This is a genomic window from Pedobacter sp. MC2016-14 (assembly GCF_020991475.1).
In the GTDB taxonomy this organism is placed as follows: domain Bacteria; phylum Bacteroidota; class Bacteroidia; order Sphingobacteriales; family Sphingobacteriaceae; genus Pedobacter.
In genome coordinates, this window is record NZ_JAJMPA010000002.1 from 115,344 (window position 1) to 230,686 (window position 115,343).

The window sequence follows — 115,343 nt, forward strand, 5'->3', positions numbered from 1 at the left end:
CGTAAAATTGAAGAATGCAGGCTTTTTATTATGGGTGCTGGTCCTGGAGATCCGGAATTGATCACTATGAAGGCTTATAATCTGTTAAAAAGGGCGGAAGTTATCCTCTATGACAATTTAAGCAATGAGGAATTGTTAAATCTGGCTCCAAAAACATGCAAAAAGATCTATGTTGGTAAAAAACCATATGGCTGTTGTACCCCTCAGGACAAAATAAACGAACTCATCGTCGAATATGCCAGTCGGTATAATACTGTAGTGCGTTTAAAAGGCGGAGATCCTTTTATTTTCGGACGGGGTTTTGAAGAGTTGTTGTTTGCAGAAGCGCATGGGATCAACGCGCAATATATTCCTGGAATCAGCAGTATGCAAGGGGCGGGAATGGTAGATATTCCGTTAACGCATCGTGGTATCAGTGAAAGTTTATGGATCATTACAGGCACCAAAAGAGATGGAAGCCTTTCAAAAGACCTAAAATTTGCGATGAAAAGTTCTGCAACCGTGGTGATTTATATGGGCATGCGAAAAATGGCTGAAATCTCAGGCGTATATATAGCTGAAGGTTTGGGTTCAATACCTGCTGCCATCATTCAACATGTTTCATTGCCGCATCAAAAGCAAGTAGTTTGTGAAGTTGGAGATTTGCAGAAAGCAGCTTTAAGAGCAGGTTTGAGTAATCCTGCGGTGATTGTAATCGGGGATGTGGTGCGTGCCAGGGAAATCTGTTCGCAATACAATAATAAGCAGCTTGCGGGATAAGCTGATCAGAAAGTTATAAACAAAAAAAAAGCATTCCCCGGTTTATCCGAAGAATGCTTTTCTTTTTTGTTTTAGAGCTAACTATCCTTTAGTAAGGATGTCTAATAAAGCATTGTTTTTAGCCAATTGATCTTTAGTAGATTGTCTTGAGCGACTTCCAAGTTCAATGTTAGTTGCCAATTTCAAGTTTTTAACATCCAATTTTGCGAATGTTTTATTCCTTCTGTCTTTTCTTTTTAGTCTTGTAACTGCCATGTCAATGTTTTTTTATTTATTAAAAAATCTGGAGGTCGAGAGCGGATTCGAACCGCTGTACGAGGTTTTGCAGACCTCTGCCTAGCCACTCGGCCACTCGACCCTGTTTAAATTCAGGCTGCAAAAATAGCAATAAAATGTTATGATGCAATTTATTTCTGTAAATTTCTGCTGATATCAGCACATAGTATTGCAGCGGAGATGGCAACATTCAGAGATTCAGCTGTTCCAACTCTTGGAATGGTAACGGGTAGCGTAATTTTTTTGATCACCTCTTCGGTTACGCCTTGTCCTTCGTTCCCTAAAACGATCAGCCCCTCTTTTCCCCAATTTACCTCATACAAACTTGTCCCGTTAAGCATCGCTCCAAAAACGGGTAAATTTACCTGCTCAAAAAAATCAGGCAACTCCTGATAAAAAACATTTACCCGGCTTAGCGAACCCATTGTAGCTTGTACCGTTTTTGGATTATAAACTTCTACTGTACTCAAAGAGCAAATGATGTTTTCAAAGCCAAACCAGTCTGCCGTCCTGATAATGGTTCCCAGGTTTCCCGGATCTTGTACACCATCCAGTACAATAGAAAATTTGTTTCGCAAAACTGCGGGCTCTATTTTTCTCGCTTCAGGTGTATTTACCAGCGCAAGTACGCCCTGTGGAGCCTGTTGGGTACTAATCTTCTCCAATTCAGCGTTGTTTACTTCAAATAACTTTATATTTGCAGGCATTTGAGGCAATAAGGGCTCAAATTGGGCAAGGTAATAAATGCTATGTACCTGGTAATTGGAGGAAATAAATTCCAGTATTGATTTTATTCCTTCAATGATAAAGATCTTATGCTCTTTACGGTACTTTTTTTGATGTAATGATTTTATAAACCCTATCTGTGATTTTGAAAGCATATCTTATTAACAAAAAGAAATTCCAGTTTCCTGCAATATTACTATTTATTATTCTTTTTGTTACGGCCTGCTCATCCACAAAATATATACAGGATTACCAGTCCATTGTTAAAACGGTTGATATAGATAGTGTTCCGGATAAATTTAGTGAAGAAGCTTACAACTACGTGCAAAAAGATATACGCCCTGCGCCAAAGCTGAGCATTAATGTGGGCTTGTACAATATTTTCTACGGCCTTTTTAAAACTAAATCTGTTGGTAACCCTGCGCCGATTCTGGACAGTACACTGGTAGAAATTTCCAGAAGCCAGGTAGAAAAGTTCCTGGTGAGTAAAGGCTACTTTAAAGCCAAAGTAAAATCAGACATTACAGTTGAGCATCAAAAAGCTAAAGTATATTTTAAAGCCAACCCGGGACCGGCATTTTTTGTAAATAAACTGAACTTTGATATTGAAGATCCTGCAGTTAAATCTATTTATATGGATAGGAAAACGCAGTTCTCTCATCTAAAAGAGGGCATGCAATATGACGATGATTCATTGGCATATGAGCGGGACCAGGTGTATGAATTGCTCAAGGAAAATGGCTATTATGATTTCTCTAGGCCCTATGTTAAATATACGGTAGACAGTAACTTAAATAATAGTAAGGTTAATTTGACCTTGATTGTAGACAATCCTGAGGGTAAAGCCAATCATGATCAGTATAAAATCGGAGAAACAAACATTATCATTGCACCAACGACAGATGGCTTTCCAGATTCACTGAAACTGAATCCAAGGATTGGGCGCAATGGGGTAAGGTATACAGATTTGTCGGGCCGGTTTAGGAGAAATCCAATTGTGCGGTACGATTTCATCAAGCGTGGGGAGCTTTACAGCCTTGAAAATGAAAACTTAACCTACGACAGGATGTATGAGCTGAATGTTTTTAAAAATGTTAAGATCGACTACATCAAGCCCAAAGACACTGCTAACCAGGTAAATCCTGTAATCAGGCTCACTCCGCAAAAAAGAATGAGTAACAGGATAGAGGGGGAAGTACCTTTTAATGCGGGTACTGTGGGTTTTACGCTCAGTAATACCTATACCAATAACAATATTTTCAGGGGTGCAGAGCGTTTTGAATTCCAGGTAAAGGGAGGTCTGCAATCCAGGACAGGGCAGGGACAATCCTTATTTAATGATATTTACCAGCGTGATTTCTCTGTGAGTGCCAATCTCGCTGTTCCCCGGTTAATGGTTCCTTTTGATATCCCTATGATGGGAAAAAATGGAATGCCAACCACCACTTTTTCCACCAGTTATATCTATTCCCTGCAAAAAGATTTCTTTGACCGCAGGGTTTACCTAACCTCTATCACCTACCAATGGGTAGAAACAAAATCTAAGCTACATTCCTTAACGCCCCTCAATTTTGAGTATAGGTTTGGAGGTTTGCTCATTGATACCACTACAGCAGATGGCAAAGCCTTAATTGCTGCAAATTCTTATAACATTAAATTGCTGGACAGAAGGGACATTACCCTTGGTGTTAAATATACTTACTCTTTAAACGCCAATAAACTGTTGCTTCCCAACAAAAGCTTTATTTACTTTAGGGGAAATATTGATATGGCTGGAAACCTGTTGCAGGGCATTACCAGTATAACCGGTAAAAATGAAGGAGATGATGGTAGTGCTACCTTGCTTGGCCTGCCTTTTAACCAATATGTTAGGCCAGAGGTTGATGTGAGGTGGTACAAAAGCTTAGGTGGCGTTAAGCAGTTTGTGGCAAGGTTAAATGTGGGGGTAGGCTATGCATATGGAAATTCTAATGCCATTCCTTTCGAGAAATTGTTTTTTGCAGGTGGATCAAACGGTGTGCGAGCCTGGCAGGCCAGGACTTTAGGACCAGGAAATTATAACCGTGGAAACCGGATTACTTCGGAGGATTTGAGGCGCACCTTATACGGAATTGATCAATTGGGGCAAATGCATATAGAGGCCAACCTGGAATACAGGTATAAGCTGCTGGATAAATTCTTTGGCGCACAGTTAAAGGGCGCATTCTTTTTAGATGCCGGGAATGTTTGGAACATTGCGGCGGGCAACCCACAACCAGAAACTTATTTTAAACTCAAAAACCTTGGCAACCAGCTAGGAATTGGCACAGGAGTAGGGTTGCGTTATGATGTAGATTACTTTGTATTCAGATTTGACGTGGGTTTAAAACTTAAAGATCCGCAATTTACAGGTTCAGACCAATGGGTGATTGGTAAGTACCTAAGTGGTGCCAAAGATTTTAAAGCCCAGTATGTGAATACCCATAGTCCGGATAGTTACCGTTTTGTACAGTACAACTTTGGGATCGGCATGCCGTTTTAAAAAGCTCTTTTCAGCGTATCGAATATCGTTTCAAAAAATGTACCTACGCCCAAACCATTGCTATGGTTGAAGTAAAAGAAAACCAGTAATACAATGATCGCAATGATGATTAATCTTTTAAAAGCCAGGGCAATAAATATCACAGCTAATGGAAATAAAATGAGCCACATGCTGTTAATTTGATAAGGGCTTAAATTTCCTTCCTTTTTATACACATATACCAATTTGCTGTGGGTTCCGGCATCATTGAGGTGTTTTAGGTAAACAAAGGCCGAGCGTTCCAGTTGTAATGGTAAAATAGCCACCCCGCCATGGAAATTTAACGTTTGTGTAAAACCGCTTACACTAAAGGTGTATACGCCGTTTATTTGCTCCAAAGGCTTATCAAGTGAATCTGTAGCAATAATGGCCAGTTTGCTGTTTTTGAGCAGACTTTCTTTTACAATAAAGTTGTTGATGTCTGACTTTTGAGCAAAACCCCTAAAGGCAGCGGTCAGCAACAATATAACTACGAGTACTTTTCTTCTCATTCTATTGATCTTTTATTGTAAATCAGGTAGCCCAAATGTAGTAAAATGCCGTTTCTTTTTACCTTATCATCATACAAATTATAACTTAAGCTTACAGGGCCAATTGGGCTATGGTAAACCAAGCCTGCCGTGCCCGCATAATGAAGTTTGCTAAAGGAACGGTCATTGGCTATTTCCTGAAAACCAGCTTGTTCAAATTCTTTGTAAGGCAAAAATACAAAACCCTCTATGCGGGCTTCCATATTTCTCTTTAACTTGTATACGTTTTTCAATCCGCCGGCCAGATAAGTAGTTGCCCTAAACTTTTCCAAAAACAGCGAACGGCTGTCTTGCAGGGGGTAAAATGCAGGTGCCACAAGTAGGGTAGAGTAGTAATTGGAAAATAGGGGTTGGTTGGATACCACAGCTTCGGCCAGGTAGCCTACGCTATATTTCTTTTTGTGCAAAAAGTAGTTTTCGTCGCTTACTTTAAGGTTAAACCATTCCCTGAAAGGCCTGTTTACCCCAACCACATTGTATAAGTTAGTGGTTCGGAAAATGTTACCCGGAGTATAGTTCTCCTTGCCTGTAAAGTAATTAAGGTTAAACAGAAAATTACGTCCCCTGCTGGCGTATTGTTTGCGGTTTAAGGTATTTTGCTCAAAGGCAAGACTTACCCTAAAACCGTTAAAAATAGTTTGGTCAAGAATGTCGCCTACGTTAAAGCTATTGGTAGGGCTATAGTTGTCGTTGTTATTGATAAAGGCCGTCCCCAAAGATACCCTGGTGTTTCTGTTTAAAGGAAAACCAGCTTTAAACTCTATTTTCCTGTCGCCTTGCTCAATATAGGTAGGATGCGGATTTTCTATAAAGATTTGACTGGTGTTATAATAATTTAAGTGGTTATACGTCAGTTCTGCAGAAATAAAAAGTGGTAATCGTGAAGGGTAGTCTATACGACCGTTTATTTGTACAGATTCATAAAACCGCCCCGAATAAAAATTAGTACCAAAAGTATATGCCTTTCGGTTCAGGTAGTTGTACTGCAAACCTAAATAGAAGTTGCTGATTGGCCTGGAAGAAATGTTTCCGCCTAGATCAAGTTTAATGCTTTTACGCGGTTGTGCCACAATCTCAAAATTGTAACTGTCAGAAGCCTGGTTGTAGGAGATTTTGGGATATATGGCCTCAAAAGTTTCGTCCGCTACCAGTTTATAATAAGCTTGTTTGATGTCGTAAAGGTTAAAAGTAGTTTGGTCTCTTTTAAAGAGCCGTTCTATGTAGCGCTTTTGCTGATTGTTTACTCCAGAAACCGTAATGGTGCTGAAAATCATTTCAGGCTTTTTGCCGTTAAAAAGTTCTCTTTTTTGAGCCAGTTCAGTTGGTGATACCCTGCGTGTAATGTCCTTCTCAATTTTAGGCATGTCAGCCATAGCCGCATCGTAACCCTGTTTAATCAATTCGGCCACCGGGTTAAAATTTGTAGTGCTGAATTCGCTTAGCTCAGGCTGAATGTAGACACCCTTTTCACCAATCATAGTACTGTCTGACTTAGATAAAAACATGTAGATCATGAGCCTGCGCATCAGGCGGTCATCGCCGTTTTTAGGATACTCATTAAATGTTTTGGAAGAAACATTTGCCCCTATAATGTAATCAGGATGAAATTCTTTTTTGAGCACGTCTACAGGGAAGTTATTATACAAGCCACCGTCAAATACATATTTTCCCTCCAGTTTAATAGGCCTATATACCAATGGTACGGTCATGGTTGCCCTCACCGCCTCTGCCAGGCTTCCATTTTTAACGGTGATGCTATTTTGTGACAGCACATCAGAAACCATACAGCGGTAGGGCACAAAAAGATGGTCAAAATTGTCCTTAGAAGTGGCGGATGCCTGCGAGAAAAGTTCCAGTAAGGCAAAGTTTAAAGGGATATCATTGACCAGGGTTTGTCTAAAATTAAACCTTAAACTGGTGTCAACAATCATTTTTGCCGTAACCGCCGAGGCATTGACATTGCTTTTCTGAAAGAAGAAACTGTAATCGCTGCTATAGCGGCCAGCCACCCAGTCCTGAAAATCACTGGTCAGCGCAATTTTTTCAATTTGCGCAGGTGTATAACCGGCGGCATACATTGCACCAACAATACCTCCCATAGAGGTTCCCGTAATGTAATCTATCGGAATGTTATGCTCTTCCAGCGCTTTTAAGGTTCCAATATGTGCAAGCCCTTTGGCCCCGCCACCACTCAACACCAAACCTACCTTTTGCGCACGTACTGTAGACGCGCAAAAAAACAAGATACAAAGTATGGTGTATTGTAATGCTTTCACTCCCTAAATTTAGGGTTTTTAGCTTTTAATCGGATGATTTAATTTTACTAATGAACATGACATGTCTTTCTTTCCAAATCAAATACGATAGAAAGATTAAAAACGGTGTTTGGACATATGCTGCCCAATGCTCAGATCGGAAATGTCCCAATGCACCGCATCCAGCTTTTCGTGTGAATTTCGACGCCCTATGGGCAAACATTGTCCTATTTATTGGGTTTAAATAATAGCCAACAATTAAAATAGACAAGATGAATAGCGGCAAAAAATAAGATTAGTTATCTAAAAATATATAAAAATATGAACAAGAAAATTGGAATAATTGCAGGGAGCCTTCGCAAGGAATCGTTCTCTAAAAAAATAGCAGCAGAGGTGGTAAATATGGCACCTGCTGGGTTCGACTTCGAAATTATCTCCATCGCCGACCTTCCGCTGTACAACCAGGATTTTGATGATGAGGGAAATGTGCCTCAAGCCTACACTGTCTTTAGGGATAAAATGGCCACCATTGAGGGTGTAATCTTCATTACACCAGAATACAATAGATCCGTTCCTGGAGTTTTGAAAAATGCAATCGACGTAGGTTCGCGTCCTTACGGAAAAAGCATTTGGAGCCGCAAACCAGCGGCAATTTTTAGTAATTCCCCAAGTAATCTTTCTGCTTTTGGCGCCAATCACCACTTGAGACAAAGCCTTGTGTTTTTGGATATGCCAATTATGCAACAGCCTGAGGTTTATATTGCTAAGGTAAGTGACTGCTTTGATGAGAATGGTAACCTATCAGAAAGTAAAACAAGAGATTTTCTTCAGGTTGCGGTAATTGCTTACCTCGAATTATTCACAAAGGTAATCGGCAAATAAAAAAGACGGCAACATTTACCATCAGTTCAATTGTCATCTCAAACCGCAAGGAGAGATCTATCTTTTATGAGATAATAGATCTCTCCCTGCTTTTACATTTTCCACTTTGTGAACTTTAGCGTACTGCTATTGTGATAATCAATCCAGAAAGCAAAAAGTTCATTGCCCTGAATTAATAGCTTTTGATAGGCTCCTAAATATTCCGTAAAGGTGGCTAGTGGGGTAGGGGAAGTTAGATTTTCCTCTTGCAATACCTTAAATTTACTATCAAGTAGTTTATAACCAACAAAGAATTTTTGATTACTGAAGTCAGAATACATACAATGGATGTTGCCTTTTTCGTCGAAGGCTGCTGAGGTTAGATTTCCAAATGAGGTTACCATAAATGGTTTAGCCCAGCTGTTGCCCTCATCCTTACTGTAAGATAAATACGTTTCGTTTCGCTGATGCGGGTTTTGCCAGGTTATAATCATTCCTTTTTTATAGGTTGATAGTTCAGTCATTGCAGCCCCTTGTTGGACAGAGACCTGACTTACAACAATGGGCTTTTCAAACGCGATGTTATCAGATTTGGCCTTTCTGGCAACCATTATGTTCTTATTTCCATAGGCTCCTATAGAAACGATAACCTGCTTATCTTTCGATATCGCGATTGATGGCCCTAAGAAGCCCCCACCATTCTCAGAAAATACATCTATAGGCTCTGTCCAGGTTTTTCCTTTGTCTTTAGACATCTGGTACTTTACAGCATTCTTCGCCCTTTTTGGGTATGCAACGTATACCAAATGAATTTCGTCTTCGTAGCTTACAAAAGAAGGCTTATCTAAAAGCTGATCATCGCTTTTAATGGGAACCGATTTTAAGTAGAACTGCTTTTTAGCGAAATCAAATTCATATAAGGAAATATTGCCAGAATAAAAATCTTTGCCAATGTGCATGCAAACCAGATAAGTATTCCCTTTTTCATTGTTTGCAACAAAAGGATTGCCTGTACCAAAAGTGTTTGGCAAATCAACAAGGCCTTTTTCTGTCCATTTTTCTCCATTGTTTGCAGAATATTTGTAGCCCACCTGCATGTCTGCAGCGTTTTCGTTATTGTCTTTTCGTCCGGTTCTTTTTTCCATCCAAACAGTTACAATCTCGTTTTTAGAAGGTTTGCAGGCACTCACTTCAAATGATCGGGTATCACCTAATATTTGAGCCAAATTATGCTGGGCCATAAGGGGCAAAGCAGCATGTGGCAATAAGAAAATTGTAAAAGCTAATTTTTTGAATATTTGAAAAGATTGTTTCATCATCTGTGTTGTATTGCGAAAGGATATTAAGAATGGCCAGCTTTGGGGCCGGCCATCTTGCGGTTTAATTATGAGTTGTGTAATAATCATTTCGAAGCAGCAGGCTGAAGTTTGCTCATTTCAACCATAGTTGAGATCTCCGGGATTGCTTCATCTACACCAATATATCCGGTATTCCTAAACCTGATCATACCATTTTTGTCAATAACCACCTTGGTAGGCAGACCTCTAACCTGGAAGGCAGATGACATTGGATTTCTGTGTGTTTGTTCATCTCTAAGATCCATATATACATCGAAGGTATAGCGCTTGTTATCAATGATCTTCATCGCATCCTGGGTTGCTGTTGGTACTTTTTCAGAAGTATGAACAAACATGAAAACTACAGAAGAGTCTCCTTTATAATAGTCAACGGCCTTTTGCATACCAGGAAAAGAGCCTACACAGGGAATACACCAGGTGGCCCAAAAATCAATAATTATAGTTTTACCTTTCAGACTTTTCAATGATACCAGTTTTCCGTTTACATCCTTGATTTCGAAGTCTGGTGCTTGTTCATTTACTTTCATTTTTTCTACAGCAACCCGCATTTGTTGGGCTTGCGCAGCATCTATAGAATCCATCACAGTCTTAAAGCGTTGATTACTTCCGTACTTTTTTGCAAAAAGTGTTTTTACGCCTTCTTTAAACTCTGCTCCAAAATATCCAGGCCTGGTCAATAATTTATTGATCTCTGTGAGCGCCAGGTCAGTATTACCGGAGCGCATCAAGGCGAGTACATACAATTCTGAATTTTTGGTACGTTGCTTTCCACCAACAGGGGCAAGATAAGGTAAAGCCTCTTTATACTTCCCCTGTCTAAAGCGTATGGTACCACGTTGAAAACGAAGCTGCTGTTTTTCTTGTTCAGAAAAGGAGGTATCAGCAATACCATTTGGCGATGCATCAACAATTGCTGTAATCATGCGTTCGGCATCATCCAGTTTTCCCGCTTCAATCAGTTTCTGTACAACTGCCAAAATCGTCCCGTTTTTCCAGTTCGTTTCTTTAATCTGGCTGATCAACAAATTGGCTTTTGCTGCATTTCCAGCTTCTGCGTAGGCTATAGCAGTATATTCACAACCAGCATCAATTAAGGTTTGGTTGTTTCCTACGTCAATTTTTGTACGCATCATTTTGAGCATCAGTTCCATTCTTTCAGGATCAACATCGGACTTGATTGCATTAAAAAGGCCAGAAAGTGTAGTGTCTGATGGCAGGGATTGAGCAATGGCATTTGTTGTAAACGTAAGCAGGTATACAAAACCTGCTATTAAGGAGTTTAAAATAATTCTTTTCATCTATGTACTTTTTAACGATTGACTACTTAAAGCTTTTTTATGTCTCATCCGATTACTAAATGGCCATACGTGACAATTCGATCATGGTGGACAGCTCGTTTACCGCTGCTTCATTTGTGCCTCCGAATCCACTCATTTTGAAGCGGATGTTGCCGTTTCCGTCAATCACAAACTTCGCTGGTATTCCGTCAACATCAAAAGAGGATACCGCAGGATTTTTGTTGGAAGCAGGATTTTTTACGTCCATGTATAGTGGTAACCTAAAGCCATTGTCTGCGAAGTATTTAGTTGCTTCTTCTTTAGGATTACTTACACTTTCCCAGGTGTGGATGAATAGGAATTTTACGTCTGGATCATTCTTGTATTTGTCAACGGTCATCTGCATGGATGGCAATGCACGTTTACATGGTCCACACCAGGTAGCCCAAAAATCAAGTACTACTGTTTTGCCCTTAAAATCAGACAGTGAAACGAGTTTATCATTTATATCTGTTACGCTGAAATTGGGTGCTGGTTCTTTTATCATTTTGGTTACCAATTCTGCTTTGTGCTTTTCTTCAAATTGCTTAACTAATCCAGCCAAATAAGCTTTCGGGTCTTTACCCGGGTTTAATTTAGTATACGCTGATTTTAATTCTACTTTCAAGTCGTCGGTGGCTACGCCTGTCAATACTGATTTTTCCAGTTCTGGCAGAGCTTCCTTCTGGCTGCCAGACTTGCTCATTAAGTAGTAGTAATTTGCAGTCAATCCCGGGCTTTTTCGCTGCACCTGATCATAATATTCCTTAAAAGCGGTAAATGCGTTTGCGTAATCACCCTTTTTTACCAGAATTTGGCTCCTTACGTTTAGCAAAGTCTGACGATCCTGTGCAGAATTTTCAACTTTATTAAGTTGTTCGTTAACTAAAGTTTCAGCGGCCTTTACATCATAAGTAAGAATTGCAGTTGGCACTATTCCCAGATACATTGTTCGCGGTCTTCCTTCAAGCTGGTTAAAATAAGTTAACGCTTTACTCGTATTTTTTGCTGCTGCAAAATTTCCAGCCAGCATCGCCTTATACTGTTCAAAATTATCATCCGGATTCGCTTTAACCAATCGTTTAATGATAACTTCTTGTTTTAGTGGGTCTATGATAGTCTTTAAGGAATCAAGACTGGCTTTATATGCAGGTGTAGGTTGTTGACTGTAAGCCGCGAAACCAACGAACAAGCTTGTGGCAACCATGTTAAACTTTTTTATCATTATCGTAGATTATTTAATGAGAGCCAATGTTTCATCACTAGCTCTTTATAAGTGTTTTTTAACATATTTACCTTTCAGCGATTTTAACAATTTCTCCAAATCCTTCATACTTCTTTACGTAAGTGTTACCTGTAAATTCTCCCGTAGCAGCAAGATCAAAATAATATACCACACCAGCCGTCCCTGAATTTGTTGCTACAGCAATCCGGGTGTTACCTGATTTTTTCATATCCTTAACTACATTCCCAATTGGGAAAGAATAAAGTAATACTGATGTATTTGTTAATATATTGTACAAGTAAATTTTATTATTTGCGGAATAATACATCTGCTTTTGAACCGAAGAGGTAACAAAATTTGTTGCAATATTAATATCTGTTCCATCTATCCTTTGGTTTATACCTGGAACAGTTCCGCTGCCGCTCGCAATAGCGGACATCAAATAGCGGGTATTGGTTGCATCAGCCATGATAAAATAATACTCTCTTGAAGATGTATTACCTGTATCAAAACCCAGCATTGTTCTGTTAACATTAGCGAAATTAAATGCCGCCGTAGGAGTGGCTGGAGCCACGCTCAAAATGCTTGATTGTTGAGGAAGAATCATGAACCGCTTATACTTATTGTCGTAGTAATAGGCTGGAGAATTGGAGGCCAAGAAAAATCCACCAGGATACATTTCATAGTCTCCAGCTGACAGTTCTTCAAAGGACCCTAACTCATAATCAGGAAAAGCTGGTCCAGGCCCTGCATAAACTCCGCCATTTAAAATCAACACTTGGTCTATGTAAAAAGATGGAACATTTGCTTGAAATGGTTTTGAGGTAATTGGAAAGTTGTTAAAAGAGGGAATGATCTCCGAAATATCCTGGATCTCTTTTAAATTATCCCTGTCAAATCTCCAAACACCCTGACTGGTAAAAGCAAATAAATATCCCGAATAGGTACTGCCACCATATTCATAAGCTAATGCATGATAAGCTCCAACTGCATTTCCTGCATAAGTTTTATTATTCACCTCTTCCAGGGGATTCATTAAGATTACATCGTCTTCTCGTATAAATGAAAAACGGGCTTTGCCTTCTTTATTGTGCGCCACATACCAGCCAGCATAATATGTGCCCCTTACGTCCAACGTATACTGGTACATGGCCTGAATTCCCGTTTTCTTACTGGTAGCTTTAAACCACACTCTGTAGCCAGTTTTAATCGGCAGATCAACTTTAACTCTTAAATCTTTTTTCAGGGAAACTAAAGAGTCATTAATGGTCCATGAATAGCTGTATTCCTCACCTTCAGGCATTGATTCTTTTAACACAGGAGCAATGATCAGCGAATCGTAAAGCGACAGCGTCATGCTACTCAATGCCGGTGTCTCAATGGTTAAATTGTTAATTGATTTGTAGGTCTCTTTTCCCTCTTCCTTTGTACAAGCCAAGACCAACATGATAATCAACATCAAGGTGCTTTGCAGTATATATTTTATCTTATTCATAACTTGTAAATTAAATGTGATCAAAAGGTAACCCTAATATTGCTTTCGTCTATCAAAGGCCCATTAGTAGACTCGTATGTAGTTAAAGCAGCCCTTAAAACCGGTAATCTGGTCGCACTAGAGGTTGAAAAACTGTTGGCAGTTGCAGTTGGATATTGCTTCATCATAAAACGTAATTTTACTGAACTGAAAATGCCGTAAGCTGTCTCATTCCAACTGGTTGGTTTGGTTAGCATATCATTTATATAAAGTTTTAACTGCTTGAAGAGTTGCTCGTCGGCAGCTGAGGAAGTTTTTCTGGGTATCGTTCCTGCAGCACCTACTTTAAAATCCGTGGTTGCCACTGGTTCAACAACCAGTATCATAGTATCTAACATCATTTGAGGTGTTTTGTATACCACGATGGGATACCTGGTTTTAAAGGCCCCTGCAGGAAGTGTTATCTCTTCCGGAAAATCATAATCTATTCCTGCCTTTGCCGTAGTGCCTGCCATAGCTTTGATTTTTATTTTGCGGGGATAATCAGCTAGCAAACCTGAAACCTGCATTTCAACAAAAACAGAATCTTTCACTTTTGCAACATTGGCAGCAGCAGAAAATGAGTAGGTACGCGGATTGGTGATTTGGTAATACTCATAAAAAGCTACTCCATTCTCACCTTCATAAGTCATCACTTCTTCTTTTTTACAAGAAAAAAAGCAGGTTATGACTAAAAAGAACAGTAAATATTTCATAATAAATAATTTAATGGATTAGTAGTTTGGATTAAATTGAAGTTCGGTATCAGGTATCGGCAGTATGTATTTGGCAGGCACAATCGCAGTAGGGGTACCAGTGTAAAATTGCATGCTTGTCGCATTAATGCGCTTATAATAAAAGAACAATTGACCTTCGGCATAAAATTCCTTTTGATATTCTTTTAATAGTTCTGCGTTTAAAAATGTCTGATTACCCGTTGTGGCAAGTAGTGCCAGGGATCGGTTTTGACGCACTGTATTTAAATAAGCAATACCTTCTGCGGGAGTAGCTGCAGCTTCTGCCAAAATATAGTACATTTCAGACAGACGGACAACCGGTACATACTGATCTAACCTCGCTGTCGAAATTGTTGTACTTGAAGATTGCCAGAATTTGGATGGGAATTTAAGGCCACCGTCTGTCTCTATCCAGTTTTTATATCTTATATCGGTATTAACACCATTTGATGGAGTCTCGTATAACGTGTTAAAGTTGTTTTCGGTCTGTGTCAATTTAGTGTTTAGGAGTGTTCCCGCTCTAAAATACGTATCTGTATGTGCTTGTAAGTTCCTCGATCTAAGCATAAAGATCTGTTCTGTGAGGTATAGACGATCTCTATTGGTGGTGCTTTCCGCAGCGGCTACAGTTACAAACGGATATTTTCCGGAATTTACCACAAGTAGTGCCGCACTCTTCGCACCTTCTTTATCACCTATATAAATACGAACCCTTGCTTCTAAGGCCTTTACCCCATAATAATTTAAATGTTCACGTCTGGTTCTTTCATCATTTAAAACAATTGGATCGTTTTGAATCAATAAGTTTTCGGCCTCCTTTAGGTCTGCCAAAACCAGACTTACTACTTCCTGTGTAGTAGATGGCACTTGCGCATTTTCACTGATGTCTTTTTTATAAGGAATAGCTTTAGCATTAAGATTTGCCTTGTATTCCTTTCCAAACAAGCGCAGGAGGTCGAAATGAAGCAATGCTCTTAAAGCCAATGACTCACCACGAACAATGGTGTAAGTACTTTCGGTCAAAACAGACCTATTAATTGTTGTATTCTCCAGAATTTTGTTTAGCCCGGCAATTGCATTATAACTTGTAGACCATATTGTTGAAACATGAGTCTGCACCTCAGCAGTCGTATAATTAAGCTTTGTGGTTTCCACAAGAGGAATAGTGCTTTGCACACTTGTGATAGCGTAATTTTGTGCCAGCGCAGAAACAAATCCCATTGTTAGCTTATCTCCATACAGATCACGGGAAGCAAGCTGAGAATAAACACCATTTAAAGCTTGCTGAAAGCCAGCTTCTGAAGTGAAAAACTCTTTTTCAGATAAACTATCCTTTGGCTCTACATCAAGGAATTTTTTGCAAGCGGTCAGGGAGCTAATAATAACCATGCATCCTATTAATATTATATTGTTTTTCATCGAATCAAATTTAAAATCTTGTACTTAGACTAAGTGTGTAGCTCCTGGCAAATGGATTGTCGGTACCTCGCTCTACTTCTATTGAGCTAATTGTAAAAGCATTATCCGTATTAGCCGTTATCCTTAGGTTTTTCAAGCCCAGCCCCTGCACAAATGAATTTTGAAAAGTGTATCCCAGGTTAAATCCCTGTAGGGTAACTGTATTATTCTTTTGCACAAAACGTGATGTGCTTCTTACTATACTGCTTGCAGAAATCCTTTTGAATTTACTAACATCTCCTACACTTACCCAACCTAAATCAAATGCTCTGCGGTCAACATTACCTAATGGGTTGGCACCTTCTACTCTGGTAGCCAGGGTAGAATTGTACATGCTTCCGCCAAAATCATAACGCACATTAAATCCAAAACTCAGTCCTTTATATTGGAAATTCGAGTTTAAGGCTCCTGTGATTTTAGCTCTTGAATCTCCCGCATACACTTTGTCATTTGTGTCCCAGTTGTATGTAGGAGTGCCGTCAAGCTTAACATAAATTTCCTGACCAGTAATCGGATCAATACCTAATGAGCGCACCGTGTAGATCGCAGTCATGGACTGCCCCTCAATAAATTGAGGATTTGGCGTATATTGAGTCGTATTTGCAGCATTCAGCAGATCATTAAAGGCTTTCATCTTATCAGAAAGTTTCTTTAAAATGTTTTTGTTCAAGGCCCCATTAACACTTACTGTCCATCTTAACGCTCTCGCTGGATTATTTATAACTTGATACGCAACATCGAAATTTATACCCGAATTCTCTATTTTACCCAAATTCTCAATATAACTGCTAAATCCTGTAGAAGGCGCTAATGAAACTGATGTCAGAGAGTTCTGTGTTGTTTCTCTATATACATCAAAAACAATGCTTAAACGATTTTGAAACAAACTGGCGTCGAACCCTATATTGGCTTTCAATCTATTTTGTGGACCTAAATCTAAGTTTCCAAATCCAGCCAGTGTGGCACCTAAATCGGCGTAGTAACTTGTTGACGTGCTGAAATTATACCTAAACTGTGAAGCATATGGCAGGGTTGCACTTGACCCCGTTGATCCATAGCTTCCGCGCAGCCTTAGTGAGCTGATTTGTGAAATTGATTTAAGAAACTGCTCGTTATGAAGGTTCCATCCCAAACCAGCCGACCAGAACGAAGCAAATCTATTGTTTTCCCCATAGGCAGATGATCCCTCTCTTGTATAAGAAAAATCAGTAAAATAGCGATTGTCATAGGTGTAATTAAATACACCACCATAAGAAAGTTCGTTTACAGTGCTTTGTAGCCCACTAGGTTTACCATTTGCTTGATATTGTGTAGCAAATAATAAGTTGTCCAACCTGTCGAAAGGGAAACCTTCTGTAATAAGCGTATAATTGTCAGCGTTTGAAGTGCGGATATCAAATGTACCGCCAGCAGTGAAAATATGACGGCCAAAACTGTTATTGTAATTAATCCTCCCTTGTCCATCCAAACCAAGAGAATTGTTCGTAACAATTGAATACGTACCCTTTCTTGAAACATCTACAGTATTGGCAAATCGACTGTCAAAGGCCGAATAAAAATTATCAACCGTTCCGGTTTCCTTTGTAATTCCCAAATTTCCCGCTAACCTTAGATGATCTGTTATGAAATATTCTAGACTGGTTTGATTACGGATATTTAAAGTTTTATTCCTATCATTTATTGAATTGTAGGTGACATCTGCCAGGGGATTTAAAACTGCCGAATGATCACTCTGGTTTAGGGTATTTGGTACGGTTATTTGCTCAATATATCTTCCAGGATTCCCGTTTTCATCATATGGGCGGGTGTAAGGATTATAAGCCAAATAATCACTAAATGAGCCATATGGTGATGCATTGGAAACCGTTTGGGTTAAAGTAATATCATTTCTAAACTTTATTTTTTTAACACTGTAACTGAAGTTGAAATTTCCAGAATAGTTCTTTCTATCTTGTTCCTTCATTACCCCTTGAAGAAGTTGTCCATTAAAAGTTAATCCGTAGCGTATGGTTTGATCGCCACCCGACAAGGTTAAAGAACTGCGGTTACTGTATCCTGTTTGTACAGGAATTCGGGTCCAATCGGTATTTACGCCCCTAAGCATTTCTTTATACCGCTCTGCATATTTGTACTGTTGGGCAAAGGTGGTAACCAGACCTGCACGGGTTTCGAATTCCAGCTTTTCCTGGCTATTCAACATATGGTATACCGATAAATCCGGACTGGAAAATGTAAAGTTGTTTGTCAATGAAACCTCCAACGTACCAGGAGCGGGTGTTGTTGTGGTAATAACCATTACGCCATTTGCCCCCCTTGCGCCATATATAGAAGTAGCAGAGGCGTCTTTTAGCAACGTGATCGAAGCTATGCGGTTCATATCTAAATCAGATACTTGTTGCAGGCTTACCTCAAAATTATCAAGTACAAATAGTGGTAAATTAGGATTGCCAGCTAGTTGATCTCCCAAAGTTGGAAATGAGCCTTGGCCACGAACAGTAATATCGGGAAGTGCATTAATGTCACCTCCAACCGCATTATTTGTTATAATCCTAAAAGAAGGATCAAGGGATTGGATGGCAGTAAAGAGGTTTGTGGGATTGGCCTGTAAAAGCTCTGCTCCAGTAATTGTTTTTGCTGCACCTGTAAAAGTTGAGGCTTTACGCTCAACCATCCCCCTAATCACTGTTTCATTTAGTGACTGTAGGTCCTCCTGCATATAAATCGTATAATCCGAATTCGGAGAAATAGCCATATTAATGGTCTTATAACCGATAAATCTGAATTCCAATGAAGTTGCACCACTTGGTACACTTATTGTGAATTTTCCATTTCTATCCGTTTGAATCATAGACTTCGTCCCTTTGATACTCACGGTTACTCCGGGGATGGGTTTGCGGTCTTTTCTGTCACCTACAGATCCAGAGATGAGTTCTTGCTTCACCAACTTATTGTCGGTGATCACAATAGTTTTGTTGCGGATGGTGTAGCTGATTTGCTGACCAGCAAAAGCTTGATCGAGTATATCCTTTAAGGATGCATTTGTTGATTTAACAACTACGGTTTTAGCTGTGTTAAATTGTGGCGTAGTAAACACAAAATCAAAGCCGCTTTGCTTTCTTAGCTCAGAAAATAACTCGTTTAAAGTAAACTCATTTTTTGATAGTGATATAGTTTGCGCATGAGTTGGCAACCTCAGGAAAAGGAGGCTTGCCGTAAAGACCATGCACAGCAGCATCTTTTTGACAGATATATTCATTAAAGTTTCGGTTTTAAGGCGTGTTTCTTAATAAACACAATGGTTTTTTGTTGATGAATGGTTCTGGTTTGGAAGTAGCCTTCCTGATAAATTTGGGTAGATTTTATTGCATAACCGTTACCCTCCTTCCTTCAATTTTAAAGTGTACCCCTTTTGTTGCTTCAAGATCATCCAGAACTTCGGCAAGCGTTTTGTTTCTGGAAATCTGTCCCCAGAAACCAATTTTAGTAATGGGTTCTTTGTATACAACAGTAATATCATACCATCTCGAAAGTCTACGCATTACGTCTTGAATAGGCTCGTCGGCAAAGTAAAAGATGTCATTTTTCCAGGCAATAGCGGCTTCAAGATCCGCTTTTGCAATTAAGATCTGACGTGTCAATGTAGCCTGTTCCCCGGGTACTATGATCTTTCCGTTCTCAAGGCCAGCTGCCCAAACCTTTACACTACCTTCCAATAGTGTGGTTACATAAGCTTGCTCGTCAGCATAGGCGTTTATGTTAAAATGTGTACCCAATACTTCTATTTCCTGAGCCAAAATATTGCCCGCAGCAGGACTGCTAACCAAAAAAGGTCGGTGTTTGTCTTTAGATACCTCAAAGTATGCTTCTCCGCGCAAAGTAATTTTTCTTTTGTCCTTGCTAAAGGATAAGGGATAGGTAATAGAAGATCCGGCATTCAGGGTAACCCGCGTTCCGTCTTGTAAAACCACTTCATATTTGCCACCCAAAGGTGTGGAAATGGTATTGAATCCTTCGTTGCTTCCTGTAGATTGTTGAGCAAGTTCGTATAACAACTGGCCATCTGCTTTTTTAGTAATTACAAGTCCGGCCTGGCTGGCAATTGTTCCCTTTTCAGCATCGTTTAATGAAATCACAGAACCGTCTGCCAGTGTTAAGGTGGCGCGGTTACCTCCTGGTAATACATCGTTTAAATGTTTAGCAACCGGATTTAAAGCTGTATTGTCTTTATTCTTATAAAAGTAAAGGCCGGCAAATAATATGGCAAAAATAACAGCAGCAGCCGCAACCCATTTTAAAGGGTTAAATTTCATGATGTGCTGCTCATCCTTACTACGGTCTGATTGGAATACCGCCTCAAGAATTTGTTCGCTTTTGTCTTCAGCTATGTTCAGTAAAGATTTTGGACTTTGGTAAATGTCAAACAGCAGTTCTTTAACCCCAGCCTCATTTTCTGGGTCCTTTATCAATTCCAGCATTTCCAAGCGCTCCTGAGCGGTAATTTCTTCTGAAATTGATTTATGTAATAACTGGGCTAACCGGTCCTGCTTCATTTTGTTATTTTGTTAAGATCAAGGGATAAAATCTACCGCTTTCTCATTTTTTTACTGTCTGTTTTATATATAGACAAAACGATGGCGATTTTGGGGGGTAAGAATTTAGAAATACTTCGAAAAAAAGTGTAAAAGATAAATTAGCGGCAAATCTTTGGCGTGTGCAACACAATAAGCACGGATACTTCTCATGGCCTGGTCAAGGTTCCACTTAATTGTCTCCGGCGAAACATTCAACTGCTCTGCCGCCTGCGCTCTTTTTAGGTGCTGTTGTTTAATTAATTTGTAAGTGGCCTGCTGTTTAGGTGGCAACCTTTCAATGGCTTTATCCAAGATTTCCTGAAAGCCTTTCTCCCGGTTTTGATATTCATCCTCAGGATAAAATAATTCAATCGAATCCTTAGTCAGGCTAAGGAGATTTTGTTTTTCCTTTTCTGTCCGTTTTAGGGCATTAAAGGTGAGGTTGCGAGCTATGGTAAACAGCCAGCCGTCAAAACTTTCTATTGCGGGCAATTCGGTCCGGTTAATCCATACCTTCACAAAGGTGTCCTGAAGAATCTCTTCCGCAACCCATTCGTCATCTGTAAGGCGTAAAGCAGTGGTGTAAATGTTGGCTTTGTAGTCTTCAAATACTTTGGTAAAAGCATACTCGTTGCCGTTCGCAATTTCTTGCAACAGTTCCGGGCTTGCTTTTTTTTGCTTTGATGACATGTGGCTTTTTTTGTAAAGATATAAATTAAACCCTTACACGATAATGGTTGTTTGTTCCCTTTTGGATTACCGATTGGCTATAAGCTAGGCAAACTGAGGAATGTTAGCTATTTGAATTTATTCTTAATAAACATATCTTTGTGGCTGATCAAAGGTTAAGTGAATACTCAGGGGCAAATAACGGATGGTAAAACAGGACTTCAAATAGACGCTATGTCATTTGAGGAATTGTACCATTTGTATTCAAAAAAAATATACCGCCTCTGCCTGCGGGACCTCGGATCTGATCATGATGCTGCCAATCTGGTACACAACGTTTTTCTGAGTCTTTGGGAAAACCGTTCCACCTTAGTTCTTGAAAAGCCTGAACATTATCTGGTCCGTGCCGCAAAAATGCAGGTGCTTAAACATTTCAGGGACAGTAGTAGCCACAGGATACAATTGAACCAGGCACTTGTTGCCTATAATGAGATAGATCAAAGTACAGAACAATCACTGGATTTTAAGGAACTTAAAAATCGGGTAACAGGGTTGGTTAGCCAGCTGCCCCCGCAATGTGCAAAAGTTTATAGGATGCGGGATGAGCAAGGGAAAAAAAACCAGGAAATTGCCGCTGAGCTTCAAATCTCTGTTAGTGCAGTGAAACAGCATCTTGGAAAGGCGATCTTCTTTCTTCGTGCGCATCTTCAAAAATAAATCAAAAAATATTTTTTTTGCAGCTGTACCTTTTTCTTCGCTATGGTACTTATTCATAAATACCAGTTGCAATCCACATGAATATTTCCCCAGAAGAATTTGAGCGGTACGCTCAGGGCCGCTCTTCAGCAGATGAAAAAGCTAAAATAGAGCAATGGCTAAACAGTCCCGAGCAGGAAGAGCTCAGCGAAAGTGGCAATGAACAGGAACGGTTGCAGGAGGTTTGGGAAGCACTGGCTCCTGTAACACAAATGGAAGCGCCACAAAACTTCAAATTTGGATTTCAGTTCATCTTAAAAATTGCCGCCTGCCTGTTCATAGGTGTTGCAGCAACTACTTGGTTGTGGACCAGCCGTCAACATATAAATGACACCACATTTGAAACAGCGCAATTTCAAACCATCCGCACAGCTAAAGGAGAAAACCTTAAAATTACGCTGTCAGATGGCTCGGTTGTGATACTCAACGCTATGAGTTCTTTAAGCTATCCTAAGCGTTTCGCAGGCAGCCAAAGACTGGTACAATTTAAAGGAGAGGCCTTTTTCTCCATTGCCAGAAACGAAGCCATGCCTTTCATCGTTCAAACAGATTCTTCCTTTACAAGGGTTCTCGGCACCCGCTTCAATTTAAAAGCCTATAGCAATGAAAGTGTAGCCCTAACCGTAGCCCATGGTAAAGTTCAATTTGGCAGACCCAATTCTTCAGACCAGGTTGTACTGACGGTGGGCATGCAGGGAAAAATAGAAAAATACAAACCTGTATTTAGCCAACTGGTAAATCCAGAACGTTATACTGCCTGGACTACGCGAACCTTTACAATGGATAACGAGCGCCTTGATGCCGTGGCTATACGTCTTGAACGCTGGTTTGGTGTAAAAGTAAATGTCAGCTCAGCTCAGCTAAAAGCCCTTACTGTAACCGGAGATTTTAAAAATCCTTCCCTGCAAAAAATCCTGAGCAGTCTTTCCTTTAGCACAGGGTTCCAATACCAGATCACAGAACAAACCGTAAACATATACTAAAGGATGAAATCATATTTACTGCTTTTCTTGTTTGCTGCTCCACTTTTTATAAAAGCACAATCCAATAATCCATTAGAAAAGAAAATCACCATTACTTTCAATAATACGCCGGTTTCAATTGCTTTAAAACAAATTGGAGCGCAAGCCAATTGCTCTTTTGTTTATGCCAATCAATTGCTCAACACCAACCGCAATGTAAGCCGAAGTTATAAGGCTGAAATCTTATCCAACCTATTGTTAAACCTTTTTGACGGCCAGGTCCAACTGCGGGCAGATGGAAATCAGGTCTATATTAAAGCCCTGCCCAGTGGAATTCAAACCTTATCCGGACAAATCTTTTTCGAAGGCAGAGGCATTCCTGGGGCCTCCATCCGGATTGATGCGAACCATCATGCTGTTTCAGATCAAAATGGCAAATATCTTATTAAAGGATTGGCTGCTGCAAACTACAGCGTTGAAGTTAGCAGCATAGGGTTTAAAACACTGCGCAAGACCATTCAATTGACAGCAGGCACTAACAAATTACTTGATTTTTCCCTGGATGCTGATGCACAACAGTTACAACAAGTTCAGGTAACTGGTAAAAACGACAGCCAGAAAAAGAAGGAAAGCGGTTTTAATGTCAACGTTTTGGATGTAAACCAGTTCAATAACTCAAACCGCGATCTCAACCAATTGTTAAATGCCACGGCAGGGGTACGGATCCGGGAACAAGGAGGACTCGGTTCTAATTTCAATTTCTCCATCAATGGGCTTTCGGGTAAAGCGGTGCGTTTTTTTATAGATGGCATCCCAATGGAAAATTACGGCGTAGGTATGACGCTAAATAATATACCAGTAAACCTGGCCGAGCGTATCGAAGTATTTAAAGGCGTTGTCCCTGTAGAATTGGGCGCAGATGCAATGGGCGGCGCGGTAAACGTTATCACCAATAAAGGAACCAGAAACTATATGGATGCATCCCTGAGCTATGGTTCGTTTAACACCCAGCGTGCCTCTTTAAATAGCCAATATGTAAACGTGGCAACCGGCTTGGTTTTCAAACTTACAGGTTTTTACAACTATTCTGATAACAACTACCTCATGCGCAGCAATCCAAAATACGATGCACCCATACGAATCCCAGATGGCACCGGCCAATTTAAAGAGGTTAACCTTAAACGTTTTCATGACGATTACAGGTCCGGTATGATCCAGGGCGAGGTAGGCATAGTGAATAAAAAATGGGCAGATGTGTTTATGGTGAGCATGTTGTACAATAAACATTATAAAGAATTTCAAACCGGGGCTACGCAAAATACTGTTTATGGTAAAATAGATCGCAGAGGAGATTTGCTTATGCCTTCGGTAAGGTATAAAAAGGACGACCTTTTTGTAAAAGGTCTTACAGCAACGGCTTTTTTAAGTTACGGCCGTGAAAAATATGCAGTTGCGGACACCTCTCTATATGGATTTTGGTGGGACGGCTCTCATACAAACCCGGATCCCAGTCCATATGGCGAGTTTGGGGGAGGGATCAGCAGATCTCTTTTCCACTACCAAAACGAGTTTTTACTGGGCAGAATTAACCTGGATTACAGACTCAACGATCAGCACTCCATCACCTTCAACTACAATTACAACCGCGTAAAGCGGGAGTCGTATGATGAATTGAGCACCAGGCAGGAAAACCCAGCAGCGGTTTCCAGAGAAGTGCTCGGCCTGGCCTGGAAAAACCAGTTTCTGGAAGGTAGGATGAAAAACACCGTTTTCGGGAAGGCCTTCAGGTTTAAAACCAATGTAGATCAAATCATATTACCTGGCAATGTAAATGCAACTCAACCAGATAATTCTGCCCGGTATAATAATTACGGCGGAGGCCTTGCCAGTCGTTATGCGCTAAACAGCCACATCGGATTACGCTTATCCTACGAGCATACTTATCGCTTGCCAGAGCAAGTGGAGCTATTGGGTGATGGGCTAAATGTTGTGGCCAATCCAGACATTAAGCCAGAAAGCAGCCACAACATCAATGTGGGTGGAGATTATAGTGTCAAAATTGAGAACCACCAATACGCTTTCGATGTTTCTGGGTTTATACGGGACGCCTCCAATTTTATTTATTCCACTCCATGGGGCAACAACCAGTCGAAGTATCTCAACGAACGTAAAATTATCATCAAAGGCGTAGAAGCAGAAGCACAATATAAATATGCCGACTTATTCAACATTACCCTTAACGCCACTTATCAAAGAACAAAACAAAACCAGAGATATGTTATTGGCACTCAAAATGCAAATGTTACTTTCGGGAACGCCGTCCCAAACCAACCTTATCTATTTGGCAATGCATTTATAGCTGTCGGAAAAAACAATTTAACAGGTAAAGGCCAGCGCCTCCAATTTGATTGGTCCAGTCAGTATATCCATTGGTTTTTCCTGAACTGGGAAGGTTATGGTAGCTCCCAGTCCCAAAATAAAATCCCAACCCAATTTGTGCACAATGCGGGCATTACCTACTCCGTAAAAGAAGGGAAGTATAATATTGGCCTGGAATCCAGAAACGTATTCAACCAACTGGCCTATGATAATTTCAGGTTACAGAAACCCGGTCGTTCTTTCAACATCAAACTGCGCTACTTCATTCAATAACAAATCATATAAGTTTTAAATCATATCACACATTACAATGAAAACAAATACCAGGAAATTTATGATGACCGTGCTTGTTGCGGCAACCTTCAGCATCTTTTTACAAGCTTGTAAAAAAAGCGAAACAGAAACACCAGAAGAACAAACAGAGTCAACATTTGCAGTCGGTGGACAGTTAAATAGCCCTATGGGGCTTTACCTTAACCAAACGGGATCTTTAACCAGCGGTGAGGTCACCTTTGCAAACAGTGGCGCTAATGTAACCACCAAAGCACCAGGTTTCCTGGCCTTGATCTGTAAAGATGGATTTTATTACTCTTTTCTAAACAATTCCAGCACCCTCACCAAATACTCCTACAGCAATCAAAATTTAAATCAGGTAACTGCAATACCGTTTGTGCTTACAGATGGGTTTCGTTATGGGCATACCTGGGTAGACGACAAAAACCTTATGATTTTCGGTAATACCGGTGCTTACAAGGTAGTCAACGTAGAAAGCATGAGCATTGTCAAGGAAGGTAATTTTGGTTTACCTGTAAAAGCTGGTTTAACAGGTCCAAGAATTGGTTTTGCTGTGGTAAAAGACAGCAAGCTATATGTAGGGTATTCATATTCAAATGAATCTTATCCAGCATCTGTAACTAAACCTAACCTTACCAACTACGCAACTGGTACAGCGTACTTCGCATCCTTTGATTACCCTGCTATGACTAATGTAGTGTACAGCGAAGATAATCGGTCTACAAGCCCTGGAAATGACCGTAATGGGGTATTAAAAACCTTTGTGTACAATGATGACTTATATATCACCACCTCACCATTGCCATTGGTAGGCCAAAACTACGATAGGCCAACAGGCTTGTTCCGTATCAAAAAAGGAGCAATAACCGTAGATCCAACTTATTTCTTTGACCTCTCTGCAAAATTAAATGGCGATCCTACCTTGGGTGGCGCTTATGCTGGTAACGGAAAATTAGTTGTTCGCAGAATTCGTATGGACCTTTATACGGACTGGAGTTCATTTAGTGGTTCAAACATTCAGGATTATCATGTGGTAGACCTTGCAACAAATACAGTTACCAGTTTAAACGTACCTCTTTCGAAAAGCTTAAGTACAGCACCAAATATTATGGCAGATAACGGTAAAGTTTATTTCCCGGTAAACACTAAAGATGTAGACAATAACTTTAACATTTATAATTATGATAGCGCTACCGGAGCGGTTAGCAAAGGTGTTAAAATTAGCAGCATCGATCAAATCAACGCTTTATTCAGGGTAAAGTAATTCACTAAAAACATTACAAGAGGGGGCAACAAGGCCTCCTCTTATTTTTACCATGGCAAAAGCTAAAAAATCTACCTTCAGGCGTATCAGTAACTGGCTGCATTTATGGCTGGGGCTATTTTCAGGCATCGTGGTATTTGTGGTATGCTTAACTGCCGCCGTATGGACATTTGGAGATGACTATGAATACTGGTTTATGCCCGGTCAGCGTATTGCGCAAAACGACGGAAAAATACTCCCGCCTTCACTACTGATCAAAAAATGCAGATTGGCTATCAATGCTACTGAAAGTGACAGCTTAGCCATTTTATACAGCTTAGAATACCGGGGGCCAAAACAAAGTTGCATCTTAAGCTATACAGACCGCCCCAGGGGCGATTTTAAAAGAGCCTACGTAGATCCATACTCCGGAAAAATCCTTTACTATTTTACTAAGGAAGATGCTGTTTTCAAATTTAACCAGTTTCTGCGTTCAGGTCATCGCTTTTTCTGGTTGCCTAGACCCTTCGGTAGTTATTTTGTAGGCACTTGCTGCTTACTGTTTTTAGTCACCCTTATTACAGGCTTCATTTGGTGGTACCCTACAAAGTGGAACAAATCAACCCGCAATAAAAGTTTTAAAATCAAATGGGGCGCAAAGTGGAAAAGGGTAAATATAGATCTTCATAACGTTTTGGGATTTTATACTTTAATTTTTACCATTATCCTTACTGTAACAGGTGTAGCTTTTACCTTTAGTTGGTTTAGTGATGGCTACCATTGGTTACTTACCGGAGGAGCGGCGAAAGCAACGCATGCGTCCAAAGGTGTATCAAATACCAACATCGTTATTAGCAAGTACCAACAACCAGATGATCAAATCTGGCGGCGCTTCAAGCACGAAGAAGAATTCAGCATCAAATACCCTCAAGATCCAAAAGATGTGTATGTAGTTTACCTGCATCCAAGTGGGCATAATGAACTTACAACCTGGCACAGCTATGACCAAAATACACTTAACCTGGTTGGCGGTAGCAGTAAACAAAAACCACTGTCTATTGGCGACAAAATCCATGGTGCTAACTATGAGATCCATACTGGTGCTATAGGAGGACTAATTACTAAAATTATCGCTGCCCTGGCTTCTTTAGTTGGCGCATCTTTACCGGTAACCGGATTTATTATCTGGATTAACCGAAAGTTTTAGGTCTTTTTTGCTCTCCAACCAAAGTAAATCAATTTGAATCACTGTTACTTGTGATTTCAAATGCAACAATGTTGAAATAAATTTTAAACAACCAGGAATTTGTTGCAATTTTGTTGCAGATGAAAAGAAAAAACCACAGCCACTTCATACCCAAGCTCATTTCGGGCTGGCTGGTACTTTTCCTGATTTTCATCAATTTGCTACAGGCCTTTCACCAGCATCATGAAACTACTGTTTCTGTTGATAAAACAGCACAGGGAGAGGAAGTATTAACTGATAATGAGCAATGCGCTATTTGTGACTTCGCTGCCCATCAGCGTCACGAGGTATTTTACATCAGTAGTCAAGTTGATTTGCCTGTTCCCCTTCCTGCTGTTATAACCTTAAATGGTTCGCTGCAGCAAAGGATCTATAAGTTTACACTTCAGGGTTTTTCTAATAAAGGTCCCCCCATTCAGCTCTAAGGGATGCTCCCTCCCTAATCCCAACCCTCCAACCTCTGGTTAAATTTCCTTTTTTACTTACCATTCCTTTAAATATAGGGTAGGTGTAGGCCTGCGCCTGATTTTTTAGGCTTCTTTTAATTCATGAAAAGAGTTATTTTTTTCTTAGCTGCGGTATTGGTGTGCAGCTCTGCTTCTGCACAACTGTTTGTTTTATCGGGCAAGGTCATTAATATACGAGGGCAAGCTGTTAAAGGCGCCAGGGTTATTCTTGAGCATACTGGGTATAAAACCTTTACGGACTCACTGGGCAATTTTGCATTCACTGGCCTGCCTGCTGCAACTTATCAGTTAAACGTCCAAAAAGACGACTTTCAGTCGTATAACCGTGCATTATTGATCGGTGGTAAAAACCTCGTTGTTAACCTCATATTGCATTCCAAAAGCCATCAATTGCGGGAGCTTATTGTAAATGACAACCATATTCAGCATAGAAGAAATGAAGAATCGCTTAACATTGAGGTCGTAAACAGCCGGTTTATCCAACGCAACCTGGGCGGAAGCCTGATGAAAACGCTGGAACGCCTTCCCGGAGTAAAAACAATAGGAATTGGCTCCGGGCAATCTAAGCCATTAATCCGTGGTTTAGGCTTTAACCGTGTGGTTGTGGTGGAAAAAGGGGTAAAACATGAAGGGCAGCAATGGGGAGCAGACCACGGTCTGGAAATTGACCAGTTTGCAACCGGAGAGGTGGAAATTTTAAAAGGCGCGGCATCTTTCATGTATGGTGCAGATGCAATTGGAGGGGTTATAGATATAAAGCCTGCAGCCCTTCCTCAAATCAATACATTAGGGGGATCTGTAGACCTCATCGGTAAAACCAACAATAACCTTTATGGCAGTTCTGTTAACCTCTATGGTAGAAAAAAACATTTGTTTTTCGATAGCAGGATAACCTATCAGCACTATGCTGATTACAAAGTGCCTGCAGACACAGTTTATGTATATGACTTTGCCGTTCCGCTTTTTGAAAACCAGTTGCGTAATACTGCCGGAAGGGAAACGGGGTTGCATTTAAATACTGGATATGTAAACGATCATTTCAAGTCGGTCTTTTACTTTAGTAACATCAATAACAGCAGTGGTTTTTTTGCCAATGCCCATGGCTTAGAGCCGCGGCAGGTAAATACCGGGCAGCACGATGCCTCTGCCCGTGATGTCTTGATGCCCAGACAGCAGGTAAATCACTTTAAACTGATCAACAGAAGCACGTACCAAACCGGAAAACAACATTTTGAGCTGGAACTTGGCTATCAGCACAATTTTAGGCAGGAGTTTAGTCAGTACGTTAATCATGGCTATATGCCAGCCGTTTACCCCGATACCATGCAGCTGCCGGCTGATTTGGAAAGGGCGTATGACAAACATGTTTATTCGTTTAATTTTCGCAATGAGATAAGCATGGGGAGGCACAAACTCATGCTGGGTTTAAACGCAGAGCATCAGGATAATGCCATTTCTGGTTGGACCTTTTTGGTACCGGCATTTAAACAAACTACTGCGGGGATATTTGCTTACGACAAGTACAAAGTAAACGATCAGGTGCTGCTACATGGGGCAATTCGCTACGATTATGGCCATGTCAGGACGTTTAAATATGCAGATTGGTTTCCATCGCAAGTAACGGAGGCCGGAAATACATATTCAAGATACCTGTTGCGCGCTGAAAATCTGGTCCGTAATTACAACAGCTTTGTGTGGTCTTTAGGCCTTAACTATAACCCTGACAGGTTCTTTTTCAAAGCCAATTTTGGTAAAAGCTTTAGGATGCCCATAGTTAAAGAGGCCGGAGCAAACGGCGTAAACTATCATTACTTTAGCTATGAGCTGGGCGACCCATCGCTTTCTCCGGAACAATCTTACCAGGCAGACCTCAGTTTGGGCTGGAACGAGGATGGTTGGTCTGTGCAGTTTAGCCCTTTCTATAACTATTTTCCAAATTACATTTACCTCAACCCAACTTCCGCACACAGTCCGGGTCCAGGTGGAGGCAACCAGATCTTTCAATATGCTCAAAGCAGGGTAGTACGATACGGCGCTGAGTTGCAGCTAAAATATAAATTTCTGCGCGAATGGACGGCGGAGTTCCTGGGCGAATACTTGCAGGCTGAACAGCGCTCCGGAGCAAAAAAAGGCTTTACACTTCCGTTTTCGCCTCCCGCATCTGCTTTGTTAAACTTCTGCTGGTCTCCTGAGCTAAATAAATTTTTTACCGGCACATACTTTTCTCTCGATTACCGGCTTACGGCAGCACAAAATAACATCGTACCACCAGAAAGGAAAACTCCAGGTTACAGGATAGTTAACATACAGGCTGGTATTACAATTAGCGTAAAAAGGAGACAGGTTTTAATCAGTTTACAAGCGCAAAACCTATTCAATACAAGATATTTAAACCACACCAGTTTTTACAGGCTTATTGAGTTGCCGGAGGCAGGCAGAAATATTGTCCTGTCGGTAAAACTTCCATTTCAAATCAAAACAATTTAATAAACAATTACATATAAACAATAATTTTATGAAAACAACAAATGTTATGGTAGCAGTGTTGCTACTTGCTGCCAGCTTCACTGCGTGTAAAAAGGATCAACCAGAAATGGCAAAGCCTACAATTGATGGGCTGGAAATAGGGATCGGCAATAACAAGCTGGCGCACCCTGGCAACGACCTGCACATTGAAGCTATGATTACTGCTGCGGGCAACATTAAGGATGTGGTATTAGAAATCCATCCCGAAAGCGGTACTGGATGGGAAGTTAACAACACCTATACAGAAGGTTTTGCTGGATTGAAAAATGCGGAATTTCACAAGCATATAGACGTACCAACCGATGCCCCTGTAGGCGATTACCATGGACATTTGAAGGTTACAGATGAAAGCGGGCAAATTACAGAAACTGAATTTGAACTAAAGGTGGTTGCTGACCCAACACTGCCTAAGGCTTCAAATTTCGAAATCGGGTTAAACGCAGCGGGCAATGATTTGCATGTAGAGGCTACAATTGATGCTCCAAATAAAATAGCCGAAGTGGTATTGGAAGTGCACGGTACCAGCTGGGAACAGGAAGTGAGCTATAAGGATGTGGCTATGGTTGGCCAAATTACTTATAACCTGCATAAACATGTAAATGTTGCTGCGGCGCCTAAAGGCCATTATCACCTGCATTTAAAGATCATTGACCAAAGTGGCAAAGAAAACGAATTTGAAGAACACTTTGATAAGCTTTAATCCGGTCGAGGTATGAAATCAAATTATCCTATGAAAATGATGACGATCAGAAAAACAGGCTTTTTTATGGCCTTACTGCTGCTGGCTGTTACGTTTAATGCCTGTAAAAAAGATAAACAGGAAGAAATTGATACCGCATATCCCGTAATGGATGTTAGTTCTGGGAATGCTTTTCCAAAGCAATGTAGTACGGTAAAACGTGGTGAAAAATTTACCTTTCGTGCTGGCTTTAGTGACAATGTACAGTTGGGTTCCGTAAGTGTAGATATTCATCACAATTTTGATCAGCATAGCCATAGTACTGAAGTATCCAGCTGCAGTCTTGATGCAGTTAAAACCCCGGTAAAACCCTTTCTGTTGATTAAAAGTTATGCAGTGCCGCAAAATTTAAAAACCTATCAGTTAGAACAGGAAATCACCGTGCCAGCAGATGTTGACCCGGGAGATTATCATTTCTTAATCCGGGTCACAGATGCGGTGGGTTGGCAAACCATCAAAGGTTTGAGTATAAAAATCAATTAATTTTTAAACCAATTTATAGGGCTGCCTGCGGGCGGCTCTATAAATAATTGATTGTTAAATTCCTATAAGTGAGTAAGGGAATCAGAGCGCTCAATACTCATAATGTGCACTGAACATGTCCCAGCCACATCCATATCTGTTGCGGTTGTGTGGGAGGCTAGGAATATATGTCTCTAAACGGTGGGATCTCTGGGTAAGCGCAATCAGAGACTAAATAGGGGTGCTTAAGGCTTAGGAAGTATACACAAATTGAATAATTTTATTTCAAGATCGATGGGAACTTCAGGAAAAGCTTGAGAAATAATCCAGTCAACAAAGCGCAACAGTCAGATAGTCTGCTAAATTCATAAAATAGAACATTTGTAGGCTTTATTTAAACAAATGTTCTACCGTTCAAAAGGTGCCGGTAATATCTTTGATGAACCAAATACCGATTACAAAATCAATAAACCAAATGAACAATATGAAAATTTTAGTGGCAAGTTGCATGATTGCAGCATCTGCTTTATCTCTAAAAGCGCAAGAGAAATCAATAATCGTTGAAGCGGAATCCGGGAAAGCTGGAAGCCAGTGGGAAACAAAATCTGAGCTGGGAATGGACTTTATTACCGTAAAGTCTGATGGGCTAAGTCCCGATCATCCCGACAATGAAGATCGGGTAGTGACGTACAAGGTTACGTTTCCAAAGCCGGGAATTTACAATCTCTATGCAAGAATTAGGGTGGGGGCTAGTGGGCCAAAGGACGATAGTTTTTATACATCAGAGAGTTTTGGTGAGATCAGCTACGAGAACCAATCTTCATGGACTACTTTTAACGGACTCTTTAATAAAGGCTATAAAAGTTCTGATGCTGCCGCTGTAGTGGATGAAGCTGGAGCTGCAGGGACTAAAGAATGGAAATGGATTAAACTAACCGGCTTTAGCAGTATGGAAAAGGGACTCCCTTATAAAGTAAAGGAGAATGCCCTAACACAAATTTTTAAACTTGGTGCCAGAGAGGATGGGATAGATATTGATAAGTTTGTTTTTAGCCCGTCCAAACAGGATATGACCGTTCAAGCCCTTAACGCTGCTGAATAAGAAAACGCTACTACTAAAATAATGTGCTCGGTTCATGGCAAGGTTTCCTTTGTCATGAATTAAATGATCAAGAGCTCAAAACGAGGTGTTAAGGATGAAAATTCTTAATGTCAAATAAGTAAATAACCAAATATGAAAAACCTAAAACGATTGTTGATACTGGTAGGTATCCTTTTTCTTCAGGCTATTCCAACCTTAGTAGCGGCTCAAACTGTTATTAATGGAGTTGTACTGGACGAGACGGGAAAGCCTTTGCCAAGCGCGGTGATTAAACTAAAAGGCGGCAATAAAAGTAGTGTGACCAATGAAAACGGTGAATTCCGAATCCCTGTACCTCAGAACATTAAAACGATTACAGTAACTTTCCTGGGCTATCACGATCAGGACGTGTCTGTAAATGGCACTAAAAATCTTACTGTAAAAATGCTGCCTAATCTTCGCAAGCTAGATGAGGTAGTAGTGATCGGCTATGGAACCCAAAAAAAATCTGATGTTACCGGCGCTATTGGCTCTGTTGATCAGGAAACCATTGCTAAATCCGGGGTTACCTCTATAGAGCAGGTTTTGCAGGGACGCATTGCCGGCGTTCAAATGACAACCAATTCGGGGATGCCTGGCGGTGGAACTTCTATTCAAATCAGGGGATTAAATTCTATCAATTCAACCAATGAACCTATTTATGTAATTGACGGCGTAATTATCGCCTCCGGAACAGGACAATACACCACTAACGCATTTGCCTTTATTAATCCTGCAGATATCGAATCCATTGAAGTACTTAAAGATGCTTCAGCAACAGCTATTTACGGATCTCAAGGTGCCAATGGAGTTATCTTAATCACAACTAAAAAAGGTAATTCAGGTATGCCAAGAATTACGATAGATGCTAAATATGGCGTTCAAAGTCTTCAGAAATATTTGGATATGACTAATTTGAGGGAATACGCTCAGCATGCCAATGACCGTGCAATTTTCTTAGGCCAGGCAATCAACCCTAATTTTTCAAACCCTTCTTTACTTGGGACCGGAACGGATTGGCAGAGGGAGATTTTTCGCCCGGCCGCGATGAGTAATTTTAATTTCTCTGCCTCAGGCGGAACAGATGTTACAACCTATGTCATTTCGGGAAGTTACCTAAACCAGGAGGGCGCCTCGGCTGGTTCGGGATTTAACCGTTTCACTTTTTCCACAGGTATAGATTCCAAAATAAAGCCCTGGGCAAAGTTGGCTGGAAAGCTAACACTAAGCCGTACCGATCAATTGGCCTCTATTGCAGAATGGAATATTATCAATAGTGCGGTTAGGCAATCGCCATCTGTGCCCGTCAGAAATCTCGACGGAACTTATGGAGGACCTGAGGACTTAAATGATCAACTTTCAAATCCATTGGCCATTGCGGAACTTTTGGACCGCGGCAATAAGAAGCTGAATGTATTGGGCAATGTGTCTTTAGATGTTACTCCTTATAAATGGCTCTCTCTCAAAACTGAATTTGCAACCAATCTGGACAATGATCAGGGCAGGCGATTCATTCCAACTTATACATTGGGTGCCAGGGTAAATTCGCTCATAGAAAATCAGCAAACCCAACGGTATTCCAGCAACTGGAGTTGGAGAAATCTGGCTACATTCAAATATACCTTCAATAAAAAACACAACATTAATGCAGTTTTGGGACATGAAATGACAGAAAGGTATTCAAATTCCTTATCTGGATTGCGTTATGGAGGAAGCAACGACTTACGCGACCTTGATGCAGGAGATATCATCAATTCTCTTCCTACTGGTAGTACCAATTATACAAAGTTCAACTCCGTTTTCGGGCGTTTAAATTATACCTTGAATAACCGATACATCTTAACCAGTACCCTGCGGTATGATGGCTCATCTAATTTTGCAGAGGGCAAGCGATGGGGCCTTTTTCCTTCTGCAGCATTTGCATGGCGAGTTTCGCAAGAGTCATTTATGAAAAACATAACTGAAATTAGCAATTTGAAGCTCCGGTTTGGTTATGGAAAGGTTGGGAATTCAAACATCAGGCAATTTGCTTATGCGGCTATGCTTGCAAATGTACCAACTATATGGGGCACAGGCCAGGTTGTGGCTAATGTTCCCAATGCCGATGTTACCTGGGAAAGTACCTCATCCTTCAATTTGGGTTTAGACCTGGGTTTGTTTAAGAATAAAATAGACCTGGTTGTTGATTTGTATACAAAACGTACGGATGATTTGCTCCTTTCTTTAAACCTACCCGCAATTACTGGTACAGCCGGTGTTGGAAGTGCAAGTTCTCCCTGGGGAAATGTAGGCTCTATGGAAAACAGGGGTGTTGAAGTTGCACTCAAAACGCAGAACCTGACCAGGAAAAACTTTAGCTGGAGTTCCAATATCGTGTTCACGGCCAACCGCAACCGGGTCCTTCAATTGAATGCCGAATCCGCCATTATCAATAAGACTTATCAGCTAAGCGGAAGTGACATCATTGTAACCCGCACGCAACCAGGACGGTCAATAGGTGAGTTTTATGCTTATAAAACAATTGGCAGGATTAATTCTGCGGCAGATATTTACGACGCTGATGGTAAAGTGAAAATTGCAATTCCAGAGGGACAAATTATTGACCAGACCAATGGTATCGGTGTTGGCGACCTAATTTGGGATGATTTTAACCAGGACGGCGTAATCAATGAAAAGGACAGGCAATTTGTAGGTTCACCACTTCCAAAATTCACATTAGGACTGGGAAATAATTTTACCTATAAAAACTTCGATTTTAGTATTTTCTTCCAGGGATCGTACGGAAATAAGGTGATGAATTTTTTAAACCTTAATATTGACGACCCGAACTTAAATTTTGGTAACCTAACCAGAAGAGCAGGGGTTGATTATGCGAGGGTAAGTTTGATAAATCCTTCAGGCTCGGCCACTGACATCAATAATTTGATTGTTACCGGCGGAGACGATTCGATGCCGAGACTGTCAAGAAATAACATCAATTCAAATAACCGATTGTCTTCCAGATTTGTTGAAGATGGTTCTTACATACGTCTTCAAACTTTAAATCTTGGTTATACACTTCCAGCTAAGTATTCGTCTAAAATTGGCCTGAGTAGTGTAAGAGTAAACGTGAATGTTCAAAATTTATTCACAATTACCGGATACAGTGGATATGATCCGGAAATCGGTATGGTACGCGACCAGTATTCTAATTCAGGTCAAAATGCTTTATTAAACGGTATTGATGTAGGTAGATATCCCTCTCCGAGGAATGTGATTTTTGGGCTTACTGTTGGATTATAATAAATAAAAGATGAAAAATATATTAAGGTTTATCTTAGGTGCCTCATTGCTGACTGTACTTTTCGGTTCATGCAAACAGGACTTTTTGGATGTAAAATCCAATAATCAGTTTACATTAGCTACCTATTACACTTCCTATGATCAGTGTAGAAGGGCTACGGCGCCTCTATATAACATTGTTTGGTATGAGTTTAGTAGCCAATTTTATTTCTTGGTTGGCGATGGCCGGGGAAATAATTTATTTACCCCTTATACCAGTGGAGAATCGTATATCAGACTTACAGAAACGGGGGAAACCCCCACATTAATTGGTGCTTTTCAATCGCTGTATGTGGTCATCACCCAAGCAGATTATGTAATCAACAACATAGACAGGGCACTGGAATACAAAGTAACCCAGGGCCAGGTTAATGCCTGTAAAGCAGAAGCTCGTTTTATGCGTGGACTTGCCTATTGGTATATGGGTTCTGTATGGGGGAATGTCCCTATCGTAGAAGATCCAGAAGCGATAGCCAAAAATTTTAAAGTTAGGGCCAATAACTTTGAAGACGTATTGCAATACTCCATTCGTGATTTGGAATATGCCGCACAATGGCTACCCGATACAGACGTTCCTGGTCGATTAACAAAAGCGAGCGCCAATGCTGCTTTAGCAAGACTTTATATTACTGCTGCCTGTTATGCAAGAGGAGGTAAATTTAGCAGCCGCTGGACAATAACTGCAGCCAGCTATTATACAATGGCGCGAGACGCTGCCAAAAAAGTTATAGAAAACACCAAATACAAATTGATGGATGATTATGAGCAGTTATTTCGTGTACAAAGTAACAACAATACAGAATCTCTCTTCTCTTTACAGTTTGTTCCCGGTTCTTCCGTTTATGGCACAGGAAACAGGACACAAGACTGGCTTGCCCACAGCACGCTGGTTACGGGTGGCCTAACAGCCTATGGTGGATCTGTCTTTGCATCTGGAGAATTGATCAAACTGATGCAGGACAGGGTAGAGTTAAAGCGTAGAAAAGCCATCGTGTTTTTACCCGGTGCTATCTATGATTATCTTGGCAAAGACTCACCTGAAGGAAGGTATGTTGCGTATACCAAGGCAGGTAATGGGTATAGTTACCCCAACATCAAAAAGCATGTTGTAGGTGGATCAAAAGATACGGATGGTGCTGCAATCAATGGCAATTCTGGACTGGCAATGCCGATGATCAGACTTGCCGAAGTTTACCTGCTCTATGCAGAAGCGATCCTGGGTTTAAATTCATCTACAACAGATTCAGAGGCATTGAAGTATGTTAACCTGGTAAGGGAAAGAGCAATATTAGATCCGGTGCAGGAAGTTACTTTGGCAAACCTTTGGGACGAGCGGAGGGTTGAGCTTGCTATGGAGGGCCAGTTTTGGTATGATATGGTTCGCAGGGCCTATTGGGATGAAGCCTGGGTATTAAACTACATGAAAAACCAAAACCGGTCACGTTATTATAACTATTTAAACTCAAGCTCTCCAAATACCTTTACCTGGAGAACGGATACGGATGGCAAACAAAGCAATGAGCCTACAAAAGAACGGTTACTTTTACCATACCCAGCTACTGAACTCGTAATGAATCCCTTACTTCGGGAGCCTTCGGTACCATTTGATTTTGGACAATAGCCCTTGATAAATAAATGAAATTATGAAAAAGTTACAGCATACAGGAGCAGGATTTTTAGTGCTCGCAGCCATATTCAGCACATTCTTTCTACTTTCCTGCAGGAAAGAAAAATCTGGTGGGGCAAAAGCAATCACCGTAAACAGGGTATCGCTTCACAATCCAACCACCACAGACTCTACAATTACAAAGGTTAGGGTTGGCGCAAACATCAGGTTAGATGGTAGTGGGTTTACATCGCTTCAACAGATCTATATCAATGGAATTAAAGTAGGAGTAAGCCCTACCTATGTTACAGAGACCAATGTGATCTTAACGGTGCCTTCGGATCTGCCTTTTGGAAATGATATTTCTGATGTCAATCTGCGAAATACCATTCGCCTGGTTTCCAGAACTGATGACATCACCATACCTTTTATCGTTCAGGGCGCTGTGCCAGTGATCTCTGCCGTATCACACTCCCTGCCTAAAGAAGGAGATGTCATCCAGATTTTTGGAACCGGTTTCAGGGAGATTACAAAATTGACATTTCCAGGTAACATTCAGGTGAGTCCAGACTTATTTCAAATTAACACTGAACGTACCGCAATCACGGTAACTGTACCTGCCGGCGCAACTACAACGGTGGGGGCGATAAGAATTGATGGGGATAATGGTTCTGCAAATTCACCTGGATATATGAACTTTGCAGACGGTGTATTTGTTAAACTTTTTAGTAATGACCCTAATGTTGCCGGAGGTGTAGCAGAATGCAACCAAAGAACTTACAATTTTGGTAGTACCAATCTTATATCGGGGAACCAGACTACATTGCTACCCAGCACAGGTGCAGGGCCTAAAAATCCACAGACTTACAGACAGGTGCCTATAACAAAAACAACTGTAGCGGTGGATTTCTCGGCCGGTTTTGATTTTCGTACCTGTGCGGCAATTACTGCTGTTCTGGGCTCAACAAATGGGGTAGTTAAAGAAAGTACTGCCATTGCAAATTTGGCCATACAGTTTGATTATTACATACCAGTAACCTGGTCTTCAGGATTAATTAGGCTAGAATTGATTAGTGGCAACACACAATGGCGTTATAATTATGCCCCATGGGCAGCCGCTGGAGGTACAAGAACGCCTATTGACATGAATGGCTGGCAAACGGTTACAGTTCCGTTGAGTGCTTTTTCAGGGATAAATGCAGGAAGTAAATCAATAGGAACACTAAAGGAATTATTGGATGTTATGGTTGGAAAAGGAGGAGTGTTCAGGTTCATAAACGGAACCTTTACAAGCTCAGGTGGTGTAGCTTATCCTGCCAATCCCATTGCAAATTTCCAAATTTCTTTCGGTAATTTCAGAATGGTGCCTTACGGTAAGCCATCTTTAAATTAGAAATAATACAATGGTTAGTTTAGCTGAGGGAGCGGAGTAATCCGCTTTCTCTAAATAAAATTGATATGACAGCAAAAATACATTACGCAATTTTCTTCTGCATTTTCTTTGCATTAGTTTACGGTTGCAAGGCACAAAGTACCTCTATACAAGATGGTAAAAAAGGCCTTAAAGATTATTACAGGAAGTACTTCCCTATTGGTGTTGCTGTAAATCCACAGACCTTAAGTGATCCGGATGAAAGGGCTTTGATTTTTAAAGAGTTTAATAGTATAACTCCAGAAAATGCAATGAAAATGGGGCCTATACATCCCAAGGAGCAAACCTACAATTGGCGTGATGCAGATTCAATCGTAAATTTTGCTGTCCGCAATAAATTAAGGGTAAGAGGCCATACACTACTTTGGCATGAGCAAACTCCGGATTGGATTTTTAAAGATAAGGAGGGCAGGGAAGTAAGCAGAGAAGTTTTACTCCAGCGTTTAAAAGAGCATATTTATACAGTTGTAGGTCGGTATAAAGGAAAAATATATGCATGGGATGTAGTCAATGAAGTTATTGATGATAACCCAAACAACTTTCTTAGAAAATCAAAGTGGTTAGACATCATAGGAGAAGATTTTATTGCAAAAGCATTTCAATATGCGCATGAGGCTGATCCTAATGCATTGCTTTTTTACAACGATTACAATACGGAAAGGCCTTCAAAAAGAGATAAAATTTTTAAGCTGTTGAAACAACTTTTAGAAGCCAAGGTACCGATTAACGGGATAGGGCTACAGTCGCACTGGTCTATCTTTGAGCCTAGTGAAAAAGATTTGAGGGCATCTATAGAGGCGTATGCCTCATTGGGCTTGCAGTTGCATTTTACTGAGGTGGACATGTCTGTATATCCCTGGGAAAAAGATAAGCGAAAAAAACGCGATGGGGAAACGGACGCCCTGAGTGCGGAGCAGGAAAGTAAGCAAGCCATGCAGTATGCAATGGCATTCAGACTATTTAGGGAGTACCGTAAAAGCATTACAAGTGTAACCTTTTGGAATGTTTCTGATAGGTATACCTGGCTTGATCTCTATCCCGTAGAAGGGCGAAAAAACTATCCATTGCTCTTTGATAAAGATTTAAAAAGAAAAAAAGTGTATAACGAAGTCGTAAATTTTTAGAAGTAATTATGCTGCGGATATTTTTTAGAGGGCTTGCCGTTTCTATTTTCACCCTATCGTTAACACTTGGCGTAGCTTATGCTGGTGAAGATGAGGTGTATGTTTCCAATAAAAGGACAAATAATAGTTTTTGTTTAACTTCCACTGGTAAAGTGGCCGATATTGTATTTAATGCTAAAGACGACATAGGAGTGATACGGGCGATAAGGAACCTTCAGTCAGATTTAGAAATGGTAAGTGGCCTGAAGCCTAAGACTTTTGAAAGTGGCGTTATGCCGCAAGTTAAGGAAATCCTGCTGGTTGGAACTGTGGGGAGAAATGTATTGATAGATAAACTAATTGCTGAGCATAAGCTTGATGTCTCTGCTGTAAAGGATAAATGGGAGGCCTCTATAACGCAGGTTGTGCTGAACCCTATGCCTGGCGTAGATAAAGCATTGGTCATAGCCGGCAGCGATAAAAGGGGTACCATTTTTGGTATCTATGATTTATCTGAGCAAATAGGGGTAAGTCCATGGTATTGGTGGGCAGATGTTGCCGTAAAACCCCAATCCGAACTTTACGTACGTCTGGGATCATTTAAAAGGTTACCCGGCGTAAAATACAGGGGCATATTTATCAATGACGAGGCACCCGCGCTATCAAGGTGGTCAAAAAAGACGTTTGGAGGCTTTAATGCGAAGTTTTATGAGAAAGTGTTTGAATTGATCCTTCGCTTAAAGGGAAATTATTTCTGGCCGGCGATGTGGGGAAGTGCGTTTTATGTGGATGACCCTAAAAATCCGGAACTCGCCAATGAGATGGGTGTAATTATAGGAACTTCCCATCATGAACCCCTAAGCAGGGCTCAAGCGGAATGGAAGAAATACGGCGGTGGGGCATGGGATTACAGCACCAATAAGAATCAACTTTACAATTTTTGGTCTGAAGCAATAGAAAAGAATAGTAAATATGAAAATATCTTAACCATTGGCATGCGCGGTGATGGAGATGAACCAATGAGTGAAAGCAGCAATGTTGCACTATTGGAGCAAATTGTTAAAGACCAGCGTAAAATTATTCAGGATAAAACTGGAAAACCAGCGGAAAAAACACCTCAGGTTTGGGCATTATATAAGGAGGTGCAAGATTACTACGACAAGGGGATGCGGGTTCCAGACGATGTGACTTTACTTTTGTGCGATGATAATTGGGGTAATATACGACGCTTACCGGCTTTAAATGAAAAGAAAAGGGCAGGTGGTTATGGAATTTATTATCATTTCGATTATGTTGGCGGGCCCCGGAATTACAAATGGCTAAATACAAATCCAATTACTAAAGTTTGGGAACAAATGAACCTGGCTAAGGAATATGGTGCAGATCGTTTATGGATCGTAAACGTAGGTGACATTAAGCCTATGGAGTTTCCAACTCAGTTTTTCCTGGACATGGCCTGGAATCCGGGGAGATTTAATGCTTCCAACCTTCAACAATATACAATAGATTGGGCAAAAAAACAGTTCGGAGCTCAACATGCTGAAGTAATTGCCGATATCATTACGAAGTATACCAAATACAATGGAAGGGTAAAACCAGAATTGTTAGATGAATTTACTTATAATATAGCCAGTTATAATGAATTTGAAACAGTAGTAAAGGATTACAAAATACTTTCAGAACAAGCCCGAAAAGTACAGGAGGAATTACCTTTAGCGGACCGAAATGCATTTTTTCAGCTGGTTATGCATCCTGTAGAAGCCTGTGCTAATTTATATGATTTGTATTACTGTGTAGCGAGGAATAAGTTGTATGCATCTCAAGGAAGAGCAGCTGCAAACGATATGGCGCAAAGGGCAGAGGAACTTTTTGCCAAAGACCAGCAAATAAGTGATTTTTATAATTATAAAGTTTCTGAGGGTAAGTGGCAGCATATGATGGATCAGGTTCACATAGGATATACTGGATGGCAGGAGCCGAAAACCAACAAATTACCACTGCTGGAAAGAATTACTGTTCCAGAAGAAGGTAACCTTGGGGTTGCAATAGAAGGCTCGCAACGTTGGTGGCCCAACTCAAAACTGGAGGCTAAACTTCCTCAGTTTACACCGGTTTATAAAGCGCAACACTTTATTGAGCTCTTCAACAAAGGCATAAAGCCCCTGTATTATAAAATCAGTGCTGCAGAAAGTTTTGTTGTTTTAAGCTCAAACGACGGTCAACTGCTCAATCAGGAACGGATCCAGGTTGGCATTGATTGGGAAAAGGCCCCAAAAGGAACAATGAAAATTCCCATAACGATAGCTGCTGCTGGAAAGCAAGTAGTAGTTTATGCAGAGGTTTTCAATCCTTCTGTGCAAAATAGCAATGAAATGCAGGGTTTATTTGTGGAGCAAAATGGTTATATCTCTTTAGATCCTTCAAAATATAGCCGTTCAATTCCTAAAAATGGCGACGAATGGAAAGTGTTGCCTAACCATGGCAAAACCAACTCCGCAATTTCAGTTATACCGGTTACAGCTAAGCGCAAGGACCCTCAGTCATCTACTTCAGTGGAGTATGATTTGTATTTATTTAAGGCCGGTGTTCACAAAATTAGCACTTATGTATCGCCTACACTTGATTTTAAGGGTGGTGCAGAATTAAAATTCGCCATTTCTATAGATAATGAGATGCCAAAAACAATCAGTCTGCACAATAACTTAGGAGGGTCATGGGAAGATAATGTGGCCAAAAATATAAAAGTGCTGAGCACATCGGTGTCAATTTCTAAGCCTGGCAAGCATGTTTTAAAAATTTGGATGGTAGATCCAGCAGTTGTGATTCAAAAAATTGTTCTGGATACAGGTGGTATGCAAGCCTCTTACCTTGGCCCACCAGAGCGTCCGGCGGTTAAATAGACAATGAATTTGCTTTAGGGGATTCATAATGTAGTAATACAATGATTATATTAGTAGGTGTTTATGTTTTCTTTAGTTAAATGGGTTTAAAAAAAACTGTGTTTAAGTGTGTGATCTTATGGCTTGGCTTCGTTGCGCAAACACAGTTTACCTATGCACAAAAGAATGTCAATTTTACCTGGTTACAAACCAAGGATGGCTTATCTTCTAACAATGTAAACGCAATACTAAAGGATAAGAGCGGACTCATGTGGTTCGCTACACAGGATGGCCTAAATAAATATGACGGCAGGACATTTAAAGTTTACCGTCATCGTGCAAATGATTCTACAAGTTTGTATGCTAATGATATTACCGCGCTTCATGAAGATAAATCAGGCAATTTATGGATTGGCACCAATGGCGGTTACCTCAGTCTTTATGACAGAAATAAAGATGCATTCATTAGCCTTGTTCTTGTCAATAGAAATAGTTCGGTAAGTTCGTTGTGTAGCGACTACCACGGAAAGGTGTGGGTAGCTACTTTTGGTGGACTTTATCTTGTAGATCCAGGAACACGCAAAGTTACCACACCTAAATTTCTTGAGCAGCAGAACTCTTTATTGTCCAATAAAACAGTGATCAGGGTTTTTGAAGACAGTCAAAAGCGCATGTGGTTGGGTACAAAGGATGGATTGTTTGTATTGGATCAAAAAAAAGGGGCATTAACAAAGTTTTCCCATGCCGAAAACGATCCTCAAAGTTTAATCGGTAATGAAATAAAATCAATTGCCGAAGACGGAGCCCGTATGATATGGGTAGGGACATCTCGTGGCTTGAGCCGGTTAAATGCCGACAATGAAACATTTAAAAATTATTTCCACGCTTCCGATGAACATTCGATAACGAGCAATATCATTTATTCAATTGCGCCTGTAGGCAAAGCCGAATTGTGGCTTGGAACGGAAGAGGGATTAAACGTATTTAATATCCAAACGGGAAAATCAAGGCATTTTATCCCAGATCTTCGAAATTCACATAGTTTATCAAATAAATCGGTAAGGGCAATTACGGTAGACCGTCAGGGGATCTACTGGCTTGGACTGTATCAGGGTGGAATAAATAAATACGATAGTAACTTAAGTCTTTTTAATGTTAAGCAACCGCTTCCTTTTGACAATTATGGACTTAGAGGTTCTGTTGTGACTTCTTTTGCTGAAGATGGCAAGGGCGATGTTTATGTAGGAACGGATGGCGGCGGTTTAAATAGGTACAAGCCTAAAGAGGATCTTTTCCATCATTTTGACCTGAAATCTCCAGAACAGAGTGGGAATAAAAAATTATCTGTTTTAAGTTTAGAAATGGATCATAACCAGCAGTTGTGGATTGGTTGTTTTGGGGAGGGCCTTTTTAAATTTCAGCCCTCTAACAACACCTATAGCGTTTTTACAAAAGCCAATACCCGGGGAGGTTTATTGAGCAATGAAATTTTTTGCCTGCATGAAGATAGAAAAGGAAACCTCTGGATCGGTACAAATGGCGAAGGGGTAAATATTTACCAGCCAGAGATCAACAAATTTAGTGAATTGTCAAAGAATGCTAAAGATTCAACCTTTCCCCGGCTGCCGCTAAATGGGTACATCAGGGCTATAGAAGAAGACAAACAGGGCAATTTATGGATTGGGTCGCACGGAACTGGTATTGCCATTTATAACCCTCAACTACATTCTGTTAAGGTCCTGAACAAAAATAACAGCAAGTTGAGCAGTAACGTGATTTTATCATTGTATTGCGACAGCCAGGGTAACATCTGGGTAGGAACTTTGGGTGCCGGGTTAAATAAAATTGAGGGCGGAACGGGTCGAATTCTAGCTTTTTCTGAAAATAATGGCCTTGCAAATTCAACAGTTCATGCCATTCTGGAAGATGCAAATGGCTTGATATGGATCAGTACCAATGCCGGTTTAAGCAGTTTAAATGTGCAGACAAAAAAGTTTAAAAATTACGGAACTTATAACGGTTTAGTTAACAGTACATTTACTATGGGAGCGGCCTTAAAGACCGCGGTTGGAACTATGTATTTTGGCAGTTTGGAAGGGTTTAATTTTTTCAATAAGGAAGACATTAAAACAAATAAAAACATTCCACCGGTCATATTTACTGATTTAAAAGTGTCAAACAAATCCATCCTGCCCGAGATTGGAGGGATTATAGAGAAACACATCTCAGTTGCAGAGCAAGTTAACCTGGATTACAAGCAGAATTTCTCGGTCAGTTATATCGCGATGAACTATACCGTTTCACAGCAAAATCAATATGCCTATCTGCTGGAAGGCTTTGAAAAAGACTGGAATTTTGTTGGCACAGGGAAAACGGCTGCATATACAAATTTAAGTCCGGGGGAGTATGTTCTCAGGGTGAAGGCTAGTAATAACGATGGCGTATGGAACCAGAAAGGGACTGAGGTGAAAATTATAGTGCATCCTCCTTTTTGGATGACGATTTATGCGTATGTATTTTATGCCGCTACAGCGATTGGTTTTTTACTATACCTTAGACATCGAGGGGTAACAAAACTTAAGAATGACTTTCTGCGGGAAAAGGAAAGTATGGAGGCCAAACAATTAGTCTTAGCGGAGCGTAAAGAGGCGGAGAAAAACAGGGAACTTGATCAGTTAAAGATTAAGTTTCTTACCAACCTAAGCCACGAATTTAGAACACCCATATCTCTGGTTCTTGCCCCCATAGAGGACTTGTTAAAAAAGGAGCTCAGCCATGAAGCTTTGGGAAAACTAACCATGGTGAAGAGAAATGCCCGAAGGTTATTGAATCTGGTAAACCAGTTGCTGGATTTCAGGAAAATGGAAGAGCACGAGCTGCAGCTGTGTCCCGAAGATGGTGACCTGATTCTTTTCCTGAGAGAGATCACTGAATCATTTAATGATTTGGCCGCTAGAAAAAACATCAGGTTGTTTTTTAAAACAGATGTTAAGGTCTTTTACACGCGTTTTGATCACGATAAAATTGAAAGGATATTTTTCAACCTATTATCAAATGCATTTAAATTCACATTAGAAAAGGGTACGGTAAGCCTGGAAGTAGAAATGGGTAAAAGTGACCGGATCGACGCGATAACCTGGCTGGCCATCAATGTAAAGGATAATGGTATTGGTATACCGGAAAATCAGCGTGAAAGGATATTTGACCGTTTTTTTCAGCATGAAACAAATGTTTCCATTTTGAACCAGGGTACTGGGATTGGTTTGTCCATTACCCATGAATTCGTGAAAATGCATGGCGGCAGCATTCAGGTGATTGGCAATGAAAGTGGGGGCAGCACTTTTGCACTCAAATTGCCTTTTGAATCTTTGGAGCCTGTTTATGTAGTTTCCGATATCCGTACACATGAGGCTCCGGATCTTTTAGAGGGTGATACTTTTGAGGAGGAACAATTGACCTCCCCGGACATTGATTTAGGTATGCCAACAGTTTTATTGGTAGAGGATAATGACGATTTTCGTTTGTATTTGAAAGACAATTTGAAGCAGTATTATCAAATTATAGAGGCTGTTGACGGAAAACAGGGCTGGCAGAAAGCCTTGGCGAGTCACCCCCAGCTTATCGTAAGTGACATTAGTATGCCTAATATGGATGGGGTTGAATTGAGTAAAAAAATCAAATTGGACAAGAGAACCAGCCATATCCCCTTGATCCTGCTCACTGCGGCCTCTGGAGATGGAGAGATGCTAAGGGGACTGGATACAGGTGCAAATGATTACCTGACTAAACCCTTCAATTTTGAGATTCTGAACCTGAAAATCAGAAATCTCCTTTTATCAAGTCATAAACTAAAAGAAACGTATTCAAGACAAGTTCAGGTATTATCACCCGAGATGGAGATAGAGTCAGAGAACCAGAAGTTATTAAATAAGGTAGTTCTGTATATAGAAAATAACCTTAATGATTCTAAACTATCTGTTGCAGATTTAAGCGATCATGTTAACATGAGCAGGGGATCTTTGTACAATAAATTGCTGGAAGTTACCGGACAGACGCCTATTGAATACATTAGAAATGTGAAATTGGAAAAAGCTGCTGTACTTTTAGAAAAAGGCGATTATTATGTTGCTCAGGTTGCTTATATGGTGGGCTTTGCCACACCTAATTATTTTGCAAAGTCTTTTAAACACAAATACGGGATGCTACCGTCCGAGTATGTTCATCAAAAACGTCAATCCTCATAACCTGTAAGAGGAACACCTTATCATCAGTTCGTGGCCTTGAAAATCAAGACTGTGCTCCGGATATTCAGGTTTATTTTTTAAGGAGGACATCAGGATGCCGGCAGCATGTGTTCCGATCTGACTGTTTTTGAAACCAATGCTGCTTAATTTGGGTTGGATCATTGATGAAAGTTGATTGTTGCCCAGGCCAACAATTGCAATGTCTAAAGGAACTTTTATGCCATGTTGTATCATTGTACGCATAAAATGTATGGCTGTGATGTCATCAGGAATAAAGATGCCATCAGGAATTTGTGGCTGGGAGAGTAAGTTTTCGGCCAGAATGTGGCCCTCATTTGCACCAAATTTGCTATTCAATATCAGGTTGTGGTTATAAGGAAGATGATGGTATAGAAGGGCATCTTTATAACCCTCTACACAAGCATTAAATACGGCTTTGCTTTTACTTGAAAACGCTGCAGCAATATGAGTAGATCCCTGGTCCGCTAGATGAGCAACAGCATCAAAAGTTGCTTGTTTAAAGTTGATACTCACTGAAGAACATTGGCTTGGGCTTTCCTGTTGGTTGATAAAGACAACAGGTACTTTTCTTTTAATAAACTGGTCCAGATGCAATGATTTTCCAGTATAGCAAGTATCAAGCATAATCAGTCCGGCTACCTTCCTTAACAGGTAGTTGGCATTTTCTATTTCCTTTTTTCGGGAGCCCAGAGATTGTTTTACAAGGAGGGCATATCCATTTTCAGTTGTAATGGTTTCAATAGCTGATAGCACTTCATAATTGTCTTTTTCCATCATGTTCCCAACCAGTATACCTAAGAGATTAATTTTTCCTGTTCTCAAGGTGCTCGCAGAGGAATTGCTCCGGTAGCCCATCTGTTTCGCCGTTTGTGCGATTAACGTTTTAATCGGCACACTGATTTCATAACTGTCCCTCAGCGCCCTGCTAATTGTGGCTGTAGAAATTTTCAGGAATTGGGCAATATCACTTATGGTAACTTCTTTTTCTTCAGGCATCCCCTAATTTAGCATGACGGTTGCTTAGAGAATGGCTTTAATGTTTAATACTATGGCAGTTTTGTACAATGAATGCCCTGATAAATGCGTGGTTAGTAATGATAGGTTGGTAAATGCTAAAGTTATTGGAAAGCTTGTAGCATTGCCCCAAGAAAAGTTTCTGGAGGCTGTGCGCCTGATACGGCCAATTTCTCATTGAAAACAAAAAAAGGCACCCCTTTAATGCCAATATTTTGTGCGGTACGTTCGTCAGTTCGTACTTCAGCCGCAAAATCACTGCCTTTAAGCATGGTTTCTACCGTAAGCTTATCGAGCCCGGCTGATGCACCTATTTTTACAAGCGTTTGGTGGTCGCTAATATTCTCGCCATTTGTGAAATGTGCGATAAAGAGTTGCTCTTCCACTTCATCAGCCAGTCCTTCGCTTTTGGCAAGTTGTATTAAACGATGGGCATCAAATGAGTTAGCTACAATCGACTTACTGAGGTTAAAAGTTAAACCAACTTCTGATGCGGTATGCGTTACATTTTCCTGCATTTCTTCAGCCCATTCTATTGAACGTCCGTATTTATCTGCTAAATGTTGCGCCGGATTTGCATCAGGTAAAGTCTCTGCATTTGGATCAAGCTCAAAACTATGCCACTCTACCTCAACTTGATCCCTATGTTCAAATTGTGCCAGGGCAGCTTCAAATTTCCTTTTGCCGATATAACAAAAAGGGCAACGTACATCAGACCAGATATCAACTTTCATAGCGCAAATATAGTCAGTAATTTTCACTGTAGTAATCCTTGTTGTCGGGCTGCTTCCGGCATGCGTATATACCATCATGCAATCACGTTCGAATCACGTACAGATCAACTTCGGGGTTGAAAGGCATTTAGGTTTCTCAACCCTTAAGCAACCTCGAAGTTGATTCAAGCCAAAGGTTAAGTTGATATATACGCATGCCGGACGCATGTAAGAAACAGCATATTCACCAAATGGGAAGTTGCGAGTACATAGTGATTTTAGGACAGTTATAGGGAGGTGAGCCGTAATAAGTGGGATTAACAAGCAAATAACAGCTGCATAGTAAGCGCATCAACCTCGTTCATTTTACCTGTTCTATACGGGCTCTATCCCTGTTCTATCCGAGTTCTATCCCTGTTTGTTTACAATAGTCTCCCTGGAAACTTAATCTAACTGTGGTGCGGGATGTGGAATTAATAGTATAAAAACCTAACTTTAGCAAATGGAAAACAGAGTTCTAGCGGAGGAGGATGTATTGCTGGCTAATTTAGCAGTTGGTGATGAACGTGCTTTCCGTTTGCTTTTTGACTTCTATAGAAATGTTGTTTATACCTATGCAATGAGGTATTTAAAAGACCGTGAATTGGCGGAAGAAATTGTCCAGGAGGTTTTTTTAAAGATTTGGACAGGGAGGGGAAACTTAAATACGATCGGTAATTTCGGCGCCTATCTTCGGGTCATCACTAGAAACCTAACTCTGGACGTTTTAAAAAAGAAGGCCGCCGAATTTAATAAAACTCAAAAAAGCCAGGTTTCCTGGACAGAAGCTGACGACAGCACAGAGCAATTGATTTTGATGAAGGACTCTTTATCTTACATTGAACAATTTATAGAGAAATTACCCCAGCAGCAGCGACTGGTCTTTAAAATGTGCCATATTGATGGTCTTAAACAAAAAGAAGTAGCCGAGCAATTAGGTATTTCCCCTTTAACAGTTAAAGTTCATTTGCGGGAGGCGGTAAAATCCTTAAAAATGCTTGTAGGAGATAAAAACTCATTAGGTTTGATGGTTTTTGCATTCGTAGGCCTGCTTAAATAGCTTCTTTTTCAATAAAATTCTAAAAAACTTTATTTTTCTTGATTTTCACTACTCCCTTTTCTCTTTAGCTATCGTCAGGTTTAATATAAGGGATGATGTATAGTAACCATCCTGAACAATATGGAGAAAGAAAGATTAGCATACCTGATTACAGCATATTTAGATCATAACATCAAGTCCACAGAAGAGCATGAACTGATGCGTTATATAGGTAATGGTGATTTGCAGGATCTACGAGACCTTATGGATCATTCCTGGGCGACTAAAGAAAATTTATTAATTTTAGATGAGCACAAGGCAAATGAGATTTATGCATCTATCTTGCGCTCGCCTGCGGCGGAGAATCGGGACAGCAAAATAGGAGTGTTTAAATTAAATAGCTGGTGGCGTTCTGTTGCAGCTGTAGTTGCGCTGGTAGCGCTGGGGACAGCCTTATTTGTGTATGAAAACGATCCTAAACAAGACCTTTTAATAGTTGCATCCAAAAATGACATTGCTCCGGGAAAACAAGGTGCTACACTTACCCTGGCAAATGGAAAAAAAATAAATCTTGCTGATGCGGCCAATGGTGAGTTGGTAAATGAAGCAGGCCTGAAAATAAAAAAAGCTAAAGATGGACAGTTGGTTTACGAAGTGAACAGCGCTTTGTCAAATGAAAATGTGGTAAACACTTTATCTACGGCCAACGGTGAAACCTACATCGTTCAGTTGCCAGATGGCTCCAGGGTTTGGTTAAATTCTGCATCCAGTTTAACTTATACTGCTAAGCTTAACCAGGAGGGTAAACGGAAGGTGAAGCTTGATGGGGAGGCGTATTTTGAAATTAATAAAGACAAGTTGCATCCTTTTATCGTAGAAAGCAGGGGACAGCAAATTGAAGTGTTGGGCACACATTTTAATGTAAATACCTATAAGGATGAGCCCCTAATTACCACAACGCTATTAGAAGGTTCTGTACGGGTTACTGCTGTAGCATCAGGTAAAGCACAAACTCAGGTTATAAAGCCCGGAGAGCAAGCGCTTAACAATGCTGGAAACATAAGTACTGGCAGGGCTGATCTTGAAAAAACAATGGATTGGAAAAATGGCGATTTCTTTTTAAATCATGTAGACTTTAAAACGGCCATGAGAAAAATTGCAAGATGGTACAATGTAGAAGTGATATATGATTCTTCTGTACCAAATGACATTGAATCTGGTGGTTGGCTATCTAGGGATAAATCGTTGATTACGGTTTTAAATTCAATTCAGGCATCTGGACTGGCAAAATTTAAAATAGATGGACGGAAAATTTATGTTTCCAGATAACAGCGTACGCCGAAATTATAAACAACAATTATTAACCTAAAGACTAAAAAAAAGTATGCAGAAAAAATTACGAAAGAAGAACTAGTACGAGAAAAAAAACGAACCAGACCCTAAGTTGTGGATCTGGTTGCAGTTTGGAGTCAATTATCAACTGTTAACTACAGTAGCCTGTTCCGTGGAAAGTTAAGGCCTGCTGTAAAAAACCAAACCAAAACAAATGTATAAAATTTATACCGGGAATACGTATGCACTAAAAAGCGTCTATTCTAAACTATTGCTCATTATGCGATTAACCACCGTACTACTTATAGCATGTTTGATGCAGGTAAAAGCATCAACTTTTGCTCAGCAAATAACGCTGGACAGAAAAAATGCGCCTTTAGAATCTATTTTGAAAGAGATTAGAACGCAAAGTGGATATGATTTTTTTTATGATGGAAAAATCCTGCCGAAAGGCAAGGTGGTAGACATTAACGTCAAAAATGCCGGGATTAATGTTGTTATGAAGTCTGTTCTTTCCGGACTTCCTTTAACGTATACCATTGAAGGCAAAATTGTCTCTATTAAAAAGGTAGAACAGCCGTCTTTTTTAGAAAGGGTGATTTCGAAGTTGGAAAATATCATTGTTCGGGGTAGAATAGTGGATGAGAATGGCAAACCTATGCCTGGGGCTTCTATTTTTGTAAAAGAAAGCACCATTAGAGCAACTTCAAATGAGAACGGGGAATTTCAATTAGATGATGTTGACGAGAATACAACCATCCTCATTGCTTTTGTAGGGTATCAACCGATAGAACGTAAAGCAGTCAGAAATATGGGGATAATTAAAATGCTTCCCGCAAATACAGATCTGAAAGAAGTTAGCATCAGTTTTAACACCGGCTATGAGCAGGTTGCAAGAGAACGTAGTGCAGGTTCTTTTGCGAAACCAGACCTGAATGTGATGAAAAACCGATCTACTAGTACGAATATACTTGACAGGCTGGAAGGTTTGATTCCTGGTCTGTCTAGTGGAAGAAGCGATGTTGTTGCAGAAGGTCAGAGAGGCGGATTGGTTATACGTGGTTCATCATCTATAAACCTGTCTACAACGCCATTAGTTGTAGTAGACGGAATTGAAGTGCCCAACATCCAAGCTGTCAACATGCAGGATGTTGAAGACATCACAGTTCTTAAGGACGCAACAGCGGCATCTATTTGGGGTGCTAAGGCAGCAAACGGTGTAATTGTAATCACAACAAAAAGAGGTAAATCGTCCAGTAAGCTAACTATAGATTATGATGGATATTATGGATTTCAAGGCCGGCCAAATCGTCAATATTTGCCAGTCCTTAATTCAGCACAATTTATCACTGCACAGCGGGAAATATTTCCAGAATATGCCGCAGCGAACTCATATGCAAGTGTTGAGGCGAGTGGTGTAATACCGCCGCATCTCCAGATTCTTTACGATGCACTTCCAAGCAGGAATAAAATAACACAGGCACAAGCCAATTTTAAACTGGATAGTTTAGCATCCATAGATAATAGGGGTCAGATAAACGACATTTTTATTCGCAACGCGGCAACGCTCAACCAGACACTGTCTATCTCTGGTGGTAGCGAGGTGCATTCCTTCTATGGATCTGTAAATCATATCGGTGTAAGAAACAATGTTACAGGAAGTCAGGACAATCAATACAAAACAAACATCCGGAATGATTTTAAATTCGGTAACAGGGTAACAGCTTTTGTTAATGCCGATCTTACCAACCTTATCCAAAAAAATACTGGTACGGAAGACATTACGCCAGACGCTGGTTTTCTGCCTTATCAACTATTTAAAGATGCAAACGGAAATCCACTGGTCGTAAATTATATGGCACCTGTTACTGTTATTGGCTATTCCGATGCCAGGAGAGCTGATTTTCAGGCCAGAAGCCGTATAAACTTAGATTACAGTCCGGTATTAGAATTGGACAGAAGACGTGAAAATATAAATAATCTGTCGGCGAGAATGGTTGCTGGAGGTAAGGTTAACATTTTAGATAATCTGTATTTTCAGGGTACTTATGGGTATAACGTAGTATCTAATACTGGTAGAACGGTATTAGATGATCGTAATTATATTGTCAGGGATGATATAATGAGATATACACAAGCGCCAACGCTTGCCTCAGTACCGATTTACAACTTGCCCTTTGATGGCGGCAGATTGGATACAGAAAATTCCGTTACGAAAAGCTGGACACTCAGGAATCAGTTGTTCTTTAATAAAGACTGGGACAAACACCAGCTTACTGTAATGGCTGGTCAGGAGGCAACACATATACAAGAGGTAACAAACGGCGCTACTTATTATGGCTGGGATGATCAACTTCAGATATCACGTCCGATTGATGTTAAAAAATTGGCTGATGGTATCAATGGAGTTGCCGGGGCCACCGGTAATTACATTGTAAATAATGTACGTGGCGGCGAGCAACCCGTAGCCAGAACTACTTCGTATTATGCCAATATGGGCTATACTTACGCTCGAAAATACACGTTGAACGCTAGTTGGAGAATTGATGAAAGCAATTTATTCGGATTTGATAAGTCTGCGCAAAACCGGCCTGTGTATAGCTTTGGCGGCAAATGGGCGTTACGTAACGAATCATTCATGGAGCCGTTATCCTGGCTGGATAGGTTGGATGTTCGTTTAACTTACGGTATAACTGGTAATGCCCCCGCTCCAGGAGAAGCTGCATCATTTGATATTTTAGAAGGGGAATCTAATCCTAATTATGTGACAGGTGCGGGCATCATCCTCACTACGCCGGCCAATAATAAACTGACCTGGGAAAGCACCAAAGTTTATAATGCTGGGATAGATTTTTCTGTTTTTAATGGGAGACTGAACGCAACTGTTGACTTATACTTAAAAAAGACGACCGATTTGATTGGACAACTTTTTACCTCTCCACTAACCGGATATTCCAGTGTGACAGGTAACTTTGGTGACTTAGAGAACAAAGGAGTCGATTTACAGTTGAGTTCGGTAAACCTTAGAACTGAGAATTTTCAATGGGGCAGTAATCTGGTTTTAGGCTACAATAAAAATAAAATTACCAAACTGAATCTGAATCCGGCTACAACCGGAGACGGCCTGGTGGCAGCAACTTACTTGGTTGGTTATCCCATGTTTGTATCTCATGCTTATAATTATGCAGGTTTGAACGCTTCCGGAGATCCACAGGTAAAATTGGCTGATGGCACACTAACATCTGCACCAAATGCAACACTACCCGGTGATATTATTTATAATGGCAGCACGCAAGCCCCATGGACGGCAGGTTTAAGTAATAACTTTAGATATAAAAGTTTAGAGTTGAGTGTAAACATGATCTATAATGGTGGTCATGTGATGCGCGACCCCCGCAACCCGTTAAGTACCACACAGCTGGGCTTTTTAGATCGTTGGAAAACTGCAGGTGATGAAAATAGAACTGATATCCCGAGATATGTTGGTGATAGTGAGGCTGCTGGCGAACGGAATAATGATTATTTCTCTAGCGGTAGTCAAAGGTTTATGAGTGCTTCCTATGTCAAAATCAGGGACATTACCTTAGGTTATGGCCTTCCACAATCTGCTGTTACTAAGCTACGGTTGCAGGCAATAAACTTCCGGGTTCAGCTCTCTAATTTATTACTCTGGACGGCTAATGACCTGAACTATGATCCTGAGGCCAGTGGTATTACCAGAGCAGCACAAGGTACCTTAACCCTTGGTGCCCATATTACCTTTTAATAATTAAAGAAAACTGACAGACATGAAGATTTTAAAGCAATATATTTTTAGCCTAACACTACTGGCATTGTTGATAATGCAGGTTTCGTGTAAGAAAAGTTTTTTGGAGATAGAGCCAAAAGGTTCGTTAATTGCCAGGGAAACTAAAGATTACGAACAAATTTTAAATGCCTCCTACCTTGCATCCACATTTACTGCCAGCATTTATATGGGAGATGAGGTTGCTGCTCAGCAAGAATATTTTAGTGGTGCTTCCTTACGGGTACAGCGACTGTTTAAATATGAAGACAGGGTTTATCAGGCAGACGAACTCCCTAATGAGATAACTGAAGAGGCGGGTTATATCCGTAGGCTTTACCTGTATAATAAAATCATCAATGAGGTGATGGATTCCAAAGAAGGAACTGAGCAACAAAAAAATGGCATTCTGGCTGAAGCTAAAGCGGGGCGGGCAATTTGCAATTTCATGTTTTTAAGCGATTTCTCTACTCCATATAATGCCGCTACCGCGGCAATAGATTTGGGAATACCTGAACTTACAAAAGCGGATGTAACATTAACCAACTTTTCCAGATTAACGCAAAAGGAGAACTATGAATTAATTATTAAAGATTTAACTGAGGCGATTCCTAACCTTGGACCGCTGGTGCACCGTAGAAAAATATCAAAACTGGCGGCCTATTTTTACCTTGCCCGCATACATATGGCCATGGGTAATTATGGTGCAGCGACAACGGAACTTGATGCCGCGTTTTTGGAAAGGTCTAAGGCAAACATCCCTTTGGCTATTTATGACTACAACTTGGTCCTTGATCCCAATGGGGTTGGAACCTGGTTTCCAAGTAATGGATTTTACCTTTCAGGTATTCCACAGGCAGCAAACAATACCGAAACTATTTATAACATTGAGGCAAGCTCATTTCAATTTGGCTCGGCGAATACTTTTGTTTATAGTCCAGAAACTGCTCAATCCTTTTCCTCGACTGATAAAAGACCAGTATTATATGATCCCGTAGAATTTTTTGGCGCCAAAACTTTTCCTTTAGCAATGAGACGCCCTACCGTATTTTTTACTCCGATTGGGCCTTCACTTCCAGACTTGTATCTGATGCGTTCAGAATGTAGGGCACGTGCAAATGACCTTAGCGGCGCTGTTGCAGATGTGCAAGTATTACGGGAAAAAAGGATGTCTGCCGCAGAAGCCACAGTGCCTGCTGCAACTGCCAGTAACCAGCAGGAGCTTGTAAAGTTCATTTTAAAGGAAAGAACCCGGGAATTTGCCTTTACAGGTTTACGTTGGTTGGACATGCGCCGTTTATCCGTAGATCCTATATATAAAACTGAGGTCGATAGTCGTCATCAAATGTATAAGGATGATGGACAAATTGTAAACGAATACACACTAGATCCAAGACGCTTTGCTTTAAAATTCGGCGAGCGAATGCTTAACGAAAGTAAGGGATTGCAGGAAAACCTTTAATATAACCAATATCCAGTGAATTGCTGCCCTGGCAGCAATTCACTATCAACACACAAATATATATATATGAATAAATTAATTGTGATAGCAGTTGCTTTACTATTGCCTGCACTTTCAAATGCGCAAACAAATTACTGGATAAAAGGCAAAATACCTTCCATAAATAAAGCTAAGCGTGCGGTAATGTCATATCCGCCAGATGATAAAGGAGGGGAATATAGGGCAGACACCGCAGAGATTAGAGAAGGTAAATTTGAATTTAAAGGAACAATTGGAAGGCCGCAACTGGCAGAATTGAATTTAATTATTCCCCTGCCTGCCGGCACTAAAGCACGACGGGCAGATAGTCAAGAAGGAGGTATGAAGAATGTGGCGCTATTTTATTTAGATGGAAGTATTGATGTAACATTTGATACTGCCGGCATGGCTTCCTACATTGGCGGAGGCAAAGACCAAAAAGCATGGGAATATTATGCCAATGAGGCCTCAGTCAGGGCTAAAGCGCTTAATGGTGCTTCATCTGGAATGGAATTTTACGAAACGCTGGTTGGCGACATGGTTAAACATTTTCCAGATTCCTATATGAGTGTTGACCTAATGGATCTTTTTACGCAAAGTTCTATAAATCCTTCTTTAGTCGACCCTATGTACCATACATTAAGCAAAAGGATGCAAAAATCAGAAAAGGTTTTGGCCTGGCAGCCTAAATTAGAACAGGCAAAATTGGCTGTTTCTGGTACTCAATCCGCTCCGGAATTTACTTTGAACGATACTGAAGGTAAACCTGTATCACTGGCTTCTTATAAGGGTGGATATGTACTGGTAGACTTTTGGGCTAGCTGGTGTGTGCCTTGCCGTGCTGAGAATCCAAATGTGGTAGCCGCATATGAAAAGTACAAAAGCAAAAACTTTAAAGTGCTTGGTGTCTCACTTGATGAGAAAAAAGATGCCTGGTTAAAGGCCATTGCGGAGGATAAACTACCATGGAAACAATTGTGTGATTTCAAAGCATCTAAAAGTGAAGTTACGCAGATGTACAACATCTCTTCCATTCCAGCAAATGTACTCATAGATCCAAATGGGAAAATTGTAGGCAAAGATCTTAGGGGTAAGGCGCTCCATGATAAGCTTGCGGAATTAATTAAATAGGTACCGATATAAAATTATTGAAATGAAAAAAATAATATTATTTATGCTGATTTCCAGCTCAGCCTGGGCTCAGCAGCCTGCAAAGAAAGCCAAATATGGCATCGATCAATTTATGCTAATTGAAAAAGTTGAAGATCAGGAAAAAAAGTATAATGAAGTTCTTAAAGAACCGGCCAGTAATCTTACAGCTACTGCTATAAACGACCTACGCGCTGAACTTGCCTATCACTGGTTAGCAAAAGGGAATGTGGAACGTTACAGATTTTATAAAGCTACTAAGCCCAAGTTTAATTTTAGACAAGGTCTTTTTCTATCATATGCGGTTGAAAAGCTACTTGATGAAAAAATGCAATATGCTGATGCAGCACAAATTTCAAAAGAGCTGCTGGAAGATGGCGGCTATGATAGAACTTCTGTTTTATTGGAGGTGAATGCTGCCGCCAATGCAAAGCTGGGTAATGTGGATGTAGCCAGGAAACTCATAGCCCAATCAACTGCGGATAAAGGAAGCGATGTAAGGTTAACTAAGTATTTCAAAGACGCACAATCCAATTATCTTAATCGCTATGCAATGGTAATGTTGGCAGCGGGGGATAATCAAAAAGCATTTGATGTGTTAACTAAGGCCTTTAAAGAAGCCGATAGTAATCCATATATGATCTTTACTTTTAAAGAGGCTTACAAAAAAGTTAAAGGTACAGACAAAGGTTTTGAGCCTTATCTTAAATCACTGCAGGCTGAAGCTTATCAGAAATATTATAAAGAAGTTGAGAAATCGTACGTTGCTGTAGCACAACAGACACTTGATGGAACTTTTCCCGATCCAAGTGATGGGACAAAATTGATAACCTCATTTCGTGCCACTAAGCCTGTTAAAGAGGTGAATATGAAAAATTTGGAAGGGAAAATAGTTAATCTTGGCGATTATAAAGGAAAGATATTAGCGATAGACTTTTGGACTACAGGATGTACACCATGTGTAGCAGCTTTTGCCGGATTTGAAAAGGTAGTTGCGGATTACAATAAGGAAGAATTTCAAATGTTTGTTGTAAATATCTTTGAGGATGACCGGACTGTAAAGGCATTTGCAGCTACAAAGCCCATCAAACTTGATGTTTTACAGGATGAAGAAAACAAGATGTATGATGTTAGGGCAACGCCTTCTAAAGTTGTTTTCGATCCAATGGGAAATATTAGATTCTTCGCAACAGGTTATGCAGGGTCTACAGATAGGGAATACTATAAGTTAAAGGCCATGGTGGAGATTATCAAAGCACGCATTTAATAAAAGCAGATGAAAAAACTAATCCTGTTGTTAATGCTGATTTCCAGCTCAGCCTACGCCCAGCAAGCAGCGCTAAAAATTGCTGCAAACCAATTTAAGGCCTTAGTTAAAGTGGAAGATGAAGAAAAGTTTTATAACGACTTAATCGCAAAAGGTCCTGCTGATCATGCTAAGCCAGATCAATATAATGAATACCGTGCTCAGCTTGCGGTAGACTGGTTGACTAAAGGAAACATTAAGAAATATAAATTCTACAAGAATACCAATCCTAAGTTTACGGCACTTCAGTTGTTTGATTTAAGTAACTTGCTGGAGTATTGGGTAGACAATAATATAAATGTTGCTGAAGTAGAGCAGATTTCAAATCAAATTTTAGAAGAGTTAGAAAAAAAAGTACACGATGATACGTTCAACAGGGCCGGAATTTTACTTGAGGTTAACGCATTGGCAAATGCTAACTTAGGTAATATTGGCATAGCCATGAGGAATATTGAAAAGTCTGGCACAAATGCAATGTTTAGAGATATTCCTTATTTCAGAAATTCCAAGGCAAACTACCTCTGCCGTTATGGAGCAATTCTTGCTGCAGCCGGCCAATATCAAAGGGCGTTAGACACATTGTCTAACGCGGTTCGTAATGCCATTTCCACAAAGACTACAGTATCCACATTAAAAGAGGTATATCAAAAAGCTAAAGGCAATAGCTTGGACGTAGACATGTATATTGCTTCATTACAGAACGAAGCTTATAATAAGATTGCAAAGGAAGTGGAAAAGGCGTGGACCGCCGAGACCAAAAAAGTACCAGGCATTACGCTAACAGACATGAATGGCAAGGCAGTTAAGTTATCCGAGTACAGGGGTAAAATAGTTGTGATAGATTTTTGGAGTACAGTTTGTAAACCTTGTGTTGCAGCGTTTCCTGCATTTGAACGTATTGTCGACTTTTATAGAAATGAACCCTTCAAGTTTTTTGCAATCAATGAAGGTGAGCAACCTGATATTGTAAAGCCCTATATGGATAAAAAGGGCTACAAACTGGATGTCTTATTCGATAATGAGGAGGCCCTTTTCAAAGCATTAGGTGCGCTGGGAACACCTCAGAAATTTATCATTGATGCTAATGGAAATATCAATCAAACAGGAATAGGTTACACAGGATCGGACGATAAGGAGTTTTATAAGTTAAGGGCTATGATAGAACTGGCTAAGAGACATTCATCAGGTAAATCAGCAGCAATTAATTAAATAAAGATGAAGAATTTAATGCTTGGGTTACTCGTTCTGTTTTGCCTTGGCTTTATAAATGGATATAGCCAGAGCAGGCAAGAAGCCAAAATGCTTGAAAAAATGATTGCCAATTGTGTTGAAAAGGCAATGGTAACAAGTGTTTATATTATTGAATGGGATACGCTGAAGAACAAGGTACAGGATGGTATTGAAGAAGCGAATGGTTTTACAGGTGTGGTCGTTTCTGCTGAAGGGCACATATTGACTGCCTCTCATGCGGCCATGCCCAATCAGGTTTACCAAATTTCGTTTCCTGATGGCAATAAACACATTGCTGTGGGCTTGGGCAGGATAGGTATTCAGGATAAGGAGACTGATTATGATATGGCAATGATTAAAATCCAAAAGCCTGGAAACTGGTCTTTCGCTAAGATTGCACCCAGTACTCAATTAAAGATAGATCAGCCTGTAATCAGTATTTCTTACCCAGGTGCATTTTTTAAAGCATTGCCAAATGTACGTTATGGTAGAATATCAGACCTTGACTTAAGTGATGGCTTTATAGTGTCCTCTGCTAAAATGGAACCGGGCGACTCAGGTGGTCCTTTATTTGACCAGTATGGCCGTGTAGTAGGAATTCATAGCTGGATCAAGGAACCCGAAGATCAGAATTATGATATTCCTGTTGATCATTTTTTGAAGTACTGGACGGCGCTGAATATAGCAAAGGATTATACATCGTTTCCGGTAGCAGATGTTTTGCCTGCTACAGCCAATTCATTAACAGTAACAGTAGTACCCACACTTAAAGATGTAGCGACTATTTCAGCTAAGGGACTTAAAACTGTGGTGACGCTAATCAGTACACGTGAGAAGCAGCAAGTATCTATATTAGGAACGTTGATTGATTATGGCAATGCCAGATACATTGTCAGTAAAGCTTCGATGGTATTTGCTAATCCCTTGCTTAAAATTGGAGATAGAACTATCAGTGTTCAAGTTGTTAAACGAGATAGGGAAAGGGATTTGGTTTTGTTAAACGTTGCGGGGCATTTGAATAATGGCATTAAGATCAAAGCTAATGCTAAAAATCCTGTACTTAAAACATCAGATTTGGGAAAGATCCTGATCACTGCTTTACCAAAAGACTCTACAGGAGTAGGCGTACTAAGTGCTACCTATACCGATATTCCTCTGGTTTCCGAGGGATATGTAGAAAGCCAGCCTACTGTGCGGCACGTTTCTTTTGACTACCCTGGTGGAAAAAGCACCCGCTCGGACGGCTTCAAAGATGTACTTGTCCACGATGCGGCTATTAAGGCGGCCGAATGTGGGAGTCCGGTATTTGATATTGCGGGAGATTTTTATGGAATTAACATTGCCAGGCGCAGCAGAACCTCATGTATCTTGATACCTGTAGCCGCGCTCGCAAAATTTATAACAGAAAATATTAATAACTACTAACATGAAAAAAATATTTGTAGCAATTTTAGTTTTGTGCTCATTGAGCACGCTAGCTCAAAAAAAAGAAGATGAGCTTAAAAAGCTTCCTCCTGCTGAGCAGGCCAGAATGAAAAGATTAACTGCATTTCTAAAAGTTAAAGGAAATGAGAACATGGAGGTTTTACTTAAAACCATGATTACGGACTATCCTAATACCAATTTGGATATGGAGAGAAGCTTAATCTCGAGTGCATATGCTGAAGATCCAAATTCAGCCAAAGTTCTTCAATATGTTAATGCCATGGAAGATCCTGTATTTAAGCTAAGGGCATTAACTATGGCGGTTGAGCTTATGGCCGCAATTGACAATACTAAGGCATTAGCACTTGCAACAGAAAAACTAGAAGAAGCAAAGAAAATGAAAGGTAAGACTGCATTAAGCGAGCCTTTGAAAGTAGACCCTAAAGCTGCTTATGACGATTTTATTAATTTATATGGTAAACTACTTTTTAAAGCTGGTAAAAATGATGAGTCATATCAGTACACTTCGGAGGCTTATCACAGTACTAAAAATAGGGATACTGAACTTACTGAAAATTACGCCTTTCTTTCCAGTCTGAGGGGGGAGTATGAAGCAGCTTTACCTGTTCTGGCAAAGACAGTACAGGAAGGTAAGTTTGAGCAAAGATATATTGAAGAGGTTAGGAAAGGTTATGCTAAACTAAATCCAGGTAAGGATATTGATGCCTACATTGCCGGCTTGAAGAGTGCTTTTATTGGACAGATCAAAAAAAATGTTTCCAAATTAATGGTCAATGAAGCGGCCCCAAATTTTACCGTAACAGATGTGAACGGTAAAAAAGTTTCCCTGGCAGATTTTAAAGGCAAAACTATTGTATTGGATTTTTGGGCTACATGGTGTGGTCCATGTGTGGCGTCGTTTCCTGCTATGCAGATGGCTGCAAACCGCTATTCGAACGACCCCAATGTCAAATTTCTCTTTATTCATACCTGGGAGAACGTTGCAGATCCATTGACCGATGCTAAAAACTTTCTTGCCAAGCGCGACTATAAATTCGATTTATATATGGATACCGTAGATCCAGTTACTAAAGTACCGCCTGCCGCTAAGATATTTAAGATAGATGGCATACCAGCAAAATTTATCATTGATGGTAATGGTAGGATACGGTTTAGCATCAGTGGTTTTGAGGGTAAAGATGAGGCTGCTGCAGAAGAAGTGGTGCAGATGGTGGAGTTGGCACGTCAGGGATAAAATAAAGAAACACAACAAAATTATGAAGCGTTTTATTTTAATTGTAATACTAAGTTCGATGGCAATGCTATCATTTGCCCAGGCCAGTCATCCGGTTTCCTGGCAATTTAGCAGCGAGAAAATTGCGCCGTTAACGTATAAAATAAAGTTGCAGGCAAGTGTAAAAGAACCTTACCATATTTATCCCCAACAGGCCTCTGGGGCTGGTTTAGGGATGCCTACGGAAATTTTATTTAAGGAAGACAGCAATGTAGAATTTATAGGGGAAATGGCTGAGAAAGGTTTGGAACAAACAGGCGATGAAAAGGTGCCGTATTATTCAAAAGGTGTAGTATTTACACAAACGCTGAAACTCAAATCTGAAAAAAGCACCACACTTGATTTTACCATAAAATATATGGCCTGTACCAATCAAATGTGTCTTCCCCCATCCAGAAAGCAATTTACACTGGCTTTAAATGATAAAGGAAAAGAGGGAGATATTGAAGAAAGTGTTTCCACTGAGGAGTCAAAAGAAATGGCTTCCATCTTCAAATATGAAGATTTCATGATGGCGGATACAAGTGGCAAGGTCATCGATTCCAAAGTTATTACTTCGGCAAGTAAGTACACTTTCGTTGACTTTTGGGCAAGCTGGTGCATTCCTTGCCGTGCGCAGGGTCGAGCCTTAATCCCCCTGTATCATAAATATAGGTCGAAGGGCTTTGATGTTATAGGTGTTTCGCTGGATACAGATATTAAAGCATGGAAGAAGGCAATTGAGGCTGACAAATATATCTGGACAAACCTTAGCGATCTTAAAGGATTTGAATCTGATATGAGTAAGAGATACCGTATTACGGCTATTCCCAGAAATTTTTTAATCGATAATAAGGGTGTTATTGTTGCAAGGGATTTGCATGGTAGCGAGCTGGAAGCCAAATTATTTGAGTTGTTATAAAAAAGGAATTTTTTAACTTGTGCACCGATGGCTTTATTGACAGCTAAATTTAACCTCTGACTTAAGGTTTATAGAAAGTATAAACAAATTGCCTAATTTTACATTTGCTAACCACGGGATAGGTGGTTAAAATTAGGCCATGAGTGTATACCGTAAATATTCTGATCTTGAATTAGCGGCCTTGTTAAAGGATGGTGATGCTTATGCCTACACGGAGATTTATGAAAGGTACAAGTTTATATTATACAAACATGCATTTCGTTTGCTGGGTGATGAAGAAGAATGCAACGATGTAATACAGGATCTTTTTTTGGCACTCTGGCAAAAAAGGGATAGTCTGGCATTTAAAACAGCGCTTTCATCTTATCTCTATAATAGTGTACGCAACCGTGTTTTTGATTTAATTACGCATAAAAAGGTACAAACAAAATACCTTGAATCCATTCGGGATTTTATGGAGCAGGGTGCCTTTGTTACCGAAGAATACCTTAGGGCCAAGGAACTTTCTGCGGCAATTGAACGAGAAATTACTGCCTTGCCAAAAAAAATGAGGGAAATATTTGAACTTAGCCGGGATGAGGAGTTGTCATACAAGCAAATTGCTGAAAAGTTAGGCCTTTCCGCAAATACAGTGAAGCAACAGGTTTATAACGCAGTAAAGATTTTAAGAGCTAAAATTAGCTCCTTATTAACTATCTGGCCTTTTTTATAATTTTTTTTATTTTCATCTAATACATTTCAATATCTATACCGTCTTAACTGTATAAAGGGAAAATAATTTCTTTTCGGGATGGAGGATAAAAAAGTAAAAGAACTATTAGAAAAATACAAGCATGGTGTGCTAAATGCTGAGGAGAGGGCAATCCTGGAAAGCTGGTACAACCATGAAGCAACGCATGGTAAACATGAGCTTAGTGACGCCAGGTTATTGGATAATGTAAACCTGATCGGTGCCGCTTTACCTTTAAAATATCCTGCTAAAACAATTAAGTTGTGGCCAGGCATTGCTGCTGTAGCCGCCGCCGTTATTCTAATTGTAGGCACGATTAGCTTTTATAATTCTGTTACAAATCCAAATGTAAAACAGGACCAAGCCCTTGCAGCTGTAAATGACCTTCCTGCCGGAGGGAGTAAAGCATACTTAACATTGGGCTCTGGCGAAAGGATAGCATTAAGCAACCAAAAAAAAGCCATACTCATCAATGCCGCCAATCTTACTTACAATGATGGAACCGAAATTGATGCCAATGCTGGAGAAAACCTTACCCTAAGCACTCCATTAGGTGGCACATATCAGCTTATTCTGCCAGATCAATCTAAGATATGGCTCAATGCTGGTTCAATAATTAAATTTCCTTCTTCTTTTGCTAAGGCTAAAGTTAGGAGCGTGATTTTAACCGGTGAAGCTTACTTTGAAATTGCCAGGGACAAGTATCATCCATTTATTGTTAAAAGTAATGGGCAGGAAATTAAAGTACTGGGTACTCATTTTAATGTGAACAGTTACAGCGATCGTGAAATTACAAAAACAACCTTGTTGGAAGGGAGCGTAAGAATTAACGAAAACACCTTGATCAAACCTGGCGAGCAGGCAACCGGTTCCGGTAGTAACATTAAAGTAGCACAAGCCGACACAGAGGAAGCTATAGCCTGGAAAAATGGGTATTTTAAATTTAATGAAAACCTGGAAAGCATCATGAACAAAGTAGGCCGATGGTATAATGCTGAAATTATCTATCAGTTTAAACCGGATCCTGCACTTACATTTTCAGGAAAAATATCGCGGTCAAAAAACCTGTCTGATGTGTTAAAAATGATTGAATTTAATGGAGATGTACACTTTAAAGTTGAAGGAAGGAGGATTACCATAATGAAGTAACAACTACTTAAAATGGTAATGCTTAGATGAAGGCCGGGTGTGCGATCAACACCCCCAGCCAATGGTCAGCATTATGTTAACAAAGTATCTTATCCCAATATTAACTAAACAACCAAAAACAAATGTATAAAATTTATACCAATAGAAGGGGTATGCCATGGGGGTATGTCCATAAATTACTGCTAATTATGCGACTGACCACCGTTTTCTTAATAGCTACAATGATGCAGGTAAGTGCGGGTACCTATGCGCAGAAAATTACCCTCCACAAAAAGAATGTACCACTTAGCCAGGTCATAAATGACATTAGAGAGCAGAGCGGATATGATTTCTTTTACAGCAACAAGTTACTAAACAATGCAAAGCTGGTTAGTATCGATGTAAAGGATGCATCGTTAGCGGTGGTGCTGGAAATATGCTTTCGCAATCAGCCTTTAAGTTATAGCGTAGAAAACAAAGGCGTAATGCTCAAAGAAAAAACGCCTTCCCTGATTGACCGTGTGGCTGGGCTCTTAAACGCTATGGATATTCGTGGCGTGATCAGAGATGCCCAGGGAAATCCAATGGCAGGTGCTTCAGTAGTAATCAAAGGAAAAAACCAAATGGTTAAGACCAATGAAAAGGGTGAGTTTTTTATAAAAAATGCCGGGCCAAACGACATTTTAATGGTAACCTTTATTGGGTTTATTACTCAGGAAGTACTTGTTAAAGATGGCTCTGTTATGGATATTGTTCTTAAAGAACAAGTGGCATCTCTAGGAGAAGTTTCAGTATCTACGGGTTATCAGGATATCAAGAGTGCGAAAATGACAGGTGCTGTGGTCACCATTGGGTCTGAAGAGCTTGAAAAGCGTAACGTCACTAATTTGCTAAGCAATTTGGAAGGTAAAGTTCCAGGGCTGGTTTATTATAATGGCGCCACTACCATCAGGGGAATTGGTACCATGATCTCCAGTCAGTCTGTTCTGGTTGTGGTAGATGGCTTTCCGATTGAAGGTTCTGTAGCAGACATCAATCCTTACGATGTGGAAAGTGTAAACGTGCTAAAGGACGCTGCTGCTGCAGCGATATATGGGGCAAGAGCATCAAATGGGGTAATCGTTGTGACCACTAAAAAGGCAAAAGTAAAAGGGAAAACTACAGTAGATTTTTCAACTAACTACAGTTACTTTGAAAAGCCTGATTACACCAACAACAACTACATGACACCAGCAGAACAGGTAGATGTAGAAAGTAAGTTTGCCGATTATTTTTTCAGGGCCAACACCCTGGCTACTTTTGAGGCAAACATTGAAAGTGGACTTTCCATAACACCCGTACAGTATGCCTATTACCAATTTAAAAAGGGCTTAATTACTAATGCCCAATTGCAGGCTCAACTGGATGCCCTGAAGGGCAATGACTTTGCAAAAGAGTACAAAGACAATGCATTGTCTAACCGACAAATCCAGCAATACAACTTTGCGGTAAGAACCAGGGGCGAAAAATCACAATACAGTTTGGTTTTAAATTATAAAGGGGATAATTCGGGGATTATTAATGCTTACGACAGGCAGTTGAATATTTTCTTGAAAGGAAGTTACAACCTGGCCAAATGGATAGATATTGAATATGGCGTAAACACCGTAATGGGAAAAGTACGTTCGCACAACAATACCAATGCAACCAATCCTTTTAATGTGCCTGCCTACTACAGTTTATTTGATGCAACCGGTGCAAGGTCACGCTATTCATTGTCAGACTTTAATATTTACAGCAGTAACAACGCCGTTTTTGAGAGTACTGCCAATATGTATTCTGTTAAATTTAATCATTTAGATGAATTGGAACGGGATTATAACAATACTTCATCGCGTAACAGCAGGTATTATGTGAGCCTTAATATTAAACCTTTAAAAGGGTTGAGCCTGAAGCCTCAATTCCAGTATGAAGATAATTTTACAGAAACACTTGGGTATTCAGAGAAAGAAAGTTACACCATGCGCCACCTGCAAAATACCTTCTCCAGAAGAATCACTACCGGAGCAGGTGGCTTTACAAACCTGTTGCCGGTTGGAGGTAAGCTGGAAACATCCAGGACCAATAGTCCGAGTTATACCGCCCGGTTTCAGGGAAATTATGACCGGGAATTTGGGCGTCATGCCATCTCCATTATGGGGGGGACAGAGTTTAGACAAACCAGAGCAGAGCGTAAAGCAAGCGCATTATTTGGATATGTTGATCAGTTGCAATCCCAATCCAGTACCTCATTAGTTTATGAAACCTTGCGGGCTGTGACAAGTACTTTCTGGAGCACAGGCGTTTTTCCTAATGTGTATTACGGATCAGAGATCAATAGATTTGCAACCTCTGATGTCATTCACCGTTGGGCCTCGGGTTATGCCAATATCACTTATACATTAGATGGGAAGTATAATGCATTCGGCTCATTCAGGAAAGACTATGTGGACATTTACGGTGGAGCAGATAAGTTTCGTGGTCGTCCGCTTTGGTCTGCAGGTTTATCCTGGATTGCATCTGAAGAAGATTTTATCAAAAATATCAAAGCCATCAGCTATTTAAAATTGAGGACAAGTTATGGTGTTACCGGAAATGTGAACCCTGAATATACCGCCAGGCTAACGGGCACCATTGCTGGTAGCAATACCTTTACGCGGGAGCCGATAGCAAATATCCTCATTCCACCTAATGGTCTACTGCGATGGGAGCAGACTGCCACAAGCAATGTTGGATTGGATTTCGCCTTATTCGATCAACGCCTAAGAGGTAATTTTGATATATACGGGAAAAAAGGAACTGACCTTTTTGCCCGTAAAAGATTGGATGCAACGCTTGGATTTGCAAATTTGGTGATCAACAATGGAGACATGTTGAACAACGGTGTAGAACTTGGATTGAACTACGATTGGTTTAAAGCTGGTAAGGACAGTCAAATTGGCTGGGTAAGTTCTATAGTGATTAGTAAGAACAAAAACAGGATCACATCAGTAGACGAAATTGTGACCAATCCGGCTGTACTTGCCGGAAGTGGAACATTTACGATGGGCAATCCGGTTAATTCATTGTATTCTTACCAATTCCGTGGGTTGAGTGCCACTGGGCTACCTCAATGGTTATTATCTGACGGGACCATAACCACGGCTTCTGTGCCATCTGCAGATCTTAAAGCAGTTGTGTTTTCTGGAAATATGGATCCAAGCTTGTCAATGGCATTCAACAATGAAGTAACTTATAAAGGCTTAAGTCTAAGTGTATACACGGTGTATTATGGAGGTCACTATCTGCGTGACAATGCCCCGAGATTGTATGCGAGACCTGAATATGCACCATTGTCTAACACGATCCTTAACAGCTGGACGCCAACCAATACCAATACTAACGTTCCTGGTTTTGGCGAATATTACCTGGCCGCAGCAAATGCCAATCCTTTAGTTTATGCTGATGAGTGGGTGCGATCTGCAGACTTCTTTAAGATTCGGAACTTTATTTTGGGTTATCAGTTGCCCGCAGCTGTAGCCAGGAAAATAGGTACTTCAAATATTAAGTTTCGCCTTCAGGTAGATAATCCAAACATTATCTGGTCAAAAGATAAGCTAACCGTTGACCCGGAAACGGGTGGCTTGAGGGTGCCAACCTCGTATATATTAGGTGTTAATGTTAATTTCTAGAAAAATGAAAAGAACCGTATTAATAATGATGGCTATACTTTCTGTGTTGAATTTTTCATCATGTGAGAAGTATACAGACATCCTCACTCCAAAAGGTAAGAATTTGTTGAGTACTGTTGATGAATTGGAATATTTACTGAACTATAATTTTGGCGCATCAAATGCATTTTACCTTCAGAATCTATATTTGATTGACAATGATATTTATCCGAGATTGGGAAATGTTGCCAATACACTATCCGGACCAAAAACGCTGAATTATGCCATGCTGACTTATGACGAAACCGTTGATAGGGCAATGTTGGCTACCTCAGATCCCTCTTACCTTGAAATGTATTCGGTTATCACCAATCGTTTAAATGTTGTCATCCAACTGGTAGAAGGTGCACCCGGAAACCGGGAGAAAGCGACCCGACTTAAGGCAGAGGCCTTAATATTGCGTGCCTATCTTCATTATATCATAGTTAATGAATATGCAAAAGCCTATAATCCTGCTACAGCAGAACAGGACGGAGGAATTGCTTACATGAACAATATTGATTATGAGACAAGCCCTGTAAAGAACACCGTTGCCCAGGTATATGCCAAAATGCTGGAAGATGTAAATGCGGCCCTTTCTTTGGGCGCATTGCCAGATCTGCCACCAAATAGTACTAAGGTGAGTAAAGCATTTGCCTATGCGGTGAAAGCACAGATATTAATTTCTATGCGCGATTACACAGGTGCCTTAGCCGCCGCGGATACATCGCTGGCATTTAAAAATACATTGGAGGATCATCGACCTTTTGTAGCTACTGGAATAGCTGCAAGACCTGCATATACCGCATCAGACAATTTATACTATGCTACAAATAGTCAGAATCTTCCTACCAACATGGTTGCTACAGTAGAAATTCTAAATAATTATTTTGAACCAGGCAACATTATGAGGTATTACACTACGTGTTATAGTTTTACTTCGGGCGGGGTAAATTATAGCCAAACCAATGCACTTCTTTACGGCATTCCGGGTTCCTTGTTGTTTTATAGTGCAGAATATCAACAAAATAATGCAGGTATGACTGTTTCTGATCCGATGTTTATAAAAGCAGAATGTTTGATACGTACAGGTAAAATTACAGAGGGGATGGAGCTCATTAACTATATCAGGCAAAGAAGGATACGTCCGGTTGATTATATTGCACTTACTGCAACTACTGAACCTGCTGCTATGGCACATTTAAAGAAGTTATCCAGAATTGAATTCCTTTATACCTGGAAAAATTTCGTTAATATCAAACGATGGAACACAGAGGCCGCTTATAAAGAAACTATTACCAGAACAATTTCGGGCATCACTTATACATTGAGGCCAGAATCTCCTATATGGATTTTGCCCTTTCCAAAAATGGCGACTGACTATAATTCGAATTTAACCCAGAATTTTTAAGTACATGATATTGAATATGAAAAGGTTATTGATGTTATTGATCATTCTGATGCCCCTTTTGATCTACGCACAGCGTAAAGATTTCAAAATAGAAGGTAAGTTTGCCTCCGATAAAGTTGCAGGCAAGGTTCACTACAACTATAATGAAAGGGGTATCACTGTCAAAGACAGTGCGGTTGTTGCAAACGGTAAATTTAAGCTTACCGGGAAGATATTGGGTGTGCAGCGTGTTTATTTCAGTTTTGTTCCTGCTGGATTTGCCAATGACAAACAGGCTAAACAAGACTACAGGTCTTTATATATTGAACCCGGTGACTTCAAAATCGTTGCTGATGAATCTTTATCAGGGGCCAAGATTGTTGGATCGGCCATTAATGAGGAATATGAAAAGTACACGGCCCCATTGAATGCCTTGACCCGGGAAAGAAAGCCTGTTTGGGACGAATATATTAAAATCAAAGCAGCAGATCGGAAGATCTTGCCCCGGGCAGGTGAATTGAAAGCTAAGATTGACGAAACTACCCGGAAGCGCGAGACCTTACTAAAGGAATATGTAATAACTCATCCTAAATCTTATTTTAGTATAGAAGCCATAATTGAATTAATGGGTCCATACGTAGTGGTTGAAAGGGTGGAGAAACTTTGGGAGGGTTTGGATCCGGATTTAAAAAGCAGCTACAATGGGAAAATTATAAATTCTGCGATATTGGGCTCAAAGGCTACTGATGTAGGCTCAAAAGCCCCGGCCTTTTCTCAGCCGGATACTTCCGGGAAAATCGTAAACCTGAAAGATATTAAAGGTAAATATGTATTTGTAGATTTCTGGGCTTCCTGGTGCCATCCATGTCGTGCCGAGAATCCTAATGTATTGAAGGCTTATAATGTTTATAAGAATAAGAACTTCACTGTTGTGGGTGTATCTATTGATTTTGAAAAGGATCATGCCAAATGGATAAATGCGATACATGAAGATGGGATGCCATGGACACAATTGCTATCGCCAGCCAATATAGATGGCGGTGCAATGAAAGCATACGGCATCCGCGCAATACCAGCTAATGTGCTTATAGATCCGAACGGTATTATAGTTGCTAAAAACTTACATGGACCGGAACTACAGGAAAAACTTGCTGAAATCCTACAATAATATAAACTGTAACTCTGAAGGCCGACTAACAAGTCGGCCTTTTTATTACCCTTTCCCATCTTCATGTGGTTTATAATTATGCGGGGATTTTTTGCAGCCATAAGAAAGGATTGTGCATTTGGCTCTTTAAAATCCCCTCAGGTGTGAAGGTAGGTTGTACAAGTACTTTTTTATTGTCTTTATTTAAAATATTTGCAGATATTGGCTGCTGTTAACTGCAGGAGTTAAAAATGGAGAAGAGTCAGATTGAGCAGCAATGGTTGGAATTATTCCGTAAGGGAGATGATACTGCACTCTCTTATTTCTTCAAACTGCATTACAAAGCACTCGTTTATTTCGTGGAAGGCCTGATTCAGGACCAGCTGGAAGCAGAGGATGTAGTTGCAGATTGCTTTGTGAAAACCTGGGAGCGGCGGGAAGATTTTGAAACCGTTGCCAATATCAAAGCATTTTTATACATCAGTTGTCGCAATGCCAGTCTAAATTATCTAAAGCACTTAAAAGTGAAGACTGCTGCCCAGCAAAAGTATTTTAAGGAACTAGAGGAGGGTGAAGAAAACATTCTGGCAAAAATTATAGAAACAGAAGTGTTGGTGATCCTGAACCAGGAAATAGAGCATCTGCCAGAAAATTATCGTCACGTATTCCGTTTACTTTACTTTGAACAGCTAAAAACAGATGAAATTGCTGCTCAACTTGGCCTTACTGTACAAACAGTACGGAATTATAAAGCACGAGCAATAGACTTATTGAAGGCTTCTATGCTTAAAAAAGGAATTTCTGAGGTGATGATGCTTGCTTTTTTGACGCTTCTAGGAAAAAAGTAAAAAATATTTTAGTTTTTATGGGTTGTTTTGGTACCTCTTGTTGTTTTTATAATAAACAGGGAAAAAAACATCAACAAATAGATTGAAATCTAAATTATGCTTGAGAAAGAATTTCATATAGCCGAACTTATAGCCAAACATATGCAGGGCGAATTGAACGCCGCTGAGCAGCAGGAACTGAATACCTGGCTTCAGGATTCACCTGTGAACCTCTTGGGCTTTGAGCACTTTTCTAATGCTGAAGAAGTGCAGGAACGTTTGCGTAAACTAAGGTCTGCAGATGAAAATGCTGGATGGAATAAAACGCTGAGTAAAATAGAGAATGGTGTAAACGAGGAAAAGCAAAATATAAAACCACTTTATAAAAACTGGTATAAGTTTGCCGCGGCAGCAATTTTACTGTTGAGCTTAAGTGCAGGAGCCTGGTTTTATTTTGCGGATAATCATAAAATGCCTGAATACGCAAACGATGTGGCACCAGGAAGAAACAGTGCCACTTTAACCCTGGCAGATGGAAGGAAGATTGTTTTATCTAATGCTGTAAAAGGAAAACTGGCTGAGCAGTCTGGTGTAAACATTTCAAAAGATGCCGAAGGTAAACTTGTTTATCATGTGGTACCAAAGGTTACCAGGAATGCCGATCAAACTTCCTTTAATACGCTGTCTACTGCCAATGGTGAACAATACCAGGTGATATTGCCTGATTCTACTAAAGTTTGGTTAAATGCGGCTACGGCTATTAAATTTCCGGCAAGCTTTGCTGGTTTAAAAACCAGGACCATTGAGTTGGTAGGTGAAGCGTACTTTGAGGTTAAGAAGGATAAACAGCATCCTTTTATCGTTAAAGCCGGTACACAGCAGGTAAAAGTGTTGGGAACCCACTTTAATATAAACAGTTATGCAGAAGAAAAAATTACAGCGACAACTTTGATCGAAGGTAGTGTTCAGGTGTCGTCATCCAAAAAAAGCCCTGCTGCGAACATACCAAATGATGTGGTACTAAAACCAGGTGAACAAGCACTGAGCAGCAATACCGCGCTTACTGTAAGCCAGGCAAATATGGAAAATGCATTAGACTGGCACCGGGGAGATTTTGCGTTCAACGACGACGATTTTAGGGCAACCATGCGGAAAATTGCCCGCTGGTATGATGTGGATGTGGTATTTGAGCCTTCGGCACCTGAAGTACTGTTACCTGGAGGTTGGGTTTCGAGATCTAAACACATCTCTGCGGTATTAACTATAATGGAATTAACTGGAAAAGTTCACTTTAAAGTTGAAGGAAGGAGGATTACTGTGACGAAATAAAAGCATCACGGTAATGCTGTGTAAAAAAAACCAGTCCCGATTGGCGTCAGGACTGGCTAAAAGTTCAGCATTATCTTAATAAAAATTTCAGGTATATCAATTTAACAACTAAACTAAACAAATGTATAAATTTTACTCAAAGAAATTGGGTATAGTGACGTGCTATATCAACAAACTCCTGCTCATTATGCGACTAACCACCGTTTTATTAATTGCCGGCATACTACAAGTAAGTGCTGCATCTTATGCGCAAAAAATCTCGCTTACTGAAAAAAATGTTCCTGTACAGCTGATCTTTAAAAAGATCAGAACACAGAGCGGTTATGATTTCTTTTTTGACCGGAACCTGATAAAAAAAGCCAATCTGGTGAGCATTAATGTTAAAAATGCGGATCTGGCAGATGTGCTCAGGATCTGTTTTGAGGATTCGCCTTTAACTTATACCATTGGTGAGAAAACAGTGGTGATTAAAGAAAGGGAGAAAACGATTATTGATAAAGTAGCAGGATACTTTGCTTCCATTACTGTAGCTGGAAAGGTAACAGACGAAAGCGGAAAGGCAATGGTAAATGTAAATGTAGGGGTTAAGAATACCAGGAATTCTACCACTACAAACATGACTGGAAGCTTTATCCTGGCCAATGTAGATGAAGATGCTGTGCTGGTATTTTCTAGCGTAGGTAAGGAAACCCAGGAGGTAAGGGTGAAAGGAAGAACCAAGATTGAAGTAACTATGCACAATAGGATCATTAGCCTTGATGAAGTTAAGGTAGATAATGGTTATCAAATTGCAAAAAAAGGTAATCTGGTAGGTTCCACACAAACTATATTGGCGAAAGAATTATATCTCAATGGTGTAAATACTTTAGAGCAAGCCTTGCAAGGTAAATTGGCGGGGGTTGTGGTAACGAATACTAGCGGTTTAACAGGAACCAAACAAAGAGTTCGTGTTAGGGGTACCTCTACCTTATCCGGTACTCAGGAACCAATTTGGGTAGTGGATGGAATAATTCAGGAAGATCCGATACCTTTTAATGCACAAACTTTAAACTCAAATGGTGACATTAATTCGGATAACTTCGATTACATCAGAACATTTGTTGGAAACTCTATTAGATGGTTAAATCCAATGGATATAGAAGATATTACCGTATTAAAGGATGCTTCTGCAACGGCCATTTACGGTATCAGAGCGGCAAATGGCGTTATTGTAATTACGACTAAAAAAGGTCAGCTAGGCCCACCGGCAATTAGCTATTCCACTAATTTTAGCACTACTGAAAAAGTAACTTACGATAAGTTGAATTTAATGAACTCTAAAGAGCGTGTTGGCGTGTCAAGGGAGATATTTAGTCGTGGCTTAACTTCAAGTTTTGTAAACAGCAACATTGGCTATGCAGGCGCATTAAATGACTACCTTTATAAAAAGACAATTACAGCTGATGAATTTAATGCTAAAGTAAGTGATTTAGAAACAGCGAATACGGATTGGTTTGATTTGCTTTTTCGTGTACCTATAAGCACCGGACACAATTTAAGTGTTTCTGGAGGAAATGGAAATACCCGCTATTATAGCTCTTTTGGATACAATAATTCTAAAGGCACCGCGATAGGCAATGATGTGACGGGTTTTACAGGAAATTTGTCTATGACCTCGCAATTATCCAGAAAATTTAACATATCTGCACGTTTATCTGCTTCGCAAAATAAAACAAATGGATTTTATATTGTAGATCCTTATGGTTATGCTAAAGATGTAAACCGTGCCATACGCGCCTATACTCCAACAGGAGAATTAAACTTTTATCCAAATAAAGATGGTTATTTGTACAATGCCATCAATGAGCGCAATAATACCGGGAATACCAACAAGGTATTGTCTGCCAATGCAAGTATCAATGCCAATTATCAGATCATAGAAGGTTTAAACTTGCAAAGTTTATTTAGCTATAATGCTACCGCAACTGTAGGTGAATCTTACGCTACTGAACAATCCGAGTATATTGCCCGTACCTACAGGTCATATAATTATGGTGCTTATAAAGCAATAGATGCAAATTACAAGCAGAGTAAAATGCCGGTTGGAGGACAGTATAACCTGGATCAAAATAATAGCAATGCCTGGAGCTGGCGTAACAGCCTCTCATACAATAAAGTTTTTAATCAAAAACACGCTGTATCTTTCATGTTTGGCGAGGAAATTAACAGTACCCAGTATACAGGTTATAGCAATACTTCCTTGGGGTATTTAAGAGACAGGGGTAAATCTTTTGCTGTTCTACCTGTAAGCACAGTTACGGGTACCATTACTACAGTAAACCCATTGACAACTTCTTTAGTACCTAAGGTTACAGACAGGCTTAACAATACCATGGGATTGTATTTAACATCTAGCTATAGCTATGACAGCCGTTATGTTTTCAATATGAGTGTGCGTAATGACCGTTCAAACCGTTTTGGCCAGTTTACCAATGAAAAGTTTAACCCTGTTTGGGCGGGAGGTGCTAAATGGAACATTGCCAACGAGAAATGGTTTACCAGAAGCTACTGGTTGTCTAACTTAAGCCTAAGTGGAACTTTTGGTTACCAAAGAAATATAGCGTCCAACGTAAGTCCTGATTTAATCATCAAAATACCAACGGGGGCAACATCAAATAATACGGACACTTATACAGGAGAAACTCTGCTAACAGTGAGTTCACTGCCTTATGGTGATTTGCGCTGGGAAGAAAATTCCAGCATGAATTTAGGCCTTGATTTTGGTTTATTTAACAGCAAAATTTCAGGTTCATTTCAATATTACAGTAAAAGAGGCAGAGAGTTGATTACCAGTTTATCTGTACCTAGTGAATATGGTGTAACGAGTATGCTGGTTAATGGTGGATCAATGAAAAATGAGGGATATGAAGTGACAGCAAGTTTTGTACCTGTACGCACCAAAGATTTTAGCTGGAATGTAACATTGAATACATCTAAAAATACCAATACCGTTACCAAAATTGGACCGCAAGTTGTGAGTTGGGGTACTGCGGTATCAGGAACCTTGAATAAAGTAGGTATGCCTGTTTCTTCATTCTATGCTTTTAGATTTACTGGAATTGACCCGGTAAGTGGTCGTCCGCAAATTGATTTATCTGTAGCAGCAGGTGCCGATCCAAAAGATCCCACCTCATTTATGAATTATGCAGGTAAAATGGATCCTGATTTTACTTCTGGACTGGGCATGAATTTCAGGTACAAAATGCTTACCTTGAATTCAAGCTTTTATTTACAGGTTGGAGGTAAGAAGTTTTTATCCCCTCTTTATACATTAACTCAAAACCTGCCAACCGAGTATCAAAATTTATCTCGTCAATTGCTTGACCGCTGGTCTACAACCAATACAACAGGTTCGGTGCCAGCATTGCCGGATAGCTCAATACCTAAGTTGTTGTTACCAAATGGCAGTGGGGTAGGTGTGGACATTTACGAAATGTATAATTATAGTACAGACAGATTAGTAAGTGCGTCGGCCTTACGTTGTAATAATATCAATTTGGCCTACACTTTATCCGAAAGTTTCGTGAAGCGTTTAAAGTGTAAAAACATCAATATTGGTGCCGGGGTAAGTAATCCATTCGCTATCAATAGCAAAGACTTTAAAGGCTTAGACGCAGAAGTTGCAACTGGTCAGCAACCAAGAACCAGAACCTACACAATCAATTTAAATTTAAGTTTATAATGAAGGATATGAGAAGATTTATAATATTTTGCCTGATACTTTCAACCACGGTATTGGGTTCTTGCAAAAAATTTCTGGCTGAATATAGTCAGGATGAAATGAGACCAGGTTCTACCGAAGATCTCACAGCGCTAATGAATGGTGATGCTTATCCTTACAACGCACCAATTGATAATTTTGATTTATTAACAGATGATGTACAAAGCAATGGTCTGGCAGTAGTAAACAATGCACAAGTTAGCTCTTATGTAACGCCCTATATGAACGGAACCGCAATTTTTAAGTTTGATCCAACAATGTTTGATTCAAATAATACGATTCCTCCTGGTGCAAATCTGTACCAAACTTGTTATAGCAAAATTAAAGGTTGCAATGTAATTATGGATTACCTGCCAAACGTTGCCGGTACAGAGCAAGCAAAAAATGCTATTGTAGGACAGTGTTTATTTTTGAGAGCTTATTATTATCTTAAATTAGTTACTACGTATTGCCAGCCATATAGCGGTCTTGGCGTTAATCCTGAAACTAGTCTTGGCTTGCCACTAGTTCTATCCAGCGAAGTTCGTGATGGTGGTTTATCGCGGCCTACGCTTAAACAAACGTATGACCAGATTGAAAAAGACTTGCTACAGGCAACATCTTTATTAAAAGCTAATTACGTTCCCTCTAGTCCATATAGAGTAGGGGCAACAGTAGCAAATGCATTGTTGTCTCGTTTTTACTTGTACAGAGGCCTGGATAGCGACGGGGATAAGGTAATTAGTTCCGCAAATGCGGTACTGGCCGAGCGTAACACTTTAACGGCTTTAAGTACCTTTTTTACACCAACTGGTGCATTTTCCAGAACTGGGATTTTCGATCCTGGTAATACAGAAGTCCTATGGATTTATGGCTCTAACCTGCAAAACGATAGAACTTATTTTCCAGCACTTCTAACTGGAGCCACCCCTCCGTACACGGTGTCAACTTCGCTGAGTACACTATATGAGCAAGGCCCTGGTACAACGAATTATGGTGATTTACGCTACCAGATGTACTTTAACACTTATACCAATGGTGGAACATTTCTGTATTTTACGGCAAAATCAACTCAAAATTCAGTTTCAGGAACCAGGGGTTTTAGGTTATCAGAAGTGTACTTGAACAGGACGGAGGCCTTGATTAATCGCTTTATCAAAAGTGGAAATACTGCCGACCGGACTCAAGCATTAGCAGATCTAAATTATTTGAGAAGCAATCGTTACGATACGCGTAATACCGCTTACTCGCCAATTGCCATTACTGATGGTGCCGCATTGTATACATTTTATCAGCAAGAACGCAGGCGGGAGCTGGCTTTAGAAGACGGACACAGGTGGCAAGACATCAAAAGATGGAGACAATCCGTAACGCACGTATATAAAAGTGCGGATGGTGCAAGTACAACATATACACTTCCAGAAAACAGTTTGTTATATGCTTTACCCATTCCATTTACTGCATTAGCCACTAATGTTGATTTAGTGCAAAATCCAAGATAACAATTCGTTCTACTTAAATTTTAAATAACGATGAAAACATATATTTTAGGTTTAGTTGTGCTTTGCACGATATTTACTTTAAATGCCTGCAAGAAATCAGAGGAAATTTTAACACCTTCTGATACTGTAGATACTTACAGCGTGCCTCAGGGAAACAACGCTTTTGATCAAACAATTGTGAATTATTATCAGAAATACGGAACTTATATGTTATATAATTTTACAGAAAAAGATGCTTATTGGACGCCTACCGCATGGACAAAACCGACCCAACCTGCGGCAAATGCCTTGTGGACTGCGGGAGCAGATATAGAAACTGCTGATCCAGCGTATATTCCTGCACAACTTGCGCTAATACAAAGTAAATGGTTCAGTTTTTACACGGATAAGTTTCTGAAAAAATTTCTACCTGTTAAAATTTTATTGTGTAAAAAGGTAGATTCTGTGTATAATGGATATGTATTTACGCCCACATTTATGGCGGTAAAAATGACCAAAAAAGTTGGGGCTTATTACAACTACGATAACATTAAGGTAAATTATGGTGATGCCACTGTGAATAACATGACAGCAGCAGAGCAACGCACTTTTTTAACTAGCGTAAACATCACTTTTATTCAAAGTATCATAGCAAGAGGCTTAAGTACACCTACCGCTGAGTTTATCAATAGCGCAGACTATGTCACTGCCATGACCACTAATGCACAGTCTTTTAGTAGAGGTATCATTATGGGATATTATGGTGCTAATGCGCAAGCCGACTGGAATGCCTACATCACAGCAATGGTTACTTTTTCTACTGTGAACATGAATACTTCTACACCAAACTACGATTTAACAGGTGCTGGGATACTCAACGTTACGAAAGACACCAATGGCCAAATCAGGAAACGCTATAATATAGTTAGAGATTACTTCATCAATGAGTACGGGGTAGATCTGCAATTGATAGGTAACGCTACCAAAGGTATATAGGGACTTAATACATACTAACACACAAATGAAACCTATAAAAACAGTGTTCCTCAGCCTCGGGCTGATGGTTACAGGAATTGTATGCGCGTATGCACAAACAGAAACAAAGGTGCCGGCTATCGGCACCTTTGTTAAACCTGCCGCCAAACAGTATAAAGGGATGTTTAATATCCTGGTACAAGACGATAAATATTTCATAGAAATTCCAGATCAATTGCTTGGTCGTGATATTCTTACCAGCATTACCATCATCAGCGGTTCGGCGCAGCGTATGCGTAACCCTGCAATGCGCTATGGTTTTGCAGGAGATGCGGTAAATGACCGCGTAATCCGTTTTAATAAGGGTATCAATGGGAAAATGAACCTCATTGCTCCAGAATTTGTACAAGCAACTGATACGGGTAGTATGTACTTTAATGCGGTCAAAACGAATTTAGTACCCAGCCTCCTTGCTTTTGATATCGTGGCAACCGGAACTTCGAGTTCTCTTATTGACATTACCAACCTCTTTGCCGGCGACAACGATTTATTCTCTTTAAAGGGAGCTGCCGTGGAACTGAAATTAGGTTCATTTGAACCTCAGAAGTCTAAGCTACTTGGCGTAAGTGCTTTTGAAAATAACATCGTTTTTCGCTCCATTAAAAGTTATGGCGAAGGTGCCCCAGCGCAAGGGCCACCTGCTGCACCTGGTGCAGCACCAAAAAAGCAAGAAACTAACCCAACGATGTGGGAGGTTGGATCCTCCTGGTTTTTATTGCCAAAGGTGCCAATGGCTCAGCGTTACGCAGATAAAAGAATAGGTTATTTTTTAACGGGCCTAAAAAATTATGATACAAACCCCGAAAGAAATGAGTTTTTAACCTTTGCCAACAGATGGCGAATTGAACCTAAACCGGAAGATCTGCAGAAATTCAAAAACGGCGAACTGGTTGAACCTGCAAAACCGATCGTATTTTACATTGATCGCAATACCCCGGCATACCTTATCCCCTACATGATTGAAGGGGTAAACGCCTGGCGCAAAAGTTTTGAAAAGATAGGCTTTAAAAATGCTATTACCGGCAAGCTTGCCCCAACTGCTGCAGAAGATCCGGATTATACCATGGAGGATGCCAGGTACTCTTACATTTCTTATAAGCCTTCTGAAATGGCCAATGCTTACGGACCGCAAATTGTAGACCCCCGCTCTGGTGAAATTCTCTCTTCTCACATTGCGGTGTTCCACAACATTCAGGAACTCCTGCAACGCTGGTATTTCTCCATGTGCGCCACAACAGACCCTGCTGCAAGAAAAATCCCCATGGACAAGGCGCTGATGGGAACACTTATTAAAAACGTGATTACCCATGAGGTAGGGCATACCATTGGCTTGAGGCACAATTTTGCAGGCAGCTCATCCTACCCGGTTGATAGCTTACGCAATAGAGATTTTATCCGTAAAAATAGCTTCGGTCCATCTGTAATGGATTATATGCGTTTTAATTACGCCGCGCAGCCAGAGGATAAAATGTCTCCAACAGACTTGCTGCCCGTTATTGGTGTATACGATGATTATGCGATTGAATGGGGCTATAAATACATGCCCGAAATGGATTCAAAAGCTGTGGCAGACTACCTTACTTCCTGGGTTTCCGAAAAAAGAAAAGACCCACGTTTTTTTTACTTTGAGGAGGGCGACTTTTTTGATCCAAGGGTGCAGAGCGAAGACATTGGAGACAACAATATGAAAGCCAATGCCCTTGGTGTAGAAAACCTTAAAAAAATTATGGCCAACCTCAATAAATGGGGAGAAGGCGATGATCATGAGTATTTAACCCTCCGGTCAATGTACCGCGCCGTTCAGGGCCGTTATTATCAATACCTGCAACACGTAGCTAAAAACATAGGTGGTGTATTTACTGATAATGCATTGCGTACAGAGCATAAAAGTAATTTCATTCCGGTTAGCCGGGCGCAGCAAAAGGAAGCACTGGCCTATTTAGCTGCCTACATGTTAACAGAGCCTAAATGGTTGTATCCTGAAGATATTATGGCAAAAACAAGGTTTAGCTTTGATAGCGATGTAGAAGCCAGTTATGGTGATCTGCTAGGCAGGTTGTTCTCTAAATATTCCGCATTGTCAAGGGTAGAGAATATTGAGGGTAATAGTGAATATACGGCTGCCGAATTTTTAACTGATTTGCATCAGTTGATTTTTAAAGGTATGGAAGATGGAAAGCCTATATCCCGCTACAACAGAATGCTGCAACGCTCTTTTCTTAATACAGTACTTAGGCATGTTGATAGTCCGGGCACGTTTCCTAATAATGTAGACTTAAAAATGACGGAGCTGCTAAAAATTACAGCAGCACAAGCTGAAGCAGGTGCAGCACTGCAAACCGACTTCATTTCAAAAAGCCACCTAACCGCTATTGCAAACATGATTAAGGTTTGGCGTACCGGAAGAAACGATGCATATCTAACTAAATAATGATAAATTGATGAAATATATATATTATACCCTGTTTACCGCTTCTTTATTACTCAGCGGATCAGGAATACAGGCACAGGTAACCAGCAGCTCCTCTGCATCCCATAAGGCTAAGGCCGTAGCACCTGCGCCAATAACCGAAACTGATGCAACTAAGGATGAGCCAATGGCTTTTCAAAAGTTTTTTAAAAAAACAATGGTTGTTACGCCAGGGGAGTTCACTGTTTACCAGGACGGCTCCAGATATTTCCTGGAAGTGCCCGCATCGGCATTAAATTCGGATCTTTTAATCATTGGCGATATTGCCCGTGGATATAGCAATAACATTTCGCAATCCTCCGGTGTGATCCGTTTAAGTAAGGGAACGGGAAACAACCTTAATGTAACCAAAGAGGTTTATAAGGAGGCGGCATCCCCGGATTTTAACCAGGGGATTGAAGCGCTGGTTCAAAAATCTAACCTTGTTCCGGTGAGTTTTGTAATGCCTATAGAAGCTTTAGGAAAAATAAAAGGCAGTTACATTTTAAACATTACCAGGCATTTGCTGGAAAGTGGAGAGCTTTTCTCCTTTAAAGAGGTAAGCGGACTAAGTGGTTCTGATGCAGCACGCTCTGGTGTGCAAAAAGTAAGGGCTTCACAAAATGGTGTTGTGTTCAGTGTACTACGTACTCAAACTACACCTGGCTCTAGTTACAATGGTAGCAAAGCGATAGATAAGGCTGTGGCTTACGTGCTTGAGCTCGTTATCCAGCGATTGCCTGCATCCCAAATGAAAGTGAGGGAAGCAGACCAGAGAATAGGTTTTGGAACAGTTAATTACAACGATTTTGGGAAAAGCCCTTACGGCGTAAAAAATGTAAAAGTAATTACAAAATGGAATCTTGGGGTTAAAGCGGCGGATCAAAAACGCTACTTTGCCGGTGAACTGGTTGAACCAGAAAAGCAGATCAAGATTTTTGTAGATCCTACTACGCCTGCGCTCTTTGTCCCTTACATCAAAAAAGCTGTGCAGCAATGGAACGACGCCTTTAGCACAGCAGGATTTAAAAATGCACTGGTGGTGGTGATGGATCAAAACGACAGCTGGTTGTCTTCAGGAAAGATCCTTATTAAATGGGGCAATGCCTTAAATGGCATTGCCACCAATACCGTTACAGATCCCCGTACGGGAGAGATTCTTGCCGCGAAGATGAATATTGATGTAAACGTGTGCGATGAATTACTGCCTTCTTATTTTGCTAAATGTGGGTTTAAAGACCCAAGGGTTATGAAAAACCTATACAATCCAGCCCTGCGCGGCGAAATTATGGAATGGAAGGTGGCAAAGGGTTTAGGGGAATTGCTGGGCATGACGCCTAACCTTCACGGCAGCGCCGCATACACCCCAAAACAGCTTAGATCTGGCACATGGTTAAAAGATCACGGCTTTACAGCTTCCGTAACAGACGATATGCAATTTAACTATGTGGTACAGCCAGAAGATAACATTGATGTTGCAGAGCTAATGCCACGTGTTGGTGCATACGATAAAATGGCGATTGGATGGGCATACCGCATATTCGCAGATCGCACAGCAGAAAAGAAAATGTTGGCCTCTTTGAAAATATCAAATGCTGAACTGCTCTTCCTGGACGAAAATAAAAACGATCCATCTACCAGAAAAGGCGACTTATCTTCTGATCTTCTGGAGGCTTCAGAATTGGGTATGAAGAACGTTCAGCGCTATTATCCACAAGTGGAAAAACTCACTTCAGCTATGGACGATAAAGACGAAGATTGGTCTAACTTCAAACTGCTTTCTAAAGCTTTTCAAATTAGTTATCAATTGTATACAGATAATGTGGTCAGCTATATTGGAGGTGTTTCCGTACGTCCGGTGCTTAAGGGATATAACGATACCGGTATAATATATACGTCAAAAAAAGATCAGCAAAAGGCAATGGCCTTACTAAATAATTGGTTCTTTAACGGTGCGCCTTCCTGGATGCAGAGTAAAAAGTTAAATCAGCTTAACTCAGAGTCTGAATCTTCAAAGATGGGCAATAGTACACAGGATGCCCTCAGGAAATTTATAAGTTCTGATGTGCTAAACAACCTTATACAGGCAGAATATGCATTGGGTAAGGAAGCATATACAGTGAACGACCTGTTTACAGATCTTGATCATTATATTTTTAAGGATTTTAATACAACCGATTCTGTGGATGCTTACCGGATGCTTATGCAAACCAATTTTATATATGATCTCTCTGTGGCAGTTGCTAAAAACAACATCACCGGTGGTTTAACTGACTCTAACGAAGTGTTGCACCTCTATTTTATCAGGACTATGGAGCGCATTGGAAATCTTGCAGATAAACATCAGGACGCTTCGGCACGGGAGCATTACAGGGTAATGAAGCAAAAAATTCAACGGGATATGAACCAAAAACAGAACTAAATACGGATGAAAAAACTATTGACAGGAATAATGTTCATGATGGCCACTGCCGGTTATGCACAAAATAGAAGCATCAATTTTAATACTACCTCCTTGCAGGAAGCTTTTAAGCTAGCCAAGGCGCAGCATAAAATGATTTTTACCGATTGTTATACAGAATGGTGTGTACCCTGCAAAGGAATGGAAAAGCTGGTGTTTACACAAGATAGCGTAGCAGATTTTTTTAATAGCCATTTTATCAATGTAAAAATGGATATGGAAAAAGGAGAGGGGCCGGCTGCAATTAAAACCTATACTGTGGGCGCATTTCCAACCTATTTGTTATTTGATGAAAATGGCAAGCAGGTTTATAAGTTTGTAGGTGGTATGTCGGCTACTGAATTTATGGCGAAAATAAAGCTGGGTATGAAGGTAGACAATGAAGAAAGCCGGATGCTGGCAAGGTATGCTGCTGGAGAGCGCCAGCCAGACTTGATGAGAGAACTGATTCTGTTAAAAATCCGCCAGATGGAAATTGGAGTAGCAAAAAAGCTGAATGATGAACTGATGGATTTGCTTACACCTGCTCAGCGTGCCTTACCAGAAAACTGGGTACTATTTAAAGAGAACAGGTACGCTATGTATTTATCTAATGTAGATACCCGGAATTTTAACTACCTGGTAGACCACTGGAGGGATTTTGCAGCGAACAACAACAAAGACTCCGTAGACCGTAAAATGTCATTGATCTTTAGAAAACTTGCAACTGAATCTTTAGAAGGTTATCACTTTAAAAAACAGCCTTATGTTAAAGCGCAGTTTGAACACTATAAAGAACAGATCAAAGCTACGGAGATGCCAGATAAAAACCAGTTATTGGTGTTGATTGAAATGGGACAAGCTGCGGGGGAGAAAAATCCGGAGAAAGTAACCGCACTGTTTGAAAAAAATATCCATACTTTTTCTGAAGACAATCTGAGGATTACCTGGGGTTATGTATCTTATTGTGCTTCTATTCCGGGTTACAAATACCCAAGGGCTACTCAAATTGCAGATAAGGTGATCAAAAAAACAAAAAACCCTTACCTGGTTTCAACATGTGAGATGCTTAAAGCCAACCAGATCAGGGCAAATAAACCCATAAACGAAGCTCAAAATAAGTAGGGGATGAACAGAAAATATAAGTTATTGTGGCTACTGTTAATTTTGCCCGCTTCTTTGTGGGCGCAAACGCCAGATTATGAAGCCGCCGAATATTTTGACGCCCCAAACCTGCAAAGGCAAATAGGTACTACGCAGGTTATCCCTTTTTTTCTGAAGAAAAGTAACAAGTTTTGGTTTAGCGCTAATGGCCCGGCAGCAGGTGGACTTCCCCCGCATCGCCCGATGAAGGGGCAGAAGATCGACATTGGCAATGATGCCGATGAGCGGGTTACAACTGATTATGGAATAAATGCCACGTCTCCACCTTCATTGAATGTTTTTAGCCTGGATAAGGATAATTATTATTTGGTTGATCCCGACAAAAAGCAGAAAATTGTTTTGTTTGACAAGGTGGCCATTGCTCAGAAGCTGCAGGAATTAACAAAGGGAGAGCCAAGTCGTACTTCGGTAACCTACAGTCCCCAGTTTTCAAATGATGAAAAAACCGTGCAGGTAGGATATAACGGTGAGACTTACGACTATAACTATACTACAAAGACACTGCTGAAGCAGGTAAAAAAGGGGCCTCAGAAATTTCCTGTTTACCATACTGGTACCATATCGCCAGATAAAAAATGGCTGTTGTATTCTCGTCATCATAATTTATACATTAAGGGGGTTAATACGGATACCGCAGAGCGCGTACTGGCTAATGATGGAGCTGAATACCATTCTTTTTCCATCAATGAGTTGGATAAATATGCTGGCGTTAACGGATCTACAGATGCAGTTTGGACTCCTGATTCTAAATCATTCTATGTGCTTCGTAAAGATACACGGAAGGTGCAGACGCTGTCTGTGTTCAATTCTGCAAGCAATTTCGGCAGGCCTTACCTAACTACCTATAAATATGAGCTGCCCGGTGATGCAGATGTTGCGCAATATGAGTTTTACGTGGGCAATGCTGCGGCACATACGCTTAAAAAGGTAAACATCGACCGTTGGCCCGATCAGCAAGTAGAGGTGTTGCGCAACCAAACCAGCAATGGAGAAGTTTTTATACTGCGCAAGAAGAGAAGTCGTGACGAAATGGAACTTTGTGCGGTAGATTTAAATACAGGTGCTTTGCGTGTGGTGATCAATGAGGTTAGCAAACCTTTTATCAATATGGATATGTTCAATGTTTCTATTATTAACGGAGGCAAGGATATTTTATGGTGGAGCGACCGGACAGGATGGGGACAATATTATCACTACGACAGAACTGGTCGTTTGCTAAATTCGGTTACACAAGGTGACTGGACTGCGGGTAAGATTGTAGCAACGGACAGTGCTAAGAAGGTTGTTTATTTTTATGGCTATGGCAAAGAAAAAGGGCGCAATCCCAACTATGCATTTTTATATAAAGTTGGTTTAGATGGTCGCAACCAACAATTGCTGACCCCTGAAGATGCAACCCATGCCGTTTTTATGTCGCCAAATAAGAATTATTTTGTGGATTATTTTTCCAGGATAGACCTTGAACCGGTAACCATTGTACGCAACACCGAAGGTAAATATATCCAGGAAGTATTGAAACCCGATTTTAGCAAACTGTATGCTTATGGATGGAAACAGCCGGAAATGTTTACGGTAAAAGCTAAGGATGGGGTAACAGATCTTTACGGATTGATGTGGAAACCCTTTAACTTCGATCCCAATAAAAAATACCCTATCATTTCACAAGTGTATCCCGGGCCTTTTATAGAAACCGTATGGAATGAATTTACAGTGACTGACCGATACAACAATACCTCATTGGCTCAAACGGGTTTTGTAGTTGTGGTGATGGGCCATAGGGGCAGTTCGCCTTACCGCAATGCAGCCTATTATAAGTTTGGTTATGGCAATTTGAGGGACTATGCCTTGGAGGATGATAAATATGGCTTGGAGCAGCTGGCCGCACGTTATAACTTCATCGATTTAAATAGGGTTGGGATCTTTGGTCACTCAGGAGGGGGCATGATGTCCACAGCCGCATTATGTACTTACCCGGGTTTTTATAAGGTTGCTGTGTCTTCTTCAGGGAATCATGACAATACTATTTATAACCGAACATGGGGCGAAACCTACAATGGTTACGGTAAAAAGATTGATGTAAACCAAAGTCTGGCCAAAAACCTAAGGGGGCATTTGATGCTGGTTACAGGTGAGTCTGATCAAAATGTTAACCCTGCAGGTACGTATAGAATGGTAGATGCGCTGATTAAGGCAGATAAAGATTTTGATTTATTGGTGTTGCCCGGGCAAAGTCATACTTATGAAGAACCTTACAAGACGTATTTTCAAAGGCGCTTAAGGCAGTATTTTGCAAAGTATTTGATGGAAAAATAAATTTCATAGGCAGTAGTAATAAATTTTTCCGAAAACTAATCGTTATGAGGCCTGTTGTAAATACATAAAATCTACAACTATGGAAAACAGCATTAATAACCAAAATGAACAAGTAGAGGAAGAAATCCCTACGATTGATCAATTTCAGGTAGGCAGGAGTACACCTGAAGAGAAAGATCTGGAAAGTACTGATACTACAACTGCTCTGGCTGATGGTGACACTGCAGAAGAAGATGCAGGCTACACCAGCGAAGAAGTTGAATTTGCAGATGGAGAAGGAACTTTGCTTGATGAAGAACTCTCCGTTGATCCTGAAGATGACGACTTAGAAGACGATGATTTGGATGATGAAGATCTGGAGGATGACGAGGACATCATTGTAGAAGATGATGACGAAGAAGATTTGTAGCAGGATTTAAACATTTATGAAAAGGCTGATCACGATCAGCCTTTTTTAGTTTTAGCTATAACTTATCCAGTTTAAAATACCCCAAACGGATTTCATCCTCCGCTAATCCGTGGGATGATGGGGTAATTTGAATGTGGTATTTTTCTTTAAATTCTGAAGCCAGTATATCTTCTATCCTGTAAATATCATCTACATCTATTCCATACTTTTCATCAATATGCGAACCTGCGCCTTTCAGGGTGTTGGTTTTAAAGAATACTGTCTTTTTTGAGTCCTGAATGGCTTGGGTACGTTCATCATGAACACTCAAAACGGTGTAATGCTGTTCTTCGAGCTTGCCCGACTGGTAGCCGCCCAGGTTAATGAAGAAGAGCTTTTTAGATGGTTCTACAGGAGTATCCTGTTTTAAAATCACACTAATCTGATGGCCATCAACATAGGTTACTTCACGCCATCCGTCTATATGAATGCTATTTCCCGCTTCGGGCCAAAATGCGCGCATGGCAGGTACCAGTTCTTTTAAACTACTGGCAATGCCAAAAAAGTAATCGTGCTGCTCTACATTCCGTTGGGGTGCTTTAGAACCTAAAAGGACCATAAATAATTTTAGTTGGGAAATAGGTTGTTCGTTCATGAAGATGGGAATATGCGTTTAACAATTGTTGCCGAAGCAGCCTCAGAAAAATCCAAACCTGAATAGTCGGGGTTGTAACCGCCAATATAAGGAACGGCCATCATATAAATGCGTTCATTTAATGCACCGTAAGTGTCAACAATTTGAAAATGGTCATTGATGGCAATGCCAGGAACTTTTAAATAGTAGTCTCCATTTTGATCCTGGCTAACCTCTTTGCCTGCGGTGACGGCCTTTTTTGCTTCCAGAGCAGAGCGGAACTTAAGTTTTGCGGGACTGATAGTTCTGCTGTTTAGCAGTCCTTTAAAAGGGAAATCTTCAAAAGAAAGATGTGGCTGGCCTACGCAATCTACAAAGGTTTTGTAGTGGGTAGCATGTTCTTTTCCCGATTCATCCGTGTAAAAATAAGTTGTGCCCCCTGTGGCTTCTGCTTCAACTTTACTATCATCACCCACCTGAATTAAATCAAGTACGCCTGCCGCATGTAGCGCCATCATTTCTTCGCTTGAACTTTGTGGGATATAGGCAATAACAATGGAAATAAGGGGTGTAAGGGATTGTTGTAATCTGAGCATGTCCTCAGCAGAAAGGTGTTTGGCTGGATAATTTAAAGCAAAACTTAGTACGCCCAACATTTCCTTCCAGTATACAGATTCTTTACGCCGGATAGACTTTTCTGCTTCAGCATATTCTGCCTTAAGCAGTTGAAATGGATCTAGTCGCTCTCGTAGATCCATCATGGCCGTTACAAATTCTTCCACGTTCATATCTTTTATTTGCGCGTAAAATTCGGGCTGCTTTTCTTTGATGGGTAATTTGAAATCTCTTTCAAAGATATAATCTAAGGAGAGGAAGCCATCGTTGTTGGCAATGTGCTTCGCTATTTCTTCTTTGGTTAGTAACGCATCATTTGATAAATGCGAATCATCCAGGTGAAACCTTACTGCCGGAAGCATCCCATTACGGGTATGCATCACCAATTTAAAATCCGGACTTTGCTCGTTCAGTTGATAGTGCAGGCGGCCATGGTTATCTTTATCATATGTGCCGTTGTAACGTGATAAAGTCCTGATGGCATCAACCGCGGTTAATGAAGAACCTTTAATGGCTACAGGATGGTTGAGCTCCATGGCAAGTTTAACCGGTGGGTAGGGGGAATCGAAATATCCCTGAACTTTACCTTCATATTTGTGCGGCCAGTTGTGTCCTGTACAGACAATGACCTGATCAAACGCTATTTTTTCATCGTGGTTAACCTCAACTTCAATCGTTTCTTTATCGGGATGATCAACGACATCTGTAACCTGACTGTTGTAATGAACCACAAACTCAATTCCTTTTTCTTTTGCTTGTTTTTGCAGCAGGCTGAATTGAGCATTTAAATATTGGCCAAATAGTAATCTAGGCAATACTTTGTATTCATTGAAGCGCTTGGGATCAATATGAAATTTATCTAATGTATCCTTAGGTACAGATTTGATCCAGTCTGCCAGTGTGGTAACCAACATGGGGATTTCATTGCTTGATACATTGGTAATGTGTTCATCATTTGCACCTTCGCTACTATAGGGCATTCCCGTTCCAAGCTGGTTTTTCCGCTCAAAAATATCTATGGAGAGCTCAGTTTCATCTGCCTCTACTAATCTTTTATACATAAACAAAGCACTTGGCCCACCACCAATGATTGCTATTCTTTTTTTAGGTTCCAATTGAGTTAAGTCTAATGTCGGTGTTTCGTAAAAGAACGTATAACACGGATATGTGACTTTAGTTTTACGGCCATTCTTAAATTTTCTAACGAATTTTATGTTCGGCGGGCAAATTTGGTCTGCTCAATTTAAATGGATAGCTAATTATTTTAAAAATGGAATACAGACAGTTAGGAAACTCGGGTTTAAGAGTACCCGTATTGAGTTTTGGTACAGCTACTTTTGGTGGCGCAAATGAATTTTTTAAAGCATGGGGTAGCACGCAGGTTGAGGAAGCAACACGAATGGTTAACCTTTGCCTGGATGCGGGGGTGAACTTCTTTGACACGGCAAATGGTTATTCTTCCGGTGTTGCTGAAGAGATATTAGGAAAAGCCCTGAAGGGTTTGAGGGATAAAGTGCTGGTATCTACCAAGGCTACTTTTCCAACAGGAGATGGGGTTAATGATTTTGGTTCTTCACGGATCCATTTGATTAAAGCATGCGAAGATAGCTTAAGGCGATTGGGAACAGAGCACATAGATGTTTATCATATGCATGGCTTTGATGGCAACACGCCAGTTGATGAAACATTAAAGGCTTTGGATAATCTGGTTCAGAGTGGTAAAGTGCGGTACATTGCCTGCTCTAATTTTTCTGGCTGGCACCTCATGAAGTCGTTGTCGGTTTCCGAACGTTACGGCTGGTCTAAATATATTGCGCATCAAGCTTATTACTCTCTGCTGGACCGCGATTTTGAGTGGGAATTGATGCCCTTGAGCATTGAAGAAAAGATAGGTACTATTGTTTGGAGCCCACTTTCCAGTGGTAAGTTGAGCGGAAAATACCGCAGAAATCAGCCTTATCCAACAGATGGAAGGGTATCTCAGGGCGGTAGCCCGGTTATTTCTGTTTCTGCAGATGACGAAAGGTTATACAATATTGTTGATGTGCTGGATGAGCTGGTACAGGAAACTGGCAAAACGGCAGCTCAAATTTCTTTGAATTGGTTGCTGCAAAGACCAACAGTTGCCAATATTATTATTGGTGCAAGGGATGAAGCCCAGCTGAAACAAAACCTGGATGCGGTAGGATGGAACCTGACTACCGATCAGGTAAAGCGTTTGGATCAGGCAAGCGATCTTCGTCCTTCCTATCCATACTGGCACCAGCGTCAGTTTGAAATGCTACATACCGCACCAGAATTGTATAAATAGTTTTAGTAACACAGGATCAATAAAAGCGGCCGGGGTTTTCAGCTCCGGCCGCTTTAGCTATTATTTGTGGGCTATTTTTTCTCTTTTTCAGGCAGCAACACAAACTTCATTAACCGTTTCAAATCCAGTAAAGTATGGTTTTGTTTTTTGAAAGCCTTCTGGTTAACGGCAGACAAATCTTTCTTCCAACCCATGTTTTTTTGCGGGTCTTCAGCAAGCTGAAAACTGGTGTTGAGCAAATTAAGCCAGTATTCATTGGAGTTTAAACTTAATTCCATGCTGCGCGAAAACTCTGCTTTAAACTTAGTCAGTTCTTCGGCCGTAGGTCCTTCTGCAGATAGACGGGCAAGCTCTTCCTTCGTGGCCGCTATCAATTGATCTACCCTTGCCGGATCGCAGGTAAAGGAAATGTTTACTGCAAACCTGGGTGTAGGGATTCTGGACATAGAAATGGATACACTCGGCGTGTACACACCACTTTCCTTAGCCCTTAAACGATCTGTTAACCTATATTTCAGGATTTCCTGCAATGCGCTTCCATATAAATTGCGCTCCTTGTTAGGTTTGTAAGGGCCACTTAGTCCCAATAAAACAGTAGCCTTCTCTTCAGTGCCCTGATAAACAGTTTTCTCAATTGCTCCCGCCGGATAGTTAATGCCCAGATCTGTCCAGTTCTCTTTCCGCTTTAACGCTGGCAAACTCCCCAGGTATTGTTCAATTAAAGGTTTAATTGAATCTATCACAAAACTTCCCGTAAAGATAAATGTAAAGTCAGCTGCATCTGCAAAACGTTCCTTATAAATCTCCATTGACCGCTTTGGGTTAATTTGGTCAATCTTAGCGACAGATACTGCACTTCGTCGCCAGTGGTAACCATTCACAATTGCAGAAACCGTGTCCGAAAATACATTGGCTGGCTTTTTATAGCGGTTTAATACCGTTGCCTTGGCTGTTTTCAGCATGCCCTCTACCAATACTTCATCTAACCTTGGCTTTGTAAAGTAAAGATGGATCAGCTGCAGGCAAGTCTCCAAATCGGTGGCGCTGGATTGTGCATTTAGGCCCTCAAAATAATCGGAAATGTATGGTGTAACAGCTACCATTTTCCCAACAAGTTTTTTAGGCATACTTTTCGCATCAAAGTCGCCTAAGCCACTTTGGCCAATAACTCCCGCTGCGTTGATGGCTGATTGATAATCTTTCTCCCCATATAAGGAACTTCCGCCCGGACTAAATGCCGACATTAAGATCTCATTGTGCTTAAAGTCCGTTGGCTTTAATATTACTTTAGCCCCATTGCTTAAGGTCAATAGTGTGGTGCCAATGGCCGGCAAGCTTTCTTCTTTTATAATGTGCCCTTTTTGCGGCAGCATCTTGATTAAATTTCCTGCAGCTAGCGTGTCTTTGTAAGCGTTTAGCTTTGTAGCTGCCACATCTGAAAGCCATTCTGTAAGCACCGCCTGATCAGGTAGCTTAAGGCCCTTTTTATCCGGGGCCAATACAAAGATGTCTTGCTTTTGCGTGTCGTAAAACCGATTGATCCATGCATTTACATCGCTTACTTTTAACGAGTCTATGTGCTTTTGGTAAAAATCAAAGTAAAATTCGGTACTGGGAAAAGGCGCATCATTTAAAAAGGCCTGTAAATATTTGCTTACGAAAACCTCTGATGCAATTTTATCTTTTTCCTGAAACTGATAGGCCTGGCTTGCTATAAACGCAGCCCTAGTTCGCTCAAATTCTGCCTGCGTAAAGCCGAATTGCCGTACCTGTTCTAGCTCTAGCATGGCTGCTTTAAAGCCGCGTTCAGTCTCTCCAGGTTTAACCGTAATGCTAACTGTTGCTGCGCCAATACCGCTGGCAATATTGTCTACAGAAGCTGTGGCCTTTAAAAATGGTGCATTTGGATTTCTAGCTAGATCGTTTAAGCGGGCAGACAACATGCCTTTAAAAAAGCCGAGGGAAAGCCCTTTCATCAAACTTTGCTCCGTATGCTTGGCACTGCTTTCATATTTGTTGAAAATCTGTATGGACAAGTCAGAAATTTCTGGATCAGTGACTACCTTAAACTGTTTGCCGTTTACGAGTTTTACAGCGTATTTCTGGGCAGCAGGAGCACCGGCTGGATTTTTTAAGTCTCCAAACTTTTGTTTGATCAAAGTTTCCATTTCTTGCACATTAAAGTCGCCAACGGCAATAATGGCTTGCAAATCTGGACGGTACCAATCCCTATAAAATTGGCGCAGCAGTTCCGGATCAAAGTTTTTAAGCACTTCTTCTTTACCAATGGGCTGCCTTTGTACATAACGAGAATTGTTCAGCAAAATGGGGAGCGTCTGTTCCTGAATGCGTTGCTGCAAACCTTTGCGCTGCCTTTTTTCTTCCAGAATTACCCCACGTTCAGATTCCAATTGCATCTTTTCTATCTGCACATCCTGCGCCCAGTCCCTCAAAATCTGAATACCAGTGAACAGCAACTGCGGATCGTCTGAAGGAATGGGAAGTTGATACACTGTTTCAGCATACGAGGTATAGGCATTCAAATCTGCCCCAAACTTTACACCCGCTTTTTGCAGGTAATTGATGAGTTCATTTTTTGGGAAATTTTTAGTGCCTTTAAAAGCCATGTGCTCCATAAAATGCGCCAAACCTTGTTGGTTATCGTGCTCATTTAAGGAGCCTACCTTATTGACAAGGTACAGCACGGCCCGCTTTTCTGGTGTCGCATTTTTTCGGATAAAATACCTGAAACCATTGGCAAGTTTGCCGGTTTTAACAGCTTTATCGTCAGGTAGCCGTTTGTTTCTATGGTTTAAGGTATCTGTTTGCTGAGCGGCATTGGCAGCAGGCAGGAATAGGATAATTTTAAATAGAAAAAGTAGTGCCCCTAACCGGACAGTAGGTATAAGTTGAGTAAACATATAGTTTAGTATTTGTAAAAGATCGAAGATAGATTAAGCTGGTTCAAGAACCCCTTCATTTTTTAGAATGAGCATGCCATGCCGGTCGTTAGATATTCCCTCGGCCATAAGATATGGATAATGGGGTACGTGCCCCTGCATTATTGTTGGCATGTATTTAAATTGGATGTGCTGCTGGCCTTTCATCAGTTCGTGTCCCACTTCTACAATATGTGTGGAGATGATAAACTTGCAGTTTTTATACGCTAAAAGACCTTCTGATACTGCTAGCGTTGCATCAAAGGCATCTTTAACATTTGTGCCTTTAAAGAGTTCATCAAAAATGATCAGTAATTTTTTGCCACTTGCCACTTCTTCCGCAACTTTTTTTACGCGTAAAACTTCCGCATAAAAGTGGCTGTATCCCATATTAAGGTTATCAGGAACGTTGATAGAAGTGTAAATTCCTTCCATTACAGAAAATTCCATGATTCGTGCTGGGACAGGAAAGCCCATATGCGCTAAATAAAAACATACTGCTACGGTTTTCATGATGGTAGATTTGCCGGCCATATTTGCCCCTGTAAGAAAAATGAGGTTTTTATTGCCATCCAGTTGTATGTCATTTGCGATGGCATTCTCTGGGGCAGGATGGTATGCACCTTCTAAAAGTAAGGTACTTGTATGGCTGCCTTTTGCCAGGGCTCTTGTAAATCCTTTAATTCTCGCCACATTTCCTACAGAGAGGTATACATCAAGCTCATAAATAAAGTTAAGCAACATTGCGGTACGGCTGTTTAGCAGCGTAAACAACCGGCGCTCCTGCTTGATGGCACTAATCCAGGTTAAGCCAGACAAACTATCAACTACGGTTTGGAGGTTTAAGGCTTTATTTTCCAAAATGAGCTTAACAGCATCAATTTTTGCTTTAAAGGGTTGTGGACTTTCTGCAATCCATGAGCCGGTCAAAAATATCCTCAAATCATTCAAAGCCGAAAAGGTGTTTTTTAATCCTTCTAACGCATAAAAGTATTCGTCTTTCATGCCCATGAGGTACAGGCCTCTGCGATATACTGCCTGAGATAATAGGCTTGCAGCTCCATTGTCTGAACTTGATTTGAGGTAATTCTCCATGCTTAAACATAGATTTTCCCGAATAGGGAATTGAAGTGTCTGCGCTTGAAAAAAGGCAAAAACAGCAGACTGGCTATTGATCTGGCCGGCGTCCGTTAGCGGCGTCCGGAAGAGTTTTTCCAATAGCCGTTCTCCTCCCTGTGTTTTAGTTTGGTTAAATAGGCCAAATATAGATTTGCTCTTGTATTTCCCGAGCAGGTTTAGATCTTCCAGGCTTTGCTTATCGCTTACAAATGCTTGCGGTTCGGTAAAATCTATGTTTTTTTTTCCGGTGTCAAGGAGCTCAAGAATGCCTTCGTTCTTGATGATGACCATGCCATGCCGGTCTGATGTGACACCAGATTTTAATGTATATGGATACCGTGGAACATTGCCCTCCATGAGTGTTGGCAAAAAGACATAATTGATGTTCTGGCATCGCTTTTTAAGTTCTTCTGCTGCCTCTATAATGTGTGTAGACACCACGAACATACAGTTCTTATGCATAGCATATGCCTCCGTAACTGCAACCGTAGCTTCGTAAGCATCTTTTACATTTGTACCACGAAAAAGCTCGTCGAAGATTACAAAAAGGTCTCGGTTTTTTGCCAGCTGTTCTGAAACTTGTTTTACCCTTAATACTTCTGCGTAAAAGTGGCTGTGACCTGCATTGAGGTTGTCTGCCAGGTTAATGGTGGTAAACAGTCCCTGTCTAACAGAAAATTCCATAGCTTTAGCAGGTACAGGAAAGCCAATGTGTGCCAGGTACACAGCGATGCCCAGCGATTTCATGAAGGTAGATTTGCCAGCCATGTTGGCCCCTGTGAGGAAAATAATGTTGCTTTCCGGGCTAATGACAAGATCGTTTCCAACGGCGTTTTGCACCAGGGGATGATAGACGTTTTTAAGTACAAGGCTGTGACTACCCTTTTGAGTTGCTACCGGAAACACAAAACTGTGCTTCCGGGCAACTTCTGCGACAGCGATATTAATATCTATTACATATCCATTGGCCAGCAACTGTTTGATGCTGTCGCGTTTGTTAAAACGGATTAGCTGGTCAAAGGCGGCTGCCTGTGCATAACTGAGCTTAGCTTTCTCCGTCTGTTGGATAAAGGAGGACATATCCTTATCTATCACTGAGCTTAACAATAAACTAATCTCCTTGATAAAGAAATCAGTCTGGTATTCCTCTCCCAGGTTCAGGATAAAGTCTTTTAGGTTTATAATAATATTAGCCACAGCACCAAGTCCATTTAAAATGGACTGATAATGCGCATCAGCACCCATTAAATGGTTTAGTTTTCTTCCGATGTTGTCGTTATCTACCCTAAGCTTGCTGCGTTCGTCGTAGTCAGACAAGTAGAGTTCGGCCGTGTCAAACCATTCAGGCAGGAATGGGAAAGCAATGTTCCTGTCGTGGAAATATTGAATGGTTTGGCTTCTGGCATTGATTTTTTCTGCATCATCAAGCGGAAAGCGAAAGAAATGCTCCAGCAATTCTGCACCGCCACGTGTACGTGTGCGGTGGAATAGGCTGTAGATAGAATCACGCCCTCGTTTTCCAAATACATTGAGGTCTTCCAATGTCTGACTGTCGATTGTAAAGCTCATAATTTCGGTTATTTACCTCTTCTTCTCACCCATATTAGTACACCAATTAGAATCAGCAAGGCAGGGAAAACCCATTTTAGCAGGATCACGGCAATACCCCAGCTGTCTTTATTTGCTGTAATGTCACGATCTATAGGAGGTTCCCTTCTCATGTCTATGGGTACTTCGCCATCACTCATCCAATAAAATGCAGCATTGATAAGCGAAAAATTTGAGGAATTAACGGTATTTCTTGTCATCCCAAGTTCTGCATTGCTTAACCAGTCTGCATCTCCGGTTACGATGATTTTCTGTTCTTTATTGTTGATTTTTCGTCCAATTGCGAGAACTGTTGGGTAAGCCTGTTCAATTTCTCCAATTTTTTTATTCATGCTTACAGAGTCGTCTACAAAGTTTGTGGTTTCAAGCTCATTCCAGCTACCGGTAGAATCACTGGTGAATAAAGGCAGTGACTGGAAGCCCTTAGTGGCATCAAAAGCTAATGCTGCTGCACCTGGCATAGTAAGCTTCTGGCCATGGCCATACATGTTTGCCAAATGGTACGAGAAATGCGTGGCCGCTGCGGTTGGGTTTAAAATCATTAAGTCTGGCTGCAACACATCAGTAGGTTTTACCAGCAAGCCCGGTAATAACTTTACGCCAAATTGTTCCGTTAAAGCGTTTACATATTCCTTACGTTCAGGATCTCCGGCAATAATTAAGTTTCCGCCCTTTGCTACATACTTGCTCAGATTTTGCATTTCTATAGCCGTATACGGTTTACGTGGCTCAGCGATGACCAGAATCCTAACTTTCTCCGGAACCTCTTTGTCCAGCGTCACGTTTGCAAAATCAAAGCCCTGGTTAATTAAAGCATACCTGAAACTTTTTTCCTGTGCAATCATTTTATAACCACGGTCAAACTTAGAATCGCTCTGGCGTTCATTATGTCCTTTTACGAAACCTACCAGTGGTAAATCCATGACCAGGCGTTTAAACGCGGCAGTAATTTCTGTCTCTGAAGGCATCTTATTGTTGTCTTCAAAAATCCGCAGGAAAGTACGCTTACCGCTATTCGTTTCCAGAAGCCTTACAAACGTATAAGATTCAGGTTCCAGGTCTACATGTTTTTTTATTTCGCTGTATGGCAGGATTGGAAACGTCCAGTTGTTTAATTTTTTTAGCGTATCAATCAGCTGATCGTCATTCATTCCCGGATAAACTTTATCCAAACTTGGGTTGTTTTTTGTACGGTGATAGTAGTAATGGTGCTCAATCTTAATATCGGGTTTGAAACGTAAATAATTCTCAAACCTGCCCATGTCTTCTTTATAGTTGCGTGGAAGGCATAAATAGTAATTTTGATCGAGCATGTTTATATAGGTATGGATGGTTAAGCCATCGTTTAGCCTACCTACTACATTCTGGCTGCTTTTTGTTAACGTGTTAACTTTTGAATAAGTAACATCAAAATACTTCTTGAACTTTGGCATCGAGGTAATAAAGCCTACAAGCGCAACTACAAGGGTTACGCCGGCATATTTACTAAAAGTAACCAGGTAAGGACTCTTTTGACGACCAACCTGAAGCTTGATGATAGAGAAACTTATAAAGAGTCCGATGACCATGATAAAGTAGATGACATCTTCAGTGGTAATCAACCCTTTGATGAAGGTATCACTGCGTCCGGAAATGGCTAGCCAATAGGTTACATCGCGTACAAAGGCAATTTCCTGACCTACAGATTTTACGTAAGCCAGCAGGGATAAAATGGCTAGCGTACCCATTGCTGCAACCACAGTATAGGAAGTTAAAGAAGACATAAACAGCCCAATAGCCGCATAAGCACAGGTAAGGAAAAATAAACCTAGCAAACCGCAAAAAATAAGCGGATAGTCTATATTTTGAATGGTTGTTGCACCATAAATACTGAATATACAAAGCGAGCCAACAATAACCAGGGCATAGGTTACCAGGGCAAGGTATTTTCCAAAGATGATTTGATAATTGGTAACTGGCGAGGAATACAGCAGTTTGATAGAGCCGCTACTCAGTTCTCGGCTCATTACCCCCATAGTAAGTAGTGGAATGTATAAATACAGTGAAGATTGCACCAGGCTGTGCAAGCCCCTTGGGCCGGTAAATACGTTTGTGGTGATATTAGATAAAGGAAGACCGAAGGATTTCATCTTGATGAAGCCATCAAATGCATCGGTGAATATTATGCCGGATTGGAAGGCGAAAATCACGAGGATAATCCAGGCAACAGGAGAATAGAAGAAAACCTGTAATTCTGTTTTAGCAATTTTTAAGATAGGTATCATTTGTGTGTTGTTCTCTGATTAGTTTGATTTCTTTTTAGACAGTTCTGCGAATACGTTGTCAAGGGAATTCTTTTCTTGCAGAATCTCTAGTAAATTCCAGTCGTTGGTAACACTTGCTTTTACAATTTGCTGAATAGCTTCTGGAGCATCTTTTGAAAACTTGATTTTGTAATGTATGTTTCCCGTTTTTTCTGCCGCTACAATAGCTGGGAGTGCCAGTAAGTTTTCTATTGATGGCGCAGATGCAAGCGTAGTTAATAAAGTATTTGGACTCATATGGCTGTCAAAATCTTCCAGTGGACCGGAAAAAATCATACTACCTTCATTAATCATCCAGATGTGGTCGCACAGCGCTTGTACTTCTTGCAGGATGTGCGTGGAGAGTATTACCGTCCGTTCTTCAGCGATCTCTTTGATCAGGCTTCTGATTTCAAGGATTTGGTTTGGGTCCAGTCCGTTCGTAGGTTCGTCCAGTACCACAAAATCGGGGCGGTGGATAATGGCCTGGGCAATGCCTACCCGTTGCTGGTAACCTCCGGAAAGGTTTTTGATTACCCTGCTGCTAAAATGCGTTAGGGAACATTTGTCCATAACCTCTGCTACGGCTGCAGGAATTTCCTTTTTGGGCATTAACCGCAGGAAAGCACAATAGGTAAGAAATTCTTCTACGGTGAGTTCAGGTTGCAGTGGCGGATTTTGCGGTAAAAATCCAATATGCTTTTTAGCTTCTACAGGATGTGTTGCCAGGTTAATGCCTTTGATATATACCTCGCCCTGACTTTGTTTGAGTACGCCGCACATGATGTTCATGATGGTCGATTTGCCGGCGCCATTGGCGCCGAGCAAACCGTAAATACCATTTTGGTTCAGTTCGAAATTGATATCCTGTACCGCCCACTGTGAGCTGTACCGGTGTGCTAAGTTTTCTACTTTTACGATGGGATCGTTCATTCTTGTTTTTTTATAAGTTATTGCCAGCCGGTTGTTTGTGCCTGTCCAGACAGATCAAGCACAGGGGTTGGAAGTGGGAAAGTGTAACGGTAACTGCCCGGCTCTAGTGTATATGTATTGCCGGCAATGGTTCTTGTAAGGGTAACCTGGGTTTCTGGTTGCTGATTTAAGCGGCGAAGATCTCCCCAGCGTAAACCACGCATAATGAGTTCCTTTTTACGTTCGGCAAGGATCAGTTGCAAGGCAGTTGGAGCATCAGCTGCTGTTTGATCTATATACATGGTACTGCCATCAGGGTTTTTGCGCCAGCGACTGCGTAGCAGGTCGTTCAGATCCTGCATTGCCGCAGCTACATTGCCTGTTCTGGCATATGATTCTGCACGGATCAGGTAAACTTCATCTGTAGCTAATCCGCAAAACAGTAAAAAGTTGTTGTTATTGTAATTACCGATAAATGTAGTAGTGGGACCAGAAAACATAAAAAAGCGCGCTTTACGCAAGTCATTAGCGTTATAGCTGTTGTAAAATGCATTGTCAATCAGTGCTGCATTAGTAAAAGGGGTAACCTGGCTGTTCGACATATCTTCATGATAAATGACCTCTGCATTAAATGATCCGATATAGCCGGCACTAGGAAGCGTGCTGTACTGTATTAAGGTGTTTTTCATCTGCAGACAAGCATTGGCATGGGTTAAGGCATCGGCGTATTGCTGCATGGTCAAGTACACCCTTGCTAATAAAGCTTCTCCTGCAGGTTTACTGGCCTGGGTAACATGTTCAGCGGATACAGGCAGGTCGGGCATAGCCTCATTTAAATAACCTAAGATTAGCGCATAGGTTTCTGCTACCGTTACCCGCCTTACATTATTTAAAAATTCGGTATTGTCCTGTACCAATATACCCTGATCGGTTGCTGCGGTGGCTGCCTTATAAGGTTGACCATAAATTTGTGCCAACCAATAGTAGGTGATGGCTTTTGTAAATAAAACCTGTGCCTTAAGCTGTTCGCGTTCCCGCTCTTGTACTGCGGTGTTGATTTCTAATTTGGCTAAACCTTCTAAGATATAGTTGAGTTGAAATATCCTTTCATAGGTTTTTGTATAACCTTCATAGGATGGATAGGGCGCAAGCTGGCTCCAGGTATAAGCATTTTTTGGGGCTATGTCACCAGTATTAAATGTGGCGTCCACAACATAATGGCCGTCTGAAGCGATCTCGCCCAAAGAGATGCAATTGGCATTCATCACGGCCGTATTGCGGAGCATGGCCCGGTAGTCACTTAGTTTTGAGGGCACAGCCTGACTTTTATCAGGTTTTACCTCTAACCATTCTTTTCCACATCCCTGCAGCATTATCAGCAGGACTAAAAATGGAAGTAAAATTATAGTACGTTGACTTGTTCTTATCGATTTCATGAGCTCTCTGTTTAAAATTGAATTTGAAGACCAAATACATAAGTTTTAGCGGCAGGTATTTCTGATGCGTAATAATCCGGATCGAGACCAAGCTTATTGGCTTTCCAAAGGATACCCAGGTTATTTACAGTGAAGAAAAGGTTACTCCTTTTCATAAACCCAAGACCTTTGGTCTTTGAAAGATCATAACCCAGTCTAAAATCACGTAAACGAATGTGATCCCCTTTTTCCACCAATACAGCTGAATTAGGATAGAAGTTGGCCAGGTTCGGATCATTCCCGGCTGGCATCGCTGGGATTTGGGTAAAGGCTTCATCTCCCGGATTTCTCCAGCGTAGTGCATAATCCTTGTGTGTAATGCTTCCGCCGTATGTAGAGCCAGTTGGCAACAAGCTATTATAATTTACGGAGTTCCTTCTAAAATAGTAGTTAAAGCTAAAAGTGATGTTAAAAGAGAAAGAGATGCTTTTCCAGTTAAAGGTATTCATCATATTACCAGAGTAGATTGGGGTGCTGGTACCATGGTATTCCAGATCTTCGATTTTTGTGTTTGGTACACTGCCCGTATAGCCCATTACCGTATTAAGCGGTGTTACTACATCATTGAGGTAACCCTGTGGTCTTCCATTTGCATCCAGACCCGCCCATCTGTAACTATACATTCCCCAAAGTGATCTGCCGACTACCGGCTGACCTCCACCAAGCAGTTGCCCAGCAATAGACTTGCCTTCAAATTTGGTGACTTTATTGTCGTTATAACTAACCTGGAAGTTGGTATTCCATTTTAGGGCAGCGGTGAGGTTGCGGGTATTCAGGCTTACGTCAAAACCACGGCCGCGAATGTTGGCCTGATTTCCGGCATAGGAAGCTATTCCTGAGGTTGGATCATTTGCAATTGCGCCAACCAGGTCGATGCCGTCTTTTTGGTAGGCCTCTAACGACCCGCTAATGCGGTTGTTACGGAAACCGAAGTCAAGGCCAAGGTTCAGTACGCGTGTTTTTTCCCAGCGCATGTAAGGGTTAGGAGGGGTGGTTAATTGTGCAGCAGGGAGACCTGTGTTGGAATTAGTTGAAAAATTAATAGTCCCAAAGGCAGATGCATTTTTATAATTGCCATTGTAACCATAAGTTGCCCTGAATTTCAGTTCAGGCAACAAGGCAAATTTATAAAAGGATTCACCGGCTATGTTCCAAAGTAAACCGGCCGACCAGAAAGGACTAAGTTTTTGATTGGCCTTTACACCATAGATGTTGGCGCCATCCTGTCTGCCACTTACAGAAAGGGTATAGCGGTTGTCGTAGGTATATGATGCGTTGGCAAAGTAATTGCGTTGGCGTTTTAGGGCGCCAGAAACATTATTGCCATTTGGGATTTGTTCTCCGCCGCCAGAGGGCTGGGTTGGGAAATAGGTTTCATAATTGATATAGGATTGAAGTACGCCAGTTTCAACATTATAGCCATACCAATTGTCAGACAACCCGTCGATGCTTTTCTGGCTCATTTCTGCTCCGGCAAGGGAACTGATTTCATGTTTACCAAAACTCCGGTTAAAGTTCATTTGTGCCCGCGCTTGCCAAAAGCTTTCTGTATTGTTGTTGTAATTTACAATGGCCCCTCTTTGAACTGGGTAGGTGATAAGGGTGCTACCCAGGGCTCTATTCATAAAGCGGTTCAGGAAATCACGGCTGTAAAAGGTATTTTCTCCATTGATGTTTTTGGTTTCATGTGCAATACGCTGGTATTGATAAGTTGCATCGATCCTAAATCCAGCTGGCAGTTTGTATTGAAAGCCGGCACCGGTACGTACATCCATTGTTTTTCCGCGGTAGTCTTTATTGGCTTGTTCCGTTAAAGGATAATAGTGCCAGTCGCGCAATGCAGGGTAGGAGGCCGTATCTACATAGGTTTTGCGAAACTTGTAGGCTACTGCCAATGGGTTACCATTCTCATCTGCGATTCGGGTGTACAATGGCGCGCCGTTCAGCAATCCCATGTAGTCAAAACCATTATTGCGGTTCTCTGCCTGGGTGTAGCTGATGTGTGCGTTGATGCTCAGGTTTTTTGTTGCCTTATAGGTATTGTCGCTGCGGAAGGTGAGCCGCGAACTCTCATTGCCGATGGCTGTTGCCTTGTCACGGTCGGAACCAATGGAAGTGTAATAGCTGAATTTATCAGATCCTCCAGACAGGTTAAAGGCATACTGTTGCGTTAAAGCTTTTTGCATCAGGTAACGTTTTACATCATTGCGAACATCCGTATTGGATAACCTTGTCAGTTGTGCATTGGCTTCAGCTTGCGTGATGTTACCTTTACGTGTTTGTAGTAGAATTTCCGCTACCTCTGGTAATACAGGGAAACTCCGGACATTAGGAGAACTGTCGTCATAGGTATTATAGGTGCCACGGTTAAAGAGTATGGTTTGAGCTTCTACGGCATCAGCAGCACTCATGACAGACATATTGTCGAAATTTTCCTTGTCTTTGATGCTGATGTTGGCGGTGAAGTTTGCGGTAACGGCCTGGTTAAATTTCCCTTTTTTGGTGGTAATTACGATGACTCCGTTTCCAGCTTTAGCACCCCAGATAGAGGCTGCTGCTGCATCCCGAAGAATGGTTACTTCGGCCACATCATTTGGGTTCAGGTCGTTTAGGGTAAGGTAGGTGTCTTTGCCGTCCATTCTGGTTTCCTCGTATGGGAAACCATCAATAACGATCAGCGGATGTGGGTTCCCGCTGATCGTGGAGAGCCCCCGGATCAGAAATGGGGTTTGTCTTTCGCCCATAGCTGTTGTTGTTGCATTCGGCTTACGGTCAAAATATAATCCACTAGTTACATAAGCGATACGGTCTAATATGTTGGTGCTTGGTGTTCGCTCCAATAACTCCTGCCCAATCTGTACAAAAGACCCGGTAGCACGATCTTTACTTAGCGACTGATAACCCGTTTTATAAGTTACAGAAACATCTTCCAGTTTTTTAGATTGTGGATTCAGTTTAAGCTCCAGTGGCATTTTTGCATCAGTCAGATTGATACTAAGTGGTGCATAACCCAGGTAGGTGATAAACAATACGCCATTGCTGGGCACGTTTGCCAGCAGAAATTCTCCGGCATCATTGGTCATGGTCACTTTACGGAATTTGGTTTTGTTTTCTGTGGCGGCAACTGTAGCCCCTCGTAGTGGATTACCTTTGTCGTCTACAATGCGACCATTCACGGTAATTTTATCCTGCTTTAATGCGCCTTGCTGGCCAGGGGCTATTGAAGATTTCAGCTTTATTACCACAGTTTTGTCTATGACCTTGTACTGTAAAGGGTGAGCCCAAAGCAGTGCATCCATAGCGGTATGAATGTCTGTATTTACAAGTTCGGCATTTACATTATAATTGTTAAATTCTATATCGCTGGATAAGAATACATAACCTGTTTGTTTCCTGATTTGCTCCAGCACGTTACTTAGTGGTGTATTTGTAGCGTGTATGGTAATCTGTCCAAAACTGGAAGCAGAGACTTGCATCAGGGAGAAGATCATTAAAAGCAGCGTAAGTCGCATAATCCTTAATAGTTGCTTCATGACTGGGTATTCCATAGGAATAGCCAAACACGAGTGGTTCACATTCATCTTTTTTGATTTGTAGCACTGCAAAAGCCTGGCGTTGACTTTGTCTGGTTTAATGCCTAGGTTTGCAAGGTGCCGGGTTAATACTCAAATTCGTTTCGTAATGGATTTATTGGTGCTTTGCCACGGTGATGGTTGCAACATCACTGTGGCTTTTTATCTTTTTACCAGGGTTTCTTCAATTGTACGGTCACCTGTGCCGCCTACGTATTTATAACGCAGTGTAAATGTTTTCGTAGCGGGATTATAGGTGCTTACCCCATTGTTTGCAATGGTCAGGTTTGCTGAACCCGGCTCTGGAGTTACAGTAACACTGTTATCTGCATTCACCGTTAAACGCATGATGTAATTGGAGGTTAGCAGGTCTGCGCATTCCGTTTTACTGGTTGTTCCGTTAATGGTGGTTAAGGTTTTTGCATAATTTGTCCAGCCTCTGCCTTCTTGTGGTGGCGGGAAGGATAGCGTGCCGGCAGCATAATAATTTCCATCATATTGATTCTTAATGTTAATCAATATCATATGTTTTCCGTACTCGCTATTAATGTCCAATCCGTTAGCATCTTTTATAGTAATTGGCAAGGCATAAATTACATCTGTATTGGTGATGGTATTTGGTTTAATGACCACGGGGAATGTTACAGATTTTAATCCTGCTCCAATGTTTACTGTAGGTTGTGGCAAACTGTAGTTCTCTGGCTTAAGTACGTAATAATTCGTCTTTTTCCCTGCATTAAAGGGCCCAACAAACTTGTTGCTGTCTGTTTCAACAGCTATGCTGGCCATTGTTCCTGGACTCATGCCTTCGCCTACATAAGTAAGCTTTAAATAAGCCGTAGTTGTTGCATCTGTAGCAACTACGGCAACGTTGCTAAGATTGGAGGTTGCATTTGTTGCTGCAGCGGGAAAGATGCCAACGCTGTGTTTGCTGGCAGATGTGAGGTCTTTGTCAAGCTTCACATCCTTCATGCAGGCAGAAAGCAACAAGACCAATGCCCAGCTGGGCAGAAGGTAGTTTTTCTTCATAATTTGTCAGTTTGGTTAGGTTATTTATTGTTTTATTTTCGGTTGTAAATCACAATTCGGTTGCCTTCTGTGCGAAAGGCGATATCCAGGTAATCAAGTACTTCAAATACTTTGTTTGCAGTCATATTGCGGTTTACCTCTCCATTGATTCTCATCTGCGGAATTTTGCCTTCAAAAACTACATCTACGCCATACCAGCGCCGCAACTGCTTCATCAAATCTTCTACACTTGCATTTCTGAAAGAGAAAAGCCCTTCTTTCCAGGCAATGGCGCTGGCCAGGTCTGCATCTCTAATGATGGTCTGTGTATTGTTCACTATGCTTTCTGTTCCGGGTTTTAACCGGTTTATCAAATTAGATTTTTGGTTCAGGATCTGCACTGAACCCTCCAGTAAGGTGGTTTTGATACTGTTGTCATCCGCATATGCACTCACATTAAAGGAGGTGCCTAGAACGGTAATTTCCTGTCCCTTTGTTTTAACTAAAAATGGTACTAGCCTGCTGTTATGAAAAGGATGGTGGTTAACCTCAAAGTATGCTTCACCTTGAAGTTCCACAATTCTTTTGCTGCGGTTAAATTGGGTAGGATACTTTAAAATTGTTGCTGCATTCAACCATACCCGGGTTCCATCAGGCAAAGTAACCTGGTATTGTCCTCCTTTTGGAGTAGAAAGCGTATTAAAAGTTGAAAGGGCTGATGGCGAAGTGGCCGAGACCAGGCTATCATTTGCATACTTAATTTCTTTACTGCCAATTATAATTCCCGTTTTGCTGCTCAATATTATTTCTTTTCCATTGGCAAGGGTTAGCGTAGCCTTATTTGTACCAGGCAGCAATTCTATTTGCTGAACAGTTTTTGTCTGGATATCCGTTCTGTTTTGATTTAAAAATAGGTAACCCATCCCTGCGATGAGCAGGACTGCCGCCGCTGATGAAATCCATTGGTATAAGCTGAGGCGTTTTTTAGTTTGCGGAAGGTCTTCAACCTGGATGCCCGCATGAATGCGGTTTAACATACGATTGATAACTTGTTCTTGATCGCCTTTATACATAGCATCATATGTTTGTAACTCATTGATCAGCGTATTTTCTGTACTGACTTCATCCAATAACTTCTGATAGGCAGGTTTGCTGGAAGCCCATGCTTTTAATTGTTGGCTTTCTTCCTGACTAAGCTCCTTTCGAAGATAATTGTGGATTAAGTTGACCAGATTTTGAGTCTCTTTCATTATAACTGTGCTGCTGTTGTAGATAGAAACAAGATATTGCGGGAAACCTTACATGAAAATAGAGGAAAATGAAAAATAAATTTAAAATGGCAATAAAAGCAGGTAATAAAGTATGTTTTTGTCTTTGAAAATCTTTTTTAAGGCCTCTAGTGCCCGGGATCTATTGGTGAATACAGCACTTTGGCTCATGTTTAGTTGTGTACATACCTCTTCTGTGCTTAAACCTTCTAAAAAACTTAACTTAAAAACAGTGCGTTGCTTTTCGGGCAGTTTTTCCAGTTCTTTATAGATCGCTTCCATCAATTCGGCCTGTAAAATCTTAGCATATACTTCGGGCTCCTCACTTAATAAATCGTCAGACAATTCATGGTCAAAGTGCTGTTTAGCATGTGGCGTTTTAATATGATTTAAACACGCATTTTTTGTACTAATGTATAGAAAGGCTTTGATGTTGGCGGAGGTCTGAAACTGAGCTCTTGCCTGCCATAATTTTATAAAGCTGTCAGAAACGTGTTCTTCGGCAGCTTGCGTATTGTTGATGATTTTATTGGCAAAATATAACAATGGGCGGTTATAAGTCTTAACAAGACGGTTAAGTACCGCTAAATCGCCATTGCGAAAGTTAAGCATGTCAGCATAATCATCAATCATAAGCCCTGTTAAAGCACTAAACTCGCAATTAATTTTGGAATTACCATAAAAAAATCAATTTGAGCCGTATAAAGTAGTAACAGATTAAATAATTATCTAATCATTTGATTCTCGCATTTAATCGTTTGAATTTTGCAACTTTTAAAACTGGTACAACCATAACTTTGTTATCGATATTAATTTAATACAGAATATATGATTGCAACTAAAGGATACGCGGCACAAAGTCCCGCAACAGATTTAGCTCCGTGGGATTTTGAACGCCGTGAGGTAGGCCCGCACGATGTACAATTTGATATTTTATTTTGTGGTGTATGTCACTCAGATTTACACCAGGTAAATAACGATTGGTTTCCAGGAATTTTTCCAATGGTTCCCGGACACGAGATTGTTGGTCGTGTGGTTAAAGTTGGTGCACACGTTACAAAATTTAAAGTAGGAGATTTAGCTGGTACTGGTTGTATGGTAGATTCTTGTCAGGTTTGTGAAAACTGTAAACAAGATTTGGAACAGTATTGTCTTGAAGGTAATACGCAGACATATAACGATAGAGAGCGTGATGGAAAAACACCTACCTATGGTGGCTACTCTAATACAATTGTGGTAAGGGAAGAATTTGTTTTACATGTGTCTGATAAATTGGATCTTGCAGCAGTAGCGCCTTTATTATGTGCTGGTATTACTACCTATTCGCCATTAAGACACTGGAAAGTTGGTGCCGGACACAAACTTGCTGTATTGGGTCTTGGCGGGCTTGGCCACATGGCTGTTAAATTTGGTGTTGCCTTTGGCGCAGAAGTTACGGTTTTAAGTACATCGCCGGCAAAAGAAGAAGATGCTAAAAAATTAGGTGCCCATCACTTTGTGGTAACTACAGATCCGGAACAGGTCAAAGCAGCCAGAGGCACATTTGATTTTATTTTGGATACGGTATCTGCAGAGCATGATTTTAACATGTATTTGTCGTTATTGAGAACCAATGGTGTACACATTTGCGTTGGTGTTCCACCAAAACCAGCAGAAATTGCTGCATTTAGCCTGCTTGGTGGCAGGAAAAGTTTAGCGGGCTCGGGTATTGGAGGAATTGCTGAAACTCAGGAAATGCTTGATTTTTGTGCTGAAAAAGGAATCGTTTCTGAAATTGAAATGATTGATATTAAGGACATTCAGTCTGCTTACGACAGAATGGTAAAAGGAGATGTACGTTACCGTTTTGTAATCGACATCGCTACACTAAAATAAAAAATCATTTGTATACAATAAAGCGCAAAAACATGCGTCTTTATATGGAGAGCGTTAATTTAGATGAGCGGGAATAATCGGAAGGTTATTTCCGCTTTTTTTATTACAAAACCTCATTCTTATATATTTCATAATTATTCCAGCAGGCAGTGGCGGTAGATTGTCTTAAAGTTGTCTTACTATTAAAGAGAAATTAATTATGGACATAAACTTTGTCAAATGAAAATCGCATCTAGCCCGTCTGATCGGCAAGCTGTATTTGATGCGATGTATTTAGCCTATCATCCATTGTTAAATAAGTACGCCTATGCGCTACTTAAGGACGGTGATATGGCCGAGGATACTGTGCACAATGTGTTTTTGAAATTGCTGGAAAGCCAGATGGATTTAGCCGAATTGCAGCAACCCAAAGCTTACTTGTACCGATCTGTTTATAATGAAGCAATGAATTGCTTAAAACACAGGCAAATTGAGCAGGTTTACGAAGATGTCGCTTCGCCAAAACAGGATGAAGAAATGAAAGACAGTAGCAGCTCTGTGCAATATAAAGAGCTTAAAGTGGCTGTGGCAGCTGCACTAAATCAATTACCCGAACAATGCAGAACGGTTTTCCAGCTCAGCAGATATGAAGAGCTCAAGTACAAGGAAATTGCACTGGAGTTGGACATTTCAGTGAATACTGTAGAAAAGCATATGGTAAAAGCATTGAACAGACTTAGAACTATCCTTAGCGACTATTTACCACTGCTCACTTTTTGGTTATTTTTAATTGTGAAAGAATGAAAATCGAGATTTTAATACGTTACCTCAATGGAGAAACTTCAAATGAGGAAAATCAACAAATTGAAGACTGGCGTTTGCAAGACAGTAGCCATCAGATGGAACTGGAGACCTTACAATTGGTTTGGAACAGCGCAGCGACTGATAAAGATTATACCCCACCAAATTCGGTAGCCTCATTGGCAAAATTTAAAGAAAAAGCGGGTCTAACAGGTCAGGCGGTTAAGGCTCCTTATAAATCATTTAATTGGAAAACATGGCTTAAGGTTGCGGCTATTCTTGCTCCATTTCCATTGTTGATTTGGTTCTTTGTACTGCAATATCAGGCGGATGCGACATTTATATCGGCACAAACGACTGTGAAAACTGATACTACACTTTTAGCTGACGGCTCAGTGGTAGTGTTAAATAGAAATTCTGTTTTGGAATATCAAGAAAAGTTTCATGATACCAGAACGGTTAGTTTAAAAAAAGGAGAAGCTTTTTTTAAAGTTAAACATGACCATAACAGGCCATTTATTGTGCAGGTTAACGGTATCCGGATTAGAGTTTTGGGCACCTCTTTTAATGTGAAAATGGTAGCAGGCAAAACCGAAGTTATTGTGGAGACTGGCAAGGTTGAAATTAGTAGCAAGCATAAAAAGATAGAACTCAGCCCTTCAGAAAGCGTGTATATCGACAAGGAAAATCAAAACCTGACAAAGCAAGTGCATCCCGATCAATTGTATACTTATTACCGCAGCAAGGAGTTTAAGGCCATCGGCACACCTCTATGGAGATTAGCAGAAGTGCTACAGGAGGCTTACGATGTGAAAATTCTTATTCCCAGAAACGAGGTTAAGAACCTTCCACTCAGTACTACTTTTAAAGAAGAAGACCTTGATGATATACTGGCGGTTATTGCCAAAACATTTAACATCACTGTCAATAGAAACGGAAATCACATCATCTTAAATTAAATGAAAGCAAAGTTATTTATCATATTAGTACTAGGAAGTTTATTTGGATCTGCTGCAATGGCACAGACTATTTTGGAAAAGAAGATTAGTATTAACGTACAGCAGAAATCGGTATATTATACATTGGCACAAATGGAGAAAGCAGGTGACTTCGTGTTTTCTTACCATAGCGACTTAATTCCTAAAGACAGCCTGGTTAATTTAAATCAGACGGAAACAAGTATTAAAGAGGTGCTAGAGCAGCTATTTAAGAATAGATTTACTTACCTAGAGGACAAAAGATTTTTGGTGATAAGGGCGGCGCTTAAGCCCTTAAGGATCATTACTACTGACATTACATCTGATGAAAAAAATTACTCTGTAAGTGGACTTGTGGTAGATGGTGCTTCTGGAGAACGTTTAATGAATGCCAGTGTTTACGAAAAGCAGGAACTAGTTTCTTCCATTACCGACGAACACGGATATTTTAAACTAAAATTTAAGACAGGAAATCCCAATGCACTGACCATTACAGCCAGCAAGTTGAACTATCAGGATGCTGCAGTAAACTTCCTCCAATCGGTATCTATTGATAGCAGGATGCAGAGAAATGCCTACCGATATGCGGAGTCCAACAGTACTGGCGTGGAACGCGATCCTCTTGCTCAGTTCTTTTTATCGGCCAGGCAAAAGATTCAAAGTTTAAACATTCCAGATTTTTTTGCAAACAGATCTTTCCAGGTTTCACTGGCACCTGGACTAAGCACGAGGGGATTGATGAGTTCTCAGGTGGTGAATAAATTTTCCTTGAACCTGACAGGTGGCTATACTGCTGGGGTGAACGGAGCGGAAATTGCCGGACTTTTTAATATCAATAGGTTTAATTCCGGGTATTTGCAGCTTGCCGGTGTGTTTAATTTAGTAGGTGGAACAGTAAAAGGCCTGCAACTGGCAGGAATCAACAACCGTGCGCTGGATACCGTTAAGGGCCTTCAAGTTTCTGCCTTTGCCAATAAAGCAGAAGGCACTGTAAAGGGTTTGCAACTGGCAGCATTAAATAATGAGGCCCGTAAGCTTCAGGGTATACAAATAGGATTAGTGAACGTTGCTGATACCTCTGAAGGTGCAAGTATAGGTTTAGTAAATATTATCAGGAACGGATTTTATAAAGTAGGTTTGTCTGCAAATCAAACCCTAAACACCAATGTTTCGCTAAGCACAGGTACACATCAGTTTTACACCATAATCCATGCCGGCGTGAATGTTAATTCCGGAATAAGGATGAAGGGAATGGGAATAGGCGTAGGGCATGATTTTATGTTTAACGACCGTGTTTACCTTTCTGCTGTCCTCGATTATCAAATATATGGTGAGCAAAATTTCCATCAAAACTGGAAGCTGGGGAAACTTTTGTTGACTGCACAGCTGTCTAAAAACATCAGTTTATTTGCCGGGCCAACTTTTAGAAAATATACATACGGGATACCTTATGATTTTGCTGCGGCAGCGGCAGATCCTGCAGCTTACAATGAAAATGTTATGGCAAGAGGCAAGCCTTCTAAATATGCTTTCGGTTGGGAAGCAGGTATTGCATTTAATTCGGTTTTTAAACCAAAAGTTCCAGTTCGCAGTTCTGCATTCGTTTCAAAATTTCAGCGTCCTTCAGAAAACTGGAACATCGGACTGGCAGCTGTTTCGGGTCTGGATATCAAATCTACAAATGGAGTTGTTGGTGCTGAAGCATTTCTAGAACGGGAATTAAGGGGTAACTTAGCCGCTACATTTTCTGTAGGGTATCTTCAACACTTAATCAATTCCAGAACTACCTTTCCAGAACTTACACCAGGGATGATCTCTATGTCGTATTCTGATCGAAATGATTACAAGTCTATCCCTATAAAAATAGGTATGAAAACCTACTTAAGCAGAAGAATGTTTTTTGCGGGTGAGTTAGGTGCAGTTATAGGTCTAAACAATGAAAATTATATTACCTATTTGGTAGCAGGGCAGCCCGCTATGAGAATACGGACAGGCAAAACCTTGAATGCCTACACAGGAGGAGCATCGATAGGTTATTCTTTTGATAATGGATTAGAGACAAGTTTGAAATATGAAAAGTATTTTGGTCACGATATTCAGCTCATGACCATTCGAGCTGCTTACCGATTTAAACTGAATAAGTAAGGGGCCAGCATGGCAGAACTTTTATAAACTGTAATTCCGCTGACAGAGTATTCGGTCTTTACACCGATATTTGATCCTATATGAATCCGTTTATGAAAGTTCTGCTTCTTAGTTTTCTGCTGTTGTCAGCGTCTTTTTCTGTTTTCGCACAAAATCCAGGTGATACCATGCCTGCTGTTGCTTTTTATAACAGAGATGCTTCTCCGTTTTTAACCAATAATATTCCAAAAGGTAAA

The 115,343-nt window shown here is 40.6% G+C and carries 75 protein-coding genes, 1 tRNA gene and 1 pseudogene (2 of these 77 cut by a window edge); 50 read left to right on the plus strand and 27 right to left on the minus strand.

What is annotated here, in order from left to right; translation table 11 throughout:
* On the plus strand, positions 1-759 hold the 3' portion of the coding sequence (cobA, locus tag LPB86_RS12940) for a uroporphyrinogen-III C-methyltransferase (RefSeq protein ID WP_370632820.1). 84 nt of this gene lie to the left of the window's left edge; only the last 759 of its 843 coding nucleotides appear in the window; the start codon falls outside the window, past its left edge; the stop codon is at positions 757-759.
* 81 nt (positions 760-840) lie between these two features.
* On the opposite strand, the gene LPB86_RS12945 is transcribed toward cobA, so the two are convergent.
* From LPB86_RS12945 to LPB86_RS12955, 3 genes are all read right to left on the minus strand, one after another.
* Positions 841-1,014, minus strand: a complete 174-nt coding sequence (locus LPB86_RS12945; protein WP_230644570.1) for a spore protein — start codon at positions 1,012-1,014, stop codon at positions 841-843.
* A 29-nt stretch (positions 1,015-1,043) separates the two neighbouring features.
* Positions 1,044-1,117, minus strand: a tRNA-Cys gene (locus LPB86_RS12950).
* Positions 1,118-1,166: 49 nt separating this feature from the next.
* Positions 1,167-1,916 (minus strand): RNA methyltransferase, encoded by a 750-nt coding sequence (locus LPB86_RS12955; RefSeq protein WP_230644572.1) that lies wholly within the window; start codon positions 1,914-1,916, stop codon positions 1,167-1,169.
* Here LPB86_RS12955 and LPB86_RS12960 point away from each other — a divergent pair.
* The gene (locus LPB86_RS12960; protein ID WP_230644574.1) at positions 1,901-4,282 is read left to right on the plus strand and encodes a BamA/TamA family outer membrane protein; all 2,382 of its coding nucleotides are present in this window, start codon (positions 1,901-1,903) and stop codon (positions 4,280-4,282) included. The genes LPB86_RS12955 and LPB86_RS12960 overlap by 16 nt on opposite strands.
* On the opposite strand, the gene LPB86_RS12965 is transcribed toward LPB86_RS12960, so the two are convergent.
* Positions 4,279-4,812, minus strand: coding sequence for a hypothetical protein (locus tag LPB86_RS12965; RefSeq protein WP_230644576.1), 534 nt, complete (start codon positions 4,810-4,812; stop codon positions 4,279-4,281). The two genes, LPB86_RS12960 and LPB86_RS12965, sit on opposite strands and share 4 nt — an antisense overlap.
* Positions 4,809-7,127, minus strand: coding sequence for a patatin-like phospholipase family protein (locus tag LPB86_RS12970; protein WP_230644578.1), 2,319 nt, complete (start codon positions 7,125-7,127; stop codon positions 4,809-4,811). Before LPB86_RS12970 ends, LPB86_RS12965 begins: the two co-directional genes overlap by 4 nt.
* 300 nt (positions 7,128-7,427) lie before the next feature.
* Here LPB86_RS12970 and LPB86_RS12975 point away from each other — a divergent pair, with 300 nt between their 5' ends.
* Positions 7,428-7,988, plus strand: a complete 561-nt coding sequence (locus LPB86_RS12975) for an NADPH-dependent FMN reductase (protein ID WP_230644580.1) — start codon at positions 7,428-7,430, stop codon at positions 7,986-7,988.
* A 92-nt stretch (positions 7,989-8,080) separates the two neighbouring features.
* Here LPB86_RS12975 and LPB86_RS12980 read toward each other — a convergent pair whose 3' ends face one another.
* From LPB86_RS12980 to LPB86_RS13020, 9 genes and pseudogenes are all read right to left on the minus strand, one after another.
* Positions 8,081-9,286 (minus strand): sialidase family protein, encoded by a 1,206-nt coding sequence (locus tag LPB86_RS12980; protein ID WP_230644581.1) that lies wholly within the window; start codon positions 9,284-9,286, stop codon positions 8,081-8,083.
* 83 nt (positions 9,287-9,369) lie between these two features.
* Positions 9,370-10,623 (minus strand): redoxin domain-containing protein, encoded by a 1,254-nt coding sequence (locus LPB86_RS12985; RefSeq protein WP_230644582.1) that lies wholly within the window; start codon positions 10,621-10,623, stop codon positions 9,370-9,372.
* Positions 10,624-10,678: 55 nt separating this feature from the next.
* A complete protein-coding gene (locus LPB86_RS12990) occupies positions 10,679-11,866 on the minus strand; it encodes a TlpA disulfide reductase family protein (RefSeq protein ID WP_230644583.1) in 1,188 nt (395 codons plus the stop codon).
* A gap of 67 nt (positions 11,867-11,933) precedes the next feature.
* Positions 11,934-13,361 (minus strand): PKD-like family lipoprotein, encoded by a 1,428-nt coding sequence (locus LPB86_RS12995; protein ID WP_230644585.1) that lies wholly within the window; start codon positions 13,359-13,361, stop codon positions 11,934-11,936.
* 218 nt (positions 13,362-13,579) lie between these two features.
* Positions 13,580-14,095, minus strand: a pseudogene (locus LPB86_RS13000) (DUF4843 domain-containing protein); the annotation flags it as partial.
* Between the two features lie 18 nt (positions 14,096-14,113).
* Positions 14,114-15,535, minus strand: a complete 1,422-nt coding sequence (locus LPB86_RS13005; RefSeq protein ID WP_230644589.1) for a RagB/SusD family nutrient uptake outer membrane protein — start codon at positions 15,533-15,535, stop codon at positions 14,114-14,116.
* Between the two features lie 10 nt (positions 15,536-15,545).
* Entirely contained in the window at positions 15,546-18,830 is a 3,285-nt protein-coding gene (locus LPB86_RS13010; protein WP_230644591.1) for a SusC/RagA family TonB-linked outer membrane protein, read from the minus strand.
* Between the two features lie 103 nt (positions 18,831-18,933).
* Positions 18,934-20,124 carry a FecR family protein gene (locus LPB86_RS13015; RefSeq protein ID WP_230644593.1) on the minus strand — a complete coding sequence of 397 codons (1,191 nt, stop codon included), beginning with the start codon at positions 20,122-20,124 and terminating at the stop codon, positions 18,934-18,936.
* Between the two features lie 105 nt (positions 20,125-20,229).
* Positions 20,230-20,835: an RNA polymerase sigma factor gene (locus LPB86_RS13020; protein WP_230644595.1), complete on the minus strand. Its 606-nt coding sequence runs from the start codon at positions 20,833-20,835 to the stop codon at positions 20,230-20,232.
* Between the two features lie 213 nt (positions 20,836-21,048).
* On the opposite strand from LPB86_RS13020, the gene LPB86_RS13025 reads away from it, so the two are divergent.
* The 16 genes from LPB86_RS13025 to LPB86_RS13100 all read left to right on the plus strand — a co-directional run bounded on the left by LPB86_RS13025 (position 21,049) and on the right by LPB86_RS13100 (position 47,593).
* The gene (locus LPB86_RS13025; RefSeq protein WP_230644597.1) at positions 21,049-21,531 is read left to right on the plus strand and encodes a sigma-70 family RNA polymerase sigma factor; all 483 of its coding nucleotides are present in this window, start codon (positions 21,049-21,051) and stop codon (positions 21,529-21,531) included.
* A 77-nt stretch (positions 21,532-21,608) separates the two neighbouring features.
* Entirely contained in the window at positions 21,609-22,553 is a 945-nt protein-coding gene (locus LPB86_RS13030; RefSeq protein WP_230644599.1) for a FecR family protein, read from the plus strand.
* 3 nt (positions 22,554-22,556) lie between these two features.
* Positions 22,557-25,184, plus strand: a complete 2,628-nt coding sequence (locus LPB86_RS13035; RefSeq protein WP_230644601.1) for a TonB-dependent receptor — start codon at positions 22,557-22,559, stop codon at positions 25,182-25,184.
* 37 nt (positions 25,185-25,221) lie between these two features.
* Positions 25,222-26,469 carry a DUF4374 domain-containing protein gene (locus tag LPB86_RS13040; RefSeq protein ID WP_230644603.1) on the plus strand — a complete coding sequence of 416 codons (1,248 nt, stop codon included), beginning with the start codon at positions 25,222-25,224 and terminating at the stop codon, positions 26,467-26,469.
* Positions 26,470-26,521: 52 nt separating this feature from the next.
* A complete protein-coding gene (locus tag LPB86_RS13045) occupies positions 26,522-27,655 on the plus strand; it encodes a PepSY domain-containing protein (RefSeq protein ID WP_230644605.1) in 1,134 nt (377 codons plus the stop codon).
* A 119-nt stretch (positions 27,656-27,774) separates the two neighbouring features.
* Entirely contained in the window at positions 27,775-28,119 is a 345-nt protein-coding gene (locus LPB86_RS13050) for a hypothetical protein (RefSeq protein ID WP_230644607.1), read from the plus strand.
* A 123-nt stretch (positions 28,120-28,242) separates the two neighbouring features.
* Positions 28,243-30,648: a TonB-dependent receptor gene (locus LPB86_RS13055; RefSeq protein ID WP_230644609.1), complete on the plus strand. Its 2,406-nt coding sequence runs from the start codon at positions 28,243-28,245 to the stop codon at positions 30,646-30,648.
* 28 nt (positions 30,649-30,676) lie between these two features.
* Positions 30,677-31,387, plus strand: coding sequence for a DUF4625 domain-containing protein (locus LPB86_RS13060; RefSeq protein WP_230644611.1), 711 nt, complete (start codon positions 30,677-30,679; stop codon positions 31,385-31,387).
* A 12-nt stretch (positions 31,388-31,399) separates the two neighbouring features.
* A complete protein-coding gene (locus tag LPB86_RS13065) occupies positions 31,400-31,909 on the plus strand; it encodes a DUF4625 domain-containing protein (RefSeq protein WP_230644613.1) in 510 nt (169 codons plus the stop codon).
* A 463-nt stretch (positions 31,910-32,372) separates the two neighbouring features.
* Positions 32,373-32,990 carry a hypothetical protein gene (locus LPB86_RS13070; protein WP_230644615.1) on the plus strand — a complete coding sequence of 206 codons (618 nt, stop codon included), beginning with the start codon at positions 32,373-32,375 and terminating at the stop codon, positions 32,988-32,990.
* A gap of 132 nt (positions 32,991-33,122) precedes the next feature.
* Positions 33,123-36,290, plus strand: a complete 3,168-nt coding sequence (locus tag LPB86_RS13075) for a TonB-dependent receptor (protein ID WP_230644617.1) — start codon at positions 33,123-33,125, stop codon at positions 36,288-36,290.
* Between the two features lie 10 nt (positions 36,291-36,300).
* Positions 36,301-37,950, plus strand: coding sequence for a RagB/SusD family nutrient uptake outer membrane protein (locus tag LPB86_RS13080; RefSeq protein ID WP_230644619.1), 1,650 nt, complete (start codon positions 36,301-36,303; stop codon positions 37,948-37,950).
* A 22-nt stretch (positions 37,951-37,972) separates the two neighbouring features.
* Positions 37,973-39,328: a glycan-binding surface protein gene (locus LPB86_RS13085; protein ID WP_230644620.1), complete on the plus strand. Its 1,356-nt coding sequence runs from the start codon at positions 37,973-37,975 to the stop codon at positions 39,326-39,328.
* 65 nt (positions 39,329-39,393) lie between these two features.
* Entirely contained in the window at positions 39,394-40,491 is a 1,098-nt protein-coding gene (locus LPB86_RS13090) for an endo-1,4-beta-xylanase (RefSeq protein ID WP_230644622.1), read from the plus strand.
* Positions 40,492-40,499: 8 nt separating this feature from the next.
* Positions 40,500-43,370 carry a glycosyl hydrolase 115 family protein gene (locus tag LPB86_RS13095; protein WP_230644624.1) on the plus strand — a complete coding sequence of 957 codons (2,871 nt, stop codon included), beginning with the start codon at positions 40,500-40,502 and terminating at the stop codon, positions 43,368-43,370.
* An 80-nt stretch (positions 43,371-43,450) separates the two neighbouring features.
* On the plus strand, positions 43,451-47,593 hold the full coding sequence (locus tag LPB86_RS13100; RefSeq protein ID WP_230644626.1) for a hybrid sensor histidine kinase/response regulator transcription factor: 4,143 nt from the start codon (positions 43,451-43,453) through the stop codon (positions 47,591-47,593).
* Here LPB86_RS13100 and LPB86_RS13105 read toward each other — a convergent pair.
* Positions 47,588-48,610, minus strand: coding sequence for a LacI family DNA-binding transcriptional regulator (locus LPB86_RS13105; RefSeq protein WP_230644628.1), 1,023 nt, complete (start codon positions 48,608-48,610; stop codon positions 47,588-47,590). The genes LPB86_RS13100 and LPB86_RS13105 overlap by 6 nt on opposite strands.
* A 122-nt stretch (positions 48,611-48,732) precedes the next feature.
* The gene (locus LPB86_RS13110; RefSeq protein ID WP_230644630.1) at positions 48,733-49,440 is read right to left on the minus strand and encodes a DsbA family oxidoreductase; all 708 of its coding nucleotides are present in this window, start codon (positions 49,438-49,440) and stop codon (positions 48,733-48,735) included.
* Positions 49,441-49,843: 403 nt separating this feature from the next.
* On the opposite strand from LPB86_RS13110, the gene LPB86_RS13115 reads away from it, so the two are divergent.
* From LPB86_RS13115 to LPB86_RS13235, 25 genes are all read left to right on the plus strand, one after another.
* Entirely contained in the window at positions 49,844-50,440 is a 597-nt protein-coding gene (locus LPB86_RS13115) for an RNA polymerase sigma factor (RefSeq protein WP_230644632.1), read from the plus strand.
* A gap of 120 nt (positions 50,441-50,560) precedes the next feature.
* Positions 50,561-51,748 carry a FecR family protein gene (locus LPB86_RS13120; protein WP_230644634.1) on the plus strand — a complete coding sequence of 396 codons (1,188 nt, stop codon included), beginning with the start codon at positions 50,561-50,563 and terminating at the stop codon, positions 51,746-51,748.
* A gap of 217 nt (positions 51,749-51,965) precedes the next feature.
* Positions 51,966-55,517 carry a SusC/RagA family TonB-linked outer membrane protein gene (locus LPB86_RS13125; protein ID WP_230644636.1) on the plus strand — a complete coding sequence of 1,184 codons (3,552 nt, stop codon included), beginning with the start codon at positions 51,966-51,968 and terminating at the stop codon, positions 55,515-55,517.
* Between the two features lie 22 nt (positions 55,518-55,539).
* Positions 55,540-56,997, plus strand: coding sequence for a RagB/SusD family nutrient uptake outer membrane protein (locus tag LPB86_RS13130; RefSeq protein ID WP_230644638.1), 1,458 nt, complete (start codon positions 55,540-55,542; stop codon positions 56,995-56,997).
* A gap of 66 nt (positions 56,998-57,063) precedes the next feature.
* Positions 57,064-58,146, plus strand: coding sequence for a TlpA disulfide reductase family protein (locus LPB86_RS13135; protein ID WP_230644640.1), 1,083 nt, complete (start codon positions 57,064-57,066; stop codon positions 58,144-58,146).
* Positions 58,147-58,168: 22 nt separating this feature from the next.
* On the plus strand, positions 58,169-59,431 hold the full coding sequence (locus LPB86_RS13140; RefSeq protein WP_230644641.1) for a TlpA disulfide reductase family protein: 1,263 nt from the start codon (positions 58,169-58,171) through the stop codon (positions 59,429-59,431).
* 9 nt (positions 59,432-59,440) lie between these two features.
* Positions 59,441-60,679 (plus strand): TlpA disulfide reductase family protein, encoded by a 1,239-nt coding sequence (locus LPB86_RS13145; RefSeq protein WP_230644642.1) that lies wholly within the window; start codon positions 59,441-59,443, stop codon positions 60,677-60,679.
* A 6-nt stretch (positions 60,680-60,685) separates the two neighbouring features.
* On the plus strand, positions 60,686-62,125 hold the full coding sequence (locus LPB86_RS13150) for a serine protease (protein WP_230644643.1): 1,440 nt from the start codon (positions 60,686-60,688) through the stop codon (positions 62,123-62,125).
* A 1-nt stretch (position 62,126) separates the two neighbouring features.
* The gene (locus tag LPB86_RS13155) at positions 62,127-63,380 is read left to right on the plus strand and encodes a TlpA disulfide reductase family protein (protein WP_230644646.1); all 1,254 of its coding nucleotides are present in this window, start codon (positions 62,127-62,129) and stop codon (positions 63,378-63,380) included.
* 58 nt (positions 63,381-63,438) lie between these two features.
* Entirely contained in the window at positions 63,439-64,320 is an 882-nt protein-coding gene (locus LPB86_RS13160; RefSeq protein ID WP_230644648.1) for a TlpA disulfide reductase family protein, read from the plus strand.
* Between the two features lie 139 nt (positions 64,321-64,459).
* Positions 64,460-65,032 (plus strand): RNA polymerase sigma factor, encoded by a 573-nt coding sequence (locus LPB86_RS13165; protein WP_230644650.1) that lies wholly within the window; start codon positions 64,460-64,462, stop codon positions 65,030-65,032.
* A 78-nt stretch (positions 65,033-65,110) separates the two neighbouring features.
* Positions 65,111-66,199 (plus strand): FecR family protein, encoded by a 1,089-nt coding sequence (locus tag LPB86_RS13170; RefSeq protein ID WP_230644652.1) that lies wholly within the window; start codon positions 65,111-65,113, stop codon positions 66,197-66,199.
* Between the two features lie 122 nt (positions 66,200-66,321).
* Positions 66,322-69,867 carry a SusC/RagA family TonB-linked outer membrane protein gene (locus tag LPB86_RS13175; protein WP_230644654.1) on the plus strand — a complete coding sequence of 1,182 codons (3,546 nt, stop codon included), beginning with the start codon at positions 66,322-66,324 and terminating at the stop codon, positions 69,865-69,867.
* Positions 69,868-69,871: 4 nt separating this feature from the next.
* On the plus strand, positions 69,872-71,296 hold the full coding sequence (locus tag LPB86_RS13180; RefSeq protein ID WP_230644656.1) for a RagB/SusD family nutrient uptake outer membrane protein: 1,425 nt from the start codon (positions 69,872-69,874) through the stop codon (positions 71,294-71,296).
* A 31-nt stretch (positions 71,297-71,327) separates the two neighbouring features.
* Complete coding sequence (locus LPB86_RS13185; RefSeq protein ID WP_230644658.1) at positions 71,328-72,443, plus strand: TlpA disulfide reductase family protein; 1,116 nt, start codon at positions 71,328-71,330, stop codon at positions 72,441-72,443.
* 230 nt (positions 72,444-72,673) lie between these two features.
* A complete protein-coding gene (locus LPB86_RS13190) occupies positions 72,674-73,270 on the plus strand; it encodes an RNA polymerase sigma-70 factor (protein ID WP_230644660.1) in 597 nt (198 codons plus the stop codon).
* Between the two features lie 96 nt (positions 73,271-73,366).
* Positions 73,367-74,578, plus strand: coding sequence for a FecR family protein (locus tag LPB86_RS13195; RefSeq protein ID WP_230644662.1), 1,212 nt, complete (start codon positions 73,367-73,369; stop codon positions 74,576-74,578).
* A 121-nt stretch (positions 74,579-74,699) separates the two neighbouring features.
* Entirely contained in the window at positions 74,700-78,299 is a 3,600-nt protein-coding gene (locus LPB86_RS13200) for a SusC/RagA family TonB-linked outer membrane protein (RefSeq protein WP_230644664.1), read from the plus strand.
* 8 nt (positions 78,300-78,307) lie between these two features.
* Positions 78,308-79,819, plus strand: a complete 1,512-nt coding sequence (locus LPB86_RS13205) for a RagB/SusD family nutrient uptake outer membrane protein (RefSeq protein ID WP_230644666.1) — start codon at positions 78,308-78,310, stop codon at positions 79,817-79,819.
* A 30-nt stretch (positions 79,820-79,849) separates the two neighbouring features.
* Positions 79,850-80,794 carry a hypothetical protein gene (locus LPB86_RS13210; RefSeq protein WP_230644668.1) on the plus strand — a complete coding sequence of 315 codons (945 nt, stop codon included), beginning with the start codon at positions 79,850-79,852 and terminating at the stop codon, positions 80,792-80,794.
* A gap of 25 nt (positions 80,795-80,819) precedes the next feature.
* Positions 80,820-83,264 carry a zinc-dependent metalloprotease gene (locus LPB86_RS13215; protein WP_230644670.1) on the plus strand — a complete coding sequence of 815 codons (2,445 nt, stop codon included), beginning with the start codon at positions 80,820-80,822 and terminating at the stop codon, positions 83,262-83,264.
* Between the two features lie 10 nt (positions 83,265-83,274).
* Complete coding sequence (locus LPB86_RS13220; RefSeq protein WP_230644672.1) at positions 83,275-85,704, plus strand: zinc-dependent metalloprotease; 2,430 nt, start codon at positions 83,275-83,277, stop codon at positions 85,702-85,704.
* Positions 85,705-85,710: 6 nt separating this feature from the next.
* Complete coding sequence (locus LPB86_RS13225) at positions 85,711-86,847, plus strand: thioredoxin family protein (protein WP_230644673.1); 1,137 nt, start codon at positions 85,711-85,713, stop codon at positions 86,845-86,847.
* Positions 86,848-86,850: 3 nt separating this feature from the next.
* Complete coding sequence (locus LPB86_RS13230; RefSeq protein ID WP_230644675.1) at positions 86,851-89,199, plus strand: DPP IV N-terminal domain-containing protein; 2,349 nt, start codon at positions 86,851-86,853, stop codon at positions 89,197-89,199.
* A 79-nt stretch (positions 89,200-89,278) separates the two neighbouring features.
* Positions 89,279-89,608 (plus strand): hypothetical protein, encoded by a 330-nt coding sequence (locus tag LPB86_RS13235; RefSeq protein ID WP_230644677.1) that lies wholly within the window; start codon positions 89,279-89,281, stop codon positions 89,606-89,608.
* Between the two features lie 55 nt (positions 89,609-89,663).
* Here the strand turns inward: LPB86_RS13235 and LPB86_RS13240 are convergent, their stop codons facing one another.
* Positions 89,664-90,242 carry a DUF1543 domain-containing protein gene (locus LPB86_RS13240; protein ID WP_230644680.1) on the minus strand — a complete coding sequence of 193 codons (579 nt, stop codon included), beginning with the start codon at positions 90,240-90,242 and terminating at the stop codon, positions 89,664-89,666.
* Entirely contained in the window at positions 90,239-91,951 is a 1,713-nt protein-coding gene (locus LPB86_RS13245) for an FAD/NAD(P)-binding protein (RefSeq protein ID WP_230644682.1), read from the minus strand. The genes LPB86_RS13240 and LPB86_RS13245 overlap by 4 nt, the downstream gene beginning before the upstream one ends.
* Positions 91,952-92,106: 155 nt before the next feature.
* Between LPB86_RS13245 and LPB86_RS13250 the strand changes: the two genes are divergently transcribed.
* Complete coding sequence (locus LPB86_RS13250; RefSeq protein ID WP_230644684.1) at positions 92,107-93,147, plus strand: aldo/keto reductase; 1,041 nt, start codon at positions 92,107-92,109, stop codon at positions 93,145-93,147.
* A 71-nt stretch (positions 93,148-93,218) separates the two neighbouring features.
* Here the strand turns inward: LPB86_RS13250 and LPB86_RS13255 are convergent, their stop codons facing one another.
* The 9 genes from LPB86_RS13255 to LPB86_RS13295 all read right to left on the minus strand — a co-directional run bounded on the left by LPB86_RS13255 (position 93,219) and on the right by LPB86_RS13295 (position 109,963).
* Positions 93,219-96,068: a pitrilysin family protein gene (locus tag LPB86_RS13255; RefSeq protein WP_230644686.1), complete on the minus strand. Its 2,850-nt coding sequence runs from the start codon at positions 96,066-96,068 to the stop codon at positions 93,219-93,221.
* 33 nt (positions 96,069-96,101) lie between these two features.
* Entirely contained in the window at positions 96,102-98,774 is a 2,673-nt protein-coding gene (locus tag LPB86_RS13260; protein ID WP_230644688.1) for a hypothetical protein, read from the minus strand.
* Positions 98,775-98,782: 8 nt separating this feature from the next.
* Complete coding sequence (locus tag LPB86_RS13265) at positions 98,783-101,077, minus strand: Gldg family protein (protein WP_230644690.1); 2,295 nt, start codon at positions 101,075-101,077, stop codon at positions 98,783-98,785.
* 18 nt (positions 101,078-101,095) lie between these two features.
* The gene (locus tag LPB86_RS13270) at positions 101,096-102,028 is read right to left on the minus strand and encodes an ABC transporter ATP-binding protein (protein WP_230644692.1); all 933 of its coding nucleotides are present in this window, start codon (positions 102,026-102,028) and stop codon (positions 101,096-101,098) included.
* Between the two features lie 17 nt (positions 102,029-102,045).
* Positions 102,046-103,443, minus strand: coding sequence for a RagB/SusD family nutrient uptake outer membrane protein (locus LPB86_RS13275; RefSeq protein WP_230644694.1), 1,398 nt, complete (start codon positions 103,441-103,443; stop codon positions 102,046-102,048).
* A gap of 11 nt (positions 103,444-103,454) precedes the next feature.
* Positions 103,455-107,063 carry a SusC/RagA family TonB-linked outer membrane protein gene (locus tag LPB86_RS13280; protein ID WP_230644696.1) on the minus strand — a complete coding sequence of 1,203 codons (3,609 nt, stop codon included), beginning with the start codon at positions 107,061-107,063 and terminating at the stop codon, positions 103,455-103,457.
* A gap of 153 nt (positions 107,064-107,216) precedes the next feature.
* A complete protein-coding gene (locus LPB86_RS13285) occupies positions 107,217-108,083 on the minus strand; it encodes a BT_3987 domain-containing protein (protein ID WP_230644698.1) in 867 nt (288 codons plus the stop codon).
* 32 nt (positions 108,084-108,115) lie between these two features.
* A complete protein-coding gene (locus LPB86_RS13290; protein ID WP_230644700.1) occupies positions 108,116-109,312 on the minus strand; it encodes a FecR family protein in 1,197 nt (398 codons plus the stop codon).
* 81 nt (positions 109,313-109,393) lie between these two features.
* The gene (locus LPB86_RS13295) at positions 109,394-109,963 is read right to left on the minus strand and encodes an RNA polymerase sigma factor (protein ID WP_230644702.1); all 570 of its coding nucleotides are present in this window, start codon (positions 109,961-109,963) and stop codon (positions 109,394-109,396) included.
* Positions 109,964-110,158: 195 nt separating this feature from the next.
* On the opposite strand from LPB86_RS13295, the gene LPB86_RS13300 reads away from it, so the two are divergent.
* The 5 genes from LPB86_RS13300 to LPB86_RS13320 all read left to right on the plus strand — a co-directional run.
* A complete protein-coding gene (locus LPB86_RS13300) occupies positions 110,159-111,205 on the plus strand; it encodes an NAD(P)-dependent alcohol dehydrogenase (RefSeq protein WP_230644704.1) in 1,047 nt (348 codons plus the stop codon).
* 219 nt (positions 111,206-111,424) lie between these two features.
* A complete protein-coding gene (locus LPB86_RS13305; protein WP_230644706.1) occupies positions 111,425-111,988 on the plus strand; it encodes an RNA polymerase sigma-70 factor in 564 nt (187 codons plus the stop codon).
* Positions 111,985-112,944 (plus strand): FecR family protein, encoded by a 960-nt coding sequence (locus LPB86_RS13310; protein WP_230644708.1) that lies wholly within the window; start codon positions 111,985-111,987, stop codon positions 112,942-112,944. The genes LPB86_RS13305 and LPB86_RS13310 overlap by 4 nt, the downstream gene beginning before the upstream one ends.
* The gene (locus LPB86_RS13315; protein WP_230644710.1) at positions 112,945-115,107 is read left to right on the plus strand and encodes a carboxypeptidase-like regulatory domain-containing protein; all 2,163 of its coding nucleotides are present in this window, start codon (positions 112,945-112,947) and stop codon (positions 115,105-115,107) included. It abuts the gene before it with no gap.
* Between the two features lie 92 nt (positions 115,108-115,199).
* Positions 115,200-115,343 carry the beginning of a redoxin domain-containing protein gene (locus tag LPB86_RS13320; protein ID WP_230644712.1) on the plus strand. 336 nt of this gene lie beyond the right edge of the window, so 144 of the gene's 480 nt are visible here — the first part of the coding sequence; its start codon is at positions 115,200-115,202; its stop codon lies off the right edge, out of view.

Bases quoted from the DNA above. Each gene is read 5' to 3' on its own strand.
- LPB86_RS12985 (WP_230644582.1), bottom strand. From the start codon at position 10,623: ATGAAAAGAATTATTTTAAACTCCTTAATAGCAGGTTTTGTATACCTG.
- LPB86_RS13225 (WP_230644673.1), top strand. From the start codon at position 85,711: ATGAAAAAACTATTGACAGGAATAATGTTCATGATGGCCACTGCCGGT.
- LPB86_RS13260 (WP_230644688.1), bottom strand. From the start codon at position 98,774: ATGAGCTTTACAATCGACAGTCAGACATTGGAAGACCTCAATGTATTT.
- LPB86_RS13050 (WP_230644607.1), top strand. From the start codon at position 27,775: ATGAAAAGAAAAAACCACAGCCACTTCATACCCAAGCTCATTTCGGGC.
- LPB86_RS13095 (WP_230644624.1), top strand. From the start codon at position 40,500: ATGCTGCGGATATTTTTTAGAGGGCTTGCCGTTTCTATTTTCACCCTA.
- LPB86_RS12980 (WP_230644581.1), bottom strand. From the start codon at position 9,286: ATGATGAAACAATCTTTTCAAATATTCAAAAAATTAGCTTTTACAATT.
- LPB86_RS13195 (WP_230644662.1), top strand. From the start codon at position 73,367: ATGCTTGAGAAAGAATTTCATATAGCCGAACTTATAGCCAAACATATG.
- LPB86_RS13190 (WP_230644660.1), top strand. From the start codon at position 72,674: ATGGAGAAGAGTCAGATTGAGCAGCAATGGTTGGAATTATTCCGTAAG.
- LPB86_RS13235 (WP_230644677.1), top strand. From the start codon at position 89,279: ATGGAAAACAGCATTAATAACCAAAATGAACAAGTAGAGGAAGAAATC.
- LPB86_RS13185 (WP_230644658.1), top strand. From the start codon at position 71,328: ATGTTATTGATCATTCTGATGCCCCTTTTGATCTACGCACAGCGTAAA.
- LPB86_RS13310 (WP_230644708.1), top strand. From the start codon at position 111,985: ATGAAAATCGAGATTTTAATACGTTACCTCAATGGAGAAACTTCAAAT.
- LPB86_RS13220 (WP_230644672.1), top strand. From the start codon at position 83,275: ATGAAATATATATATTATACCCTGTTTACCGCTTCTTTATTACTCAGC.
- LPB86_RS13180 (WP_230644656.1), top strand. From the start codon at position 69,872: ATGAAAAGAACCGTATTAATAATGATGGCTATACTTTCTGTGTTGAAT.
- LPB86_RS12990 (WP_230644583.1), bottom strand. From the start codon at position 11,866: ATGATAAAAAAGTTTAACATGGTTGCCACAAGCTTGTTCGTTGGTTTC.
- LPB86_RS13020 (WP_230644595.1), bottom strand. From the start codon at position 20,835: ATGTCATCAAAGCAAAAAAAAGCAAGCCCGGAACTGTTGCAAGAAATT.
- LPB86_RS13265 (WP_230644690.1), bottom strand. From the start codon at position 101,077: ATGATACCTATCTTAAAAATTGCTAAAACAGAATTACAGGTTTTCTTC.
- LPB86_RS13065 (WP_230644613.1), top strand. From the start codon at position 31,400: ATGAAATCAAATTATCCTATGAAAATGATGACGATCAGAAAAACAGGC.
- LPB86_RS13005 (WP_230644589.1), bottom strand. From the start codon at position 15,535: ATGAAAAACAATATAATATTAATAGGATGCATGGTTATTATTAGCTCC.
- LPB86_RS13100 (WP_230644626.1), top strand. From the start codon at position 43,451: ATGGGTTTAAAAAAAACTGTGTTTAAGTGTGTGATCTTATGGCTTGGC.
- LPB86_RS13045 (WP_230644605.1), top strand. From the start codon at position 26,522: ATGGCAAAAGCTAAAAAATCTACCTTCAGGCGTATCAGTAACTGGCTG.
- LPB86_RS13075 (WP_230644617.1), top strand. From the start codon at position 33,123: ATGAAAAACCTAAAACGATTGTTGATACTGGTAGGTATCCTTTTTCTT.
- LPB86_RS12965 (WP_230644576.1), bottom strand. From the start codon at position 4,812: ATGAGAAGAAAAGTACTCGTAGTTATATTGTTGCTGACCGCTGCCTTT.
- LPB86_RS12995 (WP_230644585.1), bottom strand. From the start codon at position 13,361: ATGAATAAGATAAAATATATACTGCAAAGCACCTTGATGTTGATTATC.
- LPB86_RS13145 (WP_230644642.1), top strand. From the start codon at position 59,441: ATGAAAAAACTAATCCTGTTGTTAATGCTGATTTCCAGCTCAGCCTAC.
- LPB86_RS13010 (WP_230644591.1), bottom strand. From the start codon at position 18,830: ATGAATATATCTGTCAAAAAGATGCTGCTGTGCATGGTCTTTACGGCA.
- LPB86_RS13240 (WP_230644680.1), bottom strand. From the start codon at position 90,242: ATGAACGAACAACCTATTTCCCAACTAAAATTATTTATGGTCCTTTTA.
- LPB86_RS13055 (WP_230644609.1), top strand. From the start codon at position 28,243: ATGAAAAGAGTTATTTTTTTCTTAGCTGCGGTATTGGTGTGCAGCTCT.
- LPB86_RS13300 (WP_230644704.1), top strand. From the start codon at position 110,159: ATGATTGCAACTAAAGGATACGCGGCACAAAGTCCCGCAACAGATTTA.
- LPB86_RS13170 (WP_230644652.1), top strand. From the start codon at position 65,111: ATGGAGGATAAAAAAGTAAAAGAACTATTAGAAAAATACAAGCATGGT.
- LPB86_RS13285 (WP_230644698.1), bottom strand. From the start codon at position 108,083: ATGAAGAAAAACTACCTTCTGCCCAGCTGGGCATTGGTCTTGTTGCTT.
- LPB86_RS13105 (WP_230644628.1), bottom strand. From the start codon at position 48,610: ATGCCTGAAGAAAAAGAAGTTACCATAAGTGATATTGCCCAATTCCTG.
- LPB86_RS13175 (WP_230644654.1), top strand. From the start codon at position 66,322: ATGTATAAAATTTATACCAATAGAAGGGGTATGCCATGGGGGTATGTC.
- LPB86_RS13200 (WP_230644664.1), top strand. From the start codon at position 74,700: ATGTATAAATTTTACTCAAAGAAATTGGGTATAGTGACGTGCTATATC.
- LPB86_RS13255 (WP_230644686.1), bottom strand. From the start codon at position 96,068: ATGTTTACTCAACTTATACCTACTGTCCGGTTAGGGGCACTACTTTTT.
- LPB86_RS13070 (WP_230644615.1), top strand. From the start codon at position 32,373: ATGAAAATTTTAGTGGCAAGTTGCATGATTGCAGCATCTGCTTTATCT.
- LPB86_RS13035 (WP_230644601.1), top strand. From the start codon at position 22,557: ATGAAATCATATTTACTGCTTTTCTTGTTTGCTGCTCCACTTTTTATA.
- LPB86_RS13155 (WP_230644646.1), top strand. From the start codon at position 62,127: ATGAAAAAAATATTTGTAGCAATTTTAGTTTTGTGCTCATTGAGCACG.
- LPB86_RS13125 (WP_230644636.1), top strand. From the start codon at position 51,966: ATGTATAAAATTTATACCGGGAATACGTATGCACTAAAAAGCGTCTAT.
- LPB86_RS13140 (WP_230644641.1), top strand. From the start codon at position 58,169: ATGAAAAAAATAATATTATTTATGCTGATTTCCAGCTCAGCCTGGGCT.
- LPB86_RS13305 (WP_230644706.1), top strand. From the start codon at position 111,425: ATGAAAATCGCATCTAGCCCGTCTGATCGGCAAGCTGTATTTGATGCG.
- LPB86_RS13230 (WP_230644675.1), top strand. From the start codon at position 86,851: ATGAACAGAAAATATAAGTTATTGTGGCTACTGTTAATTTTGCCCGCT.
- LPB86_RS13025 (WP_230644597.1), top strand. From the start codon at position 21,049: ATGTCATTTGAGGAATTGTACCATTTGTATTCAAAAAAAATATACCGC.
- LPB86_RS13040 (WP_230644603.1), top strand. From the start codon at position 25,222: ATGAAAACAAATACCAGGAAATTTATGATGACCGTGCTTGTTGCGGCA.
- LPB86_RS13110 (WP_230644630.1), bottom strand. From the start codon at position 49,440: ATGATGGTATATACGCATGCCGGAAGCAGCCCGACAACAAGGATTACT.
- LPB86_RS13120 (WP_230644634.1), top strand. From the start codon at position 50,561: ATGGAGAAAGAAAGATTAGCATACCTGATTACAGCATATTTAGATCAT.
- LPB86_RS12975 (WP_230644580.1), top strand. From the start codon at position 7,428: ATGAACAAGAAAATTGGAATAATTGCAGGGAGCCTTCGCAAGGAATCG.
- LPB86_RS13090 (WP_230644622.1), top strand. From the start codon at position 39,394: ATGACAGCAAAAATACATTACGCAATTTTCTTCTGCATTTTCTTTGCA.
- LPB86_RS13295 (WP_230644702.1), bottom strand. From the start codon at position 109,963: ATGATTGATGATTATGCTGACATGCTTAACTTTCGCAATGGCGATTTA.
- LPB86_RS12955 (WP_230644572.1), bottom strand. From the start codon at position 1,916: ATGCTTTCAAAATCACAGATAGGGTTTATAAAATCATTACATCAAAAA.
- LPB86_RS13215 (WP_230644670.1), top strand. From the start codon at position 80,820: ATGAAACCTATAAAAACAGTGTTCCTCAGCCTCGGGCTGATGGTTACA.
- LPB86_RS13205 (WP_230644666.1), top strand. From the start codon at position 78,308: ATGAGAAGATTTATAATATTTTGCCTGATACTTTCAACCACGGTATTG.
- LPB86_RS13160 (WP_230644648.1), top strand. From the start codon at position 63,439: ATGGCAATGCTATCATTTGCCCAGGCCAGTCATCCGGTTTCCTGGCAA.
- LPB86_RS13290 (WP_230644700.1), bottom strand. From the start codon at position 109,312: ATGAAAGAGACTCAAAATCTGGTCAACTTAATCCACAATTATCTTCGA.
- LPB86_RS13270 (WP_230644692.1), bottom strand. From the start codon at position 102,028: ATGAACGATCCCATCGTAAAAGTAGAAAACTTAGCACACCGGTACAGC.
- LPB86_RS13165 (WP_230644650.1), top strand. From the start codon at position 64,460: ATGAGTGTATACCGTAAATATTCTGATCTTGAATTAGCGGCCTTGTTA.
- LPB86_RS13080 (WP_230644619.1), top strand. From the start codon at position 36,301: ATGAAAAATATATTAAGGTTTATCTTAGGTGCCTCATTGCTGACTGTA.
- LPB86_RS13250 (WP_230644684.1), top strand. From the start codon at position 92,107: ATGGAATACAGACAGTTAGGAAACTCGGGTTTAAGAGTACCCGTATTG.
- LPB86_RS13150 (WP_230644643.1), top strand. From the start codon at position 60,686: ATGAAGAATTTAATGCTTGGGTTACTCGTTCTGTTTTGCCTTGGCTTT.
- LPB86_RS12945 (WP_230644570.1), bottom strand. From the start codon at position 1,014: ATGGCAGTTACAAGACTAAAAAGAAAAGACAGAAGGAATAAAACATTC.
- LPB86_RS13015 (WP_230644593.1), bottom strand. From the start codon at position 20,124: ATGAAGCAGGACCGGTTAGCCCAGTTATTACATAAATCAATTTCAGAA.
- LPB86_RS13210 (WP_230644668.1), top strand. From the start codon at position 79,850: ATGAAAACATATATTTTAGGTTTAGTTGTGCTTTGCACGATATTTACT.
- LPB86_RS13135 (WP_230644640.1), top strand. From the start codon at position 57,064: ATGAATAAATTAATTGTGATAGCAGTTGCTTTACTATTGCCTGCACTT.
- LPB86_RS13275 (WP_230644694.1), bottom strand. From the start codon at position 103,443: ATGAAATCGATAAGAACAAGTCAACGTACTATAATTTTACTTCCATTT.
- LPB86_RS13085 (WP_230644620.1), top strand. From the start codon at position 37,973: ATGAAAAAGTTACAGCATACAGGAGCAGGATTTTTAGTGCTCGCAGCC.
- LPB86_RS13315 (WP_230644710.1), top strand. From the start codon at position 112,945: ATGAAAGCAAAGTTATTTATCATATTAGTACTAGGAAGTTTATTTGGA.
- LPB86_RS13130 (WP_230644638.1), top strand. From the start codon at position 55,540: ATGAAGATTTTAAAGCAATATATTTTTAGCCTAACACTACTGGCATTG.
- LPB86_RS13115 (WP_230644632.1), top strand. From the start codon at position 49,844: ATGGAAAACAGAGTTCTAGCGGAGGAGGATGTATTGCTGGCTAATTTA.
- LPB86_RS13280 (WP_230644696.1), bottom strand. From the start codon at position 107,063: ATGAATGTGAACCACTCGTGTTTGGCTATTCCTATGGAATACCCAGTC.
- LPB86_RS13030 (WP_230644599.1), top strand. From the start codon at position 21,609: ATGAATATTTCCCCAGAAGAATTTGAGCGGTACGCTCAGGGCCGCTCT.
- LPB86_RS13060 (WP_230644611.1), top strand. From the start codon at position 30,677: ATGAAAACAACAAATGTTATGGTAGCAGTGTTGCTACTTGCTGCCAGC.